Origin of the sequence: Sphingobacterium sp. WOUb80, from assembly GCF_050058145.1 — a bacterium.
Taxonomy (GTDB): domain Bacteria; phylum Bacteroidota; class Bacteroidia; order Sphingobacteriales; family Sphingobacteriaceae; genus Sphingobacterium.
In genome coordinates this window covers 4,383,036-4,498,378 of the sequence record NZ_CP165617.1, presented here as the reverse complement: position 1 = coordinate 4,498,378, position 115,343 = coordinate 4,383,036, and the positions used below count along the sequence as shown (strand labels likewise).

Below are 115,343 nucleotides of genomic sequence, written 5' to 3'. Positions count from 1 at the left end.
GAACTTTCCGGTCATTCCACATATTGTCGACATCCACGGTATTTCTTTGGCGAATATTATAGCTGGCGGCAATAAATTCCTGTCCATAGGACAAGAAGGATAAACATAGTGCTATAACGAGAAAAAGACTTTTTTTCATCTATTTAAATTATTGTTGATCATTTATTCTTTATTAAAGGCATTCATGCTGCCTCCGGGGGTATAGTGTTTAGCCTCATCGCTATAAATGAGCTCGTTCACTCGGCTTGTCCTTATTTCTTTAATACACGGAGCAACAACTCAGGCTCATCAGTAGTAATAAAATCAATTTTCTGATCGATTAGATTTGTCATTTCTTCTTCTGTGTTTACTGTCCATGCGTTCACTTTCATGCCAAGTTGATGCGCATCTTTCAGCCATGTCGCATTCTTTTTAAAGACTGAAAAGTGATAATCCACCCCATTGATTCCAGCAGCTTTCACATCTGAAGGAGATTTATCTCCTGTAAGGTATTGGATATTGGCCTTAGGAGCCAGTTCGTGAATTTTTTGACAAGCCTCAAAGCTGAAGGAGATATAATCAGTGACTTTCTCCGCTTTCAAGTTTTTAACCATTTCCACCGTTTTTGTTGTCGCTTCAAGTGTACGCTCTACGCCGAGTTTATTGATTTTCAATTCAAGGATAAGACGTAAACCCTTCAATTTTTTTCCAGCTTTAAGGTATTCTTCCAGCGTGGGAATAGATTCACCGTTAGGATGCTTCTTTTCTAAGAGCTCCTTGTACGTTGCTGTGGCAATATCGATACCATAGAAATCATTATCATGGTTGACTACAAGAATATTGTCTTTGGTCAAATGAACATCAAATTCGGATCCGAAGAGCTTAAGGTCGTGGGCTGCTGTTAAAGAAGCAAGGGAATTTTGTGGAAGATGGCTGTTTTTCCATACGCCACGATGTGCAATGGCCTTAGTTTGTGCAAATAATGCCGAAGATGAAATCACCATGGCTAGTGTCAGACAGCTAAAAATATGTTTTTTCATGTGATAATTATGTATGAGTGTTTGTTTTCAACGGCATAATTTGCACGTTTCACTCGTTGATTTATTCCTATTCTATTTCTCTTTTTGGGCATTTATTATTACCGATTAAGATGTTTATGGTAAAAAATCGACCCCTAATGACAGGATCATTTCTTACAAATCTGTTTAAAAGCTGATTTTACATAGGACAAAAAAAGTGGTACTTTTTATCTCGATGTACAAGATCTAAAGTACCACTTTTATATTTAGGAATTGTTAAGTGTAATTTATTTTTTACCATTCCATTCAGCCATGAACTCATCTAGGAAGCTGAGCATATAGTCATGACGATGTGTTGCGATTTTTTTCGCAGCCTCTGTATTCATCTTATTCTTTAACAATAATAGCTTTTCGTAGAAGTGATTGATTGTAGGAGCTTCCGAATGTTTGTACGCTTCCTTATCCTTATATTCCTGAACAGGAATGTTAGGATTATACATCTCACGGCCTTTATTACCCCCAAAGCTAAACGCGCGAGCAATACCTATTGCACCGATAGCATCCAGGCGATCAGCATCTTGCACGATTTCCATCTCTTTTGAGTGGAATGACACTTCACCCAGACTTGCTTTGAAAGACATGTTGAAGATGATCTTCTTGACATGGTCAATGACCTCAGGCGAAATTTCTAGACTTGCCAAAAACTCTCCGGCAACACGAGGGCCTATTGTTTCGTCGCCATCATGGAATTTACTGTCAGCGATGTCATGTAATAAAGCTGCCAATTCACAGACCATAACATCTGCTTCTTCATCTTCTAAAATTAACTTCGTATTGTTCCATACGCGTTGAATATGCGACCAATCGTGGCCTGCTTCTGCAAATTTCAATCGATCTTGCACAAATGCTACTGTGCGCTCAATAATGTTATTCATACAATACTTTTGTTTTTTCGCGAGTACCCTCGTATAATTCGTATTCTAATAATCTACAATCTAATTTACCATTATAAAATTCTATACGTCGGGACGCACGTAACCCGATTTTCTTTGCCAGATCTGGATTTCCTGTAAATATATAGCCTCTATAACCTTTGCATTCCTGTTTCATGAAATCCCCCATGCGCTTGTAGGTAATTTCTAGTTTGCTGTGCGTGCCCAGACGTTCACCGTATTCAGGATTGAATAAAATGACTCCGCCTTCTTTAGGAACGTGTGTTTCTGCAAAATCGCATACTTCAAATGAAATTAATTGCTCCACACCAGCAGTTCTGGCATTCATCTTGGAAACATTGATCGCCTCTTCCGAAATATCACTTGCGATAATTTGTGGAGTAGCTTTTTTATTGATCTGATCTTTAAGTAGTCTGCGCTCCTGGAAGAAAACAGTTTCATCATAACCAATGAAATGCATAAATGAGTAGTTCATGCGTAGTAACCCAGGTTTTCTGTTTGTTGCAATCAGAGCGGCCTCAATAGCCAAAGTTCCGGAACCGCACATCGGGTTCACAAAAGGAGAATTGCCATCCCACTTGGATGCGATAATTGTTGAAGCAGCAAGAGCTTCCAACATCGGTGCTTTTCCAGGGATCTTCCGATAGCCGTGTTTCGCTAGGGTCTCACCCGAGGTGTCTAGAAAAATTTCAGCACGATCATCTTTCCAGTACAAATGTACCACTGCTTTATTATTCTCAGGACCTGAATTAGGGCGCATGCCCTTTTTTTCTTTGATACGATCCACGATCGCATCTTTAACCTTTACATTTGCAAATAGAGGTGTACTGATCGTCTCATTGTCTACATTGGAACTGACAGAGAAATATCCGTCAAATTGAATAAGTTCTTCCCAGGCGATCTTACTCAATTCTTCATAGAGTTCCGTCGGATTATTGGCTGTAAACTCCTTTAACGAGTACAGAATCTGAGAGGCTGTACGTAGGTTCAGATTGAGTTTGATCGTATCATTTATACTGACCTTTAATTCTACTCCAGTGGGAAATGCTCTGACAATGTCAAAACCTAACTCTTTAACTTCCTGTTGCAAATAAGGAGATAAGCGCTTATTGCACGTTATAATAACTTTATTGGGGGTGTTGAAAACTTCCATCATATTTTGTACAAAGTTAATTAAACTCTTCCTCAAAAATTGCTTAATTTTACGCTTTAATATTTATTTTTTTGATTATGGAAATTAGAGGAAAAGTACACGAGATAGGAGCGACACAACAAGTGACAGAATCATTCAAAAAACGCGATATGATTGTAGCTTATGCCGAAAACCCACAATTTGTTGAGTATATCCGTTTTGAATCAACTCAAGACAGAACGTCAATTTTTGATAACCTAGCAATTGGTGAAGAGGTAGAAGTATCTTTTAATCTTCGTGGTCGTCCTTGGACTAATAAAGATGGCGTAACAACTTATTTCAATTCATTGGTCGCATGGCGTGTAACAAAATTGGGTAATGCTGCTCCAGCACCATCTTCTCCAGGTTACGCAGATATGCCTGCTCCTGTAGATTTGGCTGGTTCATCAGATGATGATGATCTACCATTCTAATCTGAATAGGATTTTATGCACTATCGCCCTTGCGGTAGCCAATAGATTATTTGAACTGTAAACAATTCAGTTATTTACAATAGAAAGGCTTCTTCAAGAAGCCTTTTTTATTTTCCTAAATAAGACAAGTTCCAGCAACTGACATTTATTGGCGCTGAAATTGCTTGCTATAGGAGGTTTAACATCAAAAAAACAACAGATATGAAACTATCCGTATTATTTTCTTGCTTAGCAGCGATTTCGCTAAGCGCATGTAATCAAACTTCAAAAAATAGTCAACATACGGCCACAGATTCTTCTGCACACGAGACAGCGGCAGTGGATACGGCCCATACATCGCAGAATTCACTGGATTGGGCCGGTACTTATGAAGCTACTATTCCCTGTGCCGATTGTGAAGGGATCAAAACAAATATTACCTTAAAAAATGACAATACTTTCGCTATAGTGAGTGAATATATTAATAAAAATACCAAGATCGAAGACAGTGGTAAAGTCATGTGGCACGACAACGGATCTGTTGTTCATCTCACAGGAAAGGAAACAAATATGAAGCTGAAAGTGGGCGAAAATAAATTGATCGGACTGGATCAGGAAGGTCATCAGATCGAAGGACCGAATGCACATCTCTATGTGTATAATAAGGTTGAAGGAGAGAAATAGTAAAATAAAACACGACCCTGCTCGTTCAATTAGCCGCTGACATATTTACCCCACGGAATTTTTCGTAATAAATAGGTAAGCACAGCACTTGTCAGTAGAGTGAGCACCGTTGCAGCCGGTATTTTCCACAAAGTGGATAATGGAAGCAAAGGATGGATATAATTAAGCAGCAAAATATGGCATAGGTAAATGCCAAAGCTGTGGATGTCGATAAATTCCCAGAATGCGTTGAGATGTTCTGGGAGTTTAAGACCTTGAACGAAGATGAATAAAAAGCCTGCACTCAATGCGATGTTGGGCGAAAGATAGTTGTAAAGTGTCGGATCAAATTCCCCTCGTGACACACTTAAATAATATGTCCCCGAAGCTGTAATTAAACAGCAGATCAGAAAAAATGTAGAACTCGGCAATTTTCCCATCTGAATGGGATAGTTGCGCAAGTAATGGCCCAAGACCAGGTAGCCTGCATAACCCGAGAAAAAGGTCAGGTCAAAATTAGGTAGGTAACTATTGAACCATTTATTTGTAAAAAATAATGCTGCAAACCACAATCCTAAGAAGATCTCAAGCTCTCTCTTACTGCAGTTGCCCACAATTTTGCGTATGAAAGGAACCGCAAGGTAGAGCCCAAGTATCATATATAGATACCATAGGTGTGCATTCGTTCCTGACTTTAAGCGAATTAACACAATGTTAATAACTTGTGGAAAACCAATGTAGTCAAAATCAATGTACCGAATAAAATAATAAAGAAGATAGACGATCGTCCAAAAAAGAAAGGGCGGGACAATTTTTAACAGACGTTTTCGATAAAACTGTCCCGTGCTTTCGTCTTTCTGTAGCAGCAGGGCGCCTGAAATAATGACAAACAGAGGCACTGCAAAGCGTGAAAAGCTGTTGAGCCAATTGGCGTAATTCCAGTCGAATGACTGAAATTCATTGCTGTTCAGATAACCCGAAGAGGAATGGATCAAGATAACGAGCAGTATCGCAACAATACGTAGTACACTGATATAACTGGTTCGCGCCATTGGGGTATTCTATTTTTAATGACTTTTATTGTCGTAGACTCTTAAGTATAGTAGGGTGAGGAGTGCACCAATGCTTGCCATGCCCACGCCAACGAGCGAAGGTGTATTGTAAGCTAACCCCCATGTTATTGGAATCCCGCCAAGAAATGCACCTAAGGTATTCCCGAGGTTAAAGGCTGCCTGACCACCTGCTGCGGCCAATGTCGCCGCTTCTTTTGAAGCGCGGATCAACATCAGTTGTGTCGGTGAACCAATAGTGAAAGATACCAGTCCCGTAATAAAGGCCAAAGGGTAAGCTGTCCAGCCTAGTGGCGATATAAAGTAGACCATCACAAGGCATAGCGCCATTGCTGAAAAACTCGCAATAGCTGCTTTGGTCGGTGAAATCGTGTCGGCCAATTTTCCGCCAATAAGATTTCCGAAAAACATACCAACACCAATCAGGATCATAATTAGCGGTACGCGATCAGGGGCGATGCCCGATACATTGGTCACTAATGGTGCGATATAACTGATCCATGCGAAAAGTCCACCAGTACCGATGGCGATAATAGCCATTAATAACCAGGCAATTTTTTTATTGAAGAAGTTTAGCTGGCTAAAGATATTATTCCCTTTGGCGGCTTCAATTTTGGGCATCCAAGCATAAATTGCTGCAAAAGTGATTAATCCCAATATACTGATGATACCATACGTTAAACGCCATGAATAATGATGACCGAGATAGGTGCCCAATGGTACACCGGCTAGATTGGCAATCGTCATTCCCGTAAACATAATGGAAATTGCCTGTGCTTCTTTTCCTTTCGGAGCCAATCGAGCTGCAACAACAGATCCAACACCAAAAAATGCACCATGCGGAAGTCCAGCCATAAAACGGGAGAGACTGATCAAAAACTGTCCTGGTGCAATACTGAAGAGGCCGTTGAAGATAAAAAAGAGCAGCATTAAAAAGAGTAATACCTTCTTTGGAGGATATTTTCCTGTAAATAGCACTAATGTGGGGGCACCTACAACAACACCCAGTGCGTAGAGTGCAATCAGGTGGGCCGCGGTAGGGATTTCGATATGAAGATCTTTGGCAATATCAGGCAGGATACCCATCATCGTGAATTCGGTCATTCCGATGGCAAGTCCGCCAAATGCCAAAGCGATAATTCCTTTGTTCATTGTATTTTAAGGTTGAGGTTGTACGATAATGGTACGAAGATAATAAATAGATTGTACTAAAAATTATTGATACCTTTTTTGAGGGACACAAGTAATATTTTTAGTCTTTCTTAAGATGATCTGACGTTGATCTAATCTGCTTTCCAATACGACCGAATCAGCGGCATGGTAAACAACTTTAAAGCGGGGGATATATTGACCGGAAAGATAGCAGCCTGAAATCTTCTGCTTGCCATTCTCCTTGGTATAAATACCATCGACGATGATGGAATCTCCGCGCAAAACATAAATACCCTTTGCATGTTCTGTCCAGGAGCCATTTTTGTAACAGCTATCCGGGATTGTTTGTACTTTATTGTTGACGTGCATAGTAGCGTAAACGGAATCACAAGTGAATTTGAAATCAGTCAAGGTATATTGCATCATTTGCTGCTGCCCCGGAATACTGTCCTGGACCCATTCGCCCTGTAAAAAGGGGGCACCTTCGCTCTGCATATCCGAGTTGAATTTGCAGGCGTTAAAAAAGAAAAACATACCTATGGCAAGTGCCAATAGGTATGTTTTTGTTCGTGTATTTTTTATTGAAATAATAGTCACAGCTTATTTTAAACTTCCAACCATATCTTCTGGTTTCACCCAAGCATCGAAATCTTCAGGAGTCACATAACCTAAGCGTACCGCTTCTTCTTTAAGCGTAGTACCATTTTTATGTGCTGTTTGCGCGATTTCTGCCGATTTGTAATAACCAATTTTCGTGTTTAGTGCAGTTACCAACATCAATGAGTTGTCAACCAATTCTTTGATGCGTTTGTAGTTAGGTTCAATACCAGCAGCACAGTGCTCTTCAAATGAAACACAAGCATCACCCAATAGGCGAGCAGACTGTAAGAAGTTTGCGGCCATCAATGGTTTGAACACGTTTAGTTCATAGTGACCTTGCGTTCCACCAATTGTAATAGCCACATCATTACCCATCACTTGCGCTGCAACCATCGTTAACGCTTCACATTGCGTTGGATTAACTTTACCTGGCATAATTGATGATCCTGGTTCGTTCTCAGGGATCAATATTTCACCGATACCTGAACGCGGACCTGAAGCCAACATACGGATGTCATTTGCAATTTTATTTAATGCTACAGCCAATTGCTTTAATGCACCGTGTGTTTCAACGATTGCGTCGTGAGCAGCCAATGCTTCAAATTTATTTTCAGCGGTTACGAAAGGTAGGCCTGTAAATTCAGCGATATATTTAGCAACTACAACGTCATAGCCGTTTGGCGTATTTAGTCCTGTACCTACAGCAGTACCTCCCAATGCAAGTTCTGATAAATGCGAAAGTGTGTTTCTCAATGCTTTTAAACCATGGTTCAATTGAGCGACATAACCTGAGATCTCTTGACCTAAAGTTAATGGAGTAGCATCCATTAAGTGTGTACGGCCAATTTTTACGACGTTTTTAAACTCTTCAGCTTTTTTAGCTAATGTGTCACGCAATTTTTCTACACCTGGAATTGTAACTTCTGCAACAGCTTTGTAAGCCGCGATATGCATTCCTGTAGGGAAAGTATCATTTGATGATTGCGATTTGTTTACATCATCATTTGCTTTTAACACAGGTTCACCCTCACCAATTTTATGTCCAGCCAATACTTGTGCACGGTTTGCGACAACCTCATTCACATTCATATTGGATTGTGTACCTGAACCCGTTTGCCAGATAACCAATGGGAATTGGTCATCCAATTTGCCCGCCAAGATCTCATCACATACTGTAGCGATCGCATCACGTTTCTCTACAGGTAATACCCCCAACTCGTGGTTAGCATAAGCAGCTGCTTTTTTCAAATAAGCAAAGCCTGCGACGATTTCGTGTGGCATTGAAGCTGCCGGTCCGATTTTAAAGTTGTTGCGTGAACGCTCTGTCTGTGCACCCCAGTATTTGTCTGCAGGGACTTGAACTTCACCCATCGTGTCTTTTTCAATTCTGAATGACATAGTATGTAAGTATAAGTAAAACGTAAAAATTATAAGTATATGTGCGAAGCACATAATACATCAATCACAAAGTTACAGGATAATACAGTAAAAAGTAAGAATTAAAAATTAAAAAATGAATATCCCAAAGGATTAAAATTAAAGACCGAGACGTTTTGTCAAGGAATCATTCACATGGTGGAAAACCTGTTTTGGTTTTAACGTCCGCCAAGGCAGCTCATTCAATGCACCACCGAAATTAATGTAATAATCAATATTCTGCTGCTGGAATTCTTCGATAACATGTTCACGGAAGCCGACGCCCGCAATCCAGCCATCTTCGATATCCTGAAACCATTCCTCATAGTAGGAGTCATCTGAAGCATGAAAATTTAGTACATTCTCTCCAATTAGAATAAAATACTTGATGCCTTGACTGATCAATACATCGATAATCTCCCGCTTGAGGAGCATAATATCATTGTAAATCGCATCATTCCATTCACCAATCAGCTCGATAATACAGTACTGTTTTTCATAGTCTACAAATAGTATTTTCAAGTATAAGGTAAGCGAACCGAATTCGTCCCATTGTGGGTGCAAAAGAAAATTATAGATCTGTTTGTCAAAATCGAATTCGCTGTAGACTGTACCATAGAATGGAGATTGTTCATCTTCAGCGGCAATGTAATAGTCCCGCCAGTTGTAATAAGGTTCGATTTCGTGCATAAGGTGGAATCTTTTTCAATTCAAACTAAGATAAATTTACGCGTATTTGCAAGTTAAATTATAGACATCATCTTCATCTGTTGAAATTAAATGTTTGGTGCCCTTATCGGCTATTCGGTTGTTATTTTTGAAATTTTTACAAAGACTTATAGTCATGGAAGACGTTGTTTCCGACTGAAAACAAGGACGGGAACTTTTTGTTTTTAATGTAAAAATATGGGTTCAGGTACTCGTTTAACCGAATAAACTTGCTATTTTTGATAAGGTAATTAATTGTTGAATAATTTGTCTCATCTTCGATAATTCATGAAGATTTCCCATGCAGAAAAGTATTAAACGAAATATTTTTGTAGCCGCTACATATGCTGCAGTATTGCTTCTCGGCTTGCTGTTGGGACAAAATTATGCCGAGGAACAGGGGAGCAACCAAAAAACAACCTTTTCGAGTCTACGCTCCAATGGCAACTCGGATAAGTTACAATATCTCATTCAATTAATTGCTGAGAATTATGTTGATAATGTTAGTATAGATACCGTTCAAGACGAAGCCATTGAACATGTCGTATCCCGTTTAGATCCTTTCTCTACCTTTTTAAGGCCAAATCAAGTGCTTGCAAAGCAGGAAACGCTTGAAGGAACATTTGATGGTATCGGTGTAGAGTATTTTCGTCTGAAAGATACATTACTTGTTGTTGGAATGGTTGCTGCTGGTCCCGCTGAAAAAGCAGGTATGCGTATCGGCGATCGCATTTTAAAGATCGGGAATAAGGATCTTGTTGGAAGAAAGGTAGCCGAGTCCGAAATTGAGAGGTTGATCCGTGGAAAGAAAGGAACAGCTGTACTGATCTCTATTCAACGTAATGGAGTGGTATTGGGCAATCCAATAAAAGTCATTCGCGATCAGGTAAATGTTTCCAGCTTAGATGCATCCTATATGATCGCTCCGAAAACAGCTTATGTGAAAATTCGAAGATTTGGGCATAAGACAGCAGACGAATTCAGACAGTCGCTCATAGATTTACGGAAGAGTGGGGCGCAGGATCTTATTTTGGATCTGCGTAACAATGGGGGGGGATTTGTCCATACGGCGATTGATCTGGCAGGTCAATTTTTCAAAGAAAAAAGATTGTTGATGTATACCGAGGGCGCTAACGAACTGCGTCAGGATTTTTATTCGGAGAAAGCTGGCGATTTTGGCGATGGCCGTGTCATTGTGCTAATTAATGAAAGTACGGCATCAGCAAGCGAAATTCTGAGTGGTGCTCTTCAGGATCTGGATCGGGCAACGATTGTCGGCCGCAGGTCCTATGGTAAAGGCTTAGTACAAGAACAATTTGACTTTTCAGATGGCTCTGCAATCAATCTGACTGTCGCTCGCTATTATACGCCCCTTGGAAGATGCATTCAGCGAAAATACGCACGCGCCAATTTTGATGCTGCGAAATATATGACAGGCTTCGATCTATGGACGATGGACACCGAATTCAGCCAAAAAGAAATGTTTACAACCAGCAAAGGGAAGCTTGTTTTTGGTGGTGGTGGTATTCTTCCGGATGTTACTATCCCGATTGATACCAATGAAACCAGTGCCAAATACCGCGAGATATTTCATTCCAATGCAATTGATGAATTTGTTTATGACCGATTCACGAAACATCTGCCTGCATATTCTATTGAGAATTTTATTAGCGGTTACCACTTGCCGACAACAGAATTTGATTTATTTATTTCATATCTCAACGGTCAGAAGCGGATTTCAGTTACAGCCAAAGAAGCAAAAAACCTACATGATTTGATTCAATCTGATATTGAAGCCCTGGTCGGACGATATTATTTTGGTCGTGAAGCGTATTATAAAATCAAAAATCGAAGAGATAAATTTATTGAAATAGGACTTAAAACATTGGGTTATCAAATGCCTAAGGTTTAAGCCTAAGATCAGACCATACGGGGTAATGATCCGATAATTTCTGTTTGACAATCTGATAGTTCATGACCTGAAATTTCTGGCTAGCAAAAATATAATCGATCTGAAAGATCGGAAGGAGGGCATGATGGGTTACTCCCCAGCCGTTACCTTTTTCCTTAAATGCATTGTATAGACCATCACCAATTAAATTGACCGAGTAGCTCATTGGCGTATCGTTGAAATCACCTACGGCAATATAAGGGTATTGACATTCATTCATGTGCTTCTTTAATGAATGCGCCTGTTCGCTACGTAGCTCAAAAGCATTCTTAAGTTTTCGGCTTAGTCTGCGGGTTGTTGAATTATCGGATTCGTTTTTATTGGATAGATTTTGGATAAATTCTTTGTCTTCATTTTGAAGTGCAAAAGAACGTAGATGTATATTGTAGATTCGGATCAGGGTATCCTGTTTTTTGATATCAACATAACTAATCCGGTTGATTCCGTAATCGTTGTCTCTGATGGTGCCTGAATCATAGATCGGAAAACGTGAAAGAACAGCCATTCCATACGCCTCATAATCATTTTTAGAGCTCGGTTCAAAGAAAAAATAATCATACCCCAATTTATCTTTGAATTCCTCGGAGAAAACATGTTTTCCTTTAATCTTGCTAATATATTCCTGAAAGCAGATCACATCAGGAGAGATGCTGTCAATAATGCGGACAACGTCGGCTTTAAAATTCTTTTTCTCATCGTTTACCTTCTTGAACAGATGCGCATTGAAAGTCATGATGCGAAGCGTACGCACCTCAGATGATACAGGGGCATTCTCTTTGCGAATATTCCAATGTTTAGTTAAAAAAGGCCACCCAATGAGGATCGTTACGAGCGAATAAATCGCAATTTTTCGTTTGCGGAGTAGCCAATAAAAGATAAAACCAAGATTAATAAGGAGGATCGGAAGGTAGCCTAAGCCCATAAATGCAATTGGCCAAAAGGATTTGGGATTAATGAAGGTCGCTGAATAGCTCATAAGTAATGCAACGATCGCAAGCATATTTGCTAGGAACATTGTTTTACTTATAAAGCCCAGTTTTCTCCTTAAAAATGTCCTTCTATCCATCAACCTTGTCACCACTATTGCTTGCCCTAAAGAGCGTTTCTTTTTCATGGTTCGTTAGACTGTCGTAGCCAGAAATGGAAATTTTATCTAAGATAGCATCGATTTCATCCTGATTGGGTAAGTCATAACGATGTTTCCGATTTGTCGGTATATTGTTACCCACAACGACTTTCATTTTTGCAGGTTTCTGTTGTTTTTTCTGAAAAATTGTAGACCAGTCCATCCCCGATTTTAGCGCATAAGTGAAGCCCATTCCGAAAAGGACAACAGCAAAGTAGGAAATAGCCGCAGGCCGGTTTGTCATGGTCAGGGCAAGGAATTCAAACGCAAAATAAATGATGGCGACCAATTTTAATTTAACGGTGCCGATAAGCAGGAGCCGTAACTCATACTTGGGAACTAAAGTAACAATTGCTGCCAGTACCGCTGCCAAGGGAAGAGATCCTCCCATGAGCTGCGAGCTGATAGGCATGGGAATAAGTGACCCAAAACCAACATAGAGCACACTGCCTAGCAGCCAAGATGCTATATACACAAATAGAAATTGCCTTTTGTTTAAAAAAGTGAAAAAGATCTGACCCACCCAATAGAGCCAAAGACTGTCAAAAAGTATGGTCAGCAGCTTGATGTATACAAAATTCGATGTGACCAGCGACCAAGGCTGTGCAATAAAGTCTGAGAAATTACTCGGTAAGCTCAGTCGACGTACAATAGGCTCTAGAAAGCTTTGAGGCACAAGCTTTAATTCAAAGAGCAGATCTAAAAAATAAATGAGGACAAATAAACATACCTGAATACTGATCACCAAGGGAACCGGTGAACCTGTCTTATAGGTTTGTCTCCAAAAATCTTTTAAACCGATATTATTCATTGTGCACAATATTAATAAATTCCTTTTCTAATCTTCCACAGTTTAAGCAGTAGATAGCCAAATAGTGCACCACCGACGTGAGCCAGGTGAGCCACAGAATCTCCTGGTCTAGATAAACTCATATAAATCTCGATGAGGATAAATCCACCGATCATATACTTCGCTTTGACTGGTACAGGAATAAACAAAAATTGAAGCGGTATGTTTGGAAAAAGGTAGGCAAATGCCAATAGTACACCGTAAATAGCTCCCGAAGCACCCAACATTGGAATGAGGTAAGTTAATGCTTCATTGTTCCCGGTATTGGCCATGGAAATAAGTTCGTTCCCGCTCATGCCATGTAGCGGAGCGAAAGAACCCGTCGCATTATAGAGTTGTATGCCATTCACAGCCGTATAAAGAAACCAAGCGCCGATTCCCGAAACCAGGTAGAAATTTAAAAAACGTTTCGAACCAAGGACCTGTTCAATCATAGGGCCAAACATGACCAGAGAGAACATATTGAAGAAAATATGGGTAATGTTGTTCTTGTCATGCATAAACATATGCGTGATCACCTGCCAGATTTTAAAATAAGGTGAGTCCGGATAATAGACCGCAAGATAATCATATGCTACAGGAAAAAGTTGTGATCCAATATAAAATACAATATTGATGATCAATAAATTCTTGATAACAGGTGTTAGTTGTGGAAACATATATTTTATCTTCTAATTTTTACCAAATTTTTCCGCTAATTCTTGCAATGTAAATGTTACAATTACAGGATTCCCATAGATGGAGATGTTAGGCGAGTGACAGGCAAAAAGTCTGTCCACAAGCTCGGCCATGGCCGTGTTGTCCAGTACGGTTCCGGGTTTAATAGCAGCATTGCGGGCAAGGCTCTTGGCCAGGTTTTCTCGCTTAGCGAGCTTATACTCAGACTGATTGTTTTTGTAATCCTCCAATATTTTCTCAATCATCTTTATTTCGTCGAATCCTGACCCTAAGTCTGCAGGGATTCCGTCAATAATATAGGAATTTTTTCCAAATTCACGAATTTGAAAGCCTAAGCCATTGATGTCCTCCAGAAGATCCTTCATTAGCTCATTATCTGCAGCATTCAGATCCAACGTCTGTGGAAATAGACTTTGCTGACTCAGTCCTTTATGTTGATCAAGCTGTGCAAGAAATTGCTCGAAGAGAATGCGTTCATGTGCCGATTGCTGATCGATCAGAATAAATCCAGAGTGAATCTGTGAAACAATATATTTGTTATGTAGCTGGAAAAAGAGCTTCGAGGATGATTTATCTTCGACCTGAATGACTTGAGGGCCATCGCTACTCAATTCGTGTTCCGCATGCAATGGCAGCTGAGCAGATTCTTCCTTTTCGACAATTTGATACAAAGAATCCCAATTGCTAGGTATGCCACCTGTCTTCTTGTTAAGTCCTTCCGCGTAGCTTTCTGAACGGGTATAGCTCGAATTGGATTTTGATTTGTCTGTATCAAAGGGGTTGAAGTCCGGATTAAAGGTTACTGTTGGAACGATAATTTCATCCAATGCCTTTTTTGTAATAAGATTGGTGAAGCTTGTTTCCTGTTCAAAATCCAAGGATGGCATGATGTTGTACCGTCCCAATGATCTTTTTACGGCTGAGCGGATAATGGCGTAAATGGCCTTATCGTCCTCATACTTAATTTCAGTCTTGGTCGGATGCACGTTGATATCGATGCGTGCAGGATCTATGTCGATAAATAAGACATAGAAAGGAAATGTTTCGGCCTGCAGAATATCTTCATAGGCGTTCATAACAGCATGGTGCAGGTATGGATCACGTACAAAGCGTCTGTTGACAAAGAAAAATTGTTCACCACGTGTTTTTTTCGCAAACTCAGGTTTCCCCACAAAGCCTTCTACCTTGATGATGGATGTATCTTCTTCCACAGGGACAAGACGCTGATTGTAATTGTTCCCGAAAATATGGACAATACGTTGTTTGAGCGTTTCTGCCGGCAAATGGTAGATCTCATTTCCGTCGCTATGTAAGGTTAGGAAAATCTGCGGGTTCGATAAAGCAATGCGTTGAAATTCATCGATGATATGACGCATTTCTACGGAATTACTCTTTAGGAAGTTCCTTCGAGCAGGAATATTATAAAAAAGATTTTTAACTAAAATATTTGTTCCGGCAGCAACCGCTTCCGGGTATTGATTAACAACTTTTGATCCCTCTATTTCAACAACTGTACCTAGCTCATCTTCGATGCGACGTGTTTTGAGTTCTACCTGTGCAATCGCAGCAATGGAGGCCATTGCTTCACCACGGAAACCCATCGTGCGAATAGCAAATAAGTCTTCAGCCTTACGGATTTTTGATGTCGCGTGGCGCTCAAAACAAAGGCGAGCATCAGTTACGCTCATACCACAACCATTGTCAATGACCTGAATCAATGACTTGCCTGCATCTTTAACAATAAGTTTTATTTTGTCAGCTCCAGCATCAATAGCATTCTCAATCAATTCTTTAATGGCAGACGCTGGTCGCTGCACCACTTCTCCCGCCGCAATCTGATTAGCAACATTATCTGGAAGTAATTGAATAATATCCGACATATAATACAAAGTTAAGAAATATCCATATTTACAGCGTATAAACACTGATGAAAATCAATCGGACATTCCACATGTTCTTTAAAAACAAAAGCCTGTAAGCGTTCATTTATACAAATGAAAATGGGGATAGCAACGACGAATTGTTTACAGCCCAAAAGAACCTATAAACCTATTTAGTCATTAAATATGCCGCTATCCATTGGACGTCAAAGTCAGTGTACGTTGTCTAACACCTGTGTAAAAACACAACTGATAGAGCTGGAAAAATATTCCCTTTGCAATAACCGAGCCACCCTACGAACAGCAACTGCAAACAGCATAATTCGCCGCTGCTGTTTCGTTGATATTACATTTCCAGCTTTAAGAAACGTGCCGTTTCGCTTTTGTTATTTTTAATTAAGTTTTCAGGTGTTCCCTCAAACAGGACTTGACCACCCTCTTTACCACCTTCGGGACCGATATCGATGACCCAATCTGCCGATTTAACAACATCAAGATTGTGCTCGATGATCAAAACGGTATTCCCGCGCCCGACCAGACGATTGATAACGCCCATAAGGACATTGACATCTTCAAAGTGTAATCCTGTAGTCGGTTCGTCAAGGATATAAAATGTATTTCCAGTATCTTTTTTAGAAAGTTCCGTGGCTAATTTTACCCGTTGAGCCTCACCTCCCGATAAGGTTGTGGAGGACTGACCTAGGGTGATGTAGCCCAAACCTACATCCTGCAGTGTTTTGATCTTTCGGTAGATACTCGGTACGTTCTCAAAGAAATCCACAGCATCATTGATACTCATATCAAGTACATCGGAGATGGATTTTCCTTTATAGCGTACCTCTAAAGTTTCTCTGTTGTAGCGTTTTCCGTGACATGTTTCACAGGGAACCTGTACATCGGGAAGGAAATTCATCTCAATGACTTTCAATCCGGCTCCCTGACAGGTTTCACAACGGCCACCTTTGACATTGAAGGAAAAGCGTCCGGGTTTATACCCCCTGATCTTCGCTTCTGGCAGCTGAACAAACAAGGTTCTGATATCCGAAAATACACCAGTATAGGTGGATGGATTGGATCGCGGTGTACGTCCGATAGGACTTTGGTCGATCTCGATGACTTTATCAATATGTTCTAAGCCCTCAATTTTTTTGAAAGGAAGCGGAGTTGCTTTGGCCCTGAAAAAATGTTTATTCAGAATCGGATATAAAGTTCCTGTGATTAAGCTGGATTTGCCTGAACCCGAAACCCCCGAAACAACGATGAGTTTCCCTAATGGAAAAGAGACAGACAGATTTTTTAAGTTATGTCCGGTCGCACCATGTAATGACAATGTTTTTCCATTGCCTTCACGACGTTTTTCAGGAATCTTCACCTCTTTTGTCCCATTGAGGTAAGCCGCTGTCAGGGAGTCTGATTTTAGAATTTCTTGCGGAGTTCCTTCCGCAACGACGGTACCGCCATGAACCCCTGCTGCGGGCCCCATGTCAATAACATGGTCGGCATGTAGGATCATGTCTTTATCATGCTCTACAACAAGGACCGAATTGCCAATATCACGTAGGTTTTTGAGCGCATTGATCAACCGTTCATTGTCACGCTGGTGTAGTCCTATACTCGGCTCATCCAGAATGTAAAGTACATTGACAAGTTGGGAGCCGATCTGCGTTGCCAGACGGATCCGTTGTGCCTCCCCGCCGGAAAGTGTTTTAGCAGTACGATCTAAGGTTAGGTAATTTAAGCCTACGTCCAGCAAGAAGCCTAAGCGTGCGCGGATTTCCTTTAAAATCTCTGTTGCAATAATAAGCTGGCGTTCATCAAGTTTGCTTTCTACCTGATCGAACCATTCTTTGATGGAAGTAATGTCCATCGTGGAGAGTTCATGGATGTTTTTGTCGGCAATTTTAAAATGTAAAGACTCTTTTTTTAGGCGAGCACCAGCACAAGTTGGGCAGGTGACTTTTGTCCTGAAATCATCCAAAGAAGGGGCTTCATACGATGATTTCCCCGAAAATTCTTCCAGCATCTTAAAGATCCCTTCAAATTCAACACGATATTCACGTGTGCCATAACTTCCATATGATACCGTGACAACGATAGGCTCTTCCTTATTACCGAATAAAAGCTGATCAATCTGTTCTTCATTGAGCTTTTCAAGCGGCGTTGTAATGGTAAAATCCAATTTTTTTGCGACAGCCTTCAAGACTTCCGAAGTCCAGTTTTCACGCGTAGGACCAAGAGGGGCTAAGCCGCCTTTTTGAATACTGAGTTTTTTATCCGGAATAACCGCATTCTTGTCAATCTCAAAAATATAGCCTAATCCATCACATGTTGGACAAGCGCCATAAGGCGAGTTGAAGGAGAAGGTGTTTGGCTGTGGTTCATCATAAGAAATACCCGATTCAGCATCCATGAGATAACGACTATAGAATTGCTCCTGATTATCTTTAGTGGAGACCTTGATGATACCTTTCGCTGTTTTCATCGCCTGCATCACTGAAGTCTGTAGGCGCTTTTTATCTTCACGCTCTACTTTCAAACGATCCACGACGATTTCTATATCATGTATTTTATAGCGATCTACCTGCATTTTTGGAGCAAGGTCTACTATCTCCCCATCGACACGCACCTTCACATATCCTTGTTTCCGGATTTGTTCAAACAACTCACGGTAATGACCTTTACGACCTTTAACGACAGGGGCTAAGATATTTAAAGCCTGTCCCTCGAATTCAGTCAAAATACGTTCGATAACCTGATCGTCCGACATCCGCTCCATCTTTTTTCCAGTCACATAAGAGAAAGCTTCTCCTGCCCGGGCAAACAATAGACGCATAAAGTCATAGACCTCGGTAATGGTTCCAACCGTAGACCGAGGGTTTTTGCTGGTTGTTTTCTGCTCAATGGAGATCACTGGACTTAATCCGGATATCTTGTCAACATCCGGACGTTCCATTCCGCCCAAAAATTGACGGCTGTAGGCACTGAATGTCTCCATATAACGACGTTGTCCCTCGGCATAAATGGTGTCAAAAGCCAAAGAAGACTTTCCGCTGCCACTTAGACCTGTAATAACAACCAATTCATTTCTAGGAAAAGAAACATCTATGTTTTTTAGATTATGCGCACGCGCTCCAAATACCTGAACTTCACTTTGTTCGCCCAAATCTGGGCTTCTTTTTACTGCCATGAAAACTCCTTAAAGTCCCTGTTGAGGGATAAAATGCAAAACATGCAAAATTACAGATTTTAAAGGAATTATGCGAGCCAATCTGACTTTTGGAATAAAATGTGATATACAAGTGATTTAAAAAAATAATGTACCTTGCACAGTAAATCTAAATTTATGCGAAAATACGACGTCAGCAAACAAGAGAAGCAATCAATCGAAGATATTGTCCGATTTTGGAAGAAAGAAAACCTATTGGATGAACAGAAAGCAGACGAATTGATGGAGAGTTTGGACGTCAAAAGTTTTGACTGGGGACAGTTGGCGAGATATGCTTTCTGGATTGCTTTGGCTTCATTGGTATTTGCTGTTTTCTCATTGTTTACAGACGCATCATTCCTGGCTTTTGTGGATACACTCTACGAAGCTCCCAATATCCTGTTCTGTTTCTTTTTTGCGGCGGTAGCCGTGTTGTTCTATACGCTGGGTTTTCGATATAAGAAACGCTATCCTTATAAAAATCTATCTACCGAGACCATGATGCTGATTGGGGTTTTCGGAACAGCTGCCTGCATCGGGTTTATGGGTAAAGTATTGGATAAAGATACGATGCACTATTCCTTGTTGTTTTTACTCTCTGTTGCGATTTATGGTTTTCTTGCTGTTAAGCTTGACAGTAAGTTGATTTGGACCTTTATGCTTTTGGCTTTGGGTGTATGGTTTGCGACCGAGACGGCCTACCATAGCAATTGGGGTTTTAAGTTTTGGGGAATGAACTACCCACTCCGTTTTACAATCTTTGGGGCACTGATAACCGCTTTAGCTGTTTGGGTTCAACCGAGGTTTGAACGCCTTCAAATCTTTCAGCCTATCAGTTATATTGTGGGATTGATCTATCTGATGGTCTCTTTGTGGACCTTATCCATTTTTGGAAATTATGCCGATTTCTATGAGTGGACGACTGTACGTCAATACCATATGTTCTACTGGGGCATCTTATCCACTGCGGTATCTGTATTCCTGGTTGTCTACGGCTTAAAGGCTAAAGATAATGTGAGTAGGGAAGTGGGATTTGTTTTTTTAGTGCTTAATATCTATACCCGATATGTGGAGTATCTATGGGATAATATCAATAGAGCCGTATTCTTTTTAATTTTGGCAGTGTCCTTTTGGTTTGTCGGTCGTTGGGCAGAGAAATTATGGAACAAACGGAAAGAAGAGATTGCAGGATAATCCTTAAAATTGAACAGTAAATCCGACACCTCTATTCGAGCTAATGCTCAGGTTGGGATCCAGACTTAGGTATTTTCGGATCCGGGTAATAAAGACATCCATACTTCTTCCCGTGAAGAAATCTGCATTTCCCCATACCTTTTCAAGAATTTCTTCACGTGTAACAAGCTGGCCGTTATGCTGCCACAGAAAAAGAAGGAGCTGTGCTTCACGTTCGGTAAGCTTATATTGTTCCGAGCTATGACTTAATAATAGCTGTTCAGGATGGAATAAATATGTACCGATGGAGATCGATTTTGGAATGCTATTTTTCTGATTCCGTTTTAATATATTCTGTATGCGAAGTAATAGTTCTTCAGGATCACATGGTTTAGTGATATAATCATCTGCACCGATTTTTAGTCCCGTGAGCTTGTCTATTTTTTGCTCTTTAGCTGTTAAAAAGATAAATGGTAATGCGGGATACAAGGTGTTGATTTCTTTGGCCAGACTAAAGCCGCTGATCTGAGGAAGCATAACATCCAATATAACGAGGTCGTAGTCGGCTAGCTGCTGAAAATTTGCCGTAAGATCATTGGGCTGCGCTATCCAGTCTATGACAAATGTAGATAGCTCAAGGTACTGCTTGAGCATAAAGCCAAAATCTGGGTCATCTTCTACGAGTAGTAATTTATTCATATGCTATCTTCAGTCATTAATATAAACGATTAGCCTATTGCTTATTTCGTTCCGTTGCTCATTCCTGTTACTGTTTATAAGGCATCTGTAATACCTCTGATTGAATAGCAACGAGGGGCAGCTGAATTTTAAACGTGGTCCCCACACCGGGCTTACTCGTTACAGTAAGCTGTCCATGATAACGGTCCACGATTTTTTTTACAAGGAAAAGACCGATTCCCAAACCTTTGCTGTCATGAACATTGTTTTTTTGAATCCGGTAAAACTTGTCGAAAATATAAGGTAATTCGGACTCGTCCATACCATCACCATTGTCTTGTATGTAAATTGAAAGCTTATTTTTCTGTTCCTCAAAATAGATATTAAGCCAAGTCGCACCATATTTTATAGCATTGTTCATCAGGTTCTGAAATAATGTTGTTGCATCATTAGCGCTTAGGCACACTTTGTTTTCCGGACATGGGCCGATTTGAAATTCGGTGCTTGGATTAGTCAATTGAAAGTCTTCGAAAATAGCTTGTAGTTCCGTGCTGGTAATAGGACGCTGATCAGTTGTTTCAAGGTTTTCGCTCAGTGGATTGAGGGTTTGTTCGAGACGGTTTACCTGACGTTCAATGACCGTTATGATATTTTCATCTGTTGATTTTCGGAGTGTTTTAGCAGCAATCTTCAAGGTTGCGATGGGCGTTTTGAGTTCATGTGAAATATTGTCAACGACATCATGGAGGACGCTGATCTGTTTCTGTTGTTTTCTGAGATTCTGGATGGTTCTATAAAAAAGCCAAAGAAAGGCTACTAGAATAAATAGGGTGCTCAGGAGGAGCGAAGTCAGTTCTTTGAATAATATCCAGTTGAGATTTGTCACCTCAAAGGATGTCTTCCTGTGTACAAAAAAGGTGTATAGGACCTCCCGGCTTTGGACGCTGTTTTCGATTTTCTGTGTTTCCGTTTTTTCTGTTATCCATTCGCTTGAAGAGAGCTCTACGGGCTGGCGAAACGTTCCATCGGTCAGGTAGACCGTGATTGGGCCTGCAGCGATCTGCTTTTCTAAGTTCTTGAAGTAGATGCCTAAAATTTCTTTTTTCAGGATGACGTCCATTCCCAGTGGTTGAAATAGACTGTCGACATATCGCGTTAGCTTTTGCGATGTTTTATGGGCATTTGCGTTGTATAGTCCTTTCAGTTTCTCGGCGGTTATTTCATTTTTAACCAATTTGATGTAATAGTCTCTGGCAATGTCCTTACTCATTAAATCATCATCAAAAAGCTTGTCATTATCATGAAGCTTGCCCAGCTTACTTTTCACCGTGGCAAAAATATCACGCTGTTTGAGCTGATAGGTATTGTATAATTGATAACCTTGTATGCCGATAAGTACGGCAAAAAACAGCGTAAAGAGAACGATATAATTTTGAGGCTTCAATTCCATATGCAAATATAACTGCTGAGGGCTAAGATAATATACCTTAACCCAGTATTAACCCTTTATTAACCATCATTTGCTTCAACAATGGACACTTTTGAGCCATTAAATACCGAAATATGAAATTGATCTTATTTTTTCTAGCTTTCCCTTTGCTGCTTTCGGCACAGAGTAAACAAATCGGGGGACAAGTACAGGACGCAAACAAAAGTGTATTACAGGGAGCGACAGTTATGCTATTGGATAGCAACTATCAAGCGATCCATGAAGTGAAGACGGACCGTTTTGGGAAGTTTATACTGACGCTGGATCATCCTAGTGGATATTATCTACGGACAACCTATCTGAACTTCAAACCGCAAGAATATTTTTTTCGCAGCGACACCATTTCTCGTCCCTTATTATTTGAACTTCTTCCCGAAGCAAAGGTACTTGAAGAAGCACAGGTCGTCGGTCGAGCTCCCAGATTGATCCGCAAGTTGGACCGCTTGGAATTTAACGTCCAGAATTCAAATCTTTCGGCGCTCAATAGTTGGGACATTTTGAAGCGTACGCCATTGGTTATGGTGAATGGTGCCGATTTGATGGTTCGGGGGAGCAAAAATATTGTTGTCCTCATCAATGACCGAAAAGTTATGCTCACTGGGGACGAACTGAAAACCTATCTGGAGAATACAGCAGGTAGCGACGTGCAATCGATAGAGGTTATTACCAATCCACCTGCAAAATATGAAGCTGAAGGAAGCACGATTATCAATATTAAACTTTCCAAATCCAACTTATATGGCTATAGAGGCACGGTGGTAGCATTGGCCGAAAAAAGCAGTACCTGGAAGCAACTGTTTGGACTAACCCAGTATTATAAAAATGAAAAATTCAATCTTCGTGGTACTTATAATTTCGGAAGAGGGACCTATGCACGCTATGAAACGAATTATGTTTACTATCCGAATGAGCAAACCTCATGGGAAGGTGTCATGGATCGATTTGATACCAATAACAGTCAGAACAGCTATGTGTTTTCGATAGACTATACCCCAGATACAACCTGGACGGTCAACGCCGGACTAAATGGATATTACGGACCGAAAACCTATGGTATCTATGAGGTACCCACGATCATATACGATAAAAACCATGTGCAGGAGTCCTCTTATTTTACCACCAATGACCATCAACGATCAACAAAGACAAATAACCTTTATCTTCAGGTAACCAAGAAACTTAATCCCAAATGGAGCATAAACTGGTCATCCTATTTTACAGATAACCATTCTACCAACGATCAGGATGTTTTGACGGCGCTGCGATTTAAGGGGGAGGAACCGACAGACGCCCGATTTATCAGTAATAATGGAAATAAAAACCGGCTTTTTTCGTCACAGGTAGATTTCGCCGGAAAAATAAAGAAGCTGGGGATGGAGTTTGGTGGAAAATTCAGCGATGTGAAAACGACGAGCACCCTTACTTTCTTTGATGATGAATCAGGCAAGCTCGAGCAAAGGCCTGATAAGAGTAGTGTGTTTGATTACAAAGAACGTAATGTGGCTTTGTATACCTCCTTTGACTATGCCTGGAAGAAATGGAGCTGGAAAGCTGGTTTAAGGGGCGAATATACCGATTTGGAAGGTATTGTGTCCGAACCAGCTGATATTAATAAACGTGATTATTTTGTGCTCTTCCCGACATTTTACATGCAATATGCGTTGAGTGACGATCAGCAGTTCGGTTTTTCCTATGGAAAGCGCATCAGTCGTCCTTCGTACTCTTGGCTTAATCCGGCTAAGTCCTACTATAATCGCTTTTCCTATTTTCAGGGAGATCCACGTTTAAGGGCTACAATCGTTCATAATCTGAATCTAACCTGGACCAAAAACAATTGGAATATTGATCTATTTTACCGATTTGAAAAGTGGCCTAACATGGAGATTTCCCGCCAAGATAACAACAATCACCAGCTGATTTTCCAATATACCAATATCAAGAAAGGACAAGGGGCGGGAATAGACTTAGGAAAGAGTTTTCAGCTGACAGGGCGCTGGGGATTGAATCTGCAACTGGAGGGGATGTATAACGAAAATTACTTTATGGGTACTGATGATGTATTGCACAAGAATGATGTGTATATCGGAAATGGAAATGTAAGTACCAACTATGTGTTGAATAAGGATGCTGGATGGAATCTTGAACTGGGTAATACCTTTACATCGCCCACGATACAAGGGCCATTTAAAATTACAGGATATTCAAGTACCTATGTGATGACAAACCGGAAATTTTTCAAAAAGAAGTTTGAGGTAAATCTCTCTTTCATGGACATCTTTAAAACAGAAAAAATGACCATATCATCCAAGTACGGCGATCAAAATAATTTTTATAGGGACTATCGGGATACCAGAAAAGTAAATCTGACGCTGCGGTATCATTTTGGAAATCAGAAAGTCAAGAGCAGCAATCAGCCTACAAGAACAGAAGAGCAGAATCGTTTGTAAATCAGTTAACCTTAGTAAAGTTAAATCCTTCCGATTCCCTGTACCTATTTTATGCATAATACATTGGTAAAGGAAATGGATGAAGCATACATTAAAAACAATAATCCTCCACATCGAATGTGGAGGATTATCAGATGCCGGGAAAGGATTTTTTTAGTTTATTTTCAGTGAATACGTGATATTAATACCCCCAGCGGCAAGCATATCATGTACTGAGCAATACTTTTTAACAGCTAATTCAGCTGCTTTAGCAGCTTTGACCTCGTCAATTTCACCCTTTAAAAAGAAATTGATGTGGATATCTGTAAATACCTGTGGAATTTCTTCCCGGCGTTTACCTTCCACTTCGACCTGGATATCATCAATTTGCTGACGTTGTTTTACCAGTATGCTATGGAGATCAAAGACGCTGCAAGAACCCAGTGCCATTAAAACCAATTCCATTGGACGAACACCTTTTCCTTCACCGCCGATAGCTTCTGAACCATCGATGTTGACTTTGACAGGAGATAATTCACTGCTGGCTTCGAAATGCACAGCCTGGTTGACACGGTTTAATTTGATTTTCATCTTAAAATATTTTATTCTTTTTCGCTCGTTTAGGCTGTGGGGGCATGAAATGATACTTCACTTCCTTTTTTCGATCCATACGAGTTTCTTTCTGTTCAATCTATACTAAACAAATATACAAAAAAGGCAGACGATTATTCGTCTGCCTTTTGTCAGTATGTAGATCACTGTTTATTTTGTGACAGTATCGGGTAGTTTAACACCGCGATATTTTGCTACGTCAACTTGTGGGATCTTTGAGCCATATTTAGAATTGATGGCACTGATAAAGATGTTGGCCATTAGGGCATTTCCAATTGGTGTTAAGTGGATACCATCCAAAGAGAATGCATTTCCAGTAATGTATTTTGCACTAACCGCTAGTCCGTTGATACGAACACCATCTTTTACATTATTCAGGAACTCATGTACATCAGCTAATGCTAAACCTTTTGAGTTTGCCGCAGCTTTGATGGCTGCATTATACTCATTGATACGTGTTTGAACGGTTGTTACCTCCGATTCATCTAGTACCCATTTATCGTCAAGAGGAATACCCTCATACAAACCGGTACCATTCTGACCAAAAACGCCGGCGCTTGATAAGGTCAGAATAAAATAATCTTTATCGGTAGATTTCCGAACTCCTGTTTTTGTTTTAATAAAGATGTCTTGAAAATTCCCTTTACTAGCTGCATTTACCGCACCTAGTAATGCTGCCTTTGTAACTGTTGTAAAATAAGGCGTTGCTGTTACATCTGGAATTGTGGCCAATACTCCTTTTCTGTCCCCCTCAGTCAGTGCCTGTACATAGCCATTGAGAATTCCAGTAAACTGAGCTGTTTCTGTCAATACCGTCGTCGGTCCATCTACCACACCACCATTTGTAGCCCAGCCGAGCGCGTCATTATTTCCAAGCGCAAAACTAAAGAAGGTATGATTTTGCGTGGTGGAATAGGTGAAATATGTTTTCTTCGCATCGGCATCAGGTAGCAACCGCTCGAAATACATGTTTCCAGCGGGAGACCCCATGCCTGCTACCATAGAAAGGTCCATACGCATGCCTGGTACACCAAGGTTGTTGATTGGATCTGTATACTTTGTCAATAATTTTGGTGAAGCTGAGCGATAGGCCAATTTATCCGTTACTTGGGCAGTCACAGGTTGTCCATTGACGAGCGCTGTAAGTGTAATATAACCAGAGCCATTGGCTTGATCTTCACTGAAAAATGGCGATTTGAATTCACCACCCCCAACTTGTTTCAATTGCTCGGCAATTAAGTTGGGATAGGCTACCTTTTGGCCCTCCAGATAAAGTCCCCCATCTGCATACCCTGCCGTCAAAGAATTACCGATGGCAACGTATTTTGAAAAATTTACCGAACCAGCCGAAGGCGTATATTCATCCAACGAAGGCTTGCATGAGGCGATAGCCAGAAGCGCTAATGCCGCACCTATATAAAGTTTGTTTTTTTTCATCTTAGTCAAATTTGGCTGTTCATTACCATTTATAGCTTACACCGATACCAGGGGCAAAAATATTTGTCGCATATGTACCCGAAAGACGGCTCTCCACATTGGTGGACTGGCGGGCTACGATGCGTTGGTACGCAAAAGAACCTGTGACGTCAAATTTTGGTGATGGTTTTATTGTAAAACCTCCCGATATTAAGTATCTGGTGTTGTCTGGTGTCTCGGGATAAACATAGGCACTCTGTTGCACCGGTGTTGCGATTACACCACCACCTATACGTAATTGAAGGCAATCGGAAGCAATGTATTCCAATCCCGCTTTAATAGATCCTGCTTTATCGTATTTTTTGGGTGAGTGTGTATCCTGTAATACGGGTGTATTTTCCTTGTAGTCGAAATCAAGAGCTTTATATATGTCGTAGTTGATGAGTGTTGCATCAACTGCCATCTTCAATTTCTCTGAAATAGGGAAGGCGATGCCCGCGGCAAAAGTGGAGGGCAGTGGTAATTCAGCACTGAATTTATTGCCCGCAGGAAAATTGCTTGCCACCGATTCAGGTACGTCAAAAGTTGCGTCACCATTTTTAAGTTTGGTGACAACTTTGGAGCGGTAACTTAGCGATATTGCAAATTCGTCTTCTAGGTTATAATGGATACCTACGTTATAACCTGTACCAGTTCCAGTCCCTTTTAGCGTTGCCAATCCGGCGTGACCATCTGGGTAAAATACCGGAACAGAATTCTCGAGGTCTACGGTACCAATGTTGTATACAAAACCACCCCCAACACTAAAATTTTCAGTCAGTTTGAAACTTAATGTGGGCTGAATATAGATTGCACGTAGCGAGAGGCTAACCAAACTGAATTTACCTACCCAATCTTTTCCCCAGTCGACTGCTCCACCATAAGGAGTGTAAACTCCAATACCGGCTTTCCACCAGGAGTTTTTAGGCCCAAATGCAGCAAATAATGAAAAAGGAGTTGAAATCTGATTTCTAGTATGATAAACAACTGTACTTCCAACCTCTTGAAATGCAGATTTATACATGACGGCATTGCCGGCAATCGAAATGGCATTATGATCCATTTTTGCTAAGGCACCCGGACTATAGAAAATGGAAGATTCATCTAAAAAGTAAGCAGAGCCTGCTCCCCCCATTCCAACAGCCTTGGGACTTTGTAGATTCACTTGTGATCCTTGTGCAAACAAGAGTGACGGACTTGCACAAAGTATTGAGAATAGTAGTTTCTTCATACTAGTGTTTATTGTTTGGTTAACATTCCTCTATCAAATACAATGCTAACATAATAAATGTTTGACTAAAATTAATAAATGTTGTGTAATATTTTTTTTGCTCGTACCTTTAAGTGCAAGGATACTAAAAATTAAACGATCATATTATATGGCTACAATCACTTTTAAAGGCAATCCAGTAAACACGAAAGGCAGTTTACCACAGGTTGGCGAGCAAGCTCCTGATTTTAAATTAACTGCAGGCGATCTTTCCGATAAGTCCCTAGTAGACTTCAAAGGAAAAAAAATTGTATTAAATATTTTTCCTAGTGTAGATACCGGAACTTGTGCTGCTTCCGTACGGGCATTTAATAAAGAAGCATCGCAGTTAGATAATACTGTTGTGTTATGTATATCGAAAGATTTACCTTTTGCACAAGGTCGTTTTTGTGCAGCAGAAGGTCTAAATAATGTAGTAACATTATCAGAGTATAAAGATTCAAACTTTTCAGATGCTTATCAATTGGCTATTGCGGACGGACCTTTGGCGGGTTTGTTGAGCCGCGTTGTCATTACATTAGATGAAACTGGAAAAGTGTTGTATGAAGAGCAAGTTGCAGAAATTGCTGACGAGCCAAACTATGCGGCAGCTATCGCATCTTTGAATTAAGAAGGATGTGAGGAAATAAGAAAAGCCTTTGCTTATGCAAAGGCTTTTTTAGTTGATGTATATTCGCTAACTATAACAAAGCGAACGTTTATTTTGTTTTTTCTAATGCTTGCAAGATGTCGTTGATGATATCTTGTTGATCTTCTAGCCCCACAGACAGGCGAATGCTACCCGGTTTGATGCCTAAGTTCAAGCGTTCATCTTCCGACAATTTTGAGTGTGTGGTGGAAGCTGGATGTGTTGCGATTGATCTTGAATCTCCTAGGTTAGAGGTATATAAAATCATTTCCAAATGATCCACAAAGGCTTTTGCTCGCTCAAAACCACCTTTGACAACAAAGGTTACAATACCGCCACCAGCTTTCATTTGTTTCTTGGCCAGCTCATATTGTGGATGGCTTGGTAAAAATGGATATTTTACATCCTCAATTTCCGCATGATTTTCCAAGGCCTCGGCCAAAGCCAATGCGTTGGAACAATGGCGGTCCATACGAATGCCCAATGTGTCTAAACTTTTTGATATGATCCAGGCATTGAATGGGGATAGCGCTGGGCCCGTATGTCGGATGAAGAACATCAATTTGTCAATTAACTCTTGTTTTCCGACCACAATTCCACCTAATACACGCCCTTGTCCATCCATATATTTTGTTGCCGAATGGATCACGAGGTCAAATCCATACTGAATTGGCTTCTGGAGATAAGGTGTGGCAAAGCAATTATCAATTGAGAGGATGATATTTGGATATTTCTCCTTGAATTTACCCAGCCATTCCAAATCAACCAGTTCCAAACCAGGATTGGATGGAGATTCCAAAAAGATGATTTTTGTATTTGGCTGGATTGCTTTTTCCCATTCTTCAGGATTAGCCGCGTCTACGTAAGTTGTGGTCACACCCCAACGTGGGAATAGTTCTGTGAAGAGCTGATGTGTAGAACCGAATATTGCGCGTGAAGAGACAATATGGTCTCCACTTTCTATAATACCAGCAAAGGACGCAAATACTGCAGCCATGCCCGATGCAAAAGATAAACCTGCCTCGGCGCCTTCAAGAATACAGACTTTGTTGATGAACTCAGAGGTATTTGGATTGGCATAGCGGGAATAAATCATAGCATCCTCTTCGCCAGCAAAGACCGCCCGACCTTGTTCAGCGCTGTCGAAGATAAAACTTGATGTAAGGTATAAAGGAGTCGAATGTTCGCGAAGTGCTGAACGATCGACCTGTTCACGTATGATTTTAGATTGATCTTGTTTCATGATGTGTAAAGTTACGAGATGAAATTTTTATATTCGTATAATTAGCAATGAAATAACCCATTTTATGAAAAAAATATGGCTTTTGCCTTGTACTATATTCCTAGTGCTTTGCTTTTCCTGTTCAAAGGATCAGGAAATGATCTTTGGATTAAGGCCAAAGGAAATTCCGATCCTTTATTTGCAGTCATCTACCGCTGAATCATTTATGTCAAATGTGGACGAAGTGAAACTGAGTTATCGTGGGAAACAATTGGATCGCATTATAGGGGGATTTTTAGAAATACCTACCGCGAACGGATTTGTACCCTTTTTTACGGATAAGGTGTACTGGGACGTCCGTGTAAACGGAAATTGGATGATACTTGAAAAAAAGAGTTTTGATAAGGAACTTATATTTTCAGACAGGCAGGAGTTATTATTTGAGGGAGGGAAAATTGTCGAGCGTAAAATTTTTGAAAAAGGTATCCCTACCCGAGTATATTCTTATGAATACACAGGTGATTTGCTAAAAAGGGAATATAGCTACGTCGACGAGCAGCTCAGGTCCCAAAAAACATTCTATTTTAATTCGGCGAAGAACTTAGATAGTCTCGTTGTAAATTATCCTAATTCCGCTTTTAAATCTGTTCAGGTATTTGGTGACTATGATACCAAGCCTAATAAGATCAAAGGATTTATGGTGCTGGAAGAGTTTCTTCCCCGAGCCTTGTCAACAAACAATTATTTAAAAAAAACTATCATATTCGTTTCCGAAACAGGTGAACGAAGTCTGTCTGAAGAAAGAAAATGGGGTGCCCAGCTTTTTAATTAATGCTCTACCATCATATACAATTTTTAAGTTTTCGTAATGACCAAAAGCTGTAAATGCTAAGAGGAGAGGATGGAAGAGAACAGTTTCTTAAAGAAAAAAAGCCGGTACATGTACCGGCCTTTCTTTATCGTTAGATTAACTTATTTTTTAACGAACTGCATCACGACGATGTCACCGGAGATGAACGTTAACTCGTTATCTCGCACATCGAAGTTTGTTGTAGACTTTAGACCATTCATAAACTCGTTGTAAGCTGCGTTTTCACAGTGCATCATCGTTGAAACTAATTTGTCACCAATTTTGATTGAATTGCCTTTTTCACTTTCGTAGGTTCCACCAATACCATTACAGCCGTTGTTACCATCTACTTTGTGCTCTTTGGTGTTGAAAGTCAAGGTTGGGATTTTGTCCTTAAATAAATCCTTAAGTTGTTTTCCTGCAGTTTCTGCTGTGGTCAAAGACTTAAGTTCCCAAGTGCCTTCCAAAGACGCATTGTCTACTGTGCTCGGTTTTTGAACGGTAGTAGCCGTGTCGCCCGTACCTGTTGCCTCAGCTTTTTTTCCAGTTGTGTTACATGCGATTGTTGAAAACGCCAATGCAACCGCTAAAATCATTAAATTACCTCTCATAATCATTTTTAATAATATAAAACTTTCATTTTTTCTTCAGCATCAACAATCCAGCAAGAAACCTAAAGGTTCTTGTTCTGGCCAATAAAGTCCGACACTTTCGGAAAAAACATTCCTTTTTCTGCCCTATACTTATAATTATCATGCCAATCTCAAGTATAGCCCAATCGAGCATCTAGTCGAACGCTGTTAACTACTTTATCCTCTATTAATAACGGATGGATGATTTTTGTTTGACCGACAAGCGAAAGAATCTGATTTTTGAGGAAATTATAGCAGAAAATGTACCTAGTAAGGTACAATATAGTTCGTCAATCGACTAAATGGTTGCTTTTCTTTAGCATTAAAAAATAAATAGTAGCTGAAAAACGGTTATGGATGTACAGGATAAGTGAAATCCTTGGCAGAAAATAACAGCATGAATAAGTTGGATTACTTATTTTAAACAATCGATTGATCTGATCTAAAAATACTATTTAATAGGGACATACAGCATAACTGAACAGGGCTTTGGCTACGATAGTACGCAAATGTTACATACAGCATTTTGCAAAACTTCTTATCTTAGGGCTTTACAACCTAATTTTCTAGAACATAAATATAGACTATGTTGACAATCTTGTTATCCTCCATTTTACTTTCCAGCGGGCCTGTAGCCAAATCAGATACTTTAAAAGCTTACGGGGCCTTGCCAACCGAGCGTCAATTAAAGTGGCAAGAGATGGAAACGTATTGTTTGATTCATTATACGCCGACAACTTTCCAAAATAAGGAGTGGGGTTATGGTGATGCACAGCCCTCTTTGTTTAACCCCTCGGCCTTTGATGCAAATCAAATTGCCAAAGCCGCCGCCGCAGGTGGTTTCAGAGGTTTAATTAGCGTAGCAAAACACCACGATGGATTCTGTTTGTGGCCGACCAAGACAACCTCTTACAGTATCGCTTCGTCACCCTGGGAAAATGGAAAAGGAGATATGGTCAAAGATTTTATGCAAGCGACCCATCGCAATGGGATGAAATTTGGTGTATACCTGTCCGCTTGGGACCGTCACGACGAACGTTACGGTACGCCGGCCTATGCTGAAGCCTACAGGCAGCAACTGACCGAATTGATGAGCAACTATGGCCCTTTGTTTACGTCTTGGCATGATGGAGCAAATGGTGGTGATGGCTTTTATGGTGGGCATGAAGGAAAACGTATTATAGATCGGACAACTTATTATGAGTGGCATGAGAAAACATGGCCTATTGTACGAAAATTACAGCCTGAAGCCGTTATTTTCTCAGATATCGGTCCGGATATGCGTTGGGTGGGCAATGAAAAAGGATTTGCTGCTGAAACATCATGGGCAACATTTACGCCGATTGGCTTAAATGGAAAAGTCGCTGTACCTGGAGCCACAGAATCGCACAATGCCGAAACAGGTGACCGCAATGGTAAATATTGGATACCTGCTGAATGTGATGTGCCACAGCGTCCGGGATGGTTTTACCATGAGGAGCAGAATAGCCGTGTAAAGACACCAGATCAGCTCTTTGAAATTTATCTAAAATCTGTCGGTAGAGGAGCTTGTATGAATCTTGGCTTAGCACCAATGCCTTCTGGAACTTTACATGAAAATGATGTGAAGTCATTGGAAGCTTTTGGAAAAAAAGTGAAAGAAACTTTCCGTACAAATTTGGCTAAGGGGGCAACCATCACGGCATCCAATGTCCGTAATGGTGATTCAAAATCCTATGGTACTTCATTTATTACCGATAACGACCGGTATAGCTATTGGGCAACAGATGATTCCAAAACTTCGGCGACATTGGAGATTAAATTAAAATCCCCAGCTAAGTTCGACCTTATTCAATTAAGGGAGAATATTAAATTAGGACAGCGGATAGATAGTGTCTCCATTGAACGTTGGGAAAATAACAGCTGGAAGCCTTTGGCCAAAGCCACAAGTATCGGCGCAAACCGCCTTATCAAACTCGAGCAACCTCAAACTGCAGGTCGATTACGTCTGCATGTTTATGCCCCTGTAGCGATTACGCTCAGTGACTTTGGTTTGTTTAAGGAGTATAACGAGCCTTTTGCATTCAATACCAAAGAGGTGAAAAAGCTGACTGGGTTTAAAATTTCTACGGGTAAATCTAATAACAATGCCTTTATCTCTGATGGAAAACCAACTACTTTTGCCACTGTAGGCGATCAGGGGGTAATTGTTGTCGCTACTGACAAACCCGTTTCTGGTATCGGCTTCCTTCCTCGTCAGGATGGAAAGACGACGGGTACGCCAACACATTATAAGATTTCAACAAGTGCCGACGGCAAAACATGGACCCTTGCCAAAGAAGGTGAGTTCTCCAATATTAAGGCAAATCCAATTTTGCAACAAGTGTTTTTTGATACAAACAGTACCACCAAGTTTATCAAATTTGAACCAAAACAATTTATTGAAGGCAATGAATTAGCGATTGCAGAATTTGAATTGTATGGTAAATAGATTTTTAATGTTCATTGTGGTGTGCCTATGTCATACCACAATGCTTTTTGCACAGCACAATCCGCTTGTACTTTGGTACGATAAGCCTGCTAAAGTCTGGGAAGAAACGTTGCCACTGGGTAATGGACTTATTGGGATGATGCCAGATGGGAATCCTCGTCAGGAAAAAATTGTACTCAACGAGATCAGTATGTGGTCCGGTAGTCCCGAAGATCCCAATAATTATGAGGCCTATAAAAATGTCGAAGCAATTCAGGCGCTGCTTAAAGCTGGCAAAAATGATGAAGCCGAAAAGTTGGTCAATGAAACTTTTGTGACCAAAGGCAAAGGGTCTGGTTTTGGTAACGGAGCATCCGTTCCCTATGGCTGTTATCAGCTGTTCGGTGACCTTTTACTGGATTATAAATTGCCTGTCGGAACGATCGAAGATTATAGACGTTCTTTGGACCTGGCTACAGCTTCTGCACAGACCTCATTCAGGATCAACGGACAGCAAATCCAACGTCGCTATTATACTTCTTTTGACAAAAATGTTGGTGTTATCCAATTGGACCAAAATAAGGATGTCTTGCAAACGCTTGATTTATCGTTCCAGCGGAAAGAAAATATTGACCGTTATACACTCTTGAATGATGGAATTCTGATAGAAGGATCATTGCCAGATGGAAAAGGCGGCAAAAACCTCAAGTTCGTAGGCTTAATTCAGGTAAAAGGCAAGAATTTGCAGATTAGTAAGAAAGATCAAACCCTAGAAGTATCTGCAAAAGGCGATCTTTCGATCTATTTTTCAGCCAGTACTTCTTATTATGGAAAGGATCCATTACCGGTGGTGAAAGCTGCCGTTGCTGCAGCAAAAACCGCTGATGAGCAGAAAGTATATCGGAACCATCTCGCTGCATACCAAAAGATCTTCAATCGCGTAAATCTTAATTTGTTTGGAAATACGGCGAATAACGCTATTCCTACCAATGAACGGATTGCCAATTTCTATAAAAATCCAGTTCAGGATCCTGATCTGGCCACGATTTATTATCAGTATGGAAGGTATTTGAATATTTCAAGTTCAGCGCCGAAAAATGCAAATGCGCTCCCTCCAAACCTACAGGGATTATGGGCTAATCAGATCAATACACCTTGGAATGGGGACTATCATCTCAATATCAATGCGCAGATGAACCATTGGGGGGTAGAGGTCAACAATCTGAGCGAATATCATAAGCCTTTTATCGAAATGATAAAGCGGATTGCAAAGACAGGCGAACAGACCGCAAAAGCATACTATAATGCACCGGGTTGGGTGGTCTATATGATGACCAATGTCTGGGGCTATTCTGCACCGGGCGAGCAGGCTTCCTGGGGAGCGAGTACAGCATCGGGCTGGCTATGTAACCATCTTTGGGAACATTACCTGTTTACTGGCGATAGAAATTACCTCAAAGAAATTTATCCGATACTCAAAGGAGCGGCAGAGTTCTACGATCATACACTTGTTCAGGATCCTAAAACGGGCTGGTGGGTAACCTCGCCTTCGGTCTCACCCGAAAATGCGTTTCGGATGCCCAACGGGAAAGTTGCAGCGGTTGTGATGGGACCTACGATCGATAACCAGATTGTAAGGGAGTTATACCAGGCCCTGATCCAGGCTGATTCTATCCTCGCAATGAAAGATAGTTTTGTAGGGACCTTGAAAACGAAACTAAAAGATATCCCGCCACCTGTTGTGATCAGCGCATCGGGGCGTGTGATGGAATGGCTCGAAGATTATCAGGAAGTTGAACCGAAACATAGACATGTTTCACATTTATACGGCCTGTATCCCGCAGCGTTTATATCACCACAGACGACACCTGAATGGGCTGAAGCTGCACGTAAGACGCTCGCTGTACGTGGTGATGAAGGCACGGGCTGGTCGAGAGCCTGGAAGATATTGTTTTGGGCGAGATTGCAGGATGGGGATCATGCGCTGGAGATTTTAAGGCAGTTGCTCAAGCCGGCATTTACCAATGAAACAACTTACCAAGGAGTTGGAGCAGGCACTTACCCCAATTTGTTCTGTGCACACCCACCTTTCCAGATCGACGGAAACTTTGGCGGAGCAGCAGGTATTGCCGAAATGTTGATCCAGAGCCACAATGGTTATATCCATCTATTGCCAGCTTTGCCTAAAGCCTGGTCAAAAGGAGAGGTTAAAGGGCTCAAGACCCGTGGAAACTATACGGTAGACATTGCATGGGAAAATGGTAAGGTCTCTGCATTGCAGATTAAAGGTAAAAAGGGAAAGATCCGCATATTTGAAAATGGAAAATACAGGGATTATGAAGTTCGTTAACTATTTGTGTTTGATCTCCGTACTAGCTTTGGGGACAACAAGCTGTTCCCAAAAGGCAGAATCAGCAAAGACAGCCGCCTTGTTGAAGAGTTTCAGCTATAAGGTAAGCGGAAAAACCACCGCCAAGGATGGAACTCAGGTGAGCCTTGTGGACCACGACAATAAATTGCAGCAATTTGTAAAAACACAGGTCGCCAACGGGCAATTTGTTCTGGAAGGCGAATTGGCTATGGCCGGATTTTATGATATCCAGATAAAGGGAATGGAACCCTACACTTTAGTTATCGAAGGTGGCAGTGACTACGATCTGAAAGAAGAGCATGGAAAATTTACGTTGACAACATCCTCTCAGAACGCCAAGGATTTTGTGGAGTTTAATGCGAACTACCAACAGCGGGAACAGGAGGAAAAAAATAAAACGGCAAATAAAAGCCAACAGGTAAGGCAGTTGGAGAGCCAGTTGCCTTCGATGGCTGCGAGAAATGATGGTTCCTATGAAAAAGCAGTGGACGAAATACAACGCTTAAGTGGTAAAGCTGCATTTAATCCACGCACGCTATATGCCGATTTTATTCTCGATAGTACCCATCGATCATCCTTGGTATTGCCTTATTTTTTTAAATACATCTCCCTGGATCAGACGAATTATAAAAAATTCGATGCAGCATTACAGGGTTTTGATACAGATTTACAAAAACATCCCTATTTCAAGTTCGCTCGCGAGAAAGTCGATAAGGTGAAAGATTTTTATGAAAATATGCCTGTATTTCCTTCGATTACTCCAATGAATGTACAAAGGGATACCTTGGACCTGAAGGATATTTCAAAAGCCAAAATGCTAATTGCCGCATTTTGGAAAGCATCGAATACCAATAGTAAGGCTGATATCAGGATGTTACGAACAAAGGAATCTCAATTGAATACTTTGGGGGTACGTGTGATCTACTTTTCGCTGGATAAGGATCTGGACAAATGGACGAAAGCAAGCAAAGATCTTGCATTGGGAAAACAAAGCTACTTTTTGAACTATAATGATCAGGCAGCGATGGAAAACAATTTCGGAATAGACCGTACGCCAAGCTATCTTTGGATAAACCCGCAGACGTTACAGATTTTATCCTTGAGTGGTGAAGATCCGGCTATGCCACAGTTTTTAGGGAAGGTAAAGGAATTTCTTGCTAAAAATTAACGTTTATTGTCTTAAAAAAACCTTACATTTGAATTAACTGTTTAATATTTGTTAGTTCAATACGTGATGAAAGTTGTTCAATTTACAGTTCCGGTTGTTTATCAAGGATCTATTTGTGTGCAGGAAGACATTCTGCCTTCATTCTATAGTAATTACCACCGACACAAGGAAATCCAGCTGACCTATATTTTGAAAGGCCGGGGAACCTTTATGATTGGCAACTTTACACACAGTTTTGAAGAGGATGAGATCTATATCGTTGATGCGGATGAACCGCATATGTTCAAAACAGGAGAGGATATAAAGGATGGTATTCATGCCATCCATATTTTTTTCGACTATGAACATTTTAAATCCTTTTTGGATTTCCCTGAGTTTGATGATGTCAAATATTTTTTAGAGCACATTAATGTCAGTAAGAAATTGGATGCGGAGCACTCTGTCACGCTAAAAGAAAAATTTGTGCAGATCAATGCGAGTGCTGGTATCGATCGCTTGCTATCGTTGGTGAAGCTGATTAATTTTTTAAGTAAAAAAGTAGATCAGTGGACTTCATTATACACCGGTATTCCACAGAAGAAATTCTCTGATGCCGAAGGATTGCGGATCAACGAAATATTCCAATATACTTTTCAACATTTTGGAGACAAGATTTCCCTAGAGGATATTGCTGCGGTAGCGCATATGACGCCACATGCATTTTGTAAGTATTTTAAGAAACATACCCGAAAAACTTATGTTACCTTCCTCAATGAAATCCGCATTGAACGCGCCTGTAAAATGTTGATTGACGAATCTTCAGAAAGTGTTTCCAATATCGCTTTTAAAACGGGGTTTAACAATGTTGTCAACTTTAATCGGGTGTTCAAGAAAATAACCAAACTTTCGCCCAGTGAATATGTCCAGGAACATCGCATGCGTGATTAGACTGTTTGATGGACGTGACTAGCTGTTTGATGGAATAGTCTGCATGGTAATTCCGGGCTGTTTCGGCAGCCTCATCAGGTTGATTTTTGATAGGTATATCCAACGAAGATCACAAGAATGGCTTTGTTGACAATATCGGAGAAAGACTCGTCAATAAAATTTAAAGATAGCAGGTGTTAAAATGTTATTTTTGAACGTTAACGATAACCACTCCGATGAATAAAAATCTATTTTTTGTCTTTATAGCCTTATTTGTATCGCTGATGCAGGCGCGGGCTCAAAATTCTCTTTTTAAGATCGATACACTGCAATACCAGGGGACGGATAAGCATATTGTCAATCTGGTCATTTTGGGGGATGGTTACACTAAAACACAGCTGGATGATTACGCTGCGGATGCCAAGCAGTTTACCGACTATTTTTTCTCGATCGAACCCTTCAAACAATACAGCAGTTTTTTTAATGTGTTTGCTATTCGGACGATTTCCGAAGAATCTGGTGCAGCGCACGATTGCAAAGCAGGGGACTGTGTACATGGGGAAACCGATTTGAGTAAATATCCACCACGCTACAACAAGTTTACACGCGATCATGCTGTTCCGGTTGCTCATCCGAATACGATCTTTGGAAGCAGCTTTGACAATGGTGGTTTACATCGTTTGGTTGTACCTCAGAAAAATGATCGTATTGAAGAGGTATTGAAAATGCATATTCCCAATTATACCCAGGTCGTTGTATTGGTTAATTCTCCATTTTATGGTGGTTCAGGAGGGAAATGGGCAACTTCTACGGTTAATTTTAAGAGCAATGACATCGCTGTACACGAAATTGGACATTCCTTTGCCCAGCTTGCAGATGAGTATTGGGCTGGAAATCAATATGCTATTGAATCTGTAAACCGTTCACAGTCTGCAGATACAAGTCAGGTCCCCTGGAAATACTGGCTTGGAAAAGACGGAGTTGGTATTTACTCTTATGGTGGTAAAGGTTCGCCTTCCAACTGGTTTAGACCACATGAATATTGTAAAATGCAATATCTAGTCGCTCCATTTTGTCCTGTTTGTCAAGAACAATTTGTGGCTTCCATCAAGAAAAAGTCAAGCCCATTTATTCAGGTGAAACCTCGGTTAGACCAGCCCCTTACTTTGGATAGTGTTCAGAAGTTTTCGCTGCGGCTGGCAAAACCTTCCCCCAACACCTTTAAATTGTCCTGGTTGTTAAATGATGAAACCATTGCGACCGACATTGATTCGATTTATCTCGATCCAGGAATGCTAAGCGTTGGGGCGAATACGTTGAAGGTAATGATTCAAGATACGACAAATCTATTACGTAATCCATCCTATGTCAAGCATCGGGATTCGGTTGTGTGGACTTTTAATCAGGTCAAATTGATTGATTTAGCGAAACCATCGACCACATGGGGTGATACATTGGAAACCTGTTATGGTGGTGCTCAGGTGCTTACGGTAAAGCATGCTGTTGCCGGACTTGAATATCGCTGGTATGATGCCGCTACAGGGTTTTGGGAAAAGACGGGCAATAATATTATTTTGCAAAATATTGTGGAATCAAAAGTATACCTCGTCCGTGGAATTTGGGACGATCGGGTTTCCGAGAAAACAAAAGTTCACATCAACATATTGAAGAAAATTGATAAGCCAAAGAATATTCAGGTTAAAATCGACAAGAAGAAAAATACGGTAAAGTTGACGGTAAAGGATAAAGTTGATGTACGTTATAACTACATCTGGTTGAATGAAGATGGCAGTCCGATCTATGAGTGGGATGAATTTAATGGCGAGTATGTGCGTCCAACAGGAGTAAATAATGTGCTTACCATAAAATTAGCCACTTCTTCGAGAAAGGTATACGTCCAAAAAATCGACAAAGAGACCACCTGCAAAAGTGAAAAAACAATTGTAACTTTTTAGTTGCACTATTGTAATGGAATGATTTATAAGTTAATTTTAATCTGCCGGTTAATTAACTTATAAATCATTTATATTTATGAAGAAAAAATCCAAGTCGACTTGGTGTATTTTTTCATGTGTATTCATCCTGGTTTTAGCCGCAATGCCGTCGTGCAAAAAACACGCAAAACTTCCCGATGAAAACGATGAAACAATTCATGCGGTAAAATTCAAAATCAAGGATTTTGAAACGATTGTTACTCCCCTAAAAAAACAATCATCCAATGCAAAGCGAGCCGCCCTGAATGGCGCAGCATCCGAAGACCACCTTCTGTACCACTGGACGTTTGACAATAGTAACACTGTTCCTGAAGTGGCACTCGATGCCGCTGTTTTGATCGATTACGACAATGGAAAGATGAACTATGATTTTCTTGGCGGTTGGCCTACATCTGGAAAAGCCATTAACTTCAAAGGAGGCAAAGAGATCCTAGTCAAAATCCCTACCACAGGTATTCATTCCTTAGGCAACTGGACCTTTGATGTCAATAGCTCGAGTACGGGGCCAAGGGCACTACTCTTGAGCTATTCTCTGGATAAGGGGAGTAGTTTTTCCGTGCTCTCAGACACAATCAAGTATCCAACGGATCTATCACTTTCAGCTAAATTCCCCGTAAGTGCGTCGTTGGGGGGTATTTCTATTGGCAATAGCAAGGAGCTTTGGTTGAAAATTTCATTATTTGCAGGTAACCGGGATGGGGGAGTGGGTTACAGTCCAACTACGGGTACGTTTAAGATGGATAACTTGATGATTTACGGACAAGTCAACCCCGCCGCTCTGCCCAGCAAGTTTTACTATCATGTGTTCGATGCAAAATCGAAGGCGATGGTCAAATCCGGCGTGCTTAATTCGCAGGAAACTTTTGATGTTGAATTGCCAAATGGAACCTATTACCTGAGTCTGATTGCTAAAAATTCGACATTACCGCTGATCATGGCAGAGGCTGTGGATTTTGAGCATTTTTACACTACGAATGCTTTTTCTGAACAATCTGCGGAGTTATTTGCTGGTCGGGACACTTTTGAAGTGAAGGGGGAGCTAGAGCGGGTCCTTAACTTAAACCGGATTTACAGCGAAGTTAAGTTGAGCTTTACAGACAGCGAAGATCTAAGTGTGATCGACAGTATTCAGGTGAAGCAGCTTCATCCTGCATTTCATTATTATCCTTTTATGACGCATAGTAACGATCAGGTTGATGAAAGTGTGCTGACTGTTGTTCCCCATTTCACAGCAGCGGATCAAAGCTTTGCTTTTAATCAATTTATGGGCTATTATCTCGATAACAAGGCTATTAGATATCAGTTCCGAGTTTTTAAAGACGGCCAACTGCTGCGTACATTTGAATTGGGAAGCGAAATCCGAAATAATGTTCAAATACAGTTTAAGGGCAAATTGCTGGAGACAGCCAATGGGAATTTGGGTTTTCAGGTCGTGAAGAACGAACAGTGGGACGATCATATTGTGATCGAATACTAGCACAGTTATTGTACTTAGCATCTAGCCGCCCTACATCTATTAAAAACAAAAAGGTGTCCATTGCTGGACACCTTTTCTGTTATAGCGATTTGACTATATTAATTTTTTAAGCAGGGTGTTCCAGCCAGCCAAGTCATTCAATATTTTTTCAAGATCGGCAATGGCCACACGTTCCTGTGCCATCGTATCACGGTGACGGATGGTTACGGTGTTGTCTTCCAGTGAATCGTAATCGACGGTGATACAGATTGGTGTTCCGATTGCATCTTGACGACGGTAACGTTTTCCAATGGCATCTTTTTCGTCATATTGAACGTTGTAATCCAATTTTAACGTATTTAGGATCTCACGTGCTTTTTCTGGTAAACCATCTTTTTTGGTCAATGGTAAAATTGCAGCTTTTACCGGTGCCAATGCTGGTGGAAATTTCAATACAACACGAGAATCTTGTTTTTCTGCTGTAGAAAGATCTTCCGTTACCAGAGAGTTACATAATACAGTCAAGAAAAGTCGGTCCAATCCAATTGAAGTTTCAATTACATATGGAATATAGTTTTGATTGATTTCAGGATCAAAATATTGCATTTTCTTTTTAGAAAATTCCTGATGTTGTTTCAAGTCAAAATCGGTACGCGAGTGGATACCTTCAACTTCTTTGAATCCGAATGGGAAGTTGAATTCAATATCAACTGCAGCATTTGCATAATGCGCTAATTTATCGTGGTCGTGGTAACGGTAGTTGGATGGGTCGAAACCTAATGCCAGATGCCATTTTAAACGCGTTTCTTTCCATTTATTATACCATTCTAATTCCGTACCCGGGCGGCAGAAAAATTGCATTTCCATTTGCTCGAATTCACGCATACGCATGATAAACTGACGTGCAATTACTTCGTTACGGAAAGCTTTACCAATTTGGGCGATACCAAAAGGAATTTTCATACGTCCTGTCTTTTGAACGTTCAGGAAGTTGACGAAAATACCTTGTGCAGTTTCGGGGCGAAGATAAACCTGATCGGCTCCATCGGCCATAGCACCCATCTGAGTGGCAAACATCAAATTAAATTGACGTACTTCAGTCCAGTTTTTGGTACCTGAAACCGGACATACGATATTATGTTCTTCAATGATGGTTTTTAGTCCAGCTAGATCGTCTGCATTCAATGCGGTATTCAAAGCGTCTAATAGTGCAGCAGCTTCAGCTGTCTTGCCATCTGCTTCATAACGTGCAATCTTATCTTCGATCAATTGATCAGCACGGTAACGTTTTTTTGAATCCTTGTTGTCGATCATCGGATCATTGAATCCATCAACGTGACCAGATGCTTTCCATGTCGTAGGGTGCATGAAAATTGCGGCATCAATACCAACAATGTTTTCGTGCAATTGCACCATGGATTTCCACCAATAAGTCTTTAGGTTGTTTTTTAATTCCGAACCTAATTGACCATAATCGTAGACGGCACTTAATCCGTCATATATTTCGCTCGATTGAAATACAAAACCGTATTCCTTCGCGTGTGATACTACACTTTTGAAAAAGTCGTCTGTCTGTTTGCTCATAAGTGGCAAATATAAATATTAGTATTTAGATTTTAAACGCCTAAATCACGGATCTGTTGAGATGCATTTTTGTTATCTACTTTTTTGATGATATGCTGGATAATACCATCTGCATCAATCACAAAAGTAGTACGTGCTGTACCCATATACTTTTTGCCATACATGTTCTTCTCAACCCATACACCATAGGCCTCAACAAGGCTTTTGTCTTCATCTACAAGCAACTGAAAAGGGAGCTCATGTTTACTGATGAATTTTTGGTGCGATGCCTCCCCATCTACACTTACGCCGATGATTTCAAAACCATCTTTTTTCAAAGACTGATAGTTGTCTCTGAAATTGCAGGCCTCCGTGGTGCAGCCTGGTGTATTGTCTTTTGGATAAAAATATAAAATAACTTTTTTCCCTTTAAAATCTGAAAGATGGACTGTTTCACCATTTTGATTTTTTGCACTGAAATCCGGTGCTTGCTGTCCTATTTCTAGTGTTGCCATATTACATTGTATTTAGTCGATTAAGATACGATTAATCTCTTGAACCCCCTGATTTATTGCCAAAAATTAGGGATCTACCTCATAAAAGAAGCTTCGTATGTCTTTATATTTCCTTTGTTGTCTTTCACTTCGAGTTTAAACTCATGTCGGCCACTGCTTAAGTCGGGTTCGAAGTCGTGCCAGATATGTCTCGTTTTGGGGTCGTATTTCATTAATGCCCATTTCCCGTCGATATAGGCATCAAAAGTATCTATTCCCGAGAGATTGTCACTAATGGTAAAGTCGATCGATCGCTGTGCCCCAACATTCTTTCCATCGGTCAGGTTGCGTGCCACAATGTTTGGAGCTATGGTATCCACAGCAACATAAAAGCCACCAAATTCGCGAACATTGGCGACTACCCAGCCATTCTCGTATTTGCCACCCTGTGCCCCACCATCGGAAGAAACAATCAATGCCTTGTCATAAAGATTTTCAGACAGGGTATAGTCCGGTTTAATCATGAGTTTGTAGTATCCGAAGACTGGTGTATAAGCATTGTGAATATAGTGCATCGCCGAGTAGCCTCTTGCCGGTTTTGCTCCTTGCGAATAATTGAAGTAAAGGTCGTCGTACAATATGTTTTTGCCCATATAAACACGGGCATTTTCTGCTTCATATTTGTTCTCATCTGCATAACGAAACATTTTGAGGCCCGTAACACTCGTGCGGCTGAACGAAAGTGAAGGATTATTCTGTACCTTAAAATTCAGTTCGCTCATATTCCCTTGGACATCTTTGACAACATATTTAACGTCATGAATCTCATTGTCCTTCAATTCAATTTTACCAAGGTTGTCTAGGTGTTTATAGATGTTGATGGGATTGTTGGGATCTTTGAAACTTTTTTGAACGCGTATGCCAGACTTTTTTAAGTAGGGATAGTCGACGTACGATTGGATAGCGCGTGTCTGATCGAAAGGAATGGATTCAAACAGGACGGTACTGATGTTTTTGTTGTCCAAAAAGAGCTCAATGGAATAGACCCCATAGGTAAATGAAATACCGCTACGTTTGTCTACGGTGTTGATCCCCAGTCCAAATGTGCCATTAACGGGTATAGGAGCTGTACTCGCTAAGCTGTAAGTGCCATTGCCAACAGATTTGATGGTTTGATGCCTGCGAGGCGTATTTTCATCAAATAATTCGGTGCCTAAGTCATAGACTGTCATGCCGCGGATGATCGGTTTGACACCATCAGGAAAGAGCAAGCCAAACAATTGTGGATTGAGTGGTAGCTGTGCCTTGGTGTCGCGGATTTCAAAATGAAGGTGTGGACCCGCAGAGCCGCCGGTATTACCTGAATTAGCGATAAATTCGCCCTTTTTTACCAAGACCTGATTTGGCTTGAGAAATACGTCCACATCAAAACGTTTCTGTTTGTATTGTTCGTCCTTGATAATTTTGGCTAGATCTGCATTGAAGCTTTCCAAATGCATGTATACAGATGTGTAGCCATTTGGATGATCGATATATACATAATTGCCCCCGCCGCCTATTTGTACCCGAACACGTGATACAAATCCTTCCGCTGCTGCATGCACCGGTATATTGATGCGTTGTTGTGTCCGGTAATCGTCCCCACCATGAAAATGTGTTGCCCGTAATTCACCGAATGACCCTGAGGCTTGCGGAGCAATATCCATCGGACGTACAAAATAGTTCTGCGGATAATTGCGGCTTTTAATAATATCTTGTCCCTGGCTTAAGCCTATCATGCAGGCCAACAGGGCGAATAATGCCGTTGTTTTTTTCATCATGCTATTTCCCTACTACTTGATTTTACAGCTAAACATCTTCTGTTCGCCAATGAAACCTTCTAATAAATCGCCGATAGCTACAGAGCCAACACCCACTGGAGTACCTGTGTAAATCAAGTCCCCTTTGCGGAGAGTAATAAATTTGGAGGTATACACAATCAGATCTTCGTAGGAGAAAATCATATCCTTAGTATTTCCTTGTTGTACCGTTTGTCCATTTTGTTGCAGGGAGAAATCAATCGAATTCACGTCTGCTAGTTCCTCCTTTGGAATCAAGTTGCTGATTACTGCCGAATGGTCAAATGCTTTTGCCAATTCCCAGGGAAGGCTTTTTGCTTTTAGTTCTTGCTGTACATCCCTTGCAGTGAAATCAATTCCCAAACCGACGGCATCGAAGTAAGTTGATGCAAATTTTGGTGTCACATGTTTCCCTTCTTTACAGACCCGGAGGACAACTTCGGTTTCAAACTGAATATTTTTGGAGAATTCGGGATAATAGAAATCTTTGTTATCCTTTAATACCGCAGTATCGGGTTTTAAAAATATAATGGGATTCTCGGGGACTGGATTATTGAGTTCTTTAGCGTGGTCGATGTAATTGCGACCGATTGCAATTATTTTCATGATATAAATTTTTAAGGCGATTGAGCTTTCAGATTTCTTGGCAAGCGCTTTAGCTCGACGTTCATCGCATCTATCTTTTAAGCGGTATTCCTTCTTTTTAGCTTGCTCCAACAAACTTAATAAATGTCCAAAGCTTATCCAAAAATGAAGGAAAACAACAGGTATTTCAGGATAAGATAACGCATTACCAAAGTAATCTTTTATATAGGGTTTACTTAGGGTTAGTTTAGGGTTTAGTTAGGGTTTAGTTAGGGTTTGTTTAGGTAAAAGCTAATGAAACCCTAACTAAAATCTAACTTAATTCTAATTTATAGCTAAACTAATGGAAACATTAATACCTATTATTTGTTAAGGGGTAGAGTAGATTATTGAATTAAAATAAAAAGCTTAAAAAATGGGAATATTAGAAGATGGTCCAAATGGTGGTTTTCGAGGGAAAGTAGGTTCAGTATATGGCTATAATCTCAATGGAAAATGTGTTATACGCGGTGCGCGTAGAAAGAGTACGAAGCCACCAACCCCGGCCCAATTGGCACATCGCGAGAAAATAAAACTGAGTAGCGTTTTTTGCCGATGGATAAAGCCTATTGTTAACTTTGGATATCAATTTGAAGAAACTAAAAACTCAGGGCGAGGGAAATTTCAGCTTGCACAGCAGCGTGTTTTCAAAAATGCGATTGATGTGGATGCTACAAATAAACCATTTATTAATTTGGAAAAAGTGCAGGTGTTTGTTGGGGAGCTTATGTCGCCCGAAGGCGTTCAGGCCCGTTGGGAAGAAGGTCTGCTGAAATTATCCTGGATACCGAATCCAAAATACAAGGATAGCTTGTTTAAGTTAAATTTAGCCTTGGTCAGTCTGGATAGGGAGGTGGATCTCCGGATGGCAATTGCGGATGCAGCGGAGGGGGAATGTGCGGTAAATATCCCGGTCTTTGAACGTGAAAAGTTTGATTATCACGTATACATCGGTTTTTGGGATACCTATCATGGTGCATTTTCAAATTCGGCCTATTGTGGCGTCATTTAATAGGATTTTTCAGCGTACTTGTGTATCTTTAACACTATGAATAAAATACAGGCAGTATTGTTTGATCTGGACGGTACGTTAATTGATTCGGAATATTTCTATTTCAAAAATTGGGCCCCTATATTAAAACAGGAATTTGACTTATTGATCAGTTACGAAGATTGGATTCGTGATTTTGCAGGACATACTTTAGCACATAATGTCAAGCGGCTTACCGAGGACTATGGCTACGACGTGACGGAAGAACATATGTGGAAGCGTACACGTGCAGCTTATGCCGATTCTAACATGAGCGATATTGAATTGATGCCCGGAGCACAAGAAATTTTAGCTTTTTTGAAAGCCCAAGGTATCCGTATCGGACTTGTCACATCGAGTTATCGCAGTACGGTAGACACGGTTTTGGGAAAACATGGGCTCTTGGATTATTTTGAATTTTTTGTTACCCGCGAACGTGTGGAGGTTCCAAAACCCGACCCTGAACCCTATCGTTTGGCTTTGACAATGCTAGATTTGCCAGCTAAATACTGTGTGGCTATCGAGGACACTATTACTGGTAGTAAATCAGCTTTGGGCGCAGGTATGCAGTTGATTGCAGTTACGAAACAGGAAGTGGAACGCGCTAGACTAACAGCTGTTGATAACATTGTGGAAAACTTATCTGAGGCAAAAGCCCTGTTGACGCAGTGGATTTGAGGGTTGTAAAATAATTTAATCGTTTTAGCATTTGTATTTTTATTCGGATATATGTAATATTACCGAATTGTTAAGGGAACTCTGATTATGAACCGTAGAACCGCAATAAAGCAATTTTTCATTATAGCTGGGGGATTGACAATTTTGTCGTCTTGTCTGAATGATGGAGGTGCATCGATTGTATTGAATAAGTTGAAGATCTCGGCGGAAGATGAACAATTTTTGGGCGATCTGGCCAACATCCTGATTCCGAAATCGGATACCCCAGGAGGAAAGGATCTGAACTTGCATCTTTTCGTTATCAAAATGGTAGATGATTGTGAGTCGCCAGAGAATCAGGCTAAATTTGTCGCTGGTTTCAACAAGTTGAGAAAACAGCTGAATTTAGCAAATAGTAAAGAGACGGAGGCCGCATTGGCTGGATTGAAAGACAAAACCGACGAGAAAGCTTTTTTTGATATTTTCAAATCGCGTGCAGTTCAGGGTTATATGAACTCAGAATATGTGATGAAGAATAAGGTGATTTATAAACTTATTCCAGGTCCGTACAATGGTGCGGTAAAAGTAAAGGCATAAATAGCAGATGGCGAATCTAAATATTGACAGTGAAAAAAACAGAACCTACGACGCGATCGTGATCGGTTCGGGAATTAGTGGCGGTTGGTCCGCAAAAGAGTTGTGCGAGAAGGGTTTGAAAACATTGGTTTTGGAACGTGGACGTGATGTACAGCATATTAAGGATTACCCAACCACCAATATGATGCCTTGGGAGTTTGAACATCGGAACGAAATGCCTTTCAAAGTGAAGGAGGAAAATCCGATTGTCAGCAAATGTTATGCATTTCACGAAGATGCAGCGCATTTTTTTGTGAAGGATAAGGAGCACCCTTATATTCAGGAAAAACCCTTCGACTGGATCAGAGGATATCAGGTTGGCGGTAAGTCGCTGTTGTGGGCGAGACAGACGCAACGTTGGTCTGACTTTGATTTCGAAGGGCCAGCGAGAGATGGTTTTGCCGTAGATTGGCCGATACGTTATGCTGATTTGGCGCCTTGGTATGCTTATGTCGAAAAATTTGCCGGTATTGCTGGAAACCATGATGGACTTCCTGAATTGCCTGACGGCGAGTTTCTGCCAGGGTACCCCTTAAATATTGTCGAGAAATATTTTAAAGAAAGCGTCCAGAAGAAATTTCCGGAGCGTAAAGTTATTTCCGCACGCTGTGCACACTTATCCAAACCAAATCAGATTCATATCGAACAGGGGCGTGTGCAATGCCAGAATCGCGTACTTTGTCAGAGAGGATGTCCTTTTGGTGGATATTTCAGCTCCAATGCAACGACAATCCCTTGGGCTGCCAAGACTGGAAATATGACCTTACGCCCATTTTCGGTTGTTCATTCGATCTTGTATGATGAACAAAAAGGGAAAGCAGTCGGTGTACGTGTGATTGACACCAATACAAAAGAGGAAATTGATTTTTATGCCAAGCTGATTTTTGTCAATGCGGCGGCAATCAATACCAATTTGATTTTATTGAATTCTAAATCCAACCGTTTTCCAAATGGTTTGGGCAATGATAGCGGCGTATTAGGGAAATATGTAGCCTTCCATAACTATAGTGCGCGTATCTATGCCGAGTATGAAGGATTGTTGGATTTTACGGCCGAAGGACGGAATCCAGCAGGAGGAGGGTATATTCCACGCTTCAGAAACTTGCATAAGCAGGAAACGGACTTTTTAAGGGGCTATGCTGCCGGTTTCGGTGCCTCGCGTAGTAAAGAGTCTGATCGTTCGGGTTTAGGGTTAGATCTGAAAAACAATTTGTTGAATCCTAAATTGGGCGTTTGGCAAGTTGGATCTCACATGATGGGTGAAACTATACCAAAAGAATCAGGTATGGTTTCATTGGATAGCAGTAAAAAAGATGACTGGGGGATTCCTTTGTTAAAAATCGCTGTCGATTATGATGAGAACGATGAAAAAATGAAAAAAGATTACATTGCCGTTATGACGGAAATGTTTACCGATGCTGGTTTTACCAATATTCGTCCAGATACACACTGGCAGGCTCCAGGCCTGGATATTCATGAAATGGGCGGCGCACGTATGGGGCACGATCCAAAGACTTCGGTATTGAATAAATGGAACCAGATGCATGCGGTGAAAAACGTTTTTGTCACAGATGGGGCAAGTATGACCTCCACATCAACACAAAACCCTTCATTGACCTATATGGCATTTTCGGCACGATCTGTCGATTATGCGATTAGCGAAATGAAGAAAGGAAATATCTAAAGATACTGGGGACAGGTTTTGAAAATAAATCTTTCCCCAGTAAAATTAAAAGTGCTATCTTTCCAACTTAATAGCACGTTAAAACCAAGAAATAATAACCAAAAGGGAAAACAATAACGAATAAACAATTAAAGAACCAATAAGTAATAAAAAAGACAATTAAAAAACCAAAATAGGGAAACCAAAATAGGGAAACCAAAAAATTTTACAAAAAAAGCAAAAGCGATTTAGCTTATTTAATTATAGATTCTATGAGACAATAATCCCCTAGACATTTATTTTCTCTTTTATGTTAAGTAAAAGAGAGGGGAATAGAATAGACAATTTTATAAGAAAACGGATCGGTTTTAAAAACATCAATTAAGGGAAACTAAATTAAACTAGACGTTCTAAGCATCTTTTTGCTAAAACGTTTTTATAAACCAAATCACTATTAATATGAGCAAAGTTGACGTAAAATCATTTGCGCAGCTTGGGAAAAAATCAAAGTTATTTTTCTCATTAGCTGTCATTGCTGGTACTTTCCAACAAGTCAATGCCGCGGCCGGAACTTCAGTCAATTACGAAGCCAAATCTTTCGTAAAAGAAGTAAGCCGCTTGCAGCAACAAGTTAAAGGAAAAGTATTGGATGCTGCTGGAAAACCAATTTCAGGAGTTAACATCGCTGTGAAAGGAACTTCAAAGGGCACACAATCCGATGCCTTGGGTAATTTCACGTTGGATGCTAAATCGGGGGATGTATTGGTGGTTTCTTCCATTGGTTACAAAGCCAAAGAAGTCACTGTTTCCGGTGCAACTGTTTCTGTACAATTGGACGATGATCAAAGCCAATTGGACGAAGTTGTCGTTGTTGGTTACGGTACGATGCGTAAATCGGATGTAACAGGTTCTATTGCGATGGTCAAAGGAGCCGACATGATCAAAGATCAGAACTTTAGCCCTTTGGACAATTTGAGAGGGAAAGCATCCGGGGTGAACATCTTTTCGAACTCGAGCCAACCTGGTGCTTATGCTAACCGTGTCGTTATTCGTGGTGTGGCCACGATCAATTCGTCGTCCAATCCACTGTATGTCGTGGATGGGGTCGTTATGGAAGACTTTCAGTTGTTGAATCCGAATGATATCGAAAATATCGAGGTACTGAAAGATGCCTCTTCGGCAGCAATCTACGGTGCGCGTGGTGCAAACGGGGTTATCTTGGTAACGACAAAACGCGGAAATAAAGATGGATCCAAAACAATTAGTTATCAAGGATCTGCGGGAGTGAGCTCGGTTCAACGCTACATGGATGTATTGAATGCGCAGGAATGGGTAGATGCCTTTATGATCGGTTTACAAAATGAAAATAAGTATCAAGGGAAATCTTGGTCCTTGGATAAAAAGACATGGTTTAATGATTCCAATTATTTCGATGCCAATGGTAACCCGCTTTATAACACAGATTGGCAGCGTGAAGCAACACGTACAGCTATTTCGCATAATCATCAGTTGAATGTTCAACAAGGCGATGACAAATCGTCTGTGGGTGCATTTTTGAATTATACCGATCAGCAAGGCGTCGTTAATAATACCTGGAATAAGCGTGTCAATGGAAAGCTAGCTTATGACGCTAAACCAACATCATGGCTTTCTACAGCTATTAATTTGACTGTAAACCATACTTGGGGGCGTTATACGCCAGAAGATGGTGGTGGACAGGAAGCACGCCGTACCATGATCGAAATGATTCCTTGGTATCCAGTCTACGAAAAGGACGGTACCTACACCAATTCCTCTTCTTCCAAAGTAGCAGAAACATTGGGTTTTGAGGGGATGTCTAATCCGGTCGCTATTTTGGACAAGCAAAAACGCATGCGTTATAATACCCAGATTTTTGGAAATGCTGCCTTGACCTTCCACTTGGCAGAAGGTTTGGACTTGAAAACCCAGTTGGGTATTGATAATCATCAGAAGACATACCGAGGCTATTCTTCCATAACATTGAATAATATTTCACGACCAAATGGATGGGCGGAAATTAATCATCGCAATACGCTTTACTGGCAAGAAGAAACATACCTGACTTATAACAAAAAAATCGACAAGCATCGGATCAATGCGATGGCAGGTCTTTCATGGCAGGCACGAACCAATGATTATGATGGAAGCCGTACGACAGGATTTTCCGACGATTTCTTTGAATACAATAATATGGGAGCGGGAACAATCCCTGATCCACCGTATTCAGCGTATGACAAATGGGCGATGAACTCCTATTTCTTACGCGCCAACTATTCTTATGATGACCGTTATTCGGTGGTATTTACAAGCCGTTATGATGGTGCTTCCAAATTTGGTTTGGATAAGAAGTACGCCTTCTTCCCATCTGCCGGTTTAGCATGGAACGTGAGTAATGAAGATTTCTTGAAAGGGAACGAAAAGATCAGTAATCTGAAATTACATACAAGTTACGGTCTAACAGGTAACTCGGAGATTGACCCGTATAGCTCATTGGCGAATGTTGAGACGGGAACAACACTATTAAACGGGCAACGCGCTTCTTGGTCTTATGTAGCATCTATTGCAAACCCGGATCTAAAATGGGAGAAAACTGCCCAATATGACGTCGGAGTTGAATTAGGCTTGTTTCAGAATCGATTGAATTTTGATGTCTCTTATTACCATAAAAAGACCAATGATCTCCTATTGGAAGCACCATTACCAACCTCTTCTGGTTTTAGTTCCGTCTATAAAAATATTGGATCTGTAAAGAACCAAGGTCTAGACTTGATGATCAATGGAACGATCTTCAATCACGAGGATTTTAGCTGGAAAGCTTCCTTAAATGCCAACTATAACCAGAATAAAGTCGTAAAACTAGGTGAGAATAACGAAGATATCCTGATGAATAGCTGGGTTGGGGGTGCCAATAGTATTGTTCGTGTAGGCGAGAATCTAAATAGTTTCTACGGTTACCGTCGATTGGGTGTCTACACGCAAGCTGACGTGGATGCTGGAAATGCTACAGTGAACCAAATTGGACGAGCGAAGAGAACGGCAGAAAAGGAGGTCATTGGAAAAGGATTGCCAGATTGGACCGGTAGTTTTATCAACAATTTGCGCTACAAGAACTTTGATTTTACGTTGGATCTGCAGTTTGTAAAAGGTGTAGATGTGATGCAGCAGTTCTTCCATTCAACCTACGACCGCTTTGGTATTACGAATGGTTTGAAAAATATCCTGACAGACGCGTACAATGGGTCTAATCCAAATACCATGCAACAGGCCATTTATCTAACGAATGGTGGACATGCTGGACAAGATACAAACGTAGATGATGCTTGGGTGGCTGATGGATCTTACCTTCGTGTTAATTTGATCCAGTTGGGGTATACCTTTAATCCTGATGTGTTGAAACGTGTCGGTATGTCTAGATTACGTGTTTATGCATCAGCAAATAATCCATTCTTATTTACATCGAAAGAATTCTTGGGTTATGATCCTGAAAGTACCTCTCAGGGAGAGAATAAATTTGGTCAGAATATGACTTTTTTCTCTTATCCAAGAGCAAAAACCTTTTCTGTTGGTGTGAATGTTACCTTTTAACTCTTAGAACTTAGTAAAATGAAGAATAAATTATGTATGTTGTTATTGGCCGGGCTGGCATTAACAACTTCTTGTAATAAATTTTTGGAGGAGGATCCCAAGTCAGGAATTATTTTGGCGAGTTTCTATAAAACAGAGTCTCAGGCACGGGAAAATGTTAATTATTTGTACCGTAATGGAGCTCCTCAGCGCTACTCCTATGCCTCAAGTGCTTATCTAGGCCCTACAGCCTCTATCAATTCGATGCTGACCGGCTATTTTACAAGCAGCTATGAAGGACAGGAGCGGATCTGTTTATTTGCCAGAGAATTGACCCGTCAAAGCAATACGAGCATCATCTCCAATACAATGAATACCATTTGGGATGAGGGTTATAAAGCAATCAACACATCCAACGCTGCTATTCAATATATTCCCCAAATCACGATGCCAGATGGGGTAAAGAATACGTTAGTTGCTGAGGCAAAGTTCTTTCGGGCATTTAATTACTTCTATTTGGTAAAGACTTTTGGCGCTATTCCTTTTTATACTAACGCAAATGAATCATTAAAAGATGATCTTTATCTAGAACGTACAGATGCGGGAAAAGTATATGAATTAATAGAATCTGATTTGAAGTCTGCGGTGGAAGTTCTTCCTGCTGCAACGTTTGCGGCAAATGGACACCGGATAACCAAATATGCAGCGGCCATGACCTTGGCCAACGTTTACTTGCAACAGGGTAAGTATGCTGACGCTGCGGCAGCGGCAAAACTTGTCATCGGCTCAGGTCATAGTATGACCACAAACACCAATTTGGCGATGAATAGTGCCTATAATAAATTACGTACGACGGATGATCTGGATGAAGTAATTTATGCACAGGAGTATAATGCGACTATCCGCGATGGTAGCTGGTGGCCGACTTATGCTTTCAATTCGTCAGCCGTATCGTTATTTACATCCTATTCGATCTTTGAAAGAATCTATGGACCAACCAAGCAATTTTTGAATGTCTACGAGAGCAAGGATCTCCGTATCCAGCCGAATCAATTCTATCATTGGAAGTATACAAATCCAAAAAATGGAAAAGTATGGGAATCAACGGATGCGGGAATATGGTATTTTGTGGATGAAGAAGCACTGTTGACAACAGGTAAAGCAACGAAAGATTGGAACTTCTACCGTTATCCTGAAGCATTGCTTATTGCTGCAGAAGGAATCGTTAAAACATCTGGCGTGAGTGCCGAGGCTGCAGGCTATTTAGCTCAGGTAAAAGCACGTGCCAATACAGAGGGAAAATCAGTGGCTGATTTCACAGCAGAACTGCAAGTATTATCAGCAGATAATTTCGTGAAAGAATGCTGGAAAGAACGTCTACGTGAATTTCCATTGGAATTTAAAATGTGGGACGATATTGTTAGAACTAAAATGTTTCCTGTAATCTCCACAACAGAAGCTGGTAAAGTGGATTTTGTGCCATTGATTGGAGCGAAAAATGCTTCTGGGGCTACATTCAAAGAAACAGATTTACTGTGGCCAATTTCTCCTGATGAAATTCAACGCAATAAAAAATTGACCCAGAACCCAGGGTATCAATAGTCTTTACAATCTGATTTTAAGATGGCCATCAACCGATGGCCATTTTTTGTACAAACAACGTCTGTCGAAATGGATTCAAACGACCATAAATAGTCAAATGATTGCCGTAAGTAACATATACGGTGATTGTATTTAAAATTTTAAAAAATACTTTCTCCTTTAAAATTAAAACCCTATCTTGAATCTACAATCAAACACTTAAACTAAAAACAATAACCAAAAAGAGAAAAATCAACAAAACATATAATTTAGATAAAATCACATTCGCTTTTTTTTCTTCAAATAGCAAAACCGCTTTTGCTTTGTTTTTACACTGATTATATGCTTAGTTGTTCCAGCTGAGGTGTATTTTTTTACACTTTTTTAAAATAAATAATTAATAATCCGCCGGGTTTAATCTATTAAGATAGAGATAAGCCTGTGAATTCGTATTAGTTATTGAAGATGATACTAATTAAACATGATCGTTTTAGAGTTTGAAAGCTAAAACGTTTTATAAACCAAAATCACTAGTTATATGAGCAGAATCGATTTAGAATCATTTGCCCGCCTAACGAAAAATACAAAGTTATTTTTTTCGTTGGCGATTATCGCTGGAACGATACATCAGGCAAATGCACATGTCATCGCTAAGGGGGAAGACCCGAAGACGACCGCTATCCATCAGGTCGCTAAGTTTCAAAATTTAATTAAAGGAAAGGTACAGGATGCAAAGACGGGAGCTGGAATTTCCGGTGTTTCGGTTACTGTAAAGGGTTCCGCAAAAGGTACAACATCGGATGGACAGGGTAATTTTGCCCTGCAGGCTAAGGTGGGGGATGTCTTGGTTGTGTCGTCCATCGGTTATCGAACAAATGAAGTCAAAGTAACCGGTAATACACCGATTGATATTAAACTCTCAGCGACAGAAGATCAATTGGATGAGGTGATTGTCGTCGGTTATGGTACACAAAAGAAAAGCGAAGTCACCTCAGCAGTGGCCTCAGTCAAAGAAAAGGATTTCAATCAAGGTGGTATGCGCAATCCCATGGACCTGGTACAGGGTAAAGTGGCAGGTCTAAACGTCACAAGAACGCAAGGAAGTAATCCTAATTCGGGAACCAGTATCCAGCTTCGTGGAATGGCTTCTATAAAAGGTGGAAATGTACCTTTGGTTGTTATTGATGGTATCCCAGGTGGGAATCTTGATTTGGTAAAACAAGGAGATATCGAATCTATTGATGTATTAAAGGATGGATCGGCAGCCGCTATTTATGGTACACGTGGTAATGGCGGGGTTATTTTAGTAACAACAAAGAAGGGTAAATCGGGCGAACCTCGATTCGAATATTATACCTATGGACAACACGAGTCGGTTGCTCGCAGACCGCCGATGCTCAGTGCCCAACAATTCCGCGACTATGTCATCAAAGGACAGAATAAACCCGATCTTGACCTCGGTGCTTCAACAGATCTCTATGATGAATTGATTAATAAAAAGAACTTTTCTAATTTCCATAATTTTGTTGCAAGTGGCGGTGGTGATAAATCAAATTATCGGGCATCAATTAACTATGAGAATGCGGAGGGAATTGCCAAATCCAATGGTAGGCAACAGTTTGGTGGCCGCATCAATTTTTCACAGACCGGATTAAAGGACCGGCTGACTTTTACGGGAAATATTGCGGCAAATTTTAATAAAGCGAATTTGCTTGGTGGGAAAAAAGATGATAATAGTGAAAGTGTACCCGATTTCGAACAAGCCGTACAACGTAATCCAACAGCTCCACTATATAATCCAGATGGCAGCTTTTACCAGACACAAGGCTATAACAACTTTAATCCTCTTGATAGATTGGCACATCGGGTGGATGATCGAAATCAGCAGACGTTTTCAGGAGATGCAAGGCTGAAGTTAAAAATCATCGATCCGCTCAGTATTTCTGCCTTTGGATCCTATGTTCGAGATAACTGGAACGATCGACAATTCCGCTCTAGTTTGGACTGGGATCAACGCCAAGACTCGGAATATCAGGGAATGGGCTATGCTTGGAAGAGAAACGAATTAAACTGGTCCAAAACATTTGAGTCAACAATTGATTATAATCAAACGTTCAATGAAAAACATACTGTTACAGGACTTTTGGGTTACAGTTTTCAATATACTGGATATGAGCGTTTTGAAATGGCGAATAATGGATTTACGACCAATGCAACACAGGATTGGGATATGGGGTCCGGGACAGCTTTGAAAAATGATAAACTTCCGCGGCCAACAATGGGATCATTCAAGGAAGACAATAGGCTGATCGCATTCTTTGGACGTGTAAATTATAATTATGCAGACAAATACTTTGTGAGTGCTATTTTGAGACGGGAGGGATCCTCACGTTTTGGTAAGAATCATAAATGGGGGAATTTTCCGGCGATCTCTGCCGGCTGGACAGTAACTAATGAGGACTTTTTTACCAATAAAGATGTTGTTAATAATTTGAAATTACGTTTGGGTTACGGTGTTACAGGTAACCAAGGATTTCCTAACTACAAATCACTCTACTTATTGGGAGGCGGAGGAGCTTATCCTATATTTGGATCCTATTATGAGACTTATGGACCTAACTCTAACTACAACCCTGATCTACGATGGGAGCAGAAAGCTGAGATCAATTTTGGGGTAGACTTTGGCTTATGGAACAATCGCTTAACGGGATCCATTGATCTGTACAACCGAAAAACCAAAGATTTATTGTACGAATACCAGGCTCAGCAACCTTCTTATACACAATCTAAGATTTGGTATAATGTAGGTGAGGTGTCTAACAAAGGTGTGGAGCTTCAATTAACAGGAGTTGCTATTCATAAGAATGACTTCAAGTGGACGATCGATTTTACTGGAAATTATCAAAAGAACAAATTGGTGAAGATGTCTAGTGATGTTTTTAAAAGCGATTACCTTGAATATGGGGGGTTACCTTCCCCTGGAAACCTTGGTAACGCGATCCGATTGGAAGAAGGTGGGGAAATAGGCTCTTTTTATGGGAAACGTTTTGCTGGATTTACAGATGATGGCAAATGGCTGTTTTATAAAGCTGATGGAACAAAAGGAACAGCTGCGGACATGACCAACGATGACCTATCCTATATCGGAAATGGTGTGCCTAAATTTCAGGCTTCGCTGGGAAATAGATTCGCCTATAAAGGATTTGACCTAACCGTATTTTTCCGTGGAAAATTCAAATATGATATTCTCAATACTGCTGATATGTTTTTCGGTAATCAAAAATGGCTTCCCAATAATGTGTTTGAAAGTGCTTTTACCAAACATGCCAATATCAAGGATGATCCGCAGTATTCAGACTACTATTTAGAAAACGGAAGCTTTGTAAAGCTGGATAATATTACCCTTGGCTATAATTTCAAATTGAAGACTGATTATATCAGAAACCTTTATGTGTACGTAACGGGAAGGAATATTGCGACGATCACGAAGTATTCGGGATTGGATCCGGAATTGAAAGATACGGGATTTGATGCGGGTATTGATAGCCGTGGATTTTATCCGAGGACAAGATCATGGACAATTGGTTTAAATGTTGGATTTTAATGGAGAATCAGAGATGAAAAAGATAAATCGTTATATGTTTCCTGTCTTAGTGACAGTAGGTTGTGCCGGAATATTTCAATCGTGTACAAAATTGGATGAAAATGTTTACAGCTCAATTCCTAAAGATGATTTTTATAAAGATAAAAGGGAGGTCATGCAAGCTGCAATGCGACCTTTCACCCATATGCAATCTTGGCTGGCACCAACAGGTGGGAGTGGTTACTATTATCATTCCGAACTAAGTGCGGATCAGGTTGCCTGGCCGCAGAAGGGGAGGCATGGTTATGATAGTGGCGATCATATCCGACAGCATTATCATACTTGGACAAGTACTGAAAGTCGAACACGGAGTGCTTGGGAAGGAATGTGGACAGGTTTGGGCTTTGTGAATAATGCAATTCATGATATTGAAGCGACAGATATCGCAAAAGTTGGGATGACGCAAGAGGAAAAGGATACTGTACTCACTCAATTGAAAGTTATGCGCGCATTTCACTATATCAAGATTATGGACTTGTGGGGAAATGTTCCCATTTCTACCGAGATTGTTGATAAACCATTAAATCCGGAAACTAAGCCGCGAACTGAAGTCTTTGCATTTATTCAATCCGAGTTAGAACAGTATGTCCCTAAACTGCCTAAAACTTCGAATAGTAATGTAGGGGAAGTGTCTATGGCAGCGGGTTACGCGATGCTGGCGGAACTTTATTTAAATGCTGAAAAATGGGGAGGCAAACAAATGTATGATCAGTGTATTCAGGTCTGTGATAAAATTATTTCTGGCCAGGCAGGTGGAGTAGGTGGGACACCAGCGTTGTCCAATGATCTTATAGCGCTTTATAGTAACAATAATAGCGCAAACCCGGAATCTCTTTTTCAATTCCAATATAGTCGTAAAGCTGGATTGACATTTGATTGGGGCGGTTTTTATATGGGCTATGACTATATGAAGGAAGTACTCAAAGTCGGTTATGGTGGGTGGAATGCTTTTGTGGTTATCCCTACGGCTTTTGATGCTTATGCTGAAAATGACCTGCGGAAGAAAGAATGGTTTTTATTTGGACCACAATATCGATATGGTACCACCACACCTGTTTTGGGAACAGAAGAATACAATGGAAAGCCTTTGGTATTTGTGAATTCGATCCGAAGAGAAAGCGAAGGTGATAAGACTTCGGAAGGTGGTATGACGAAAGGAGAAGAAAATTCGGGGGCACGTTTTAATAAATATAAATCAGGTACTTTGGATGATGCTAATTACTGGGAGAATGATTATATTATTTATCGTCTCACAGAGATTTACTTTGATAAGGCAGAAGCGCTGATGCGCAAAAATGGGGGAACTGCAACACAGGAAGCCGTTGACCTGATTAATGCTTCTCGTAAGAGAGCATTTAAGGACGCCGATTGGGGGGCAAGTAAATATACAACATCATCGCTTACAATGAATGAGTTGTTGGCTGAACGCGGACGTGAGTTTATTTTTGAAGGAAAAAGGAGGACAGATCTCATTCGTTTTGGAAAATATACCTCTTCTGCTTGGTGGGATCACAAACCCTCGAGTGACGTAAACAGAGAGTTATATCCTGTTCCCTCAAATCAATTGTCAATCAATCCCAATTTAAAACAAAACCCTGGTTATTAATGTTCAGGAATAGTAGATGCCGCATAGGTATCTACTATTCTTTTACCTAAAACACATGAAAAGATATTTTACGTTGTTTCTTTTGAACTTTATTGGTGCAACCTTATTTGCACAAAAAAATGATTTTCAAAACTATGCTATCCAAACTTTAGATAGCATCTATAGCAAGTTTGGAAATACTAAGAATCAGCTTTTGGCTGAAAAATATCCCTTTGATAAAAACTTTAAAGCTGATTATCTGGATAATAATCAACAGGCAGGGCAGCAAAAAAAATATGCTTATCTATGGCCTTTCTCGGGTAGTTTCTCGGCGGTCAATGCTTTAATGGAATTACCTAAGACAAAAAAGGCTTTTCAATTCATACTTAACAAAAAAGTACTGGTGGGTTTACAGGAGTACAGGGATGAAAGCAGATCGCCTGTTGGCTATGCTTCTTATTTAAATACAGCTCCTCCTTCGGACCGTTTTTATGACGATAATATCTGGCTGGGTATCGATTTTACAGATAGCTATATCCATACAAAAAAGATGAACTACCTGACTTCGGCCAAAGAGATCTGGAATTTTGTAAAGAGTGGGGAGGATGATAAATTAGGTGGTGGCGTTTATTGGTGTGAACAGAAAAAGGAATCTAAAAATACCTGTTCGAATGCCCCTGCAAGTGTGTTTGCACTTAAATTATTTATGGCAACCAATGATAAGTCCTATCTGCAAGAAGGAGAACGCCTTTACGCATGGACAAAGAGAAATCTTCAGGATCCCGAAGACAAGTTATATTGGGACAATATTCAGCTCAATGGAAAAATTGGAAAGGCCAAGTTTTCATACAACGCTGGACAAATGTTGCAGGCGGCAGCCTTGCTTTATAAACTGACGAAAAATAAGCAGTACCTTGAAGATGCGCAGCAGCTGGCTGAGGCTTGCTTAGGGTATTTTTTTGAGAAAAGTGGCGAACTGAATTTTCCAAAACTGAAAAATAGCAATTTGTGGTTCCATGCGGTAATGATGCGCGGTTATATGGAGCTTGCTGCGGTGAATGGCAACCAAAAGTATCTTGCAGTTTTTGCGAAAAACCTTGAATTTGCCTGGAGGCATATGCGCGACAAAGAAGGGCTTTTCAGCCCAGACTGGACCTTGAAGGATCAACATCAATCGAAGTGGCTCCTTGATCAGTGTGCTTTTGTCGAGATGTATGCACGGCTGGCCAAAGCCGGATACTAGAACAACTTTACAACAGCTCAGTGTAGGCTTCTTGAAAAATCTGCTAAAAGTATTTTTAGCAGATTTTTTTTGTTCTTGTAACATGTTGGTTAGAGAGATTAAATAATGTTTACTTAACATAATAAATACTGTAAAATTTCTATTTTTGAAATGATCAACTTCCAGTTTTGAATAATTTGTAAAATAGGATCCGTAGACAAGGGGCTAATATTATATACTGAACGATTTTGTTGGACATATCGGCATTAGGATTATCTGTCCGGGTGAGCCCAAGATTTGAAGGAGGTCGCATTTTGATTAAATACCAAGTTATTTTATTATGAAAATTAAAAATCTATTATTACCATTGGTTTTGCTGGGCCTTTCCACAAGTACAGTATTGGCGCAGAGTAAAAAAATCAAACATGTCGTTTTAGTTGGTTTTGACGGTTTTGGTGCTTATGCTTTACCAAAGGCGGAAATGCCAAATCTTAAAAAAATGATGCAGGAGGGGACCTACAGTACCCATGTACGCACAGTACTGCCTTCTTCAAGTGCGGTGAATTGGGCTTCTATGATTATGGGGGCTGGTCCTACAGCTCATGGATATACTGAGTGGGATAGCAAAGTCCCCGAAATCCCGTCTACGACCAAAACAGCCAATGGAATGTTCCCTTCGTTGTTTAATGCTGTAGCAGGCAAAAACCCTAAAGCGCAGTTTGCAGTAGTACACAGCTGGCCTGGTATAGGTTATCTGATCGATAACAAAGTTGTCCAGAAAGTCATTAATACCAAAGATGATGATGAAGCCGCTTTAAATACGACTGTGGATATTATAAAAAAAGAGAAACCGACAATTATGTTTGTACACTTTGACCAACCTGATGGTGTAGGGCATAATATTGGACACAATACGCCGGAATACTATGCCGAGTTAAAACAGGTTGACAGGCGCATAGGTACCTTACAGCAGGCTGTAAAAGAGGCGGGAATCGCAGATGAAACGATTTTCGTTGTTGCTGCTGATCATGGCGGTACAGGAAAGGGACACGGTGGTAAATCGTTGGCCGAGGTGGAGATTCCCTGGGTAATGACCGGACCTGGTGTGCCGAAAGGAAAAGAAATCAAGGAAACGCTGATGATTTATGATATCGCACCTACGTTAACTTGGTTGCTTGGTGCACCGCTTGATGCCGCTTGGCGCGGACAGGCGATCAAAGCGTTCCAACAATAGTCGTTGCCCGTCAAACAAAAAGCCCCAAAGAAAATTCTTTGGGGCTTTTTGTTTGACGAATCGTCAATATTATATGTCTACGACCACATCCATTTTGAAGTCGTCATCTTTTAGATGGACAATTTCCGTTGCTTTTTCGTAGTTAGTTGATTTCTTGGAGAAGAAGTCGTGTTGCGTCGTTTCAGTATTCAATCCATTCAATACGATTGGGTTGACTTGTTTTACTTCGAAGATCGGATCAAAGCCCAAATTCATCAATGCTTTGTTGGCATTGTAACGAACATATTCTTTTACCTCTGCAGTTAAGCCAACTTCAGTATAGATCTCTTCTGTATATTTCAGCTCATTTTCATACAAATTGTAAAGCAAGGCCAAGAAACGAGCTTTTACCTGATCTTGATTTTTTAATTTTTTGAATTGATCTTGAGCTATTAATCCAACGAATACACCGTGAATAGATTCGTCTGCGATAATTTTCTTAATGATATCGGCAGAAGCAACCATTTCACCTTGTCCACATAACCATAATGGCAAGAAGAATCCAGAATAAAATAAGAATGACTCCAATAATACGGAGGCAGCCATCGCCATATAAATCTCCTCGTCCGAAGCATCTTCTTTATCGATTGCGCGGTAGTAGCCATCAATCGTTTCTGCTTTGTATTGAAGATATTTATTTTGTTGAACCCATTCGAAAATGTCGTTTATTTCTGCGGTTGTAGAAACTGTCGTGAAAATAGTGGAATACGATTTTGCGTGGATAGCTTCCATCATACACATATAGGACAATACAGCTTTATTCTGTAATGTATCGATATGATCGATGATTTTAGGCATACCAGTATGGCTTTGAAGGGTATCCAATAGGGTCAATCCTCCTAAAGCTTTTTTATACGCATCTTTCATTTCTGGGCTGATACGTTTCCAGCTATCGATATCTTTTGATGGAATGTATTCCGTATCGATCCAGAATTGACGGATATTTTGTTCCCAGAACATCAATACATAATCGTTCTCAGGGGTATTCCAGTTGACAGCTTTATATGTTTTACTCATTTTTAGTTTAAAGTATTAGGCATTTATTATCACGTATTTGGATTGTTGATTTTAGATAAGCCAAAAGCCGCCAATGGCGTAGGCAACTTTTGACTTTCTCCCATTATATATCCAAATACTAAAATCTCAAAATTAAGCTGAACAAGAAACACATTCGTCGATGGTCGATTTTCTTGTCCGTGTATAATAAAGGGATTTCAATCCCAATTTATGTGCATAGATATAATATCTAGACAAATCTCTCGTCGAATCCTTTGAGTTTGTATGCAAAATTGTAGATACACCCTGATCAATATGGCGTTGGATAACCGAGATCAATTTTAAGACCTTGAATTGATCCATGTCATAGGCCGATTTGAAATAGAAATAATTATCGTTTGTCAAGTATGGCATTGGATAGTAAGTTGTACTATCTCCATACTCACGTACCTCAATGATATCTACGATTGGCATAACTGATGCGGTTGCATTCATGATATACGAAGTCGATTGATTTGGAGCAATAGCCAAACGGTAAGCATGGTAAATACCATGTTCTTTGATTTTTGCTTTTAATTCCAACCAATCTTCTACTGTTGGAATATGTATTCCTTCAAATAACTCCGCTACTTTAGCTGTTTTAGGCATATAATCGCGGTTTACGTAATTGTTGAAATACGTGCCATCGGCATAGGCTGATTTTTCAAAGCCAACAAAAGTTTTACCCCGTTCTTTTGCAATTTCCATCGATGCTTCCAATGAATAATAGTTCATCATCATAAAGAAGGTATTGGCAAAATCTAGCGCCTCATTAGATTCATACATGATGAAGCTTTTTGCAAGGTAACCATGGAGGTTCATTGCACCAAGCCCTACAGAATGTAACTCACGGTTTGCTTTCGCAATAGATGGAACCATATCGATATTGGTCACGTCTGTAACGACAGTCAAAGCACGCATAGCCGTTTTTACGGTCTCTTTGATACGTTTGTTGTCCATTACAGTCGCAATATTTAAGGATCCTAAGTTACAGGAGATACCATAACGGATCGTATCCTGTTTACCATAGATCTCAATATCGGATACTTGGGATACTTGCATGATTTCAGTACACAAGTTCGAGAATTTCACTTGACCGATTTCATTCAATGCATGGACACGGTTGGTGTTCTCTTTGAAGAAAATATAAGGATATCCGGATTCTTTTTGTGTCTGTGCAATTTTAACTAAAAGATGACGGGCATTGATTTTTTTCTTTTTCACGTTTGGATTCGTGATCAATTCGTCGTACATCTTGTCCATATCCATCTCATCCAAGAATTGTCCATACTCTTGCATCACGGTGTGTGGGTAGATCAAATAGCAAGGTTCATCTTTTTCTGCCAATTCCATGAATTTATCAGGCACGATGATACCGATCGACAATGATTTGATCCGTACTTTCTCGTCAACGTTGATTTTTTTACAATCTAAAAATTCTTCGATGTCGGAGTGGAAAATATTGAGGTATACTGCCCCGGCACCTGGACGTTGTCCCAACTGGTTCGCATATGAAAACGTATCTTCCATAATCTTCATGATCGGAAGTACACCGCCAGCACGGCCTTCAACACCTTTGATCGCTTCTCCGCGAGCACGGATTTTGGAGATATTGAACGATACACCACCACCGATAGAAGACAACTTCATGGCAGAATCAACAGCGTAACCGATACCATTTAAGTTGTCGCCGATTTCATCCAAGAAACAAGATACCAATTCACCCGAGCGTTTCTTTCCTGCATTCAAGAATGTAGGGGTCGCTGGCTGATATTCTTGATTGATCATGATTTCTGCGTACTCAATTGCTTTTTGAACACCCTCTTCTCTTGCTAAGAACAAGGAAACAGCAACTACACGGTCTTCATAACGCTCTAAAAACTTCTCTCCAGAGTCATCACGTAATGCGTAGCTCTGGAAGAATTTGAATGCCGCCATAAAAGATTCGAAACGGAATTTCTTCGCATAGACATAGTTGAATACCGTTTCCATTTCTTCAAATGTAAACCATTGGTAAAAGTCAATATAATAGTTGTTTTCTACCAAATAGTCTATTTTTTCTTTTAATGTATAAAAGAACACTGTGTTCTTATTTACATATTCCAAGAAATATGCACGAACCGCTTCCTTATCTTTATGTAAGCTAAATTCGTCATCATGCTTAATCATGATTTCATTATTAAGCAATATCCAGTTTTTTGCTACTTCGTTTGCTACCATCGCAAAAGTTCTTTAAGATGTCAATAAATTGATTAATATCTTCCATTGTTCCGGACAGTTCAAATTTGAACGCCAGTGGAATGTCGAAATCCTGTGAAATGCGATCAGCTGCTAGACCAAAATTCGGTCCCCAGTTGCGGTTGCCACTGGAAGTAACAGAATAGATATTTTTAGCTTCGCGTTTCATGAATTCTTTTGTGTTTTCGGGTACCTGTCCAAAATTTGTGGTGAAGGTGACCAAATGACCAGGGGCTTTTACCGTTAAATCGGCGGTGATTTTATGGATTTGCCAACCCGTTATCTGAGCTACTTTATCCATAAAACGTTGTACGTTCCCCGTTCTGGAATCATAATAAATGTGTATCATGTCACTGTTTAATTTTAATGATACGCTGAATTTATTAAAGGGCAATGGCAGCCAATTCTTCTGGTTTAAAGCCAATGATACGGTGTTGAATCTCTTCATTTTCCAACACAATTACCGTAGGAACGGTGCGGATTTTGAATCTTGCGGCCAAGTCTGGTTCATCAAAAGGATTAACCGTTTCATATTGGATACCTTTTTGATCCAAATAAGCCGATACTTGTGCACAAGGAGCACAATCGTTTTTCTCAAATTTGATAATTCTTGCCATGTTTACTTGTTTATTTTTTTATTCCAATCTTTATAGAAAAACTCGGTACGGAGTTAATGGTATCAATTTTAATCGGGGAGACCAGATTGAAGGTTAACCTGGCCATTTAAAATAGACAATTCACCAAAAAGAAAAGTCTGTATTTCGATACTTAAAAACTTCGTTGAGTTGCCAATTCTTTCATTAGCTTAACAAATATCTTATATTTTCTTTCGATGCGGTAGTTTGACTTTTCCACATTTTGGGTAAAAGTTTGTCAGAGAATGCGTTTGCTGAAGATTCGTGTTTGTAAGTTGTTGTTTTTCTGTGTTTTGTAAATGTGGATAACTTTAAATTAGTAATTTTTACCACTATTTTACAAATGATTTAAGTTTAATTTTAGTGTCATAAAAAAGCTACAAAGCTTGTTTTTTATGAAAATTTTATTACTTTATTTTGCCCTAATTTGAAAAATAAATTTATGAAGAAACTATTCTATGGTCTCTTGCTTTTAGCGTCGCTACAGACGCAAGCGCAGGAAAACATTACCTTTCAAAAACCCTCTACTGAAATTTTGGCCTTAGCCGATTATGTGCGTCCACCTCAGATAAAGATTTCAAGCGATAAAAATTGGATGTTATTTACGTTCCGGCCTACATATAAAAGCCTGGCAGACTTAGGCCAAGAGGAAATGAAACTGGCGGGATTGCGGATTAATCCCAAGACAAACATGGAAAGTTCAACAATCTTTTTCGATAAGATTGCCTTGAAAAAAATAGGACAAAATATGGAATTTTCCGACTTCACGGGGATGCCCGAAAAAGCCGCGATGGCCAATTTTGTGTTCTCTCCAGACAATAAGCGTTTGGCATTTAGCAATACAAATGAAAGTGGAACAGCCTTATTTGTCATTGATCTTGCAACGCGAAATGTCAAACAGTTGACAGCGTACAATTTGAATGGAACATTGACAGCACCATTTCAGTGGTTGAGAAATTCTTCCGGTTTAATAATAACAAGTCTGCCAAAGGATAGGGCTGCACTGTTAGATCCTTCAAAAGATTTGCCGACAGGACCTATTGTCTCAACAAGTGATGGGAAGGTGTCCCAATTGAGGACATACCAAGACCTGCTTAAAAATCCGCAGGATGAAGTGAATTTTGAAACATTGGTGCAATCCAACCTTGAACTTGTAGATCTGGACGGCAAGATTTCTTCCTTTAAAGATAAAGCCATTTATACAGGGATCAGTTTCTCGCCGGATGGTGAGTATGTGATGATCACGACGATCACAAAACCTTATTCCTACGTAGTTCCGGTTTCGTCTTTTCCACAGCAGGTTCGAATTTATGATCGATCGGGTAAGGAAATAGCGCTTGTGAATGAGACAGCCTTGACAGAGGTAATGCCGAAGGGTTTTTCGTCGACACGATCAGGGAAACGGGCCTGGCATTGGCGGAGTGATCAGCCAGCTACGTTGGCTTATGTAGAAGCCTTGGATGGCGGGGATGCGAACAAACCTGCGGAGTTTCGTGATGCCTTATATACTTTATCTTACCCTTACAATGGTGCGGGAAAGCTTATTTTTAAAATCAAAGACCGTTATGCTGGTGTAACATGGGGGAATGATAAATATGTGTTGATCAATTCGCAATGGTATGATACGAGAAACGCAAAAACTTTTGTGGTGAATCCTTCCTCGGGAGAATCTAAACTATTGCATGACCGGAACAGTCAGGACGTCTATAATGATCCGGGAGATGTGTATATGGAAAAAAATAGTTTAGGCACTTATTCGATGTATATAGATAAGGATAAAGCGTTGTTTGTAGGTAAGGGTTTTACTAAAAATGGCGAGTTTCCTTTTGTGGATGAGCTTGATCTGCATTCATTGAAGAAAAAACGCATCTACACTGCTCCAGCATCTGAAATGCAAGAACGTATCGCCCAACTAGTGAACCCTAAAACTGGTGATCTGTTGATTTCGCTTCAGTCAGCATCGATTTATCCGAATTATTTCATGAAAAATATGAAATCGGGGAAACAGGTGACGCTCACCACGTTGGAAAATCCGTTTAAATCTTTGGAAAAAGTTCATAAAGAGATTTTAAAGTACAAGCGCAAGGATGGAGTCGAACTTTCCGGAACATTATATTTACCTGCCGGTTATGATTTTACGAAGAAAGAGAAGTTGCCCCTGCTAATGTGGGCTTATCCACGGGAATATAAGGACAAGAATACAGCCGGACAAAGCACGGCTAATCCGAAGGAGTTTACCTTCCCAAGTTATGGCTCTTTTATCTACTGGGTATCGAAGGGGTATGCTGTATTGGATAATGCGGCCTTCCCTATTGTTGGAGAGGGAACAAAAGAACCGAATGATACTTTTATCGAACAACTTGTGGCAAATGCCGAAGCTGCAATTGATGCGGTAGATCATTTGGGTTATATCGATCGGAAAAAAGTTGCTGTGGGTGGGCATTCCTATGGTGCTTTTATGACAGCACATTTGTTGTCCAATTCAAAATTATTTGCAGCGGGAATAGCGCGTTCTGGAGCATACAATCGAACGTTAACACCATTTGGTTTTCAGAGTGAACAACGTAACTTCTGGGATGATCCAGCCTTGTACATGACCATGTCTCCATTTATGAGTGCTGATCGGATGAAAACCCCACTTTTGTTGGTTCACGGCGGAGCCGATAATAATCCCGGAACATTCACCCTGCAGACAGAACGCTATTTCCAGGCCCTGAAAAACTTGGGAGCTCCCGTGCGTATGGTCATTTTACCACGCGAAGCACATGGATATGTCGCGAAAGAAAATATCTTCCATTTACTTTGGGAGCAGGATCAATTTTTGGAAAAATACCTTAAAAAATAAGGTGAAAATAAAAATGAATAAAAAGAGGTTGTAAAATGAAGTGCAGCCAAAAAGTTGTACAAAGTTAGAAATTAATTATTCCTGTGATGAGCTCGATATTTTATCGGGCTCATTCCTTTTAGACGGGTTAGTACACCTGATTTGATCTGTGTTAACTTGATGTGGGAACCACTAAGTCAGGATTCAACTCTGGAAAGCTTCTGCTTGACTGCGCAAATGTTCTGAAGTACCAATGGATTATACATATTATTTTTTTAAGTTTGGGTAATTTACCAGAGGGAAAGATCCGATTATGAGACCTGATATATTTAGAGAGAAATCACCATTATCTTCCGATGACTGTTTTGTGGTCTTCGATCGGAGAAAATCTTCTTTTACTTTTCCGGTACATATTCATCCTGAATATGAGCTCAATTATGTTGAGGGGGCAGCCGGAGCACAACGTATCATTGGCAACTCGGTAGAGTCTATTGGCGAGCGGGACCTAGTACTCATTGCCAGCCCCGAGCTTGAACATGCATGGAAAGATGGCGAATGCCAATCGAATGATATTCATGAAATCACCATTCAATTTCATCCTTCCTTGATTGAACAGTATCTGGATAAAAAGCAGTTTGCCAGTATACAGCAGTTATTGTCCAAAGCTTCACGTGGTGTAGTTTTTGGTAAGGACACGGTAGATCGGGTATTACCGCTGTTACGCATACTGACTTTGGAAAGAGACGGATTTTATTCTGTTATGAAACTCCTGGTATTATTGTATGAATTGTCCAAAGGTGAGGATATCCGAGTGTTATCTACTGCGACCAATACGGTGCTGAGCAATAGCGAATTATTAATGGGACGATTGCAGGAATATATTGTCGCCCATGTAAATAGAGAACTGAGCCTTCCGATGGTTGCTGCGGTGATGAACATGAGCAAATCAACATTTTCCCGTTTTCTGAAATCATCTACGGGGATGAACTTTACGGATTATCTGCTCGATTTTAGGATCAATATGGCGGTAAGGTTACTTAAAGAGGAGACGTTGATTGCTGATATCGTCGAACAATGTGGCTTTAACAGCGTCTCATATTTTTACCGCGTATTTAAAAAGAAAAAAGACCTTACTCCAGTCGAGTACCGAAATAGCCTGCGCAAACAGCAAATGATTATCTAGTTTTTCCTTTCTTATTTTGCTTTTCCACAAAGCAAGGAGATCTCCTATGTCTATTTTTTCAGGATACGAAAAGATGTCGATAAAATAAAGAAGATCCTGCCTTTCCCCTACTTGATAATTCAATATATGTGAATCCAAAGTTCAATAAAACGACTTTGTCTCCTTTTTAATTAGCTGTTTATCAGTAGTTTGATTGTTTGTTTCAATGTGCCATTGTCTCACTTATTTTGTTGTTATTTCTATTTTGCGCAATCGTTTGTGCTAACTTTTTTTTGATTTTTCCGGCAGAAATATGAATGAAAAGTACAATACGATTGAGTTGATCTTGCTATTTACGGCTCCTCCTTTTCTCTAATTTCGTCAGACAAACCAATATTAGAATACCAATTTAAGTATAGACATATTATACAAATCATCTATTTATTGTAAACCTTTAATACACAAAATATGAGAAAAACAGCTTTACTACTCTTACTTTCCACTTATGGGAGTTTAGCTTTCGCACAGCAATCCCAAAAGGTGAGGGGCAAAGTCCTCGATGCGGATAATAAGCCAGTGGCAGGAGCTACTGTCAATATCAAGGGCAGCGGCGGCGGAACTAAAACGGACGCCGATGGTTCTTTTACACTTGACGTTGCGAAGGGCAAAACCTTAAAAATAACCTACGTGGGGATGAAGGAACAAGAGATCCTTGTCAATGATGCATCGACTTATAGTATCGTGCTTCAATCGGGTACGGAATTAGATGAAGTTGTGGTGATCGGCTACGGTACGGTGAAAAAAAGTGATTTGACCGGTGCAGTGGCATCTGTGACGGGCAAGGATCTACAATCTAATTTAGCTAAAAGTGCTGCCGGCGCTTTACAGGGGCGCGTTGCTGGGGTGAGTGTGTCAAATGCTGGCGGATCGCCAGGAGCAGGAATGAATATCAATATTCGTGGTATAGGTTCGATGGGCAGTACTAATCCTTTATATGTGATTGATGGTGTATTTGGCGATATCAATACGGTAGATCCAAATGATATCGCTTCATTGGAAGTGTTAAAAGATGCATCTGCTGCAGCTATTTATGGCTCTCGTGCGGCTAATGGAGTGGTGATTATTACAACGAAGGGCGGTAAAAGGGCAAGTCCAGCCACGTTGAGTTTAAATGCTTATACTGGGGTGCAAAGTCTACCCAAAAAAATGAGCTTGATGGATGGACCGCAATGGAAAAAATTTGTGGACGAAAAGGGATACCTACCAGTACAGGCCAAAGACTTCAATGCGAATACCGATTGGCAAGATGAAGTGTTTCAAACAGCACCCGTGAATAAGATCAATCTGGATGTTGCTGGTGGTGGCGATCGATCGACCTATAGTGTTTCCGGAGGGTACCTGAATCAAAAAGGTATTTTGAAAACAACGGGTTATGAATCTTTCAATGTACGTAGCAAAAATACCTTTAACTTTTTCAATGATCATCTCCGTGTTGGAAATACATTCTTGATTAAATCGGGGGATCGCCAATATGCCAATTTGGTAATCACAGATATCCTGCGTCAAAATCCGTTATTACCGGTTTATGATGCCAATGTTGTCGGTGGATATTCAACCTATGCACCATGGATGAAAAATTTGGATAATCCCGTTGGTAATTTGAATCTCAATACCAATCATGTCTATCAGACAGATATCATGCTCAATGGATATGCGGAGGCAGATCTTTTTGTAAAAGGATTAAAATATAGATTGAATGTAGGGATTAATAGAACCACAGGAAGAAATTATAACAAATCGGATCGACGTCCCGATGGTACTGCCGTTTTGCAATCTTCGCTGAATGAAAGCGCTTTCTTCAATAATCAGTGGCTGATTGAAAATACCTTACATTACGACAATACTTTTGATAAGCATACAATTTCCCTATTGGCCGGTTACTCCTCTCAGGAAAACTCGAATAGGGGATTTGGTGCCAAGAGACTTGATATTCCAGCAGGCACGGATGCAATTGATGCAGCATCACCAGCAGAGCAATCAACTTCAGGAAGTCTGCAGGAAGCATCCATGATATCGCAATTTGGTCGTGTGATGTATACGTATGATAATCGTTATCTATTTACGGCAACGGTTCGTCGAGACGGATCTTCGAAGTTTGATAATGGACATCGCTATGGGGTTTTCCCATCGGTGGCTCTGGGCTGGAATATCATGAACGAAAGCTTTTTTGAAAAGGCGAAAAATTCAGTCAATGAATTCAAAATCCGGGCAACTTATGGTCGCTTGGGTAATCAGGAGATTGCCAATTATACGACACAAAATGTTACGAGATACGGTATTAACTATATCCAAGGTGGAGCGTGGTGGCAAGGAGCAATCCCTGGAACGAGCTGGGTTTCACCATCTAATCTAACTTGGGAAGAGACCGAGACGAGTAACCTCGGTGTTGACCTGGCTTTTTTACAAAGTAAGCTAAGAATCAGTGCAGATTATTATGTTCGAAATACGAAAGATATCTTGTTGTCAATCAACCAACCACCTTCTGCAGGAAAATCGGGTTCACCAGTAATGAATGCGGGTACTATCAGTAACAAGGGTTTCGAGTTTTTAGCGAGCTATCGCGATGCAATTGGTGAGGTAAATTACAATATCGGTGTCAATGCTTCGGCCGTTAAAAATAAAATGAAAGCGATTACCGTAGGAAATAAGCAGGAGTTTGAGGGGTATAATCCACAGGGTGAGGGTGTAATTAGTTGGGCTAAAGTTGGTTATCCCATTGGCGGTTTTTGGCTGATCCAAACGGATGGATTGTTCCAGTCAGATGCTGAAGTACAAGCCTATAAATCGGGAAATGGTACTGTAATCCAACCTACTGCCAAAGCTGGGGACATTAAGTTCGTTGACTACAATGGCGATGGAAAGATCGATAACAACGATCGTCAATACATGGGCAGTCCCTATCCTTCTTTAGCCTACGGTATCCGCGGTGGACTGGATTATAAAGGCGTTGATTTTGCGTTCTTCTTTGATGGTATGTACGGTAACAAAATATACAATTATACGCGTGCTAGAATAGAGAGCACAAGTGAGGTGCATAATTATTCTACCAGTCTTTTGAATTCGTGGACAGCAAGTAATACCAATACCGATATCCCGCGTTATACGCGTGAGGATCCCAATGGTAACGTACGTCGCGTCAGTGACCGCTGGTTGGAAAGCGGTGCGTTCTTCCGTTTAAAAACAATAGAATTAGGTTATACATTACCTAATACTTGGTTGAATAAAGTAACCTTGAAAAATGCACGTATTTATTTGGCTGCTGACAACCTGTTTACCGTAACAAAATATAAAGGCTATAGCCCTGATTTAGGTCCAAGCAATAACGATAATGGGGTCGGCCAGACAGGAGTAATGACGGCTGGTACAGATCATGGTCGGTATCCGCTGGCGCGAACTATTATGTTTGGTATACAGGCTAATTTCTAGTGGATTACAGGAAGTTTACAATTAAAATTAAAATGATGAAGATTTCAATTAAAAAATATACAGCAGCAGCAGCCGTTCTTCTTTTGATGGGAAGCTGCAGCAAAGATTTTCTCAATCGTACGAACCCAAACAAACCGGTGTCGGAGATTTTCTGGTCGAATGAAGCGGAAGTACAGGCGGCAATGGCAACCGTTTATTCACCTATCCGTGGGCAAATGGAAGGGTATTATGGCGCCTATACGGGATGGCAGACGATGAATCGTGCTGATGATGTTTGGTTCCTTGCAGGTGAAGAAAGATTTACATGGGAATATGCAACCTTTCTAAATACTCCGGGAACTGGAGGAAGTGATTTTGGAAGTTTATATAATGGTATTAATCGAGCCAATGTGCTTCTCTATAATATTGGGAAAGTTTCCATGGACGAAGCAAAGAGAAAGGAGCTGATTTCCGAGGCTACTTTTTTACGGGGCGTATATTACTTTTTGTTGGCTTCCAATTATGGCGATGTACCGTTATTGTTGGTTCCCGCAGATGTTGATCCCGAAAACAAACCATCGACAGCTGAAGCTGATATCTGGAAACAAGTGATCGCGGACTTCAAGGCTGCAAAAGAAAATTTACCTGTTACACGTCCAGCAGCAGAAGCGGGCCGAGTGACTAAAGGAGCAGCGATTGCTTTTTTAGGAAAGTCATTGGTGTATACTAAACAATATGGGGAAGCCGAAACAGAATTGAAGACGCTGTTAACTGCTCCTTACAACTATGATCTTGTCGAAAATTTCGAAGATAATTTTAAAGACAATACAAAGTTAAATAAAGAATCCGTTTGGGAATTGGTATATGATGGTAAATATGGTTCAGATGGCATTTGGGGGGCAGAGAATCCCAATAGTCGTCAAGGATTTATCATTCCCAATTTTGCGGGACCGGCAGGTACAGGGGCTTGGTTTAAGTTGGTGCCAGGTATTTCCGTTGTTCGCGATTTTATCGCAGAGGAGCGCCCAAGTGGATCAGATAGCCGTTTTGACAAACGGATGTATACCAGCTTCTACTGGAAATATTCGGACTATGAAACTGGTCTTACAGACGGCGCTTGGTTCGGCAATCTTTCTTTTGATAAGTTGTGGTCAGAGTCTATGGCTAAAATTTCAGCAAACCCAGGTCTTGTGTATCCGACGATAGATAATAAGCCTGGACGATTCTTGATCAAGAAATACACCAACTTCTTTAGAAATGTATCCGGAGCTAACAGTATGTACGACGCCGCCAATACAAACAATAACTTCCGTCTGCTACGTTTTGCAGAAGTACTACTTTTACATGCAGAGGCATGTGCTAAGAATGGTAACACTGCTGGAGCTGCTTCTAGTTTAAAACGCGTTCGCGATCGTGCAGGATTAGCCAATAAAACTTGGACCAATGCGGATGATTTGATGAAAGAGATTATTCACCAGAACGAACTTGAGTTTTTCTTTGAAGGTCATCGTTTCTTCGATTTAAAACGCTGGTATCCTTATGCTCAAATGAAGCAGATTTTTGTAGATAATAAAAAGCAAGGTGCTACCGAGTTTCAACCAAAGCATTATTATCTGCCTTTGCCAGAAGGTGAAATTAATACCAACACCAAGATTCAGCAGCATCCGTTGTGGCGATAAAGAAATACAGTCAAAATCTTAATTCGTATAAATTTACCGATCATTAAAATTGCAAAGTATTATGAAAAATTATCTGACATTATGTTTATTGTGTTGTATGGCTTTTGTTGCGAGTAGCTATTCTGTTCCTAAACTTATTGAAAATGAAAATAATACAAATAGCAAGGATTATGTAAAAACAAAGAAGCTTGTATTTGCTAATACCGTTTCTATAAACCTCAATAATTCAACCGGTACGGCATTACCTAATTGTGGTGTTTATCTTAAACAAAATGGAAATATAGTGATGACTTTGTATTATCCTATTGCGCCTGGTGTTAGCTTTTATACGAACATTCCAGCAGGAACTTACGAAGTTGAAGGGTTCTTTTTAGGATCGAATTCTGGCCAATATCTTTATGGATTGCCAATGAAGGGATCTAAATGTGGAGGGGCGGAGTCAAACTTCGGGAATTACCAACTTAATGATTATGACCAATTTTCCATCATATGTATACTTGCTAGTCAAGCTAGTGGTTATCCTTTCTGTGCAAATCACTAAGAGCTTGGCATACACATAAAAATTTATTCTCGATTCCACAGTTGAGTGTTAGTTTTTTCCGGTAGGGGAGTAGATGCCTCTGCCGGAATACTTTTTAAAATTTCTTTTAAACAATAATATGTATGATTGCAGTACAACGGATGGGTAGATTTTTCACTACTTTGATTTTGCCACTTATATGCTTTGTTCTGTTGTTTTTTTCCTGTAAGAAAGATGGGGAAACAACGAATGAATTATCTTCCAAGCTGGCATTGACATCTAAAATCGATGCAGGAGAATTGTTGCTTGATGTCAATCAGCATACACTAGAGTATGTTTTCAATTTTGAGAAGGGAGCCGTAAATGTCCCCGTAAAGGATATCCTCAAGATAACTTCTGATCTGGCACATTGGCGTACAAAACTCGCCTTTAGCGACGGGTCGGAGGTGGAGGTACCTACCAAGGGTAGTTCGCTCGATTTTATTGTTGAAAATATTAAACTCGATCCTTCGGGTTATAATCCACTGTCGGCCATGGTAAATGTATGGCTACCGACCTATGGTCGTGTACGGGTAACTGTGCGTGGTAAGCATGGCAAACTGGGTACTATTACGCATTTATGTAACGATGATACACCACGTCAAAACGTACCGATATTAGGCTTATATGCCGATTATGATAATGTGGTCGATCTTGCCTTTACTGACCGGGAAGGCAACGAGCGCGGTAGCACAACGATACATATTGTCACACAAGCTCTAACAGTACAAGACTTTCCCCAGTGGAAGATTGTCAAGGGGCAAACCGAGAAAATGGAGCCTGGGATCAATTTGGTGAGTTATCCGGGGCAGAGTGAACTAGATACTTCTTTACCTTATATGATTGATAACGAGGGGGAATTGCGTTGGTTGTTGCTGTTGAAAAAATCGCCTGATTTACAGAAATTTTCCGGATCGATAGGTCTTAAGCGGACCAAAAAAGGGACCTTTATTTCGGGTGATCAGTCTCAGCAACGTGTCGTTGAAATTGATCTTTTTGGAAACTTGGTCAATCAGTGGGATCTGGGGAAACTGGGGTATGGATTTCACCATGAGGTTAGTGAAGCAGCCAATGGTAATTTCTTGATCAATGTAACCAAAGTTGCGGCACGTTTAACTAATGGCGAACCGCGTATTAACGACTTTATCATCGAATTGAATCCACAAACAGGTGTCTTAGTCAATGAATGGGATCTTGCCAAGCAACTTGATACAACGCGTTATATCAAGCCCGATGGCATAACACCGCCAGCATTTTCGCAAAGCCCCAATAACTGGGCACATAATAATTCGATTACAGAAATTGGAGAAGATTTACTGGCTACGGCACGTTATCAGGGAATCTTCAGTTTTAACCATTCGGGAACGACGCAATGGATTATATCGCCGCATAAAAATTGGGGCGCCAAATATCAGAACTTGTTGTTAAAGCCAATAGCGGAAGACGGTACTGCAATTACAGACCCAGCGGTGATCAATGGCGATGCTGCGGTTGCTGGTTTTGATTGGCCTTGGGGGCCACATACACCTGTAGCCCTGAGCAAGGATCGCATTTTAGTGTTTGACAATGGGTATAATCGGCAGTGGAAATCCAATTTTGCTCCGGGGGTGAACAGCTATAGCCGGGTCGTGGAATACAAGGTTGACCTGGCGAATAGAACAGTGCAACAAGTATGGTCTTATGGCAAGGATCGCGGAGCGCAAGGCTTTTCACAGGCTATATCCGGCGTACAATATTTGGGGCAAACTGGACACGTCTTATTTTGCCCGGGTATGGGGGTAGCCACTTCTATTGGTTCGGGCGGACGTGTTGTGGAGATTGATCCGAAAACCAAAGAAGTGATATTCGATCTTGAGATCGCCACAGGCAGCGGTACTGCATTTCATCGTGTGACACGGATGCCACTTTATCCCGAAAACTTGTAAAGTATTTTTTTTGAACTGAACTAAATTTATGGCCGAATCATTTGAACGTCAGCAAGCTTATATTATCGAATCACAACGCTTATTATTGGAAAGAGCCAATGTCGAACTGTCCAATCCAGGGAAAATTGTTAAGCGTTATTTATATCCTGTTGTTACTAAAGAACATATCCCGTTGACTTGGCGTTATGATTTTAATCCCTTGACAAATCCTCTTTTTTTAGAACGGATCGCTTTCAATTCAACAATGAATGCGGGGGCACTCTACTGGCAAGGCAAGTATCTTTTGTTTGTTCGTGTTGAAGGGGCTGATCGAAAATCATTTTTTGCGATAGCAGAAAGTGAAAATGGGGTGGATAATTTCCGTTTTTGGGATCAGCCATTGGCTCTTCCGGAATTGGATAATGAAGAAACAAATGTATATGATATACGTCTAACTGCTCATGAAGACGGTTGGGTGTATGGTATTTTTTGCAGTGAAAAACGAGATGCAGCAGCAGCTCCTGGGGATCTCTCCAGTGCAGTTGCTTCAGCAGGCATCATTCGATCAAAAGATTTGAAGCACTGGGAGCGTTTACACAATCTGAAAGCGAGTAGTCAACAGCGAAATGTTGTATTGCACCCCGAATTTGTACAGGGGAAATATGCTTTGTATACACGACCACAAGATGATTTTATCCTAGCAAAACGTGGTGGTGGAATTGGATGGTCATTGATTGATGATATTAAAAATGCTGTTGTTGTTGAAGAACAGATTATAAATAAGCGTTTTTATCACACAATTAAGGAACTGAAAAATGGTGAAGGTCCAGCACCTTTAAAAACAGCAAAGGGATGGTTACACCTCGCCCATGGCGTGCGTGGCACGGCTGCTGGCTTACGTTATGTGCTGTATATTTATCTGACTAGTCTGGACGATCCGAGTCGATTAATAGCTGAACCGGCAGGTTATCTGATGGCCCCGGAAGGAGAGGAACGGATCGGTGATGTTTCCAATGTGTTATTTTCCAACGGTTGGATCATGAATGCTGACGGTATAGTTTATATCTACTACGCATCGAGTGACACACGAATGCATGTCGCCGTATCTTCGGTGGACCGGCTTTTGGATTACTGTCTAAACACAGCATCCGACGGCCTTCGTTCGGCAGCCTCGGTTGACAATGTCCTGCAGCTTATCGGCCGAAATGCTTTATATGCAAGGGGAGAATCCGAAATTTGTTCACAAGACAATGTGAAACAGGCCTGATAATAGGATGCGAAATTGAAAGCCGACCTTCTATTTTTAGATCGCATAGCTCGGCTTGTCGTTAGTTATATAAAGCTTATTGTTAGTTATAAAATCGATATTTAGGAGTATACAAATGAAAAATCTGATCAAGTATTATGGGGTGATTTCTTTACTTTTTTTGTGTTTGACAGTGAAATCTCAGGCCGATCAACCGCTAAAGATAATTTCTTACAATATCTGGAATGGATTTGAACATACGAAAGCAAAAGCGGATAAATTTATCCATTGGATGGAACGGCAGCAACCCGATATTGTTGCTTTAGAAGAACTGGTCGATTTCAAACAGGCCGATCTTCAACAGCTGGCCGAATCCTACGGACACCATTACAGCGTCTTACTCAAAAAGAAGGGCTATCCGGTAGGGATTACATCCCGGTATCCGATTACCTTGATCAAAGCCCAGGAGGATGGGTTCTGGCATGGCATGCTGCATGTCAAAATTAAAGATATTGACTTTATTGTCACGCATCTCAGTCCTTTTTCCTGGAAGTATCGGTTGAAGGAAGCGCAGCAGATAGTGGATTATATCAAAAGTAATTCCCTGAATAACTGTATGGTCATGGGGGACCTCAATGCTTATTCTCCATTGGATGCAATTTGGCTGGAACACAAAGAACCCTTGAGGAAGAATTTATTGAATTGGGATCAAGCGCACCCAGAATATGGCAATATGCGTGGACAACGGTTCGATTATAGTGTGCTGTCGACTTTTATTGCTGCGGGTTTTGATGATTGTATTGGACGTACTGTATTTCCGGAAAATAAGCGGGTCAGTTTTCCAACAGCGACGCTTTATGGCTGGAATTGGGGTGACAGCCGATTAGCTGAAGTGTCGGAAAGGCTAGATTATATTCTATTGTCGGAGCGATTGTCGCCTTTGGTTCAGAAGGTCGAAGTGCACAATGGTCCTGATCTCGAAGGAATATCAGATCATTATCCAGTTTCTGTCGTGATTGGCCAATTGGAGAAGTAGAAATATAATTGTAGATTGCGGTTGACCACGAGAAGAATATTCATGGAACTTTCCGTAATAGATATAGTTATCATCGTCTGTTATTTGCTGACGATGATTGTCATTGGCCTGATTCTTAAAAAGCGAGCTTCTAAGGATCTCGACTCTTATTTCTTGGGGGGGAAGTCACTTCCTTACTATATGCTTGGTATTTCTGATGCATCGGGGATGTTCGATATTTCGGGTACGATGTGGATGGTTTATCTTGCCTTTGTCTATGGACTCAAGAGTATGTGGATTCCTTGGTTGTGGCCTGTCTTTAATCAGATTTTCCTGATGGTTTACCTTTCGGTATGGCTGCGGCGTTCGAATGTATTGACGGGGGCTGAATGGATCCGAACCCGTTTTGGGCATGGTAAGGGGGCAGATGGGGCTTACACCATCGTCATTTTATACGCTATTGTAGCGGTGTTGGGTTTTCTATGTTATGGATTTATCGGAATCGGTAAATTTATGGAGGTATTCTTCCCCTGGGAACAGCTTTCGCGGTTCATTCCATTGACTATTGATCCGATGTATGTTCCCCAGTTATACGGCATATTTTTTACAGCTATTACGACATTTTATGTCATGCTTGGCGGCATGCATAGTATTGTTTGGGCAGATATGGTGAAGTTTGCTATCATGATCGTATCCGGCATTGCAATCGCCGTAATTGCCATGCAGCAGGTAAGTCCTGAATTGTTGGCTGCGAATACACCTGAGGGGTGGGACTCCCCCTTCTTTGGCTGGCATCTGGATATGGACTGGAGTAATTTACTCCCTTCGATCATGGACAGAATAGCCGATGATCAATACAACCTGTTTACGGTATTTGTGATGATGATGCTTTTCAAAGGTATTTTTATGAGTATGGCCGGACCTGCAGCCAACTATGATATGCAAAAGATTCTGGCCTGTAGGTCACCAAAAGAAGCCGCATTAATGAGCGGATCGGTATCTGTTATCTTGCTGATCCCACGTTATCTGATGATCATGGGTTTCACGGTGTTAGCACTTGTGTTCTTTCGGGATGAGTTTACAGCGATGGGAAGCCATATGGATTTTGAGATCATTTTACCCAAAGCAATTAGTCGTTTTGGGAAGGTTGGGTTGACCGGTTTACTATTGGCGGGACTTCTGGCTGCTTTTATGTCTTCATTTGCTTCAACGATAAATGCGGCGCAAGCATATTTGGTCAATGATGTCTTGTTGAAATTTTTTTATCGTTCTGCTTCGCCTAAAAAACAGATTCGGTTGAGTTATATTGTTTCTGTTTCTGTGGTTGTTTGCAGCACGATCATCGGATTATATGTCCAAAACATCAATTCGGTGCTGCAGTGGATCGTTTCGGCACTCTATGGTGGGTATATTGCCGCGAATGTACTCAAGTGGCATTGGTGGCGATTTAATGGGACCGGATTTTTTTGGGGAATGTTGACCGGTATATTCGGTGCAATTATTCTGCCCCAGTTTTTCCCGCATACTTTGCCGCTTTATTATTTCCCCTTTTTGTTTGTCCTATCGCTGCTCGGCTGTTTGATGGGAACTTGGTTATCCAAACCTACTGAAGACGATGTGCTTGTCGATTTTTATGTGCGTGTTCGCCCATGGGGCTTTTGGGGACCAATTCACCAAAAAGCCTTGCAGAAATATCCTGATCTTAAAAGGAATAATCACTTTAAGCGTGATTTATTTAATGTTGGGGTGGGGATTGTATGGCAATGTTGTTTGACATTGATCCCGATGTATATTGTTATTCAACAGGGACAAGGCTTACTGACCAGTATACTGATTTTAGGTATTACTACGCTGATCCTTAAAAAGAACTGGTATGACAAGATGTGTCGCGATGAGGCTGAATACGATGCTTTTATGACAAAATACGGAATGAATAAAGCAGATTGATAAGCAAATAAGTTTTTAAATAAGGCTGAGCGAAGAGAAGAATCATGTAATCGGACGGCCTGTCGTTTGATTAAAAAATCGTTCGATCGTACCGTACCGATTACCTTGATGATGTGTTTTGCGTTTAGTTGCTCGCTTTAACCGTAAACGGAACAACATACTGTCCCCACTCCAAAGAAACGGTTCCTTGTGGTGTCGCATTGATCTTAAATTGTTCCTGTGAATTGCTTGCTGTGGCATTGCTGACAGAAACACGTAGGGCATCTTCGTTGGCATCATATTTTGTCCCCCACTGATTCCACACTTTATTGAACATAATTGTTGTTTCGTGTTCTCCAGGGATACTGTAAAGACCATATTTTCCAGCGGCTAATTTCTTGCCTTCAACCAATACATCTTTATTAAATTCGATGGTGGTCGCTTCATTTGCTCCAGTACGCCATACAATACCGATAGGGGCGATATCAACACCAAGCTGACGGCCTTTCAATGAAGGTCGGCTATAATTAATGTCAATCGTGACACCATCTGTGGTGGTTACCTTGGTGTTGTCTGGAGGACTTGGGCGTTTACTTTTGTCGGTCTGGGCAAAAGTAAGTTGACCTATTAAGGTCAGGATTGTTAAAATTAGTACTCTCATTTTTCGTATATTATTGATTAAACAATTAAACTTAGATAAATTACTTTTTATATGCAATATGCCTTCGGCCAAATAAAAGTAATTTATCGATCTCTCCTCAGTTATTGAATAGCTTTTAATAAAGGAAATATAAGATTTTTTAAGTTATGGAATTGTTAGTTTTTTTTGAAGACTTTGGGCGGGATATTTTGGTTATATAAACGGAAAAAGCCAGGATATGAATCACTGGCTTTTTCCGTTTATATCATTTATTTAAACAAGATATTCAAATAGTGTTTGGTCTTTGTTGATTTCAATGACATCAAACTTATATTCTTTCATGCGTTCAATCAATGTTTCGTAATCCTCAGGCTTGTTAAGCTCAATGCCGACTAGCGCTGGACCTCTTTCGCGTTCTGTTTTTTTGATAAACTCAAAACGGGTAATATCATCCTTAGGTCCCAATACTTCAGAAACGAAGAGTTTTAATGCACCTGGGCGTTGTGGGAAACGAACGATAAAATAATGTTTGTACCCTTCGTAAAGTAGAGACAATTCTTTGATTTCACTCATGCGGTCAATATCGTTGTTTCCACCGGATATGATGCAGACGACTTTCTTACCTTTAATTTCATCTTTGTGAAATTCAAGAGCAGCTACCGATAAAGCACCCGCGGGCTCAACGACAATTGCATCCTTATTGTACAGCTCTAGGATACAGGTACAGATCTTTCCCTCTGGAATTGAGCGTGTGTCATCCAACAATTGTTTGGCAATTTCGAAGGTTGTTGCACCGATTTTTTTAACGGCGGCCCCATCAACAAATTTGTTGATATGCTCCAGCTCGATCGGTGAGCCATGTGTCAAAGCCGCTTGCATGGAGGGAGCCCCTTCGGGTTCAACACCATAACATTTGATCGCTTTGTTTTTGCTTTTCAGGTAATAGCTCGCTCCCGCGGCAAGTCCACCACCACCTATTGGGATAAATATGGCATCCATATCGGGAAGATCTTGTAAAGCTTCAACGGCTACAGTACCTTGTCCTTCCACAACTTTGAGATCATCAAATGGTGGGATAAAAGTCATACCGTGCTCTTCTGTGTAAGCTAAGGCCGCTTTTTGACAGTCATCAAAAGTGTCGCCGGTCAAGATAATTTCTACATTACCGTTGCCCCACATCTCTGTTTGTGAAATCTTTTGACGTGGTGTCGGCCCCGGCATAAATATCACGCCTTTGATGTCGAGCTTATTGCAAGAGAAAGCAACGCCCTGGGCGTGGTTGCCAGCACTCGCACATACAACGCCGCGTTGTCGCTCTTCGGTTGTTAGTGAAATAATTTTATTGTAAGCACCACGTAATTTATAGGAACGTACGACTTGTAAATCTTCCCGTTTGAGATAGACTTCGGCACCATATTTTTCGGATAGATGACGATTATATTGAAGCGGTGTTCTGTTGACCACTGACTTGATGCGGTCAAGCGTAGCTTCTGAATTGATGTTTAAGGTTGATAGATTCATTGTTAGATGATTGCCTAGTTAAGGTAGCAAATAAAACGCAGATATTCGTTGTTATATGAGAGATTCTACCTATACAGTGTTTAATTTGAATTGATTTTGAATGGAAGATCGTTTGAACGCGTGATAAAATAATAATCAGCTACGTGTCATTTGGATCCTTTTTAAAAAAATGTGTTTATGATAAAAAAAGGCTGCATCTGCAGCCTTCCTTTTTTATATCTTTTCCTGGATGAGGCTTTTTAGGTCATCATCACAAATATTTTTCTTTTCGTCGGCCAAAACCAAGAAGCGTTGATAGCAATCTGCTAAATCATCTTTTTCAAGATGGAAACCTAAACGCTCCAAATGGTGTTTAAGGGCATGTCTTCCTGAACGGGCAGTTAAGATAATATCAGCTTCAACTAGACCAACATCTTCGGGTCTGATGATCTCATAGTTTTCACGGTGTTTTAAGAAGCCATCTTGATGTATACCCGAGCTATGAGCGAAGGCATTGCGGCCAACAATCGCTTTATTCGGTTGTACAGGCATGTTCATCATGTCACTTACCTTGCGGGATAAGTACGTAAACATGCGGCTATCAATATTTGATGTTAAACTTCCAAATGCTTGGTTGTGCACTTTAAGAATCATGGCTACTTCTTCAAGTGAGGTGTTTCCTGCACGCTCACCAATACCGTTGATCGTACATTCTACCTGACGGGCCCCATTTTGGATGGCAGCGATCGAATTTGCTGTTGCAAGTCCCAAGTCATTGTGACAATGTGCCGAAATAATTGCCTGATCGATATTGCGTACATTTTCCTTTAAATACTTGATTTTGGAACCATATTGGTCTGGTAAACAATAGCCGTTTGTATCAGGGATGTTGACCACAGTAGCACCGGCAGCAATCACCGATTCAACCATTTTAGCTAGAAATTCCAAGTCTGCGCGACCAGCATCTTCTGCATAAAACTCGACATCTTCTACATAGGATTTGGCATGTTTTACAGCCGCAACGGCACGTTCTAAAATTTCTTCTCTTGTGCTGTTAAATTTATATTTGATATGCATGTCCGAAGAACCAATACCGGTATGGATACGTGGGCGTTTGGCATATTTTAATGCCTCGGCAGCTACGTCAATATCGTTTTGATTGGCACGGGTCAATGCGCATATGATGACATCGTTTACCGCTTTAGATAATTCTACCACCGATTGAAAATCACCAGGGCTAGACACTGGGAAACCGGCTTCGATAATATCTACCCCTAGTTTTTCCAGGTCTTTAGCAATCTCAATTTTCTCTGGAGTAGTTAATTGGCAGCCTGGTACCTGTTCGCCATCACGTAATGTGGTGTCGAAAATGTAAAGATGATTAGGATCGTGTAACATAATTTCTTAATTCAAAAAGATTTACAAATTAAAAAGGGTATACTATTTAATAAACTCCAATACTTTTTCACCCATTTCCTGAGTACCTAAGATTTTTGAAGCTTCTGTGCTACTATTAGCAATATCACCGGTTCTCCAACCAGCTTTTAATGTTTCAGCAACAGCATTGGTAACAGCTTTAGCTTCGTCCTGTAGACCAAAGCTAATATCAAGCATCAAGGCTGCAGATAAAATTGAAGCCAGTGGATTGGCTTTATTTTGACCAGCGATATCGTGTGCTGAGCCGTGGATAGGTTCGAAGAAGCCTGTGCCATCACCTACGGAAGCAGAAGCCAACATACCCATTGAGCCTGCGATCTGTGACGCTTCGTCTGTCAAGATATCACCAAAAAGATTGGCTGTCAATACCACATCAAATTTCTTCGGATTTTTCACCAATTGCATGGCCGCATTATCGATAAACATGTGCTCGGTTTCAACATCCGGATATTCTTTTGCGATTTCCTGTACAACTTCTCTCCACAGGCGGGATGTTTCCAATACATTGGCTTTATCAACAGAGCATAATCTTTTGTTACGTGTACGTGCTGCATCATAAGCTTTACGTGCGATACGTTCAACCTCGTAACGGTGGTAGTTCATCAGATCTGACGCAAAGGTGTTGTCCTCATTGCGGTTTTTTTCACCAAAATACACATCACCTGTCAATTCACGGAAGAAAAGGATATCTGTACCTTGAAGAATTTCAGGCTTTAAACTCGAAGCATCTAATAACTCATCGAATAAAAGGATTGGACGAAGATTTGCGTAAAGACCTAGTTCTTTACGGATTTTTAATAAGCCTTGTTCAGGTCTTACTTTAGCAGAAGGATCATTATCATACTTGATATGGCCAATGGCGCCGAAAAGGATCGCATCAGAAGCTTTTGCTTTCGCTAATGTTTCATCAGGAAGAGGGTTGCCTGTCGCCTCAATTGCAGTATGGCCCATGATAGCTTCATCAAAGCTGAATTCATGACCATAATTTTCACCGATTTTTTCTAAAACTTTTTTACCCCAAGTTGTTACTTCTTGGCCGATGCCGTCTCCAGGTATGATTAAAATATTTTTCTTCATTGTATTTTTAGTATTGAGCTATCAGAGATAGGTATATGGAAACTTTGGAAGATAGGCCTAAGACCTATTGAATTGTCTTTACTTTTGACTTTTGATTTCCAATGTTTTGCCAATATCTTGATGCTCTTTTAATTTTTTTGTTCTTATTTTCAAATTAATTGAAGTTTTCCACATTTTTTATGTTGATAAAGCCTCTTTTTTGTGGATAACTTCGGATACAGCCTTTACTTCTCCCTTTTCCAACACGATTTTATTGTCAATACACGTTGGTAGTTGGGTTTGGAAGTGCCCTACATAAATGAGGGTCTGGCCACTTTTACTGAGGTCATCGATGACGTCGTTGAAATACTGGGTCTGCTCTTTGTCTAAACCCTGACAAGGTTCGTCCAAAATCAGCAATTCAGGGTGTTTCACGATCGTACGAGCCAATAAGACCAAACGTTGTTGACCTAGTGGTAATGATCCCAATGTTTTGTGTTTCACCTCTTTAAGGTCAAAAAAATGGAGAATTTGTTCGAGCTTTTGCTGTTGTTCAAATCCTAATCGTTGGTAGAGGCTCATGGAGTCAAAAAATCCCGAAGCGATAGTCTGTCCCACGTTGGCATTCATATCATAGTACCAATGTAATTCGGGTGATATAATACCCAAATGTTCTTTGATATCCCAAATGCTTTCTCCAGATCCTCTTTTTTTGCCAAAAAGATGGATGTCATTGGCGTAGGCCTGTGGATGATCTCCGTTGATGAGACTGAGCAATGTGGATTTTCCTGAACCATTATGCCCTTGAAGCAACCATTTTTCGCCGGCTTTTACTTCCCAGTCAATATCCTTTAAGACTTGCTTTTCGCCGTATGAAATATTGATCTTATTCATTTTTACCATGACCTGGGAGGATACCTGGGGAGCCTGTTGCAGAAAATAAGGCAGCGCCTTTCTTGTTCGGGGCAAACCTTTGGATAGCTCTTCACTATGTTGGCGAGTCACGATTTTACCCTCCTGAATCTCCGCAAAACGATTGATGCAGTTGGGCTGTTCGTCATCATTACTTATCAACAACAAGGTGACACCCTTATCCGCAAGCTGATCGAAAATCTGATTGAGATCTTCCCGAGACTGTGCATCTAGTCCTGTATAAGGCTGGTCAATAATGAGCAGCTGAGGTTGAAGCCACAAGGCCTTGATCAATTGCAGTCTTTTGTGTTCGCCACTCGAAAGTTCAATCAACTGCTGATCTTTGAAATTTTCGAAGCCAAAAATGCTCAGGTAAGCACGTACGTTTTCAAAAGAAAGCTGTTCTTCCTGTGCAAAATGTTTCAACTCGGCAAAAACAGTTAATGTGTCGTTTTTCGCGAATTTGTTGTAACGCTGCTGATAGTAGAAGTTGCGATCACCTTCGAGATTGGTAAATTGAAACCAATTGGAAACGTAGTGAATTTTTGCCGGCAATAGGCTCGTTGGGTCAAGGTGGAATGTGATCTGGCCTTCATACTTCAATTGACCGGCAATCGCTTTTGCAAGCGTGGTTTTTCCTGTACCGCTCGGACCACCTAAGATCCATTGCTCGCCAGGAAAAATTTGCCAATTTAAGTCTTGCAGTACGGTATCTTTACCGTACTGAATGGTTAAATTGGCAATATGGACGACAGGATCTACCATTGTCTGTTTGCTTCAAATGCTTCGATTGAATCTTTTTGATTAAGGATAAAATCAATGTCATCATATCCATTGATCAAGCATGATTTTTTGTATGGATTGATTTCAAATTCAAATTGATCGCCTGTTTCTGTCAACATGACTGTTTGTTTCTCCAGATCGACGATGATTTCTGTTTTAGGATTTTTCTGTACCAACTCGAAGATTTTTCCTAAAAATTCTTCCGGTACCTGAATCGGTAATACACCATTATTAAGGGCATTTCCTTTGAATATATCGGCAAAGAATGAGCTGATGACCACATCAAAGCCATAGTCTTGAATAGCCCATGCGGCATGCTCGCGGCTTGAACCACAACCAAAGTTTTTACCGGCAACCAATATTTTCCCTGTATAGGTCGGGTTGTTCAACACAAAGTCAGTTTTGGGCTGATTGTCTGTGTCAAAACGCCAATCGCGGAATAAATTATCACCAAAACCTTCACGCGTGGTCGCTTTTAGAAAGCGTGCGGGAATAATTTGATCAGTATCAATATTTTCGATAGGTAGAGGGACTACCTGGGACGTTAAAGTTTCAAATTTTTTCATTTTTTTCTGCTTAGATCAACTCTCTTACATCTGTTACTTTACCTGTTACTGCCGCAGCTGCTGCTGTCAAAGGCGATACCAGCATGGTGCGGGCATTCGGTCCCTGACGTCCTTCGAAATTTCTATTTGAAGTCGAAACGCAATATTTACCAGCAGGGATTTTATCTTCGTTCATACCTAAACATGCCGAACATCCTGGTTCACGAAGCTGGAATCCTGCCGCTTCAAATATTTTATCCAAGCCTTCTTCTTTAGCTTGTTTTTCTACTTGTTTTGAGCCCGGTACAATCCATACTTCAACGTCTTGTGCTTTTTGTTTGCCTTTAACGAATGAAGCTACTTCACGTAAATCTTCAATACGGGAATTGGTACAACTTCCGATGAAAACATAATCAACACGGTTACCTAGTACGACAGAATCATCTTTAAAGCCCATGTAATCCAATGCTTTTTGGTACGATGGTCTTTCTGATTCCGGTTGTGCGTTAGTAGCAGGGATATGTTCTGCGATACCCATACCCATGCCTGGGTTGGTGCCATAAGTAATCATTGGCGCAATGTCTGCAGCATCAAAAGTCAATACTTTATCAAAGATGGCATCTTCGTCAGAATATAATGTTTTCCAGTAGGCAAGAGCCTTGTCCCATTCTTCACCTTTCGGTGCGAATTCACGGCCTTCCACATAGTCAAAAGTGATTTGATCCGGAGCAATTAAGCCTCCGCGAGCTCCCATTTCTATACTCATGTTACAGATGGTCATACGCGCTTCCATACTTAATGAGCGGATTGCTGAACCAGCATATTCGATAAAGTAACCTGTACCACCCGCAGCAGAGATTTTGGAGATGATGTATAGGATGATATCTTTTGCTCCAACACCTTTTTGAAGGGTACCGTTGACTTCAATTTTCATTGTTTTTGGCTTCGACTGCAATAAACATTGTGTTGCGAAGACCTGTTCAACTTGAGAGGTTCCAATACCAAAAGCAATAGCTCCAAAAGCACCATGTGTTGAGGTATGGCTATCGCCACAGACCATCGTTTTACCTGGTAGGGTGATACCCAGCTCCGGACCAATAACGTGTACAATCCCCTGGTATGGATGCCCCAAACCATATAATTCAATACCAAATTCAGCGCAATTTTTGGTGAGCATATCAACTTGATAGCGGGATAGCTCTTCTTTGATCGGTAAATGTTGATTGAGTGTCGGTACGTTGTGGTCGGCAGTAGCTACCGTTTGCTTTGGACGAAAAACTGGGATTCCTCTTTTACGCAAGCCATCGAAAGCTTGAGGTGAAGTAACTTCATGAATCAAGTGGGTGTCGATATATATAATATCCGGAAACCCTTCTTCACGCTTGACGACGTGAGCATCCCAAATCTTTTCTACTAATGTTTTTGACATTTTTTAATCTCTCTTATGTTATTTTTATATGAATCAAGGTGATATTGTAAATGTCTCAATATCACCTTGATTTCAATATACTAAATTACGAAATATTCATGATTTTTGGAGCATGTATAATTTCGTATGGACTTTTAAACAGTTTTGATTGCTTTCATAGCCGTCATCGCTTTACGCAATTTGCGGCCAACGATTTCCACCGGGTGATCGCGTAAAATTTCATTGATAACAACCAATTGTGCATTGTCAACTGCTGCGTCTTTGTTGTCGTTAAAGTTTTTACCGACTAAATCCGTATCAACAGTTTTCATGAAGTCTGCTAATAAAGGTTTACAAGCTTGATCGAATAGGTAGCAACCGTATTCTGCAGTATCAGAGATAACACGGTTCATTTCGAATAACTTCTTACGAGCGATTGTGTTAGCGATCAATGGTGTTTCGTGCAATGATTCGTAATAGGCTGATTCTGGTTTGATACCTGCTTCAACCATTGTTTCGAATGCCAATTCCACACCTGCACGGATGAAAGCAACCATCAATGTGTAGTTGTCGAAATACTCTTGTTCGTTGATTTTAACATCACCAGCTGGCGTTTTTTCGAATGCAGTTTCACCAGTTTCAGCTCTCCATTTCAATAGGTTTGCATCACCGTTTGCCCAGTCTTCCATCATCGTCTTGCTAAAGTGACCTGACATGATATCATCTTGGTGTTTTTGGAATAAAGGACGCATGATATCTTTCAATTCTTCAGAGATCTCAAATGCTTTCACTTTAGCAGGATTGCTCAAACGGTCCATCATACCGCTTACGCCACCATGTTTCAAGGCTTCAGTGATAACTTCTACACCGTATTGTACCAATTTGGAAGCGTAACCAGCTTCGATGCCTTTCTCGATCATTTTGTCAAAAGATAAGATCGAACCTGTTTGCAACAATCCACAAAGGATAGTTTGCTCTCCCATTAAGTCTGATTTTACTTCGGCTACGAATGAAGATTTCAATACACCGGCCTTGTGTCCACCTGTTCCTACACAATATGCTTTTGCTTCAGCCCAGCCTTTTCCTTGTGGATCATTCTCTGGGTGAACAGCAATCAAAGTAGGTACACCAAAACCACGAAGATATTCTGCACGTACTTCAGAACCTGGACATTTTGGAGCAACCATGATGACAGTAATATCTTTACGGATTTGCATACCTTCTTCAACGATGTTGAAACCGTGTGAATACGATAATGTAGCACCTTCTTTCATCAACGGCATGACAGCGTTGATTACTGAAGTATGTTGTTTATCTGGAGTCAAGTTGATAACTAAATCCGCAGATGGGATCAATTCTTCGTAAGTGCCGACGTTAAAGTTGTTGTCTGTAGCGTTTTTCCAAGAATCTCTTTTTTGTTCAATAGCTTCTTTACGCAAAGCATAAGAAACGTCCAGTCCGCTATCTCTTAAGTTTAAACCTTGGTTCAAGCCTTGTGCACCACATCCTACGATTACGATTTTTTTACCTTTTAAAGCGTTTACACCATCCGTGAATTCGGTGTTATCCATGAATTCAGCGTGACTTAATTGTTCTAACTGCTCTCTAAGCGGTAAGGTGTTGAAATAATTTGCCATTGTTTTACTTTCTTTCTGTTATGGGTTGTTGATTATTTATTTTAATTATTGTACTAATCTGCGTTGAGCCATGGCGTAACCGAAATGAACGTTATCGTGTCCTGATGTCAGGGCTATAACTTCTTCAATGGTATCCATTGGATAGCCATAGGTTGCTGTTGAAAAGGAGGTGATTTCTCCGAAAACACCGTTCTCATAGTCAGCAGCAATTTGCTCAATACTGCGGATTGCGATTTCTTTCAATTCATCAACTTCTGCTTGTTCAACAAAGCGGGTTGGCTTGGTGTCTTTTTTATAATCTTCGTTATAGTCTACCCAAGTCGTATCGGCCTTGATCCCCGTACGGACATAAACTAAGGTCTGTGTACTGACGACAATGTGGGCAAAATTCCAGATGATATTGTTGTTAAATCCCACGGGAATTTTGTTAAGCTGTTCAATGGAAAGACCGTCAAGTAATTCAATGAATTTTTGACGTGACTTTAAGATAAATTTAAATGTCTCTTGCATAATACTATTAAAGCTTACATCGTAAATACGTCATCTCTTTTGTCGAGATACTCGTTTTCTACAATTTCTATCGATGGTTCCTTGGCTTCAAACTGAACCAATTTGGAATGGAAACCTGCACTATCTTTAATGATGGCGATACGTGCGCCACGGACAAATTCGATCAAACCATATTTGGTCAATTCTTCTGTCAACTTATCGATCTCCTCGCGGTGACCTGCAGTTTCAAAGACGATGTAGTCGTTGCGGATCACAACAACATTGGCACCATATTGACGTAATAAACGTTCTACATATACTTTTTCATTGACCACATCCGCAGGTACTTTATACAGCGCTTGTTCTTGCCAGATCACTTCATCATTGGTGTTATAATAGGCCTTGAGGATATCAATCTGTTTTTCCAGTTGACGACAAAGCTTACGTAAAACATCTTCAGCCTCCGTGATTACGATGGTAAAACGATGTATTCCTTCTACTTCAGAAGGGGAAGTATTCAAGCTTTCAATATTGATTTTTCTTCTTGAAAAAATTGTTGAGATCCGACCGATAAGACCGATTGAATTCTCTGTATATAGGGTGATGGTATATTCTTGTTTTTCCATGTTAAATTCTACTTTAAACGTATCTCAGATACCGATGTTCCTTGTGCAACCATTGGGAATACATTGTTTTCCTTACCTACCATCACTTCCAATAGATATGCTCCATCGTGATCAATCATAGTTTTCAGGGCATTACGCAGGTCTTTACGTTCCGAAATCTTCTGACCGTCGATGTAATAGCCTTTCGCTACAGCAACAAAGTCAGGACTCGTGATATTCACGAATGAATAACGTCTGTCGTGGAACAATTGCTGCCATTGGCGTACCATGCCCAAGAATTCATTGTTGAGGATCATGATTTTGACTTTTGCGCCAAATTGCATAATCGTTCCGAGCTCTTGGATCGTCATTTGTATACCACCATCACCGATGATTGCTACGACAGTTTTCTCTGGGGCGCCATACCAGGCACCGATTGCTGCCGGAAGACCAAAGCCCATTGTTCCTAAGCCTCCTGAGGTTACATTCGATTTGCTGTTGTTGAATTTGGCATAGCGACAAGTTACCATTTGGTGTTGACCGACGTCCGTTGTAATGATCGCATCACCACCCGTCAATTCATTCAACACATTGATGACCTCACCCATGGTCATAATATCGGTTTGTGGGTGAAGTTCATTTTGGATGACTTCCTTGATTTCTTCTTTTTCAAGTTCACGGAATTGTTCCAACCAAGCGGAGTGATCTGTAGCTTTTACCAATTCCGTCAGCATTGGAAGTGACTCCTTACAGTCGCCCCATACAGGTACGGTTGTCTGTACGTTTTTGTCAATCTCTGCTGGGTCTATATCCAAATGGATTACTTTTGCCTGTTTGGCATATTTGTCTAAACGACCTGTTACACGGTCATCGAAACGCATACCGATGGCTATTAAAACATCACATTCATTGGTCATGACATTTGGTGCATAGTTACCATGCATACCCAACATCCCGACGTGAAGTTTATGATCCGTTGGAAGTGCACTTAAGCCCATGACAGTGGATGCCGAAGGAATGCCAGTTTTCTCGATAAAAGCTTTGAATTCTTCCTCTGCTTTTCCAAGAATGATTCCTTGTCCAAAAAGAACAAATGGTTTTTTTGCATTGTTGATTAACTCGGCTGCCTGCTCAACATATTCTTTACGAACTTGTGGTGCAGGTCTGTAGCTACGTACGTGGTTGCATTTTTCATAACCGAAGTAATCGAACAATTGTAGCTGTGCATTTTTGGTGATATCGATCAATACCGGACCTGGACGGCCTGTGCTGGCGATATAAAATGCTTTTGCGAGTGCAGCTGGAATTTCAGTTGCGTCGGTGACTTGGTAGTTCCATTTGGTGACCGGTGCCGTGATATTGATGACATCTGTTTCCTGAAAAGCATCTGTTCCCAAGAGTGAAGCAAAGACCTGACCTGTGACACAGACGATAGGGTTACTATCGATCATGGCATCAGCCAGTCCAGTAACTAGGTTTGTTGCTCCAGGGCCACTTGTCGCAAAGACGACGCCTGTACGACCTGAAGTTCTTGCATAACCTTGCGCCGCGTGGATTCCACCTTGTTCATGGCGCACTAAAATATGCTTCAGACGATCCGTATAATCATAAAGGGCATCATAGATCGGCATAATTGCCCCTCCAGGATAACCAAATACGGTATCAACTCCTTCGCTCAATAAGGCCTCCAATACAGCTTTCGATCCCGAAATTTGTGTCGGAGTTTGCTGCGCTGTAGCGGCCTTATTTTCTGTTATTTCCAGTGTACTCATTACGTTGATTTTTTTATTGTTGATTATTCAGTCTTTTTAGTATTTAGATATTAGATCTGAGACATTAAGCGTCGATTGTTTAGGTCTCTATTTGCTTAATGTCTCTGTTTTTTATTTTCTATTGATCCGTTACACAGCCTTCTGAGGCATCGGCAACAGTTTTAGCATATTTGTATAAAACTCCTTTGCTAACTTTTAACGCTGGTTGTACCCAAGCGGCACGGCGTTGCGCGATCTCTTCATCGGAAATCAGCACATTGATGCTATTATTTACTGCATCGATCTCGATGATATCATCATCATGTACAAGACCGATCAATCCGCCTTTGTAAGATTCTGGTGTGATATGCCCTACGACAAAACCATGTGTTCCACCCGAGAAACGGCCGTCGGTGATTAAAGCAACAGATTTACCAAGGCCGGCACCAATAATCAAAGAGGTTGGTTTAAGCATTTCAGGCATGCCTGGCGCTCCAACAGGACCTTCATTTTTGATCACAACAACATCGCCTGGTTTGATTCTACCGGATGCGATACCCGCTACTAAATCATGCTCGCCATCGAATACGCGTGCAGGACCAGTGAATTTTTCACCTTCTTTGCCAGAAATCTTGGCAACAGAACCTTTCTCTGCTAAGTTTCCGTAAAGAATCTGTAAGTGTCCTGTAGCCTTAATAGGATCGCTCAATGGTTTGATAATCGGTTGATCATATTCCATGATTGATTTAACATCAGCCAAGTTTTCAGCGACCGTTTTTCCTGTTACCGTGATACAGTCACCATGAAGTAAACCTTCATTTAAAAGATATTTCATGACAGCCGGAGTTCCACCAAATTGCTGAAGATCTTGCATCAAATATTTACCAGACGGTTTAAAGTCAGCTAAAACCGGGGTTTCGTCACTCATGCGTTGGAAGTCGTCTTGCGTAATGTCTACGCCTACGGCTTTGCCTATTGCAATAAAGTGAAGTACTGCATTGGTACTACCACCCAAGATAACAATGGTACGTAGCGCGTTCTCAAATGCTTTACGTGTCATGATATCAGAGGGCTTGATATCTTTCTCAAGTAGCGTGCGGATATGTTGACCTGCTTCTAAACATTCATTTTTCTTTTCTTCCGAGATCGCAGGGTTGGAAGATGAGTATGGTAAGCTCATTCCCAAGGCTTCAATTGCAGAAGCCATGGTATTTGCTGTATACATTCCACCACAAGCACCAGCACCGGGGCAGGTATGTTTGATAATGCCTTCATAGTCTTCATCGGAAAGATTTCCGCAGATGCGTTGTCCCAATGCTTCAAATGCAGACACAATGTTTAATTCTTCACCTTTATAGTGTCCTGGAGCGATGGTACCGCCATATACCATTAAAGATGGACGGTCCAAACGGGCCATGGCCATAATAGCACCAGGCATGTTTTTGTCACAGCCAGGAATAGAGATCAAGCCATCATAATATTGTCCACCACAGATCGTTTCGATACTATCAGCGATCACATCACGGCTTACCAACGAATAACGCATCCCATCGGTACCATTGCTCATACCGTCACTGACGCCAATGGTTCCAAAGGTCAAACCCACTAAATCATTGTTCCAAACACCCTTCTTGACGATTTGTGCCAAATCATTTAAGTGCATATTACACGTATTACCATCATATCCCATGCTGGCAATACCGACCTGTGCTTTGTCCATGTCGGCATCTGTAAGACCGATACCATAAAGCATTGCTTTTGCAGCAGGTTGCGTTTCGTCTTGTGTAAATGTACGGCTGTATTTGTTCATTGCGTTTTCGCCGTTAGATGATGACTTCATAATTTTCGTTCTCTAATACTAAATTTTTATATCTTCTTTGGATTGATGCACCTATGCTGTGTTCCCAGGCTTCTTTGTAGATGACATCATCGACTTGTTTGATTCCGATAATTTCTGCCGCAGTCCCACATAAGAAAGCGCTGTCAGCAGTGTAAATGTCTTCTACCGTCAATTGCTTTTCAATGACTTCGAAGTTTAATTTTTTACAAATGTTTTTTACAGTCTGGCGTGTAATGCCCGGGAAGATATTCTTCACTGGCGGCGTATAGATTTTGAAATCCTTTTCGATGAAAATATTTTCACTGGATGCTTGGGCAACGTAGCCTTCGTGGTCGAGCATTAAAGCTTCGTCGTACCCCTTTCTGATTGCTTCTGTTGTTGCAAGGATGGAGTTTACATATTGCCCAGAGATCTTCGAGTCAATTTTAAACGACTTTGGATTCGGTCTTTTGATATCGGAGATACATACCTTTAATAGGTTTTGGCCAAGATATGGCCCCCATTCCCATGCTGCCATCATGATGGTTGCTTCGGTTGATGAGGTTAGGTGCATATTTGAACCAGTCAATACCAAAGGACGTATATACGCTTCTCTTAGGTTGTTGTTGGCCAGGAGCTCATAACAGATGTCGATCAGCTCTCGGTTGCTCCAGCGATACGGAATATTAACTGCTTCACACGATCTCTTTAAGCGATCGAAATGTAGGTCAGCTTTAAAGATACGCGGGCCATTGTGGGTATTATACGCACGTAAACCATCGAACACCGCATACCCATAATGCAGTGACTGTGCAAAGGGATCCAATGCAGCCTCGGAAGCTTTTACAAAAGCTCCATCTAAATAGATCAATGTGTTTTTATCGTAATATTTCATAACCCAAAATTTACCTTATGATAATAGTTCCCTTTGTTGTAATATTGGTGGTAAATCATGCTATCTCAAGCTTCTATAAAAACTTTCGATTTTCATTTCCTCAAGGTAGCAGGAATTACAATAATTGGCAATAGGTAAAGTGCTAATTTTGTATTTAGAATAAAATTTTATTAAATATATTTTTATAGAATTTTATTTTTTAATAATGCGTTTTGTTTGGTTTTATATTTTGTTAGTCGTATACCATATTTAAAGTTGGTCTACATGGTCGAAAAATTATTTTTTGTTACAATGGTCTATTTTCTTCCTAAAATGAAGAAAATGTCAAAAAAACTTTAAAAAAAAAGCTTCCGATATTTCTATCGGAAGCTTTTTAGATTTTATAAAATCGATTTGATTTAATCTCCGATAATTCCTTCAGCAAGCACGGTAATGACATTGTCTTTTGCTTCCACAACACCACCTTTAATGAACACTTCTTGTTCACCTTTACCTTGTTGAATAATTACCTTTCCATCTTCCAAAGTAGAAACAATGGCAGCGTGGTCTTTCAAAATTTGAAAAGAACCCGCAGAGCCCGGTACAGTAACTGAAGTTACTTCGCCTTCGAATGCTAATTTGTCTGGAGTGATAATTGTTAATTTCATTATTCTTAGATATAATCTAGATTAAACTGCTTCTGCTAATAATTTTTTACCTTTTTCGATAGCATCATCGATGTTACCTACTAAGTTGAAGGCAGCTTCAGGGTACTCATCTACTTCGCCGTCAATGATCATATTGAAACCTTTGATGGTATCTTTGATGTCTACCAATACACCTTTTAAACCTGTAAATTGTTCTGCAACATGGAAAGGTTGAGATAAGAAACGTTGTACACGACGTGCGCGGTGTACAGTTTGTTTATCTTCTTCAGATAATTCGTCCATACCTAAGATGGCGATGATATCTTGCAATTCTTTATAACGTTGAAGAATTTCTTTTACACGTTGTGCTGTATTATAGTGTTCGTTACCTAAAACGGCAGGAGAAAGGATACGTGATGTAGAATCCAAAGGATCCACAGCAGGGTAGATACCTAACTCAGCAATTTTACGAGACAATACCGTAGTTGCATCCAAGTGAGCGAAAGTTGTCGCTGGAGCAGGGTCAGTTAAGTCATCGGCAGGTACATATACGGCTTGAACCGAAGTGATTGATCCGTTTTTAGTTGAAGTGATACGCTCTTGCATTAAACCCATCTCAGTTGCCAATGTTGGTTGGTAACCTACGGCTGAAGGCATACGACCCAATAGGGCAGATACTTCAGAACCTGCTTGTGTAAAACGGAAGATGTTATCGATGAAGAATAATACGTCACGGCCCTGACCTTCGCCATCACCGTCACGGAAGTATTCCGCTACTGTCAAACCTGATAAAGCAACACGTGCACGTGCCCCAGGAGGCTCGTTCATTTGACCGAATACGAACGTACATTTTGAATCTTTCATCAATTCGTGGTCAACAGTATCCAAAGGCCATTCGCCTTTTTCCATGCCTTCCATAAAATGCTCGCCATATTTGATGATACCAGACTCCAACATCTCGCGCAATAAGTCATTACCTTCACGTGTACGTTCACCTACACCAGCGAATACAGAAAGACCACCGTGACCTTTTGCGATATTGTTGATTAATTCTTGGATTAATACAGTTTTACCTACACCGGCACCACCGAATAAACCAATTTTACCACCTTTAGCATATGGCTCTAAAAGGTCAATAACTTTGATACCAGTAAAAAGTACTTCGGATTCAGTTGACAAATCTTCGAATTTAGGAGGTACGTTGTGGATAGGACGACCATTCTCTTTATTCAAATTTTGGATCCCGTCTATGGCATCACCAACTACATTGAATACACGACCTTTGATTTCTTCACCAACAGGCATTTTGATAGGAGCACCAGTATCGACAACTTCCATTCCGCGAACTAAACCTTCAGTTGCGTCCATGGCAATTGTACGTACACGATCCTGACCTAAGTGTTGTTGAACTTCTAATACAACACGTTGTCCATTTTCTTTTTGAATGTACAATGCATCGTAAATTTTAGGTAGATTTTCACTGTCGGCGAAGTTGACGTCAACAACTGGGCCGATAATCTGCGCTATTTTACCAATCTTGGGCATATTATAGGGACTAAATATTTATTAATCAATTTTATATAAGAGACATAAAAGGCCTCTTTTTTGGTCAGCAAAAATAAGGTTATTCGTTTTTAAAAACAAATAGAATTTGCAATTAAATTACAATTTTATTAATGTAGGTCAAAATGTTATCGATTGTAATTCTGTATGTTTCGATTTCTATACCTGCAAATATAGTTTTTCGCTTTTATCCGGCTAGGTATTTTTGAAGTTTACAGCTTTACTTCGTTGAATCTTTTGTTTGTTTTTAAGAATAGAACCTGATGAAATAAAATCGACCTGTAACGGAGTGTCTCAAGGAGTCGTTACAGGTCGATCAAAATAAATCTGCTATTTTATAAAAGCAGGACTATATTTTTTTATTTAGTTCGTCTTGCAACTGACGTTTGAGCAGTTGTTCTTTTTCCATGGATTTTTTGCGGAAAGTAGCGAATTCTTCTTGCGATTGCTCAGCTGTTTTTTGGAATTCCACCGTGTCCACTTTAGCTTTCCGATAAGAAAATAAAAAGATAAATGCTGCTACTGCCAATACCGCAATGATCGTCCAGACCACTGTACTATAAAATGTTTTTGATGTGCTGATTCCTAAGAACGAGAAACTTTCTGTTTTTTCTTTCTCCTGTGCCAGCTGATCTTTTAAAACCTGAATAGAATCCTGTAGAGTTTTGGTATTTGATGTATAGTTACTGGAAGATGATTTCAAGGAGCTGATCTCTTTGTGAAGTTTTGCTACGGTATCAATTACATTCCGTTTTACAATATCAAGATTGGTTTTCCGCACCATCTTGAAATCATAGTTGTTTTTCGAAATATAATTCAAGTGGTCAAATTGATTTGCCAAACTTCCTTTTTTTAATCCATCCGGACTGTACTTGAAGGCATTATCCTGTTGTGCTGCTGTGGTGGCGGGAGCCGCAGCGGGAGTTTGTGCTTCCAATAACGTATGTGATGAAATAAATAAAATCGTAAAGAATATAAATGCTAATCTCAATTTGCTCATGTTGTTTATTTTATAAAATGCGTTAATTCAGCTTATCCTAATTGTAAAACTAGGATATACCTGTGATAAATATAAGGAATTATTGAAAAAACGAAAATGGAAAGTGAAATATATTCCTATTCTGTGCCTGATTTCTGGTCGTGTTCCTACGATTCGATAGACCAGCTGGGCAAATAGCGTAAGAAGGACATGATCTTTTCCTTATAGATAGCTGTATTCAGTTTGAAATAGTAGGCTCCTTTTTTAGAATTTTCTTTATCCTTTTCCTGTAGTTTGATAATTAGATCAGAAGAAAGCAGTTTTCGGCTAAAATTGCGTTTATCCAATTCGATATTGTATACCCCCTCGTAGAGCGCAGCAATCTGAGGAATCGTGAATTTCTCGGGTAGCAACTCGAATAAAATCGGATACATGGCTGCTTTCATGCGTAAACGATGCTGTGCTGAAGAAATCATTTGGTCATGATCGAAGATCAATGCTGGATGCTGCTGTAATGGAAACCATTTGGCTTCGTAATCGTCACTTAGGATATGTTTGTATTGTTGTGTATCAATCAATGCAAAATAACAGATACTGACAACCCGATCATTCGGTTCACGTTTAGGTTCTCCAAATACACTACACTGCTCCATGTATACATTTTCAAGTCCGGTTAACTGTCTGAGTACTCGGCTCGCAGCCTCTTCCGGACTTTCGTCAGATTGAACGAAACCGCCCATTAGACTCCATTTATTTCTTTCTGGTTCGAAGTCTCGTTTAATTAAAAGCACTTCTAGGGATTCGCCGTTAAATCCAAATATGATGCAGTCTACCGCCAAAAGGATCCCTGAATCTTTTTTATAATATTCCATCGTCTATCGTTTTATCTTTTTATCTGACTTTATCCCATTTATTCACTGAGCAAAACTATGTAAAAAAGTAAATAGCTAAAAATAAGTATAATAATTGTCTGATATGTCCCGCTAAAATGCTTTTGTACGCCAATAACAAAGACTCGGGTTAATCATAATTTGCTGGGATGAAGTTAGCTCAATTTTTTAAATATGAAAATTTTCTTTCATATTTAAAAAATTAAATGTTTATTTGACACTAATTATTTTTAAAGTGCTAACTTTACGAAAGGAGTATTGAAAAATAAGGCGTTAGAAACAATTATAAGTTATAAACCAAATTCAGCAAAAATGAATAAATCGTATGTCATTGGCGTGGACTATGGAAGTGATTCAGTCCGTTCGGTATTGGTCGATGCTAACAATGGCGAGGAAATAGCTTCTTCAGTATTTTATTATCCGCGTTGGAAAAGAGGTGAGTATTGTGATGCCGCTTCCAGTCAGTTCAGGCAACACCCTTTGGATTACATCGAGGGATTGGAGGCGACAATAAAGGATTGTTTGCTTAAATCGGGGTTGAATAATATCGGAGCTGCTGTAAAAGCAATTTCCGTTGATACAACGGGATCGACTCCAGTTGCCGTCAATGCGCAAGGAGTTCCCTTGGCTCTGCTTGACGAGTTTAAAGATAATCCCAATGCGATGTTTGTCTTATGGAAAGATCATACTGCTGTTCAAGAGGCTAAAGAGATTAATCTTCATAATCAAAATAGTGCAGTAGATTATCTGAAGTATGTGGGTGGTGTCTATTCTTCAGAGTGGTTCTGGGCCAAATTGCTTCATGTTTTTAGAGTAGATGAGCAGGTAAGGGATGCAACATTCAGTTGGGTTGAACACTGCGATTATATTCCCTTTTTATTAACAGGTGGTGTAGATGCCTCCGCGATCAAACGTGGCGTATGTGCGTCAGGGCATAAGTCGCTTTGGGCTGAAGAATTCGGTGGGTTACCTTCGAACGTATTTTTTTCTACCCTTGACCCTTTGCTGGATGGCTTTGTGGATCGCTTGTTTTCTGATACCCATACTTCAGATAAGCCCGCGGGCCAGCTTTCGGAGGAATGGGCGCAACGGTTGGGCCTTACAACATCGGTGGTTGTTGGGATAGGTGCATTTGACTGTCATATGGGAGCAGTTGGGGGGCAAATAGAGCCGTATTATCTGAGCAAGGTAATGGGGACTTCTACTTGTGATATGTTGGTGGCCCCTAAAGAAGAGGTGCAGCATACGTTGGTCAAAGGAATCTGTGGTCAAGTGGATGGTTCGATCATTCCGGGGATGATCGGTATGGAGGCCGGTCAGTCCGCATTTGGAGACGCTTATGCCTGGTTGAAACAAATTTTATTGTGGCCAACGAAAAATCTGGTTCAAGGAGTTGATGGAATCACTGAGACTATGGGAGAACAACTTCTAGCAGCTTTGGAAGAAAAGCTACTGACCAGTTTAAGTGAACAGGCAGCACTTCTGCCGGTAACAGCAAGTTCAGAGTTAGCCTTGGATTGGCTTAATGGCCGCCGAACTCCGGATGCAGATCAATCTTTGAAAGGTGCAGTTACGGGTTTGCATCTTGGAACAGATGCTCCCAGAATCTTCCGTGCCATTGTTGAAGCGACATGCTTTGGAGCGAAGGCCATTGTGGATCGATTTGTAGAGCAGGGTATTCCTGTTAAAGGTTTGATCGGCTTAGGGGGAGTGGCAAAAAAATCACCTTTTATTATGCAAATGATGGCCAATGTGATGAACATGCCTATTCGTATCCATAAGAGTGAACAGACTTGCGCTATTGGTGCAGCCATGTTCGCGGCGACTGCAGCAGGGCTGTATGACCGTGTTGAGGATGCCATGGAAGCAATGGGGCAAGGTTTTGAACGAACCTATGTGCCAGAGGATAAATGGGTAGTTCTCTATGCCGAGCGTTATGAACGTTACAAGGCCCTGGGCGCTTTTGTCGAAGGAAAAGAGTTATTGTCTATTACCGTTTAATCATCGAAATTTTAACCATGTATAATTCAATTAAAGAGGAAGCCTACCATTGCAATATGCAATTGCCCCAGCTGGGTCTTGTGCTTTTTACATTTGGAAATGTCAGTGTTGTCGATCGTCAGCATGAAGTTTTTGCCATAAAACCGAGTGGTGTCCCTTACGAGGAGCTTTCACCGGAACATATGGTGATTGTTGACTTTGAAGGAAATGTGGTTGAAGGTCATCTTAGACCCTCATCAGACACGAAAACGCATGCCGTATTGTATAAACATTGGAAGGAAATCGGAGGGATCACCCACACGCACTCTACTTATGCGACAGCTTGGGCACAGAGTCAACGCGATATTCCGATTTTCGGAACTACTCATGCAGATCATCTGACGGTAGATATTCCTTGTGCCCCACCGATGAATGATGAGATGATTGCAGGAAACTATGAATATGAAACGGGCTTCCAGATTATCAATCATTTCGCTGAAAATAAGCTGGATCATAAAGAGGTGGAAATGATCTTAGTTGGTAACCACGCGCCGTTTGCTTGGGGTAAAACCGGAATAAAGTCTGTTTATAACAGTGCAGTATTGGAACAGGTTGCTAAAATGGCCTGGTTGACGGAACAGATCAATCCGAATGCACCTCGATTAAAGCCTGCGCTGATCAAAAAACATTATGAACGGAAGCATGGGACAAATGCCTATTATGGTCAATAATTCTGAACAATAAAAAACTATAGCAAAAACTACAATTTAAAATGAATATCAATTTAAAAGAACTTGAGGTCTGGTTTGTGGTGGGAAGCCAAGACTTATATGGAGAAGAAACCTTGCACCAAGTTGCCTTACACGCTGAGGAAATAGCCAATTATTTACATGGGCAAGCGGCGATTCCTGTGGCCGTAAAATATAAACCGATCGTCAAAAATACGGACGAGATTTATGCAACATTGGCAGCCGCCAATAGTGAAAAAAACTGTATTGGGGTCATTACCTGGATGCATACATTTTCACCTGCAAAGATGTGGATCAGGGGATTAAAAGCCTTGCAAAAGCCATTATTGCACCTGCATACGCAGTATAACCAGGATATCCCATGGAATAGCATCGATATGGATTTTATGAATCTCAATCAAAGTGCGCATGGGGATCGTGAATTTGGACATATCGTTAGCCGCTTAAAAATAGGTCGTAAAGTCGTTACCGGGCATTGGCAAGATGCGGAAGTATTGGAACGGATCAATGTTTGGTCGCGTGCAGCCGCAGGCTGGCATGACTGGCAGGGAGCTAAGTTCGCACGGTTCGGCGATAATATGCGTTATGTGGCTGTTACAGATGGTGATAAAGTGGAGGCAGAGTCGCAATTTGGTTTCGCTGTAAATACCTATGCCATTGGTGATTTGGTGGAGGTGATCAACGCAAGTACTGAAGCGGAAATCGAGATTTTATTAGCGGAGTACGAAGCGACTTATGAGCTAGCTGAAAATGTGAAAGCCGGCGGTGAATATCGTGCTAACCTCATCGAAGCAGCTAAAATTGAAATTGGTCTGCGGAAGTTTTTGGAACAAGGCAACTTTAAAGGTTTTACAGATACTTTTGAGGATCTGCATGGCATGGTACAACTTCCTGGTTTGGCAGTACAACGTTTAATGGCTGAAGGTTATGGTTTTGCCGGTGAAGGGGATTGGAAGACCCCGGCTTTGGTGCGCGCTTGCAAAGTAATGGGGGGCGGATTAGCGGGAACGACAGCATTTATGGAAGACTACACCTACCATTTTGATCCGCAGAACCCTATGGTACTTGGCTCACACATGTTGGAAGTGGACCCCGCTTTAGCAAATGGAAAACCACGCATAGAAGTACATCCGCTAGGAATTGGCGGCAAGGCAGATCCAGCCCGTTTGGTTTTCAATGGCCAGAGCGGAGATGCATTGAATGCCTCTTTGGTTGACATGGGGACGCGTTTTCGTTTGATCGTGAATAAAGTGCAAGGTATCGCTGTCGAAGAGGAATTACCCAAGCTTCCTGTTGCGCGCGTATTATGGAAACCGCTACCAGATATGAAAACAGGTTGCAGTGCCTGGATTGTGGCAGGAGGGGCACACCATACCGCCTACAGCTTGAGCTTAACACCAGAATATCTGGAAGATTTTGCACGAATTGCCGGACTGGAATATGTTTTGATCGACGAAGATACTACGGTTGCGAAACTCGAAGATCAATTGAAATGGAATGAACTTTATTATTTACTCAGTAAATAATAACCTAAGCCATTTATACCTGCTCTTCGGGTTTAAATGGCTTATTGATAATAACCAATTTGGGAAATATGGAAAAATTTGCAACGGTAGATTACATCATCTTCGTAATTTACTTCTTTATTGTAGCCGGCTATGGCTACTGGATTTATCGTAAAAAAACGAATAGTTTAAGCAGCAGCAAAGACTACTTTTTGGCAGAAGGATCATTGACCTGGTGGGCCATTGGCTCTTCGTTGATCGCATCGAATATTTCTGCCGAACAGTTTATTGGGATGAGCGGTAATGGTTTTGAGGTCGGTATTGCTGTAGCCGCTTACGAACTCATTGCTGCGGTAGCGTTAATTATTGTTGCGGTTTGGTTTATTCCGGTCTATCTGAAAAACAAGATTTTCACGATGCCTCAGTTTTTGAATAACCGGTACAATGAAACGACGAGTCTCATCATGGCAATTTTCTGGTTGTTTTTATATGTTTTTGTCAACCTGACATCGATTTTATATCTAGGGGCAATCGCCATTTCGAGTATGGCTGGTGGCGGAGATAGCTTTCATACCATAACAGTTGCTTTAGCCGTTTTTGCCGTCATCATTACCTTAGGCGGAATGCGTGTCATTGGTTTTACAGATGTTATTCAGGTTGTTGTATTAATTATCGGCGGTATAGCGACGACCTATGTGGCATTGACTTTAGTCAGCGAACACTTCGGTTTGGGACAGGATGCTTTGGCTGGATTCAATAAGCTGATGGAAGATTCTCCAGAGCATTTTAACCTATTTGTCGATAAACCAGGACCGGGTGCCAGTCAGGAAGATATCAATAAGTATCTTATGCTGCCTGGAATAGGGATGTATCTTGCCGGAATCTGGATTGTCAATTTAAATTATTGGGGTTGTAATCAATACATCACACAACGCGCTTTGGGAGCTGATTTAAAGACCGCACGCACAGGGATTCTGTTTGCGGGATTTCTAAAATTATTTATGCCGATAATCGTCATGCTTCCGGGGATAGCCGCTTATGTGCTTTATAAAAATGGGGCGCTGCAACACGAAATGGCTCCTGGAGGGGTGTTTCATGCCGATAATGCATATTCGGCGATATTGGGTTATCTGCCAAATGGTATGAAAGGGCTTGCTTTGGCGGCACTTACAGCTGCAATTGTGGCCGGATTGGCCGGAAAAGCAAATAGTATCGCAACGATTTTTACATTGGATATCTTTAAAAAATACATCAACAAAGATGCGAGCGAAGCAAAAATGGTCTGGGTTGGAAAGATAACAATTGTGATCTCTATTCTACTTTCTGTTTTATTTACCTGGAATGATGCCTTAGGAATTGGTGGGGCTGGTGGCTTTACCTTTATTCAAAAATATACAGGCTTTATCAGTCCGGGTGTTTTTGCGATGTTTTTGCTAGGTATGTTTTGGAAAAGGACGACGGGCGCAGCCGCCATTACAGGCCTTGTCACGGGATTTGTGTTGTCTGTATTTTTTAACGAGTTTGCGACAAAAGTCTTCGGACCAGAAACATGGATCTATACGGCGTATCTTAACAAAGCGGGTGTTTATGAGATTCCATTTCAGATATGTATGGGATTAGCATTTGTATTTACGATGATCGCTATGATCGGCGTCAGTTTATTCGGACCGAAAGTCAACCCAAAAGCATTTGTCTTGGATCGATCGATGTTTAAAGTGGAACCATCCGTATTGGCATTAATTGTTGTGACTTTATTGTTGGTGACCGCTATCTATGTACGTTTTTGGTAGAAATGTTGCCATTTGAATAATTAAAAGATTATGAACCATTCCTAATGAAAATTAGGAAGCCTCCATCAGACCGATGGAACAAAACTTAATTGCAGATGAATAAGAAAATTATTATTGGTTTGTTGACTTGTGCTTCATTAGCCTATGGCTGCCAGTCTTCATCAACTCAAAATAAACAGGCAGCGAGTTTAGCTGATTCTACTTCCGGCCAAGCTTTCAATAGCCAGATTGATGGTAAAGAAGTTCAACTATTCCAGTTGAAGAATAACAAACTCGCTATTACATTGACAAATTATGGCGCACGCCTGGTGAGTTTAACAGTTCCAGATAAGGACGGTAAAGCGACTGATGTGATTTTGGGATATGATTCGGCCAAAGAATACAAGGATAACTATAATAATTTTTACGGCGCAATTGTAGGGCGTTATGGGAATCGAATTGGGAAAGCATCATTTAAATTGAATGGTGAAGTGTATGCGCTGGAAAAGAATGATGGTGCGAATTCACTTCATGGTGGCACTAACGGGGTGTATAATAAAGTGTGGGATGTGGTTAGTAGTACGGCGACTTCAATCACTTTGGCCTATACCTCACCTGATAAAGAAGCGGGTTATCCGGGAACGGTCAAGATGGAGGTTACATACACGTTGGAAGATAATGGTAGTTTGGCTATTGATTATCAAGCAACAACGGATAAAGAGACGGTGTTAAATCTGACCAATCATGCTTATTTTAATCTCAATGGGGCCGGAGATTCTTCTATTTTGGATCATGAACTTCAAATTGATGCAAAAGCAATTACCGAAGTGGACAATACCTTGATACCAACAGGAAAGAGCTTGCATGTAGCGGGTACAGCATTCGATTTTACAAAGCCAACACTTGTTGGAGCCCGTATAGAAGATGAAAATGCGCAATTGAAGATCGGAAAGGGTTATGACCATAATTTTGAACTTAACAAGAAGGATGGCTTTCAAAAAGTAGCATGGGTGTATGCTGCAAAGACGGGTATCCAAATGGAGGTATTTACAACGGAGCCCGGGCTGCAATTTTACAGTGGCAATTTTATGAAGGATTCGGACCCTAAAGGGAAAGAGGGAAAAGTTTATCCTTTCCGTTCTGCCTTCTGTTTGGAAACGCAACATTTCCCTGATGCGCCAAATCATCCCAATTTTGCATCAACGGTATTAAAACCTGGCGAAAAATATAGCTCAAAAACTACCTACCAATTTAGTGTGAAATAATAAAGTCGATATGATGAAGCTAAGATTAAAATTAGGCGTTGTTTTTACGCTGGCCACTGGATTACTGTATGGACAGAGTCGTGTAAGATTGGAAACAGCACAGCAGGAGCAGACTATAAGTCGACATATCTATGGGCATTTTGCCGAACATTTGGGACGTTGTATATATGATGGATTTTATGTCGGGGAGAAAAATGACTCGATTCCGCATGCTGACGGTGTCCGGAAAGATGTTATCGAAGCCCTTAAGAATTTGAACATCCCCAATTTGCGTTGGCCGGGTGGATGTTTTGCCGATACGTATCATTGGAAGGATGGGGTTGGGCCCAAAACCCAGCGCCCTGCTATCGTAAACAACTGGTGGGGAGGTGTGACAGAAGATAATTCCTTTGGTACACATGATTTTCTCAATATGTGTGAATTACTGGGTGCAGAACCTTATCTGGCCGGTAATGTGGGGAGCGGTGAGGTGCAGGAACTTGCCGATTGGGTTCAATATGTGAATTTTAGAGGCGAGAGCCCTATGTCGGACTGGAGACGTAAAAATGGTCGGCAAGAGCCTTGGAAAGTGAAATTCTGGGGCGTAGGAAATGAAGCCTGGGGCTGTGGCGGAAACATGACCGCCGATTACTATACAGACATCTATCGTAAATACGCCACGTTTATGTCGGATTGGACCAATGGAAGTGGCTTATATCGAATCGCTTCTGGAGCCAATAGTGCGGATTACAATTGGACGGAGACATTGATGAAGAAAATTCCGGCTGGTTTGATGAAAGGTATGGGACTTCACCACTATGCCGTGATCAACTGGAATAAAAAGGGCTCTGCAACGGCCTATTCGGAAGAGGAGTATTTCAAAACCATGAAATCAGCTTGGTTTATGAATGAGCTGGTGGAAAAGAATATTGCAATTATGGACAAATACGATCCCAAAGGGCTTGTGGATCTGATTGTAGATGAATGGGGAGGTTGGTATGAGGTAGAGCCTGGTACGAATCCGGGTTTTCTTTATCAACAAAATACCATGCGTGATGCCATGATTGCTGGAATGACACTGAATATTTTTAATAACCATGCCCGTCGCGTGAAGATGGCCAATCTAGCACAAGCTGTCAATGTATTGCAGGCTGTTATTTTGACTAAGGGTAAGAGTATGATTTTAACGCCAACCTATCATGTGATGGAAATGTATAAGGTGCATCAGGATGCGAAATTAATTCCGATCTCTCTTCAATCAACTGATTTGGAGTTTAAAAATGAGAAAATTCCTGCAGTGTCTGTTTCTGCCTCACAGGATAAACAAGGGCGTACACATATCTCCTTGGTGAATATTGATCCAAAAAAGAAAAATAAGATACAGGTAGATTTAGGTGCAGTGAAGGTTGGAAAAGTAACAGGTAGAATACTCACTGCTGCGCATCTACGTGATTACAATTCGTTTGAGAAACCCGCAACAATTACACCGGTTGTGTACAATAATGCAAAGCTTGTGCATGGTACAATTGAAGTCGAAATTCCAGCATTTTCTGTTATTGTATTGGAATTAACATAAGAAAGTGTGGATACCTATATAATTCAAAATTAATGAACAAATAATTACAGATGAAGAAAGTTGTATCGTTGATGCTAGTGCTAGCGAGTTTAGGCTTTTCAGCTGCGGCACAGTCACCAATTAAATTAAATATACAGTTAGATAAACCTACAGGCAACATATCGCCACATATGTGGGGAGTCTTTTTTGAGGACATCAATCTTGGCGCAGACGGAGGAATCTATGCTGAATTGGTAAAGAATAGATCATTTGAGTTTGATCAGCCTTGGATGGGCTGGAAAAAGTTGGAAAATGGTCCCGAGGGTACTTATTTGTTGCTAAACGATAGTAAGCGTAAAGGGAACAATCGTTATTTAAGGCTAAACAATGCAGCTAATCTGAAATTAGGCCTGCAAAACGAAGGGTTTAGAGGAATAGGAGTGAAAGCGGGTGCAGCATACGAGTTTTCTGTACAGTACCAAAGTGCTACCCAGGGCATGAAAATCCATGTTGAGCTGATCGATCAACAGAATAAGGTTATTGGGGCAGCTGAACTTCCGCTTGACCCCGTAGCATCATGGTCCGAAGCTGCTGTCAAATTTCCTGTTAACCAAACTACAGATAAAGCCAAGTTAAATGTTTGGTTTACAGGAACGGGTACTTTAGACGTAGATATGCTTTCGTTATTTCCAGTAGACACCTGGAAAGGTAGACCGAAAGGTTTGCGTAAAGACATGGTCCAAATGCTTGCCGATATGAAACCTGGCTTTATCCGTTTTCCAGGAGGCTGTATTGTTGAGGGGAAAGATTTAGCCAATCGATTTCAATGGAAAAAAACAGTTGGACCAATTAGTGAACGAGAGTTAATTATTAACCGATGGAATACTGAATTTAAACAGCGGTTGACACCTGATTATTTTCAGACCTTTGGTTTAGGATTTTATGAATACTTTTTGCTGGCAGAAGATATCGGTGCATCTCCAGTTCCCATTCTCAATTGCGGCATGGCCTGTCAATTTAATACGGCGGAACTTGTGCCATTGGATGAACTTGAACCCTATGTTCAAGACGCTCTGGATCTGATTGAGTTTGCTAATGGTCCAACAGATACAAAATGGGGGAAATTACGGGCGGATATGGGACACCCCGAGCCTTTCCATCTCAAAATGCTGGGGGTTGGAAATGAAAATTGGGGGCCGCAATATATCGAAAGGTTGACCGTCTTCAAGAAAGCGCTGAACGAAAAGCATCCAGAGATCAAAATTATCGCCAGTTCGGGCACTGATCCCGAGGGGGATCGCTTTGATTTCTTAAATGATAAGCTGCGGGCGATGAATATCAATATCATTGATGAACATTATTACCGCCCACCATCCTGGTTTCTATCTAGCGCCAATCGTTATGATAATTACGCTAGGAATGGGGTGAAAATTTTCGCGGGGGAATACGCTTCGCATACAACGCGACCAAACGGTCCAGGGAAAAGTACTTGGGAGGCTGCCCTCTCTGAGGCAGCTTTCATGACGGGGCTGGAACGAAATGGCGACGTGGTGGAGATGGCATCTTATGCACCATTATTCGGTCATGTCGATGGCTGGCAATGGTCACCGGATTTAATTTGGGTTGATAATTTGCAAGTATATGGCACACCGAGCTACCAAGTACAAAAATTATATGCGACCAATAAAGGGACAAGCATTGTGCCGATCAAACGGGATGGTGAATCCGTAGCAGGAAAAGATAGCCTATATGCTTCAGCAGTATATGATACGGCATCGCAGCAACTCATTGTGAAAGTTATCAATTACAATAGTAAGCCGATGAAAGTGAATCTTGATGTGGATTCGAAGAAAAAACTGAATGCTACGGCACAGATTATTACGCTGGCCAATGCAGACCTTGATGTGAGCAATAGTCTGGAAGAACCTTTAAATATTCGTCCAAAAGACAGTACGGTTGTATACAACGGTAAGAAGCTTGTTCAAACATTTGCGCCATACTCCTTTACGCTGATTAAATTGTCTGCGAAATAAGATGAATATCTGCATGCTCTTTTTTATTACTCTGATGCTATTTACGAATAATTTGTTTGCACAGGTAAAGGAATCGGATCTGACCGCTTACTTAATGGTTTATTTTAAGGATGAAAGCCATGGTCTATATGTTGCAGTCAGTCAGGATGGCTATTCGTTCACAGATATCAATAAGGGTAGACCAATTATTGCTGGTGATAGTATTGCACAGCAGAAAGGTATTCGAGATCCCTATATCATGCGCGGAAAGGATGGTTATTTTTATATGGTCATGACGGATTTACATATCTACGGACAAAAGCAAGGGTATAGAAATACGGAATGGGAGCGCGACGGAGTCGCATTTGGCTGGGGCAACAATCGGGGTATTGTCTTAATGAAATCGGCTGATTTAATTCAGTGGACTCATACGGAGCTATACTTGGAGAAAGCCTTTAAAGGCTGGGAAAATGTGGGCTCCTTTTGGGCGCCGGAACTCATCTATGATGATCGGAATGGTAAAATGATGATTTATTTTACGATGCGGTTTGGCAATGGACTGAATCAACTCTATTATGCTTACTTAAATAAGGAGTTTACAACATTTGAATCGGAACCACAGCTTTTGTTTCAATATCCCAAAGCAAATAAGAATTATATCGATGGGGACATTACCCGGGTAGGCAACAAATATCATCTTTTTTATGTTGCTCATGACGGAGTTCCAGGTATTAAACAGGCTGTTTCAGACCACCCAAATGGACCCTATCAGTATGATGAGCGGTTTTATGATCCGGAGCCAAAGGCCTGCGAGGCTCCAAATGTCTGGAAAAGGATAGGGGAAGAAAAATGGGTGTTAATGTATGATATCTATGGGATATCACCACATAATTTTGGCTTCAGTGAAACAACAGATTTTAAAAATTTTGTTGATCTGGGGCATTTCAATGTGGGTAAAATGAAATCTACTAATTTCAGTTCGCCTAAGCATGGGGCGGTCATTCCAATAACAAAGAAAGAGTTGGAACGATTAGCCAAACATTGGCAGTTTGATTTGTCGATACAAAAGAAATAATGCTGGGCATTTATAAATGAAGTAACCTTGTTATGAATAGAATAAAGTTAATATCCATCATAGGGGCTATTGGTGTAATGATAGCTTCGTTGCGCCCTGTATCGGCGCAGGAATATAAATCTGGCCCCTCGGAAAAAGATTTCGCAGGTTATCTATTTACCTATTTTAAAGGCAATGCAGTTGCGGATGAAGCCGTGTGTTTTGCGATTAGTACCGACGGTTATACATTCAGGGCGCTGAACAACAATCAGCCCATATTGGATTCTAAAATCATCAGCAGTACTGGTGGGGTAAGGGATCCTCATATTTTAAGGGCTGAAGACGGAAAATCATTTTATATGGTGTTAACGGATATGACTTCATCCAAAGGATGGGATTCTAACCGGGCTATGGTTTTGTTAAAGTCTACGGATTTGATCCACTGGGATCATCATGTGATTAATATTCAACAACGCTATCAAGGACAGAAGGACTTAAAAAGGGTTTGGGCACCGCAGACTATATTTGATCCTGGCGCAGGTAAATATATGGTTTACTGGTCCATGAAATACGGAGATCAACCCGATGTGATTTATTATGCTTATGCAAATCGTGATTTTACAGATCTGGAGGGAGAACCTAAGGTATTGTTCTTGCCTAAAAACGGTCAATCTTGTATAGATGGGGATATTATTGTTAAAAATGGTTTGTTCCATTTGTTTTATAAAACAGAGGGGAATGGGAAAGGGATAAAACAGGCGATCACAGACTCATTGACTTCAGGGAAATGGGTTGAACAACCTGGTTACAAACAGGCGACCGCAGATGATGTGGAAGGATCCGGGATTTTTAAACGCAATCAATCCGACACCTATATCTTGATGTATGATGTTTATAAAAAGGGAAAATACCAGTTTTGTGAATCTCAGGATTTAGATCATTTTAAAGCGATAGATCAACAGATTGATATGGATTTTCATCCTAGACATGGTACCATTTTACCGCTTTCGAGAAATGAATTGAACAGATTGGTAAAGCATTGGGGAAAACCAGCTGGAATCACCTTGAATCATGTAAAGAACCCCATATTGGAAGGATTTTATGCAGATCCAGATGTGTTGTATTCTAATAAGACAAAAAGATACTATATCTATCCGACGAGTGATGGCTTTGATGGCTGGGGTGGATATTACTTCAAAACTTTTTCTTCCACTGATCTGAAAGAATGGAAAGATGAGGGGGTAA

At 40.7% G+C, this 115,343-nt stretch carries 87 protein-coding genes (2 of these 87 cut by a window edge); 41 read left to right on the top strand and 46 right to left on the bottom strand.

The annotated features are described in order from the left end of the window. The 4 genes from AB1Z56_RS18715 to AB1Z56_RS18700 form a co-directional block, all read right to left on the bottom strand. Nucleotides 1–139, bottom strand: partial view of an endonuclease/exonuclease/phosphatase family protein gene (locus AB1Z56_RS18715; protein ID WP_426789859.1) — the 5' portion only. Its footprint begins 698 nt before the window's first position; only the first 139 of its 837 coding nucleotides appear in the window; its start codon is at nt 137–139; the stop codon falls past the left edge of the window. 112 nt (nt 140–251) lie between these two features. Next, nucleotides 252–1,019, bottom strand: coding sequence for a glycerophosphodiester phosphodiesterase (locus AB1Z56_RS18710; protein ID WP_426789858.1), 768 nt, complete (start codon nt 1,017–1,019; stop codon nt 252–254). A 266-nt stretch (nt 1,020–1,285) separates the two neighbouring features. Beyond that, nucleotides 1,286–1,933, bottom strand: coding sequence for an HD domain-containing protein (locus AB1Z56_RS18705; RefSeq protein WP_309365664.1), 648 nt, complete (start codon nt 1,931–1,933; stop codon nt 1,286–1,288). After that, nucleotides 1,926–3,104: a THUMP domain-containing class I SAM-dependent RNA methyltransferase gene (locus AB1Z56_RS18700; protein ID WP_309366006.1), complete on the bottom strand. Its 1,179-nt coding sequence runs from the start codon at nt 3,102–3,104 to the stop codon at nt 1,926–1,928. Before AB1Z56_RS18700 ends, AB1Z56_RS18705 begins: the two co-directional genes overlap by 8 nt. A gap of 77 nt (nt 3,105–3,181) precedes the next feature. Between AB1Z56_RS18700 and AB1Z56_RS18695 the strand changes: the two genes are divergently transcribed. Next, entirely contained in the window at nt 3,182–3,556 is a 375-nt protein-coding gene (locus tag AB1Z56_RS18695) for a DUF3127 domain-containing protein (RefSeq protein WP_075994416.1), read from the top strand. 201 nt (nt 3,557–3,757) lie between these two features. Next, the gene (locus tag AB1Z56_RS18690) at nt 3,758–4,219 is read left to right on the top strand and encodes a copper resistance protein NlpE (RefSeq protein WP_309365668.1); all 462 of its coding nucleotides are present in this window, start codon (nt 3,758–3,760) and stop codon (nt 4,217–4,219) included. Nucleotides 4,220–4,248: 29 nt separating this feature from the next. On the opposite strand, the gene AB1Z56_RS18685 is transcribed toward AB1Z56_RS18690, so the two are convergent. The 5 genes from AB1Z56_RS18685 to AB1Z56_RS18665 all read right to left on the bottom strand — a co-directional run bounded on the left by AB1Z56_RS18685 (nt 4,249) and on the right by AB1Z56_RS18665 (nt 9,126). Next, nucleotides 4,249–5,250 (bottom strand): acyltransferase, encoded by a 1,002-nt coding sequence (locus AB1Z56_RS18685; RefSeq protein WP_309365670.1) that lies wholly within the window; start codon nt 5,248–5,250, stop codon nt 4,249–4,251. A 15-nt stretch (nt 5,251–5,265) separates the two neighbouring features. After that, nucleotides 5,266–6,420: an MFS transporter gene (locus AB1Z56_RS18680; RefSeq protein WP_313267574.1), complete on the bottom strand. Its 1,155-nt coding sequence runs from the start codon at nt 6,418–6,420 to the stop codon at nt 5,266–5,268. A 63-nt stretch (nt 6,421–6,483) separates the two neighbouring features. Next, nucleotides 6,484–7,017: a fumarate hydratase gene (locus AB1Z56_RS18675; RefSeq protein ID WP_313267572.1), complete on the bottom strand. Its 534-nt coding sequence runs from the start codon at nt 7,015–7,017 to the stop codon at nt 6,484–6,486. Between the two features lie 3 nt (nt 7,018–7,020). Continuing rightward, a complete protein-coding gene (gene fumC, locus AB1Z56_RS18670; protein ID WP_209578120.1) occupies nt 7,021–8,418 on the bottom strand; it encodes a class II fumarate hydratase in 1,398 nt (465 codons plus the stop codon). A gap of 138 nt (nt 8,419–8,556) precedes the next feature. Next, complete coding sequence (locus tag AB1Z56_RS18665; protein ID WP_309365676.1) at nt 8,557–9,126, bottom strand: hypothetical protein; 570 nt, start codon at nt 9,124–9,126, stop codon at nt 8,557–8,559. Between the two features lie 319 nt (nt 9,127–9,445). On the opposite strand from AB1Z56_RS18665, the gene AB1Z56_RS18660 reads away from it, so the two are divergent. Next, a complete protein-coding gene (locus AB1Z56_RS18660) occupies nt 9,446–11,056 on the top strand; it encodes a S41 family peptidase (RefSeq protein WP_309365678.1) in 1,611 nt (536 codons plus the stop codon). Here the strand turns inward: AB1Z56_RS18660 and AB1Z56_RS18655 are convergent. The 5 genes from AB1Z56_RS18655 to uvrA form a co-directional block, all read right to left on the bottom strand. Then, the gene (locus AB1Z56_RS18655) at nt 11,046–12,110 is read right to left on the bottom strand and encodes an endonuclease/exonuclease/phosphatase family protein (RefSeq protein WP_426789857.1); all 1,065 of its coding nucleotides are present in this window, start codon (nt 12,108–12,110) and stop codon (nt 11,046–11,048) included. The genes AB1Z56_RS18660 and AB1Z56_RS18655 overlap by 11 nt on opposite strands. A 43-nt stretch (nt 12,111–12,153) precedes the next feature. Beyond that, the gene (locus AB1Z56_RS18650; RefSeq protein ID WP_309365682.1) at nt 12,154–13,032 is read right to left on the bottom strand and encodes a rhomboid family intramembrane serine protease; all 879 of its coding nucleotides are present in this window, start codon (nt 13,030–13,032) and stop codon (nt 12,154–12,156) included. Nucleotides 13,033–13,043: 11 nt separating this feature from the next. Further along, nucleotides 13,044–13,730 (bottom strand): rhomboid family intramembrane serine protease, encoded by a 687-nt coding sequence (locus AB1Z56_RS18645; protein ID WP_309365684.1) that lies wholly within the window; start codon nt 13,728–13,730, stop codon nt 13,044–13,046. 12 nt (nt 13,731–13,742) lie between these two features. After that, entirely contained in the window at nt 13,743–15,629 is a 1,887-nt protein-coding gene (mutL, locus tag AB1Z56_RS18640) for a DNA mismatch repair endonuclease MutL (RefSeq protein WP_309365686.1), read from the bottom strand. A gap of 346 nt (nt 15,630–15,975) precedes the next feature. Then, complete coding sequence (gene uvrA, locus AB1Z56_RS18635; RefSeq protein ID WP_426789856.1) at nt 15,976–18,816, bottom strand: excinuclease ABC subunit UvrA; 2,841 nt, start codon at nt 18,814–18,816, stop codon at nt 15,976–15,978. 156 nt (nt 18,817–18,972) lie between these two features. On the opposite strand from uvrA, the gene AB1Z56_RS18630 reads away from it, so the two are divergent. After that, the gene (locus AB1Z56_RS18630; RefSeq protein WP_309365690.1) at nt 18,973–20,028 is read left to right on the top strand and encodes a DUF2157 domain-containing protein; all 1,056 of its coding nucleotides are present in this window, start codon (nt 18,973–18,975) and stop codon (nt 20,026–20,028) included. A gap of 3 nt (nt 20,029–20,031) precedes the next feature. On the opposite strand, the gene AB1Z56_RS18625 is transcribed toward AB1Z56_RS18630, so the two are convergent. Both AB1Z56_RS18625 and AB1Z56_RS18620 read right to left on the bottom strand, forming a co-directional pair. Then, nucleotides 20,032–20,706, bottom strand: a complete 675-nt coding sequence (locus AB1Z56_RS18625) for a response regulator transcription factor (protein ID WP_309365692.1) — start codon at nt 20,704–20,706, stop codon at nt 20,032–20,034. Nucleotides 20,707–20,773: 67 nt separating this feature from the next. After that, nucleotides 20,774–22,135, bottom strand: a complete 1,362-nt coding sequence (locus AB1Z56_RS18620; protein WP_426789855.1) for a sensor histidine kinase — start codon at nt 22,133–22,135, stop codon at nt 20,774–20,776. A gap of 113 nt (nt 22,136–22,248) precedes the next feature. On the opposite strand from AB1Z56_RS18620, the gene AB1Z56_RS18615 reads away from it, so the two are divergent. Beyond that, nucleotides 22,249–24,621 (top strand): outer membrane beta-barrel family protein, encoded by a 2,373-nt coding sequence (locus tag AB1Z56_RS18615; RefSeq protein ID WP_426789854.1) that lies wholly within the window; start codon nt 22,249–22,251, stop codon nt 24,619–24,621. Nucleotides 24,622–24,774: 153 nt separating this feature from the next. Here the strand turns inward: AB1Z56_RS18615 and AB1Z56_RS18610 are convergent, their stop codons facing one another. The 3 genes from AB1Z56_RS18610 to AB1Z56_RS18600 all read right to left on the bottom strand — a co-directional run bounded on the left by AB1Z56_RS18610 (nt 24,775) and on the right by AB1Z56_RS18600 (nt 27,898). Continuing rightward, on the bottom strand, nt 24,775–25,191 hold the full coding sequence (locus tag AB1Z56_RS18610) for an OsmC family protein (RefSeq protein WP_070570243.1): 417 nt from the start codon (nt 25,189–25,191) through the stop codon (nt 24,775–24,777). Nucleotides 25,192–25,362: 171 nt separating this feature from the next. Further along, entirely contained in the window at nt 25,363–26,649 is a 1,287-nt protein-coding gene (locus AB1Z56_RS18605; protein WP_426789853.1) for an SGNH/GDSL hydrolase family protein, read from the bottom strand. A 22-nt stretch (nt 26,650–26,671) separates the two neighbouring features. Next, complete coding sequence (locus AB1Z56_RS18600) at nt 26,672–27,898, bottom strand: OmpP1/FadL family transporter (protein WP_309365701.1); 1,227 nt, start codon at nt 27,896–27,898, stop codon at nt 26,672–26,674. A gap of 148 nt (nt 27,899–28,046) precedes the next feature. Between AB1Z56_RS18600 and tpx the strand changes: the two genes are divergently transcribed. Further along, complete coding sequence (gene tpx / locus AB1Z56_RS18595) at nt 28,047–28,547, top strand: thiol peroxidase (protein ID WP_120335038.1); 501 nt, start codon at nt 28,047–28,049, stop codon at nt 28,545–28,547. An 88-nt stretch (nt 28,548–28,635) separates the two neighbouring features. On the opposite strand, the gene AB1Z56_RS18590 is transcribed toward tpx, so the two are convergent. After that, nucleotides 28,636–29,808 (bottom strand): trans-sulfuration enzyme family protein, encoded by a 1,173-nt coding sequence (locus AB1Z56_RS18590; RefSeq protein WP_309365703.1) that lies wholly within the window; start codon nt 29,806–29,808, stop codon nt 28,636–28,638. A gap of 64 nt (nt 29,809–29,872) precedes the next feature. On the opposite strand from AB1Z56_RS18590, the gene AB1Z56_RS18585 reads away from it, so the two are divergent. Then, the gene (locus AB1Z56_RS18585; protein WP_309365705.1) at nt 29,873–30,619 is read left to right on the top strand and encodes a hypothetical protein; all 747 of its coding nucleotides are present in this window, start codon (nt 29,873–29,875) and stop codon (nt 30,617–30,619) included. Nucleotides 30,620–30,759: 140 nt separating this feature from the next. Here AB1Z56_RS18585 and AB1Z56_RS18580 read toward each other — a convergent pair whose 3' ends face one another. After that, complete coding sequence (locus AB1Z56_RS18580; protein WP_309365706.1) at nt 30,760–31,248, bottom strand: META domain-containing protein; 489 nt, start codon at nt 31,246–31,248, stop codon at nt 30,760–30,762. A gap of 607 nt (nt 31,249–31,855) precedes the next feature. On the opposite strand from AB1Z56_RS18580, the gene AB1Z56_RS18575 reads away from it, so the two are divergent. From AB1Z56_RS18575 to AB1Z56_RS18550, 6 genes are all read left to right on the top strand, one after another. Beyond that, nucleotides 31,856–33,739, top strand: coding sequence for an alpha-L-fucosidase (locus AB1Z56_RS18575; protein WP_426789852.1), 1,884 nt, complete (start codon nt 31,856–31,858; stop codon nt 33,737–33,739). Next, complete coding sequence (locus AB1Z56_RS18570) at nt 33,729–36,068, top strand: glycoside hydrolase family 95 protein (protein WP_309365710.1); 2,340 nt, start codon at nt 33,729–33,731, stop codon at nt 36,066–36,068. The genes AB1Z56_RS18575 and AB1Z56_RS18570 overlap by 11 nt, the downstream gene beginning before the upstream one ends. Next, complete coding sequence (locus AB1Z56_RS18565) at nt 36,055–37,257, top strand: DUF4369 domain-containing protein (RefSeq protein ID WP_426789851.1); 1,203 nt, start codon at nt 36,055–36,057, stop codon at nt 37,255–37,257. The genes AB1Z56_RS18570 and AB1Z56_RS18565 overlap by 14 nt, the downstream gene beginning before the upstream one ends. A gap of 66 nt (nt 37,258–37,323) precedes the next feature. After that, entirely contained in the window at nt 37,324–38,184 is an 861-nt protein-coding gene (locus AB1Z56_RS18560; protein ID WP_309365713.1) for a helix-turn-helix domain-containing protein, read from the top strand. Nucleotides 38,185–38,399: 215 nt separating this feature from the next. Next, nucleotides 38,400–40,118, top strand: coding sequence for a M64 family metallopeptidase (locus AB1Z56_RS18555; protein ID WP_426789850.1), 1,719 nt, complete (start codon nt 38,400–38,402; stop codon nt 40,116–40,118). Nucleotides 40,119–40,194: 76 nt separating this feature from the next. Next, nucleotides 40,195–41,634 carry a hypothetical protein gene (locus AB1Z56_RS18550; RefSeq protein WP_426789849.1) on the top strand — a complete coding sequence of 480 codons (1,440 nt, stop codon included), beginning with the start codon at nt 40,195–40,197 and terminating at the stop codon, nt 41,632–41,634. Between the two features lie 93 nt (nt 41,635–41,727). On the opposite strand, the gene AB1Z56_RS18545 is transcribed toward AB1Z56_RS18550, so the two are convergent. From AB1Z56_RS18545 to AB1Z56_RS18530, 4 genes are all read right to left on the bottom strand, one after another. Continuing rightward, on the bottom strand, nt 41,728–43,197 hold the full coding sequence (locus tag AB1Z56_RS18545; protein WP_075994392.1) for a glycine--tRNA ligase: 1,470 nt from the start codon (nt 43,195–43,197) through the stop codon (nt 41,728–41,730). Nucleotides 43,198–43,229: 32 nt separating this feature from the next. Next, nucleotides 43,230–43,691: a thioredoxin-dependent thiol peroxidase gene (gene bcp / locus AB1Z56_RS18540; RefSeq protein ID WP_426789848.1), complete on the bottom strand. Its 462-nt coding sequence runs from the start codon at nt 43,689–43,691 to the stop codon at nt 43,230–43,232. A gap of 74 nt (nt 43,692–43,765) precedes the next feature. Further along, nucleotides 43,766–45,490 carry a M23 family metallopeptidase gene (locus AB1Z56_RS18535; RefSeq protein WP_426789847.1) on the bottom strand — a complete coding sequence of 575 codons (1,725 nt, stop codon included), beginning with the start codon at nt 45,488–45,490 and terminating at the stop codon, nt 43,766–43,768. Nucleotides 45,491–45,502: 12 nt separating this feature from the next. After that, nucleotides 45,503–46,114 carry a fumarylacetoacetate hydrolase family protein gene (locus tag AB1Z56_RS18530; RefSeq protein ID WP_201667120.1) on the bottom strand — a complete coding sequence of 204 codons (612 nt, stop codon included), beginning with the start codon at nt 46,112–46,114 and terminating at the stop codon, nt 45,503–45,505. A 394-nt stretch (nt 46,115–46,508) separates the two neighbouring features. On the opposite strand from AB1Z56_RS18530, the gene AB1Z56_RS18525 reads away from it, so the two are divergent. The 10 genes from AB1Z56_RS18525 to AB1Z56_RS18480 all read left to right on the top strand — a co-directional run bounded on the left by AB1Z56_RS18525 (nt 46,509) and on the right by AB1Z56_RS18480 (nt 62,968). Continuing rightward, entirely contained in the window at nt 46,509–47,144 is a 636-nt protein-coding gene (locus AB1Z56_RS18525; protein WP_426789846.1) for a DUF6266 family protein, read from the top strand. Between the two features lie 36 nt (nt 47,145–47,180). Then, nucleotides 47,181–47,840: an HAD family hydrolase gene (locus AB1Z56_RS18520; RefSeq protein WP_313267520.1), complete on the top strand. Its 660-nt coding sequence runs from the start codon at nt 47,181–47,183 to the stop codon at nt 47,838–47,840. Between the two features lie 87 nt (nt 47,841–47,927). Then, nucleotides 47,928–48,416, top strand: coding sequence for a gluconate 2-dehydrogenase subunit 3 family protein (locus tag AB1Z56_RS18515; RefSeq protein ID WP_309365729.1), 489 nt, complete (start codon nt 47,928–47,930; stop codon nt 48,414–48,416). Nucleotides 48,417–48,423: 7 nt separating this feature from the next. After that, entirely contained in the window at nt 48,424–50,139 is a 1,716-nt protein-coding gene (locus AB1Z56_RS18510) for a GMC family oxidoreductase (RefSeq protein ID WP_309365731.1), read from the top strand. 438 nt (nt 50,140–50,577) lie between these two features. Next, nucleotides 50,578–53,724, top strand: a complete 3,147-nt coding sequence (locus AB1Z56_RS18505) for a SusC/RagA family TonB-linked outer membrane protein (RefSeq protein ID WP_313267514.1) — start codon at nt 50,578–50,580, stop codon at nt 53,722–53,724. A gap of 18 nt (nt 53,725–53,742) precedes the next feature. Next, entirely contained in the window at nt 53,743–55,305 is a 1,563-nt protein-coding gene (locus AB1Z56_RS18500; protein ID WP_309365733.1) for a RagB/SusD family nutrient uptake outer membrane protein, read from the top strand. 517 nt (nt 55,306–55,822) lie between these two features. After that, nucleotides 55,823–58,888: a SusC/RagA family TonB-linked outer membrane protein gene (locus tag AB1Z56_RS18495; protein ID WP_313267510.1), complete on the top strand. Its 3,066-nt coding sequence runs from the start codon at nt 55,823–55,825 to the stop codon at nt 58,886–58,888. A gap of 13 nt (nt 58,889–58,901) precedes the next feature. Continuing rightward, nucleotides 58,902–60,533, top strand: a complete 1,632-nt coding sequence (locus AB1Z56_RS18490; RefSeq protein WP_309365735.1) for a RagB/SusD family nutrient uptake outer membrane protein — start codon at nt 58,902–58,904, stop codon at nt 60,531–60,533. A 55-nt stretch (nt 60,534–60,588) separates the two neighbouring features. Further along, the gene (locus tag AB1Z56_RS18485; protein ID WP_309365736.1) at nt 60,589–61,755 is read left to right on the top strand and encodes a glycoside hydrolase family 76 protein; all 1,167 of its coding nucleotides are present in this window, start codon (nt 60,589–60,591) and stop codon (nt 61,753–61,755) included. A gap of 319 nt (nt 61,756–62,074) precedes the next feature. Next, complete coding sequence (locus tag AB1Z56_RS18480) at nt 62,075–62,968, top strand: alkaline phosphatase (protein ID WP_309365737.1); 894 nt, start codon at nt 62,075–62,077, stop codon at nt 62,966–62,968. A 69-nt stretch (nt 62,969–63,037) separates the two neighbouring features. On the opposite strand, the gene nrdF is transcribed toward AB1Z56_RS18480, so the two are convergent. The 4 genes from nrdF to AB1Z56_RS18460 form a co-directional block, all read right to left on the bottom strand. Continuing rightward, nucleotides 63,038–64,024, bottom strand: coding sequence for a class 1b ribonucleoside-diphosphate reductase subunit beta (nrdF, locus tag AB1Z56_RS18475; protein ID WP_070570180.1), 987 nt, complete (start codon nt 64,022–64,024; stop codon nt 63,038–63,040). A 132-nt stretch (nt 64,025–64,156) separates the two neighbouring features. Beyond that, complete coding sequence (gene nrdE, locus AB1Z56_RS18470; protein ID WP_046673717.1) at nt 64,157–66,262, bottom strand: class 1b ribonucleoside-diphosphate reductase subunit alpha; 2,106 nt, start codon at nt 66,260–66,262, stop codon at nt 64,157–64,159. Continuing rightward, on the bottom strand, nt 66,222–66,629 hold the full coding sequence (gene nrdI / locus AB1Z56_RS18465) for a class Ib ribonucleoside-diphosphate reductase assembly flavoprotein NrdI (RefSeq protein ID WP_083296125.1): 408 nt from the start codon (nt 66,627–66,629) through the stop codon (nt 66,222–66,224). The genes nrdE and nrdI overlap by 41 nt, the downstream gene beginning before the upstream one ends. Before the next feature lie 34 nt (nt 66,630–66,663). Further along, entirely contained in the window at nt 66,664–66,897 is a 234-nt protein-coding gene (locus tag AB1Z56_RS18460; RefSeq protein WP_046673718.1) for a thioredoxin family protein, read from the bottom strand. Between the two features lie 460 nt (nt 66,898–67,357). Here AB1Z56_RS18460 and AB1Z56_RS18455 point away from each other — a divergent pair, with 460 nt between their 5' ends. The 9 genes from AB1Z56_RS18455 to AB1Z56_RS18415 all read left to right on the top strand — a co-directional run bounded on the left by AB1Z56_RS18455 (nt 67,358) and on the right by AB1Z56_RS18415 (nt 82,716). Next, nucleotides 67,358–69,760, top strand: a complete 2,403-nt coding sequence (locus AB1Z56_RS18455; protein WP_426789845.1) for a prolyl oligopeptidase family serine peptidase — start codon at nt 67,358–67,360, stop codon at nt 69,758–69,760. A gap of 292 nt (nt 69,761–70,052) precedes the next feature. Beyond that, a complete protein-coding gene (locus AB1Z56_RS18450; RefSeq protein WP_309365739.1) occupies nt 70,053–70,922 on the top strand; it encodes an AraC family transcriptional regulator in 870 nt (289 codons plus the stop codon). A 447-nt stretch (nt 70,923–71,369) separates the two neighbouring features. Beyond that, entirely contained in the window at nt 71,370–74,387 is a 3,018-nt protein-coding gene (locus AB1Z56_RS18445) for a SusC/RagA family TonB-linked outer membrane protein (protein ID WP_309365740.1), read from the top strand. A 32-nt stretch (nt 74,388–74,419) separates the two neighbouring features. Continuing rightward, nucleotides 74,420–76,045, top strand: coding sequence for a RagB/SusD family nutrient uptake outer membrane protein (locus AB1Z56_RS18440; RefSeq protein ID WP_309365741.1), 1,626 nt, complete (start codon nt 74,420–74,422; stop codon nt 76,043–76,045). Nucleotides 76,046–76,106: 61 nt separating this feature from the next. After that, nucleotides 76,107–76,586 carry a hypothetical protein gene (locus AB1Z56_RS18435; RefSeq protein WP_309365742.1) on the top strand — a complete coding sequence of 160 codons (480 nt, stop codon included), beginning with the start codon at nt 76,107–76,109 and terminating at the stop codon, nt 76,584–76,586. Nucleotides 76,587–76,708: 122 nt separating this feature from the next. Beyond that, nucleotides 76,709–78,529: an aryl-sulfate sulfotransferase gene (locus AB1Z56_RS18430; RefSeq protein ID WP_309365743.1), complete on the top strand. Its 1,821-nt coding sequence runs from the start codon at nt 76,709–76,711 to the stop codon at nt 78,527–78,529. Between the two features lie 28 nt (nt 78,530–78,557). Beyond that, the gene (locus tag AB1Z56_RS18425; RefSeq protein ID WP_309365744.1) at nt 78,558–79,775 is read left to right on the top strand and encodes a glycoside hydrolase family 130 protein; all 1,218 of its coding nucleotides are present in this window, start codon (nt 78,558–78,560) and stop codon (nt 79,773–79,775) included. A gap of 115 nt (nt 79,776–79,890) precedes the next feature. After that, nucleotides 79,891–80,790 (top strand): endonuclease/exonuclease/phosphatase family protein, encoded by a 900-nt coding sequence (locus AB1Z56_RS18420; RefSeq protein ID WP_426789844.1) that lies wholly within the window; start codon nt 79,891–79,893, stop codon nt 80,788–80,790. A 42-nt stretch (nt 80,791–80,832) separates the two neighbouring features. Beyond that, nucleotides 80,833–82,716: a sodium:solute symporter family protein gene (locus tag AB1Z56_RS18415; RefSeq protein ID WP_309365746.1), complete on the top strand. Its 1,884-nt coding sequence runs from the start codon at nt 80,833–80,835 to the stop codon at nt 82,714–82,716. Nucleotides 82,717–82,840: 124 nt separating this feature from the next. On the opposite strand, the gene AB1Z56_RS18410 is transcribed toward AB1Z56_RS18415, so the two are convergent. From AB1Z56_RS18410 to AB1Z56_RS18330, 17 genes are all read right to left on the bottom strand, one after another. Further along, nucleotides 82,841–83,356, bottom strand: a complete 516-nt coding sequence (locus AB1Z56_RS18410) for a DUF2911 domain-containing protein (RefSeq protein ID WP_046673725.1) — start codon at nt 83,354–83,356, stop codon at nt 82,841–82,843. 252 nt (nt 83,357–83,608) lie between these two features. Next, on the bottom strand, nt 83,609–84,856 hold the full coding sequence (gene ilvA, locus AB1Z56_RS18405; RefSeq protein ID WP_309365747.1) for a threonine ammonia-lyase IlvA: 1,248 nt from the start codon (nt 84,854–84,856) through the stop codon (nt 83,609–83,611). A gap of 213 nt (nt 84,857–85,069) precedes the next feature. Next, nucleotides 85,070–86,233, bottom strand: a complete 1,164-nt coding sequence (locus AB1Z56_RS18400; protein ID WP_293901245.1) for a 2-isopropylmalate synthase — start codon at nt 86,231–86,233, stop codon at nt 85,070–85,072. Nucleotides 86,234–86,275: 42 nt separating this feature from the next. Beyond that, nucleotides 86,276–87,349, bottom strand: coding sequence for a 3-isopropylmalate dehydrogenase (gene leuB / locus AB1Z56_RS18395; protein WP_159727357.1), 1,074 nt, complete (start codon nt 87,347–87,349; stop codon nt 86,276–86,278). A gap of 177 nt (nt 87,350–87,526) precedes the next feature. Next, entirely contained in the window at nt 87,527–89,005 is a 1,479-nt protein-coding gene (locus AB1Z56_RS18390; protein WP_309365748.1) for an ATP-binding cassette domain-containing protein, read from the bottom strand. Beyond that, complete coding sequence (gene leuD, locus AB1Z56_RS18385; protein ID WP_309365749.1) at nt 88,999–89,589, bottom strand: 3-isopropylmalate dehydratase small subunit; 591 nt, start codon at nt 89,587–89,589, stop codon at nt 88,999–89,001. Before leuD ends, AB1Z56_RS18390 begins: the two co-directional genes overlap by 7 nt. Nucleotides 89,590–89,599: 10 nt before the next feature. Further along, on the bottom strand, nt 89,600–90,997 hold the full coding sequence (leuC, locus tag AB1Z56_RS18380; protein WP_309365750.1) for a 3-isopropylmalate dehydratase large subunit: 1,398 nt from the start codon (nt 90,995–90,997) through the stop codon (nt 89,600–89,602). A 134-nt stretch (nt 90,998–91,131) separates the two neighbouring features. Beyond that, the gene (gene ilvC, locus AB1Z56_RS18375) at nt 91,132–92,613 is read right to left on the bottom strand and encodes a ketol-acid reductoisomerase (RefSeq protein ID WP_088163107.1); all 1,482 of its coding nucleotides are present in this window, start codon (nt 92,611–92,613) and stop codon (nt 91,132–91,134) included. Nucleotides 92,614–92,658: 45 nt separating this feature from the next. Continuing rightward, entirely contained in the window at nt 92,659–93,123 is a 465-nt protein-coding gene (locus AB1Z56_RS18370; protein WP_309365751.1) for a DinB family protein, read from the bottom strand. 14 nt (nt 93,124–93,137) lie between these two features. Continuing rightward, the gene (ilvN, locus tag AB1Z56_RS18365; protein ID WP_070570155.1) at nt 93,138–93,728 is read right to left on the bottom strand and encodes an acetolactate synthase small subunit; all 591 of its coding nucleotides are present in this window, start codon (nt 93,726–93,728) and stop codon (nt 93,138–93,140) included. An 8-nt stretch (nt 93,729–93,736) separates the two neighbouring features. Further along, complete coding sequence (ilvB, locus tag AB1Z56_RS18360; RefSeq protein WP_309365752.1) at nt 93,737–95,479, bottom strand: biosynthetic-type acetolactate synthase large subunit; 1,743 nt, start codon at nt 95,477–95,479, stop codon at nt 93,737–93,739. 118 nt (nt 95,480–95,597) lie between these two features. Further along, nucleotides 95,598–97,298, bottom strand: coding sequence for a dihydroxy-acid dehydratase (gene ilvD, locus AB1Z56_RS18355; RefSeq protein ID WP_309365753.1), 1,701 nt, complete (start codon nt 97,296–97,298; stop codon nt 95,598–95,600). Further along, on the bottom strand, nt 97,282–98,172 hold the full coding sequence (locus AB1Z56_RS18350) for a branched-chain amino acid transaminase (RefSeq protein ID WP_309365754.1): 891 nt from the start codon (nt 98,170–98,172) through the stop codon (nt 97,282–97,284). Before AB1Z56_RS18350 ends, ilvD begins: the two co-directional genes overlap by 17 nt. Nucleotides 98,173–98,570: 398 nt before the next feature. Continuing rightward, on the bottom strand, nt 98,571–98,819 hold the full coding sequence (atpC, locus tag AB1Z56_RS18345) for an ATP synthase F1 subunit epsilon (RefSeq protein WP_293901277.1): 249 nt from the start codon (nt 98,817–98,819) through the stop codon (nt 98,571–98,573). A gap of 21 nt (nt 98,820–98,840) precedes the next feature. After that, nucleotides 98,841–100,343 (bottom strand): F0F1 ATP synthase subunit beta, encoded by a 1,503-nt coding sequence (gene atpD / locus AB1Z56_RS18340; protein WP_075994361.1) that lies wholly within the window; start codon nt 100,341–100,343, stop codon nt 98,841–98,843. Between the two features lie 367 nt (nt 100,344–100,710). Beyond that, nucleotides 100,711–101,361, bottom strand: a complete 651-nt coding sequence (locus tag AB1Z56_RS18335) for a hypothetical protein (RefSeq protein WP_309365755.1) — start codon at nt 101,359–101,361, stop codon at nt 100,711–100,713. 146 nt (nt 101,362–101,507) lie between these two features. Beyond that, nucleotides 101,508–102,212, bottom strand: coding sequence for an NUDIX hydrolase (locus tag AB1Z56_RS18330; protein ID WP_309365756.1), 705 nt, complete (start codon nt 102,210–102,212; stop codon nt 101,508–101,510). Between the two features lie 330 nt (nt 102,213–102,542). On the opposite strand from AB1Z56_RS18330, the gene AB1Z56_RS18325 reads away from it, so the two are divergent. From AB1Z56_RS18325 to AB1Z56_RS18285, 9 genes are all read left to right on the top strand, one after another. Beyond that, nucleotides 102,543–104,231 (top strand): ribulokinase, encoded by a 1,689-nt coding sequence (locus tag AB1Z56_RS18325; protein WP_309365757.1) that lies wholly within the window; start codon nt 102,543–102,545, stop codon nt 104,229–104,231. A 17-nt stretch (nt 104,232–104,248) separates the two neighbouring features. Further along, a complete protein-coding gene (locus AB1Z56_RS18320; RefSeq protein WP_309365758.1) occupies nt 104,249–104,941 on the top strand; it encodes an L-ribulose-5-phosphate 4-epimerase in 693 nt (230 codons plus the stop codon). A gap of 41 nt (nt 104,942–104,982) precedes the next feature. After that, nucleotides 104,983–106,485, top strand: a complete 1,503-nt coding sequence (gene araA, locus AB1Z56_RS18315; RefSeq protein WP_309365759.1) for an L-arabinose isomerase — start codon at nt 104,983–104,985, stop codon at nt 106,483–106,485. A gap of 68 nt (nt 106,486–106,553) precedes the next feature. Continuing rightward, a complete protein-coding gene (locus AB1Z56_RS18310; RefSeq protein ID WP_309365760.1) occupies nt 106,554–108,254 on the top strand; it encodes a sodium:solute symporter family transporter in 1,701 nt (566 codons plus the stop codon). Nucleotides 108,255–108,349: 95 nt separating this feature from the next. After that, on the top strand, nt 108,350–109,498 hold the full coding sequence (locus AB1Z56_RS18305) for an aldose epimerase family protein (RefSeq protein ID WP_309365761.1): 1,149 nt from the start codon (nt 108,350–108,352) through the stop codon (nt 109,496–109,498). Nucleotides 109,499–109,508: 10 nt separating this feature from the next. After that, complete coding sequence (locus tag AB1Z56_RS18300) at nt 109,509–111,053, top strand: alpha-N-arabinofuranosidase (RefSeq protein WP_426789843.1); 1,545 nt, start codon at nt 109,509–109,511, stop codon at nt 111,051–111,053. Between the two features lie 50 nt (nt 111,054–111,103). Further along, nucleotides 111,104–113,065 carry an alpha-L-arabinofuranosidase C-terminal domain-containing protein gene (locus tag AB1Z56_RS18295; RefSeq protein ID WP_309365763.1) on the top strand — a complete coding sequence of 654 codons (1,962 nt, stop codon included), beginning with the start codon at nt 111,104–111,106 and terminating at the stop codon, nt 113,063–113,065. Nucleotides 113,066–113,099: 34 nt separating this feature from the next. Further along, nucleotides 113,100–114,119 carry a glycoside hydrolase family 43 protein gene (locus tag AB1Z56_RS18290; RefSeq protein WP_426789842.1) on the top strand — a complete coding sequence of 340 codons (1,020 nt, stop codon included), beginning with the start codon at nt 113,100–113,102 and terminating at the stop codon, nt 114,117–114,119. 32 nt (nt 114,120–114,151) lie between these two features. Continuing rightward, nucleotides 114,152–115,343, top strand: partial view of a family 43 glycosylhydrolase gene (locus AB1Z56_RS18285; RefSeq protein WP_309365765.1) — the 5' portion only. Its footprint extends 728 nt past the window's final position; 1,192 of the gene's 1,920 nt are visible here — the first part of the coding sequence; its start codon is at nt 114,152–114,154; the stop codon falls past the right edge of the window.

Excerpts from the sequence above, each read along its gene's own strand:
- AB1Z56_RS18710 (WP_426789858.1), bottom strand. The coding sequence starts at position 1,019 with ATGAAAAAACATATTTTTAGCTGTCTGACACTAGCCATGGTGATTTCA.
- AB1Z56_RS18705 (WP_309365664.1), bottom strand. The coding sequence starts at position 1,933 with ATGAATAACATTATTGAGCGCACAGTAGCATTTGTGCAAGATCGATTG.
- AB1Z56_RS18700 (WP_309366006.1), bottom strand. The coding sequence starts at position 3,104 with ATGGAAGTTTTCAACACCCCCAATAAAGTTATTATAACGTGCAATAAG.
- AB1Z56_RS18695 (WP_075994416.1), top strand. The coding sequence starts at position 3,182 with ATGGAAATTAGAGGAAAAGTACACGAGATAGGAGCGACACAACAAGTG.
- AB1Z56_RS18690 (WP_309365668.1), top strand. The coding sequence starts at position 3,758 with ATGAAACTATCCGTATTATTTTCTTGCTTAGCAGCGATTTCGCTAAGC.
- AB1Z56_RS18685 (WP_309365670.1), bottom strand. The coding sequence starts at position 5,250 with ATGGCGCGAACCAGTTATATCAGTGTACTACGTATTGTTGCGATACTG.
- AB1Z56_RS18680 (WP_313267574.1), bottom strand. The coding sequence starts at position 6,420 with ATGAACAAAGGAATTATCGCTTTGGCATTTGGCGGACTTGCCATCGGA.
- fumC (WP_209578120.1), bottom strand. The coding sequence starts at position 8,418 with ATGTCATTCAGAATTGAAAAAGACACGATGGGTGAAGTTCAAGTCCCT.
- AB1Z56_RS18665 (WP_309365676.1), bottom strand. The coding sequence starts at position 9,126 with ATGCACGAAATCGAACCTTATTACAACTGGCGGGACTATTACATTGCC.
- AB1Z56_RS18660 (WP_309365678.1), top strand. The coding sequence starts at position 9,446 with ATGCAGAAAAGTATTAAACGAAATATTTTTGTAGCCGCTACATATGCT.
- AB1Z56_RS18655 (WP_426789857.1), bottom strand. The coding sequence starts at position 12,110 with ATGTTCCTAGCAAATATGCTTGCGATCGTTGCATTACTTATGAGCTAT.
- AB1Z56_RS18650 (WP_309365682.1), bottom strand. The coding sequence starts at position 13,032 with ATGAATAATATCGGTTTAAAAGATTTTTGGAGACAAACCTATAAGACA.
- AB1Z56_RS18645 (WP_309365684.1), bottom strand. The coding sequence starts at position 13,730 with ATGTTTCCACAACTAACACCTGTTATCAAGAATTTATTGATCATCAAT.
- mutL (WP_309365686.1), bottom strand. The coding sequence starts at position 15,629 with ATGTCGGATATTATTCAATTACTTCCAGATAATGTTGCTAATCAGATT.
- uvrA (WP_426789856.1), bottom strand. The coding sequence starts at position 18,816 with ATGGCAGTAAAAAGAAGCCCAGATTTGGGCGAACAAAGTGAAGTTCAG.
- AB1Z56_RS18630 (WP_309365690.1), top strand. The coding sequence starts at position 18,973 with ATGCGAAAATACGACGTCAGCAAACAAGAGAAGCAATCAATCGAAGAT.
- AB1Z56_RS18625 (WP_309365692.1), bottom strand. The coding sequence starts at position 20,706 with ATGAATAAATTACTACTCGTAGAAGATGACCCAGATTTTGGCTTTATG.
- AB1Z56_RS18620 (WP_426789855.1), bottom strand. The coding sequence starts at position 22,135 with ATGGAATTGAAGCCTCAAAATTATATCGTTCTCTTTACGCTGTTTTTT.
- AB1Z56_RS18615 (WP_426789854.1), top strand. The coding sequence starts at position 22,249 with ATGAAATTGATCTTATTTTTTCTAGCTTTCCCTTTGCTGCTTTCGGCA.
- AB1Z56_RS18610 (WP_070570243.1), bottom strand. The coding sequence starts at position 25,191 with ATGAAAATCAAATTAAACCGTGTCAACCAGGCTGTGCATTTCGAAGCC.
- AB1Z56_RS18605 (WP_426789853.1), bottom strand. The coding sequence starts at position 26,649 with ATGAAAAAAAACAAACTTTATATAGGTGCGGCATTAGCGCTTCTGGCT.
- AB1Z56_RS18600 (WP_309365701.1), bottom strand. The coding sequence starts at position 27,898 with ATGAAGAAACTACTATTCTCAATACTTTGTGCAAGTCCGTCACTCTTG.
- tpx (WP_120335038.1), top strand. The coding sequence starts at position 28,047 with ATGGCTACAATCACTTTTAAAGGCAATCCAGTAAACACGAAAGGCAGT.
- AB1Z56_RS18590 (WP_309365703.1), bottom strand. The coding sequence starts at position 29,808 with ATGAAACAAGATCAATCTAAAATCATACGTGAACAGGTCGATCGTTCA.
- AB1Z56_RS18585 (WP_309365705.1), top strand. The coding sequence starts at position 29,873 with ATGAAAAAAATATGGCTTTTGCCTTGTACTATATTCCTAGTGCTTTGC.
- AB1Z56_RS18580 (WP_309365706.1), bottom strand. The coding sequence starts at position 31,248 with ATGAGAGGTAATTTAATGATTTTAGCGGTTGCATTGGCGTTTTCAACA.
- AB1Z56_RS18575 (WP_426789852.1), top strand. The coding sequence starts at position 31,856 with ATGTTGACAATCTTGTTATCCTCCATTTTACTTTCCAGCGGGCCTGTA.
- AB1Z56_RS18570 (WP_309365710.1), top strand. The coding sequence starts at position 33,729 with ATGGTAAATAGATTTTTAATGTTCATTGTGGTGTGCCTATGTCATACC.
- AB1Z56_RS18565 (WP_426789851.1), top strand. The coding sequence starts at position 36,055 with ATGAAGTTCGTTAACTATTTGTGTTTGATCTCCGTACTAGCTTTGGGG.
- AB1Z56_RS18560 (WP_309365713.1), top strand. The coding sequence starts at position 37,324 with ATGAAAGTTGTTCAATTTACAGTTCCGGTTGTTTATCAAGGATCTATT.
- AB1Z56_RS18555 (WP_426789850.1), top strand. The coding sequence starts at position 38,400 with ATGAATAAAAATCTATTTTTTGTCTTTATAGCCTTATTTGTATCGCTG.
- AB1Z56_RS18550 (WP_426789849.1), top strand. The coding sequence starts at position 40,195 with ATGAAGAAAAAATCCAAGTCGACTTGGTGTATTTTTTCATGTGTATTC.
- AB1Z56_RS18545 (WP_075994392.1), bottom strand. The coding sequence starts at position 43,197 with ATGAGCAAACAGACAGACGACTTTTTCAAAAGTGTAGTATCACACGCG.
- bcp (WP_426789848.1), bottom strand. The coding sequence starts at position 43,691 with ATGGCAACACTAGAAATAGGACAGCAAGCACCGGATTTCAGTGCAAAA.
- AB1Z56_RS18535 (WP_426789847.1), bottom strand. The coding sequence starts at position 45,490 with ATGATGAAAAAAACAACGGCATTATTCGCCCTGTTGGCCTGCATGATA.
- AB1Z56_RS18530 (WP_201667120.1), bottom strand. The coding sequence starts at position 46,114 with ATGAAAATAATTGCAATCGGTCGCAATTACATCGACCACGCTAAAGAA.
- AB1Z56_RS18525 (WP_426789846.1), top strand. The coding sequence starts at position 46,509 with ATGGGAATATTAGAAGATGGTCCAAATGGTGGTTTTCGAGGGAAAGTA.
- AB1Z56_RS18520 (WP_313267520.1), top strand. The coding sequence starts at position 47,181 with ATGAATAAAATACAGGCAGTATTGTTTGATCTGGACGGTACGTTAATT.
- AB1Z56_RS18515 (WP_309365729.1), top strand. The coding sequence starts at position 47,928 with ATGAACCGTAGAACCGCAATAAAGCAATTTTTCATTATAGCTGGGGGA.
- AB1Z56_RS18510 (WP_309365731.1), top strand. The coding sequence starts at position 48,424 with ATGGCGAATCTAAATATTGACAGTGAAAAAAACAGAACCTACGACGCG.
- AB1Z56_RS18505 (WP_313267514.1), top strand. The coding sequence starts at position 50,578 with ATGAGCAAAGTTGACGTAAAATCATTTGCGCAGCTTGGGAAAAAATCA.
- AB1Z56_RS18500 (WP_309365733.1), top strand. The coding sequence starts at position 53,743 with ATGAAGAATAAATTATGTATGTTGTTATTGGCCGGGCTGGCATTAACA.
- AB1Z56_RS18495 (WP_313267510.1), top strand. The coding sequence starts at position 55,823 with ATGAGCAGAATCGATTTAGAATCATTTGCCCGCCTAACGAAAAATACA.
- AB1Z56_RS18490 (WP_309365735.1), top strand. The coding sequence starts at position 58,902 with ATGAAAAAGATAAATCGTTATATGTTTCCTGTCTTAGTGACAGTAGGT.
- AB1Z56_RS18485 (WP_309365736.1), top strand. The coding sequence starts at position 60,589 with ATGAAAAGATATTTTACGTTGTTTCTTTTGAACTTTATTGGTGCAACC.
- AB1Z56_RS18480 (WP_309365737.1), top strand. The coding sequence starts at position 62,075 with ATGAAAATTAAAAATCTATTATTACCATTGGTTTTGCTGGGCCTTTCC.
- nrdF (WP_070570180.1), bottom strand. The coding sequence starts at position 64,024 with ATGAGTAAAACATATAAAGCTGTCAACTGGAATACCCCTGAGAACGAT.
- nrdE (WP_046673717.1), bottom strand. The coding sequence starts at position 66,262 with ATGGTAGCAAACGAAGTAGCAAAAAACTGGATATTGCTTAATAATGAA.
- nrdI (WP_083296125.1), bottom strand. The coding sequence starts at position 66,629 with ATGATACACATTTATTATGATTCCAGAACGGGGAACGTACAACGTTTT.
- AB1Z56_RS18460 (WP_046673718.1), bottom strand. The coding sequence starts at position 66,897 with ATGGCAAGAATTATCAAATTTGAGAAAAACGATTGTGCTCCTTGTGCA.
- AB1Z56_RS18455 (WP_426789845.1), top strand. The coding sequence starts at position 67,358 with ATGAAGAAACTATTCTATGGTCTCTTGCTTTTAGCGTCGCTACAGACG.
- AB1Z56_RS18450 (WP_309365739.1), top strand. The coding sequence starts at position 70,053 with ATGAGACCTGATATATTTAGAGAGAAATCACCATTATCTTCCGATGAC.
- AB1Z56_RS18445 (WP_309365740.1), top strand. The coding sequence starts at position 71,370 with ATGAGAAAAACAGCTTTACTACTCTTACTTTCCACTTATGGGAGTTTA.
- AB1Z56_RS18440 (WP_309365741.1), top strand. The coding sequence starts at position 74,420 with ATGATGAAGATTTCAATTAAAAAATATACAGCAGCAGCAGCCGTTCTT.
- AB1Z56_RS18435 (WP_309365742.1), top strand. The coding sequence starts at position 76,107 with ATGAAAAATTATCTGACATTATGTTTATTGTGTTGTATGGCTTTTGTT.
- AB1Z56_RS18430 (WP_309365743.1), top strand. The coding sequence starts at position 76,709 with ATGATTGCAGTACAACGGATGGGTAGATTTTTCACTACTTTGATTTTG.
- AB1Z56_RS18425 (WP_309365744.1), top strand. The coding sequence starts at position 78,558 with ATGGCCGAATCATTTGAACGTCAGCAAGCTTATATTATCGAATCACAA.
- AB1Z56_RS18420 (WP_426789844.1), top strand. The coding sequence starts at position 79,891 with ATGAAAAATCTGATCAAGTATTATGGGGTGATTTCTTTACTTTTTTTG.
- AB1Z56_RS18415 (WP_309365746.1), top strand. The coding sequence starts at position 80,833 with ATGGAACTTTCCGTAATAGATATAGTTATCATCGTCTGTTATTTGCTG.
- AB1Z56_RS18410 (WP_046673725.1), bottom strand. The coding sequence starts at position 83,356 with ATGAGAGTACTAATTTTAACAATCCTGACCTTAATAGGTCAACTTACT.
- ilvA (WP_309365747.1), bottom strand. The coding sequence starts at position 84,856 with ATGAATCTATCAACCTTAAACATCAATTCAGAAGCTACGCTTGACCGC.
- AB1Z56_RS18400 (WP_293901245.1), bottom strand. The coding sequence starts at position 86,233 with ATGTTACACGATCCTAATCATCTTTACATTTTCGACACCACATTACGT.
- leuB (WP_159727357.1), bottom strand. The coding sequence starts at position 87,349 with ATGAAGAAAAATATTTTAATCATACCTGGAGACGGCATCGGCCAAGAA.
- AB1Z56_RS18390 (WP_309365748.1), bottom strand. The coding sequence starts at position 89,005 with ATGGTAGATCCTGTCGTCCATATTGCCAATTTAACCATTCAGTACGGT.
- leuD (WP_309365749.1), bottom strand. The coding sequence starts at position 89,589 with ATGAAAAAATTTGAAACTTTAACGTCCCAGGTAGTCCCTCTACCTATC.
- leuC (WP_309365750.1), bottom strand. The coding sequence starts at position 90,997 with ATGTCAAAAACATTAGTAGAAAAGATTTGGGATGCTCACGTCGTCAAG.
- ilvC (WP_088163107.1), bottom strand. The coding sequence starts at position 92,613 with ATGGCAAATTATTTCAACACCTTACCGCTTAGAGAGCAGTTAGAACAA.
- AB1Z56_RS18370 (WP_309365751.1), bottom strand. The coding sequence starts at position 93,123 with ATGCAAGAGACATTTAAATTTATCTTAAAGTCACGTCAAAAATTCATT.
- ilvN (WP_070570155.1), bottom strand. The coding sequence starts at position 93,728 with ATGGAAAAACAAGAATATACCATCACCCTATATACAGAGAATTCAATC.
- ilvB (WP_309365752.1), bottom strand. The coding sequence starts at position 95,479 with ATGAGTACACTGGAAATAACAGAAAATAAGGCCGCTACAGCGCAGCAA.
- ilvD (WP_309365753.1), bottom strand. The coding sequence starts at position 97,298 with ATGAAGTCATCATCTAACGGCGAAAACGCAATGAACAAATACAGCCGT.
- AB1Z56_RS18350 (WP_309365754.1), bottom strand. The coding sequence starts at position 98,172 with ATGAAATATTACGATAAAAACACATTGATCTATTTAGATGGAGCTTTT.
- atpC (WP_293901277.1), bottom strand. The coding sequence starts at position 98,819 with ATGAAATTAACAATTATCACTCCAGACAAATTAGCATTCGAAGGCGAA.
- atpD (WP_075994361.1), bottom strand. The coding sequence starts at position 100,343 with ATGCCCAAGATTGGTAAAATAGCGCAGATTATCGGCCCAGTTGTTGAC.
- AB1Z56_RS18335 (WP_309365755.1), bottom strand. The coding sequence starts at position 101,361 with ATGAGCAAATTGAGATTAGCATTTATATTCTTTACGATTTTATTTATT.
- AB1Z56_RS18330 (WP_309365756.1), bottom strand. The coding sequence starts at position 102,212 with ATGGAATATTATAAAAAAGATTCAGGGATCCTTTTGGCGGTAGACTGC.
- AB1Z56_RS18325 (WP_309365757.1), top strand. The coding sequence starts at position 102,543 with ATGAATAAATCGTATGTCATTGGCGTGGACTATGGAAGTGATTCAGTC.
- AB1Z56_RS18320 (WP_309365758.1), top strand. The coding sequence starts at position 104,249 with ATGTATAATTCAATTAAAGAGGAAGCCTACCATTGCAATATGCAATTG.
- araA (WP_309365759.1), top strand. The coding sequence starts at position 104,983 with ATGAATATCAATTTAAAAGAACTTGAGGTCTGGTTTGTGGTGGGAAGC.
- AB1Z56_RS18310 (WP_309365760.1), top strand. The coding sequence starts at position 106,554 with ATGGAAAAATTTGCAACGGTAGATTACATCATCTTCGTAATTTACTTC.
- AB1Z56_RS18305 (WP_309365761.1), top strand. The coding sequence starts at position 108,350 with ATGAATAAGAAAATTATTATTGGTTTGTTGACTTGTGCTTCATTAGCC.
- AB1Z56_RS18300 (WP_426789843.1), top strand. The coding sequence starts at position 109,509 with ATGATGAAGCTAAGATTAAAATTAGGCGTTGTTTTTACGCTGGCCACT.
- AB1Z56_RS18295 (WP_309365763.1), top strand. The coding sequence starts at position 111,104 with ATGAAGAAAGTTGTATCGTTGATGCTAGTGCTAGCGAGTTTAGGCTTT.
- AB1Z56_RS18290 (WP_426789842.1), top strand. The coding sequence starts at position 113,100 with ATGCTATTTACGAATAATTTGTTTGCACAGGTAAAGGAATCGGATCTG.